Origin of the sequence: Kitasatospora sp. NPDC051164, from assembly GCF_044455625.1 — a bacterium.
GTDB lineage: Bacteria > Actinomycetota > Actinomycetes > Streptomycetales > Streptomycetaceae > Kitasatospora.
On record NZ_JBITFB010000001.1, the window covers coordinates 339,998 to 453,600 of the forward strand.

Here is a 113,603-nt window from a genome sequence, read left to right on the forward strand (position 1 = left end):
CCCCCAGCCAGGTGTAGATGTAGACGTGCGGGTCGGAGATCAGCCGCCACGGGAAGATCGCGATCCCGACCACGCCCGTGATCAGCGCCCCGGTACGGAAGTTGACGAACCGGGGCAGCAGGTTGGCGAGGTCGTAGGCCGGCGAGACGACGTTGGCGGCGAGGTTCACCGACAGGGTCGCGACCAGGACGGTCAGCAGCGCGAACAGGATGCCGACCGGGTTCTCCATCTTCGCGGCGAGCCGGATCGGGTCCCACACCGGTTCGCCGTACACGGCCTGGGAGCCCGAGGTGACCAGGACGGACAGGAACGCGAAGAGCGTCATCGTGGTCGGCAGGCCGAGCGCCTGGCCGCGGATCTGGGCCCGCTGGCTGCCGCCGAAGCGGGTGAAGTCCGGGATGTTGAGCGACAGGGTGGACCAGAACCCGATCATGCCCATCAGTGCCGGGAAGAAGACCTTCCAGAACCCGCCGCCCCACCCCAGCGTGGACGGCTGGTCGAGCAGCGGTCCGAAGCCGCCCGCCTTGAGGGTGATCCACGCCAGCAGCGCGAGCGCGCCGACGATGACGAACGGCGCCGCCCAGTTCTCGAAGCGCCGCAGCGCTTCCATCCCCCGGGCGATGATGATCATCTCGATCAGCCAGAACACCAGGAAGGAGAGCCACTGGGTCCACGGGTAGCCGCCGAACTCGCCGGCGGTGCGCCAGGACTGGCCGAACAGCTTGCCGGCCAGCAGGAAGATGCCCTCCCCGCCGATCCAGGTCTGGATGCCGAACCAGGCGCAGGCGACCGCCGCCCGGACGAGCGCGGGCAGGTTGGCGCCGCGCAGCCCGAACGAGGCCCGGGCGAACACCGGGAACGGGATGCCGTACTTGGTGCCGGCGTGCCCGGTGAGCAGCATCGGCGCCAGCACGATCAGGTTGGCGAGTGCGATGGTCAGCACCGCCTGCTTCCAGTCCATGCCGATCGCGACGAGGCCCGAAGCCAGTGTCCACGAAGGGATGTTGTGGGCCATGCCGACCCAGAGCGCGAGGAAGTTGTACGTGGACCAGGTGCGCCGCGCCACCGGGACCGGCCGCAGGTCGTCGCTGGTGAAGCCGTTGGGAGGCAACTCCTCGACGGCCGGGTCGAGTTCGACCCGGCCGTCGGGGTGCTGCCACTGTCTGCCGCCGCCGGTCGCGGTGTCGGCCATGGGCAACTCCCGTCTGCTGCAACTGGGATCACATGGGGATCACACGTGGGGGATGACGTCCGTCCCGTAGGCGTCGATGGTGGTCTCGATCGCGTCGTGCATGGCGTAGACGGCGAACTGGTCGACGCCGAGCGAGCGGAGCTCCGCCAGTCGGGCGCGCTGCGTCTCGGCCGGGCCGATCAGGCAGAAGCGGTCCACGATCCCGTCCGGGACGAAGGTCGTGTCCGGGTTCCCGGCCCGGCCGTGGTGGCTGTAGTCGTAGCCCTGGCGGTTCTTGATGTAGTCGGTGAGCGCCTCCGGCACCAGGTCGGAGTGCTCGCCGTAGTGGCTGACCAGGTCGGCGACGTGGTTGCCGACCATTCCGCCGAACCAGCGGCACTGTTCCCGGGCGTGGGCGAGGGCGGCGGGCGAGTCGTCGGCGGTGACGTAGGCGGGGGCGGCGACGCAGATGGTGACCGAGTTCGGGTCCCGGCCCGCCTCGACGGCGGCGGCCCGCACCGCCTTGACCATGAACTCGGTGAGGTAGGGGTCGGCCAACTGCAGGATGAACCCGTCGGCCTGACGTCCGGTCAGTGCCAGTGCCTTCGGCCCGTACGCGCCCATCCAGATCGGCAGCGACGCCCCCGGGCCGACCCAGGGCAGGTGCATCTCGGTGCCGTCCACCTCCACGGTGCGCCCCTCCGCCAACTCCTTGATGGCGTGCATGCCTTGGGAGAGCCGGGCGAGGGTGGCGGGGTGGCGTCCGGCGACCCGCATCGCGGAGTCCCCGCGGCCGATCCCGCAGACGGTGCGGTTGCCGTACATGTCGTTGAGCGTGGCGAACAGGGAGGCGGTGACTTCCCAGGTGCGGGTCGAGGGGTTGGTGACCATCGGGCCGACGGTCAGGCGCTCGGTCTCGGCGAGGATCCGGCTGTAGATGACGAAGGGTTCCTGCCACAGGACGCAGGAGTCGAAGGTCCAGCCGTGGCTGAACCCGGCCTGTTCGGCGCGGATCATCCGGTCGATGAGCTTGCGGGCGGGCGGGTCGGTCTGCAGGACGAGGCCGATGTCCATAACTGGCTCCTGGAACAAGGGTGGGACCGCCGCCCGACCGCCGGTCGGGCCCGGGCGGCGGCTGGTCGACAAGGGGACGTGCGGGTCGAAGGGGGTACCGAGGTCGCGAGGCACCGAGGCACCGAGGCACCGAGGCACCCGGGTAACGACGTGCGGCTCAGACCAGGTACTGGCAGGTGTCGCGGCGCAGGAAGGTGCCGTGCCCGGCTCGGCCGAGCCAGGTGCCGTCGTCCAGCACGACGGTGCCGCGCGAGAGCACCGTCCGCGCCCGGCCGGTGAGTCGGCGGCCCTCGTACGCGGAGTAGTCCACGTTCATGTGGTGGGTCGCGGCGGAGACGGTCTGCACCGCGGTGGGGTCGTAGACGACGAGGTCGGCGTCGGCGCCCGGCGCGATGGTGCCCTTGCGCGGGTGCAGCCCGAACATCCGGGCGGGCGTGGTGCAGGCGATCTCGACCCAGCGGCGCCGGCTGATGTGCCCGTCCACGACGGCCTGGTGGAGCAGGTCCATCCGGTTCTCCACGCCCGGAAGGCCGTTGGGGATCTTCGAGAAGTCGCCGCGCCCGAGTTCCTTCTGTCCGACGAAGCAGAACGGGCAGTGGTCGGTGGAGACCACCTGGAGGTCGTTGGTGCGCAGCCCGCGCCAGAGCGCCTCCTGGTGCTCGCGCGGCCGCAGCGGCGTGCTGCACACGTACTTGGCGCCCTCGAAGCCGTCGGCGCCCTCCTCGGCGAGGTTGTCGGTGGAGAGGAACAGGTACTGCGGGCAGGTCTCGCCGAAGACGTTGAGCCCGGCGTCGCGGGCCTGGGCGAGTTCGGCGAGGGCGGCGGCGGCGGAGACGTGCACCACGTAGAGCGGGCTGCCGGCCACCTGGGCGAGCTTGATCGCCCGGTGGGTGGCCTCGGCCTCGAGCAGTTCGCGGCGGACCTCGCCGTGGTAGCGCGGGGCGGTGCGCCCGGCGGCGAGCGCCTGTTCGACCAGGACGTCGATGGCGATGCCGTTCTCGGCATGCATCATGATCAGCCCGCCGTTGGCGGCGCCGCGCTGCATGGCGCGCAGGATGCGGCCGTCGTCGCTGTAGAAGACGCCAGGGTAGGCCATGAAGAGCTTGAAGGAGGTGGACTCGCCGGAGTCGACGAGGGCGTCCATCTCCTTCAGCACGCCGTCGTTGACGTCGGAGACGATGGTGTGGAAGGCGTAGTCGATGGCGCAGTTGCCGTCGGCCTTGGCGTGCCAGGTGTCCAGGCCCTCGCGCAGCGAGCCGCCGACGGGCTGGACGGCGAAGTCGACGATGGTGGTGGTGCCGCCCCAGGCGGCGGCCCGGGTGCCGGTCTCGAAGGTGTCGGAGGCCGCGGTGCCGCCGAACGGGAGCTCCATGTGGGTGTGGGCGTCGACGCCGCCCGGGATGACGTAGTGGCCGGTGGCGTCGATGGCGGTGTCGGCGGCCCAGGCCTCGGCGGCGGAGCTGCCGGTGGCCGCGAGGGCGACGATGCGCTCGCCCTCGATCAGGACGTCGGCGTGGAGTTCGTCGGTGGCCGTGATGACGAGGCCTCCGCGGACGACGGTGCGCTGCTGGGGGTCGCGGGTGGTCATCGCGCTGCTCCTCAGGCCTCGGCGAGCGGTCCGTAGGCGTCGGGGCGGCGGTCGCGGTAGAACGCCCATTGCTGGCGGACCTGTTCGATCAGGCCGAGGTCGAGGTCGCGGACGACCAGTTCCTCCTCCTTGTCGGAGGCGACGTCGCCGACGAACTGGCCGCGGGGGTCCACGAAGTAGGAGGTGCCGTAGAAGTCGTTGTCGCCGTACTCCTCGGTGCCGACCCGGTTGATGGCGGCGACGAAGTACTCGTTGGCGACGGCGGCGGCGGGCTGTTCGAGCTGCCAGAGGTAGGAGGAGAGGCCGCGGCTGGTGGCGGAGGGGTTGTAGACGATCTGCGCGCCGGCCAGGCCCAGGGCGCGCCAGCCCTCGGGGAAGTGGCGGTCGTAGCAGATGTAGACGCCGACCTTGCCGACGGCGGTGTCGAACACCGGCCAGCCGAGGTTGCCGGGCTTGAAGTAGTACTTCTCCCAGAAGCCCTTGACCTGCGGGATGTGGTGCTTGCGGTACTTGCCGAGGTAGCTGCCGTCGGCGTCGATCACGGCGGCGGTGTTGTAGTAGACGCCGGTCTGCTCCTCCTCGTAGACCGGGACGACGATGACCAGCCCGAGTTCGCGGGCGAGGTCCTGCATCCGGCGTACGGTCGGGCCGTCCGGGACGGCTTCGGCCCAGCGGTAGTGCTCGGGCTCCTGGACCTGACAGAAGTACGGGGAGTTGAAGACCTCCTGGAAGCCGATGATCTTCGCGCCCTGGCCGGCTGCCTCGCGGGCGTACCGCTCGTGGAGGGCGATCATGCTCTCCTGGTCGCCGGTCCAACGGGTCTGGACGAGCGCGGCACGGACGATCTGCGACATGGGTACCTCCGCAACTCCGCGGCCCGGCCGTGCGGTCGGACCCGCGGTATGAGGGTTGACGGGGCGGTCTCACCCGCGGGTCCGCTCGGGGATCCGCAGGGGTCTACGTGCGTAGAAAGCGATCTGTAGACGGTAGGCCGGGCCTTGGTGGCCTGACAATACGTCGACGGAAACGCGTCTGGGCCGATCTTGTTATGCGGACACGCGGACGGTCCTGGGTGGGATGAAAAGCTCATCTACCCCGCACGTAGCTTCTTTACTCATTCGACACTCATTCGACTGAAACTGGGGGCTTGAGGGATGGATTCGGCCACTGCGTGGTAAGACCGCGTCGAGACAGGCGCCGGCAGGTCGACGACCGCCCCCGGCCCGGCTTGACTTCGTCCGGTTCGCTCGGGAAGGATCCGGCACATGGAATCCGGCGCCACTCTGGTCTGCCGCCTGCACGTCGATCTGCGACGCCAGGCGAGTTCCATCTGTGCGTGTTGACCCTGCACCTCCCCGCCGGTTCCGCTTCCGCTTCCGCCCTGTGACGTCTGCCAGGGCCCGCGCCGCGCACCCGCACCCGCCGTCCTGACTTCCGCCCGTTCCCGGCGCACCCCGTTGCGTGCCGGGCCGCTCCATCGGCCCGCGCCCACCCACCGGCGCCGGACCCGGGCACCCCCGCCGACGTTCCCGCGCACCCGAGGACGCCCTGATGAGCCTGCACCCGAGCCCGGCCCCAGCCCCCGCCTCCCTCTCCGCCCCCGTTCCCGTTCCCGTCTCTGCCCCCGTCTCCGTCTCCGAGCCGCCGACGACCACTTCCCCGGCGGCGGACGACCGCGCCCCGCTCACCCCCAGCACCCTGCGGACCATCGTCCGCGAGCTGGCCGAGCGGCCCGACCAGTGGATCCACCACGTCCGCCTCTCCACCGAGGAGCGCTGGTACCGGCGTCTGGTGGCCGAGGACGACCACGAGGTGTGGCTGATCAGCTGGCTGCCCGGACAGTCCACCGGTTTTCACGACCACGGCGGCTCGCGCGGCGCGTTCGCCGTCGCCCTCGGCGAGCTGGAGGAGCTGTCCCTCGGCGGCCCGGACCAGGGCCTGCTGATCCGCCGGGTCCCGGCCGGCACCGCCCGCGCCTTCGGCCCCGAGTACGTGCACGACGTGCGCAACACCGCGCCCGGGCCGGCTGTCACCCTGCACGCCTACTCGCCCCCGCTGAGCGCGATGGCGCACTACGACCTGCGGGCCGGAGGGCTCGTCCGCACCTCGGAGGAAGGACCGGAACAATGGTGACCACGATCGACGACCTGGTGGAGCGCGCCCGCGAGGGCGTCCACCGCCCACGAGCCCAGGAGGCGTACCAGGCCCAGCTGGGCGGCGCGCTGCTGGTGGACATCCGTCCGGCGGCGCAGCGGGCGGCCGAGGGGGAGATCCCGGGCTCGCTGATCATCGAGCGCAACGTGCTGGAGTGGCGGCTCGACCCGACGGGCAGTCACCGGATCCCCGAGGCCTCGGGCTACGACGTCGAGGTGATCGTGGTCTGCTCGGAGGGCTACGCCTCCAGTCTGGCCGCCGCCTCGCTCCGCGAACTGGGGTTGCACCGGGCGACCGACCTGGACGGCGGATTCGTCGGCTGGGCGGCGGCCGGACTGCCGACCCGTCAGGGCGGCTGACCCGTCAGGATTGATGACCGGTCGGGAGGCTGAGCCGGCCGGAGCTGAGCGGTCCGGGAGGCCGAACTGTCCGGGCCCGGCCTCACGGCACGCGCCCACGGGCAAATCAGAGACAGGAGATGATGCAGGTCATAGGCTGATCAGAGTTTCCGCCGGTCCGAACCGGGGCAGCCACGCGGGCGGAAGAACGCCCGGGCGGTTGGTACGACAAGCGTCACCAGCACCGATCCGCCCGGCCGTTTGTCGACAAACCGCCAACAACCGAACGACCGAACGACCGACCGATACAGGCGCCGCCTCCCCGGGGGCGCCCTGACGAGGAAACACCCCGTGATCAGATTCGAGGGCGCCGGAAAGCGCCACCCCGACGGCACAGTCGCCGTCGAGGGCCTGGACCTTGAGGTCCCGACCGGTCGGATAACCGTCCTGGTCGGACCATCCGGCTGCGGCAAGACCACCCTGCTGCGCATGGTCAACCGGATGGTCGAGCCCACCTCGGGCCGAGTACTGCTGGACGGCACCGACGTCGCCGAGCTGGAGCCCGCCAAGCTGCGCCGCGGCATCGGGTACGTGATCCAGCAGGCCGGACTGTTCCCCCACCGCAAGGTGATCGACAACGTCGCCACCGTCCCCCGCCTGCTCGGCTGGGACCGCAAGAAGGCCCGCGCGCGGGCCGCCGAACTGCTCGAACTGGTCGGGCTCGCGCCCGAGACCGCCAAGCGGTACCCGTTCCAGCTGTCCGGCGGCCAGCAGCAGCGGGTCGGCGTGGCGCGCGCCCTGGCCGCCGACCCACCGGTGCTGCTGATGGACGAGCCGTTCAGCGCCGTCGACCCGGTGGTGCGCGCCGGGCTCCAGGAGGAGCTGCTGCGGCTGCAGTCCGAGCTGCACAAGACGGTGCTGTTCGTCACCCACGACATCGAGGAGGCCGTCCGACTCGGCGACCAGGTGGTGGTGCTGCGCGAGCACGGCCGGATCGCCCAGCTCGCGGACCCGCACACGCTGCTCACCACCCCCGCCGACGACGGCGTGGCCGCCTTCCTCGGCCGCGACCGCGGCCTGCGCGGCCTCGGCCTGCGCCCTGCCAGCGCCGTCGCGCTGCGCCCGGTGGGCAACGGTCCCAAGGGCGGGCTCACGGACGGACGTCCGGACGGACTCACCTACGGGGGCTGGGAGTTGGCCCTGGACGACGAGCGCCGCCCGATCGGCTGGATCGACCGCGACGCCGTCACCGCCGAACTGCAGCCGGCCGCCGTCTTCCGGCCGGACACCGACACCCTGCGCACCGCGCTGGACGCCGCCGTCCTCTCCCCCGCCGGGGTCGCGGTCGCGCTGGACGCCGAGGGGCGGGCCACCGGCACCGCGAGCCGCGACGCCGTCCTCGCCGCGCTCCGGCCCGGGGCCGACGGACCCGTCCGCACCGTCAAGCCCTCCGGTGGCGACACCTCCGACGGAGACACCTCCGACGACAACACCCCGGGCGGAGCCTCCGGTGGACGATGAACCGATCGTCCGCTGGTACTGGATCGGCGACCACCTCGGCTACCTCGGCCACCTGCTCGCCGACCACGCCGTGATCGCCCTCGTCCCCGTGCTCATCGGCCTGCTGCTGGCCATCCCGCTCGGCCTGGCCTGCGCCCGCTTCCCCCGGCTCTACCAGCCGCTGTCCGCCGTCTTCAACATCGTCTACGCGCTGCCCTCGCTGGCCGTGTTCGTGGTGCTGATCCCGTACACCGGGCTCGCCACCCAGGCGACCGTGATGATCCCGCTCACCTTCTACGCCCTCGCCGTCCTGCTGCCGACCACCGTGGACGGGCTGCGCGCCGTCCCGGACGCCGTCCGGCAGGCCGCCACCGCGATGGGGTACGGGCCGTGGCACCGGCTGACCTCGGTCGAACTGCCCGCCGCCGTCCCGTACCTGATCGCCGGGCTGCGGGTCGCGGCGGTGTCCAGCATCTCGCTGGCCAGTGTCGGGGCGCTGGTCGGGCGCGGCGGGCTCGGCTACCTGTTCATCGACGGCTTCCAGCGCACCTTCCCGACCCCGATCGTGGCCGGCATCGCGCTGATCGCCGTCCTCGCGCTGGCGGTCGACCTGCTTCTGGTGGGCGCCCGGCGGATGCTCGCACCCTGGGCCGTCCGGGAGAAGGGGGCGGGCTCGTGAACTGGCTGAACTGGCTGAGCGACTTCTTCACCGCCCCGGACCACCGCAGCGGCCCGGACTCGATCGTGCACCGGGTCTTTGAGCACCTGCTGCTCTCCGGCGAGGCCGTGCTGTACGCGGCGCTGCTCGCCATCCCGCTCGGGCTGCTGATCGGCTACACCGGGCGCGGCGTCACCGTGGTGACCGCGCTGGCCGGCGCCGCCCGCGCCCTGCCCACCCTCGGGCTGGTGACGCTGGCAGTGCTGCTCGCCGGGGTCGGCGACACCGCCGTCCTGTTCCCGCTGGTCGCGCTCGCCGCGCCGCCACTGCTGGTGGCCGCCGTCGAGGGGGTGCGCGGCACCGACCCGGACGTCCGGGACGCCGCGCGGGGCATCGGCCTGACCCACCCCCAGGTGCTGTGGCAGGTCTGCCTGCCCTCGGCCGCGCCGACCCTGCTGGCGGGCTTGCGCACCGCGACCGTCCAGGTCATCGCGACCGCCACGGTGGCCGCCTACGTCGGGCTCGGCGGGCTCGGCCGCTACGTCATCGACGGACTGGCGACCCGCAAGTACGCCGTGACCGTGGGCGGGGCGCTGCTGGTGGTGCTGCTCGCGGTCGCCGCCCAGCTGTTCTTCGCCCTGCTCGCCCGGTTCGCGCTCCCGCCCGGGGTGCGCGCCCAGCACCAGGCCCGCTGAAACCCCTCTCCCCCATCCTCTTCGGAAGGACATCTGTCACCATGTCGACAATGAAGCGAAGCCGTCGCGCGGTCGTCCTCGGCACGCTCGCCGCGCTCGCGCTCGGCGCCACCGCCTGCGGCTCCTCGGGCGGCGACCCGCTCGGCGGGGGTTCGAGCACCTCGGCGTCATCAGGCGGGTCGGGCGGCTCAGGCGGTTCGGGCTCGGGCGGCTCCGGGTCGACGGTGGTCGTCGGCTCGGCGAACTTCCCGGAGAACGTCCTGCTCGGCTCGATCTACTCGCAGGCCCTCAAGGCCAAGGGCGTCAAGGTCGAGGAGAAGTTCAACATCGGCAGCCGCGAGGTGCTCTACGGGCAGCTGCAGAGCGGCAACCTCACCGTCCTGCCCGAGTACAACGGCGCACTGCTCGCCTACCTGGACGCCAAGGCCACCGCCGTCACCACCCAGGACGTGAACGCGGCGCTCGCCACGACGCTGCCCGCCTCGCTCGGGATCCTCGACTCCTCCCCCGCCGAGGACAAGGACTCGCTCAGCGTCACCCAGGAGGCCGCCGACAAGTACAGCCTCAAGAGCATCTCCGACCTGGCCGCCAAGGCCGGCGAGTTCGCCATCGGCGGCCCGCCGGAGTTCAAGTCCCGCCGCGAGCAGCAGTTCAAGGACGTCTACGGGCTGACCTTCAAGGAGTGGAAGCCCACCGCCGACACCACCGCCAACGCGCTCAAGGACGGCGGCATCGAGGTCGGCAACGTGTTCACCACCGACCCGAAGATCGTCCAGTACAAGCTCGTCCCGCTGGCCGACCCGAAGAACGTCTTCGGCGCGCAGAACATCACCCCGCTGGTCAACAAGGCGGGCGTGGACGCCACCGCGACGGCGGCGCTCAACGCGGTGTCGGCCAAGCTCGACACCGCGGGGCTGACGGCACTGATGAAGCGGGTCGCGGTGGACAAGGAGGACCCGTCGGCGGTGGCCAAGGACTGGCTGAAGTCCAACGGCCTCGGCTGACGGCCGACCGGCACGACGGACGCCCGTCCGTCGTTCCCCGGGTCCGGCCCGCGCTCTCCCGAGGGACCTCCGGGGGTCCTCCCCAAGGTCCCTCGGGAGGACCCCGGAGACCTCCCGAGGGACCTTCCCTTCCGCGCCGCGAACATGACAGTCTGGGCGCCATGCGCACTCGTCTCCTCGCCGCCACCCTCACGGCACTCGCCGCGGTGAGCCTCGCTGCCTGCTCCAGCTCCGGATCGAGCTCGGGCAAGGCCACCTCCGCGGCCGGCTCCCCCACCGCCGCCGCTTCGACCGCCTCGACCGCCCCGACCGCCGCACCCACCGATGCCGCCTCGACGCCGGTGGCCCCCGCTCCCGACACGGCCGCCCCCACCGCCGACGGCGCGACGGGCACGCCCGCCCCCGACGCCGGCGCCTCGGGAGCCCCCGCACCGGCCAAGCCCGCCCCGCCCGCCGACGCCGGGCTGCCCACCAAGCCGGGCGCCGACCTGACCGCGAAGCTCGTCGCCGCGCTGAACGCGATCGACCCGGCCATCGTCGGCGGCAAGCCCGACCAGGCCGTGGACCGGGCCCGCAACCAGTGCCAGTCGATGTACCAGTTCCCCAAGGACAAGGGGAAGCTGGACGACCTGGCCAACCAGCGGTTCACCTCGTCCGACCACCCGCAGGGCTTCGGGCCGGACACCGCCGCCAAGATCAACGACGCACTGCGCGCCACGCTCTGCCCGGCATCGCGCTGACCCCGCCCGCGGCGACCGCGCCGCGATGCCCCGAACCGCCCGGTGTCCTGAGCGCCGGGCCGCCGTGGCCGCGCCCCCATCGGGTGCGCGGCCACGGTCTTCTCTGTGCCCGGTGACTTCTCCCTGGCGCTGCCCGACGGCCCTCCCTCCGGGCAACTTCCCTTCCCCGGACGCCGATCCGCGCACCCTTCGACCGCCCGGGCCGTAGGCTGACGAACTATCAGGTCTCTTGACAGACCAGTGGTCTAGTCCAAACATAAGCATGTCGGTCCGACCGGGATGCACTGTGGGGGTGTGACCACCGGCGGCTGAGGCACTGCCCTGCCCTGCACTGCACTGCCCTGCTCCACCCCCGCTCCGTACGGCCGCGCGCACTCGCACGCCGCCCGCGTCCACGCGAGTCGGTGGGCTGCCGCACGCCCCCATATCCACCGCGCTCCACCCCGTTGCATCCCGCTGCGCCCCGGGCCACCCGGCCGTACCCCACCGGTCCGCTGCGCCCCGGGCCGATCGCACCTCGCCAACGTCCTGCCCCACCACGTCTGTTGGAGAATCCATGCGTCTTCGCAGAACCATCCAGGCCGCACTGACGGCCTGCGCCACGCTGGCCGCCTCGGTCGGCCTGGTCGCCACCGCGACGAGTCCCGCCCAGGCCGCCACCCCGCTCCCCAGCCGGGTCTTTGCCCCCTACTTCGAGGCCTGGACCGGCCAGAGCCCGGCCCAGCTGGCCGCGCAGTCCGGCGCCAAGAACCTGACCATGGCGTTCCTGCAGGCCGCCACCAAGGGCTCGTGCACGCCGTACTGGAACGGCGACTCCGCCATGCCGGCCTCCTCCTCGACCTTCGGCTCCGACATCGCCACCATCCGCGCCAACGGCGGGGACGTGATCCCCTCCTTCGGCGGCTACACCGCCGACAACACCGGCACCGAGCTGGCCGACAGCTGCACCGACGTCAACCAGATCGCGGCCGCCTTCGAGAACGTCATCACGACGTACGACATCAGCCGGATCGACCTCGACATCGAGGACAACTCGCTGACCAACACCGCCGGGATCGACCGCCGCAACAAGGCGATCAAACTCGTCCAGGACTGGGCCGCCACCAAGGGGCGGAGCATCCAGTTCTCCTACACACTGCCGACCACCACCGGCGGGCTCGCCGACAGCGGCCTCGCGGTGCTGCGGAACGCGGTCAGCAACAACGCGCGGATCGACGTCGTCAACATGATGACCTTCGACTACTACGACGGCGCCAGTCACGACATGGCGACGGACACCCAGACCTCCGCGCAGGGCCTCTACAACCAGCTGGCCAAGCTCTACCCGACCAGGACCCCCGCCCAGCTGTGGGGTTCGATCGGGATCACCGAGATGCTCGGCATCGACGACTACGGCCCGGCCGAGACCTTCACCGTGGCCAACGCCACCACCGTCTACAACTGGGCGGTCTCCAAGGGCATCAACACGCTGTCCTTCTGGGCCCTGCAGCGCGACAACGGCGGCTGCCCGGGCACGGCCGGCAGCGACTCCTGCTCAGGGATCAGCCAGAACACCTGGGACTTCACCCACATCTTCGCGCCGTTCACCAGCGGCTCGACGGCGAGCAACGACTTCTCCGTCGCCGCCGGCCCGAACTCCGGGACGGTCAAGGCCGGTTCGTCCACCTCGACGACCATCGCGACGGCGGTCACGGCTGGCTCGGCACAGAGCATCAACCTCTCGGTCAGCGGCACCCCGGCCGGCGTCACCGCCACCGTCACCCCCGGCAGCGTCACCGCCGGCAGCAGCGCCACGCTCACCATCACCACCACCTCGGCCGTGGCGGCGGGCACCTACCCGCTGACCGTGACCGCCACCGCGCCGTCCGGCACCCACACCGCGACCTACGCGCTGACCGTCACCGGGACCGGATCGACGACCGGCTTGGTCAACGGTGACCTGGAGGCCGGCAGCCTGGCCCCGTGGACCTGCCAGAGCGGCGGCGCCGTGGTCTCCACCCCGGCCCACTCCGGCACCCACGCGCTGCAGGTCGCGGCCACCGCGAGCCAGACCGGCGAGTGCTCGCAGACCGTCACACTGAAGCCCAACACCGGCTACACGCTGAACGGTTGGGTGCAGGGCAACTACGCCTACGCCGGCGTCAGCGGCGGCGCCACCGCTGCCTCCTGGGCCAGCTCCTCCGGCTGGACCAAGCTGTCCGTCCCCTTCACCACCGGCGCCTCCGGCACCGTCACCGTGTACCTGCACGGCTGGTACGGCCAGGGCAACGTGTTCGGGGACGACTTCTCGATCGCGTAGCGGGGTGACAGATCACCGATGACGGATAACGCATGACAGATGACGAATGACAGCTGACAGATTTCAACATCTGTCAGCTGTCATCTGTCGCCTGTTCCCGGCACAGCGTCAGGTACGCCGCCGTCGCGAGCACCCCGCAGGCCAGGACCACCACCGCCAGCAGCGCCGCGGACGGCCGCCCGCCGAGACTGCTCAGCGGGGCGACCACCGCCCCGGCCAGGAAGTTGCCCGTCCCGAGCAGCGCCGACGCCGTGCCCGCGACCTGCGGCTCGACCAGGCCGAGCGCCTGCGCGGCGGTGTTCGGCAGGAGTACCCCCAGGCTGCCCATCATCACGAACAGCGGCGCGCAGAACCCGACCAGCCCGAAGTCCCACACCGTCGTCAGCAGCACCAGCGCCGCCCCGGCGGCGACCGCCACCGCGAGGCTCCCCAGCATCAGCGACCGCGGCGTGCAACGCGGCGCCAGCACCCGCCCGTTCACCTGCGTCATCACCACGATCGCCACCGAGTTCAGCCCGAACAGCAGGCTGTAGGTCTGCGGCGAGACCTGGTACACGTGCTGCAGCACCGTCGACGAGCCGCTGATGTAGCCGAACAGCGCCCCGAAGGCGAGGGAGCTGGTCAGCGCCAGCCCGAGGAACGGCAGGTTGCGCAGCAGCCGTCCCATCGTCCGCAGGGTCGCGCCCACCCCGCCGCCGTCCCGGCTCTCCGGCGGCAGCGTCTCGCGCAGTGCACCGAACGCGGCCAGGGTGAGCAGCAGGCCCAGCGCGGTGAGTGCGCCGAAGGTGCCGCGCCAGGAGGTGAAGCGCAGCAACTGCGCGCCGATGATCGGGGCGAGGATCGGCGCCAGCCCCGATATCAGGGCGATCGAGGCGAGGAAGCGCAGCAGCGCGACGCCCTGGAAGCGGTCCCGGGAAACGGCCCGCCCGATCACCAGCCCGGCGGAGCCCGCCGCGCCCTGGACGAAGCGGGCGGCGATCAGCACCGACAGGTTCGGCGCGAGCGCGCACACCACGCTGGACAGGGTGTAGGCGACGAGTCCCGCGAGCAGCGGCGGGCGGCGCCCGAAGCGGTCGCTGAGCGGTCCGAAGAGCATCTGCCCGGCCGCGACCCCGAACATCGAGAAGGTGAGGGTGAGCTGGACGGCGGCCGGTTCCGCGGCCAGGTCGTCGGCGATCGCGGGCAGACCCGGGAGGTAGAGGTCGGTGGTGAGCGGTCCGAGCGCGGTGAGACCGCCCAGGACCGCGATCGTGGCCCAACCGGTGCCGGCCTTGCCGGTGGTGGCCTGGCCGGTGGTGACCGCGCTGGTGGTGACCGCGCTGGTGGCGGGTGTGGTGGCGGGTGTGGTGGCGGCAGCGGTCGACGTGTCATCGGCGGGGCCGACGGTCGGGCCGGGCATGGCTCTCCTAGCGGACGGGGTGACGAGGGCTTCGTTCGCGGTCCGTCCTATCGCAACCCGGTCCGGTTCCGACAGCGGGGGGCGCGCCCGCGTGCGGTCGCCGCCCCCGCACCCCGCCGGCCAGGACACGCACGACGACGGCCCGCCCGCACCTCCCGGTGCCCGGCGGGCCGTTCGATCACCCGGTCGCCCCACGCCCGGGACGGCCGATCCCTGCCCGGGACGCTGATTCCCGGTCAGCGCGCTCAGTGCTTGGCGACGTGCTCGGCACGGAGCGCCGCCTGCATCGCCGCGCCGTCCTGCCAGGCGTAGAGCTGGTTGCCGTTCAGTGTCACGTTGTAGTGCCCGCAGGTGCCGCTGGCCTTGGCCACGATGTTGTCCGGGAACCAGCCGGCCTTGAGCGACATCGGCACCGGGTGCGCGGCCTTGCCCGGCTGCCCGGCGGTGCAGCCGACGGGCAGCCGCCCCTCCGGGAGGGTGGCGCGCAGCAGACGGTCGTCGCCCGTGGTGGACATCAGGTACCGCACGCCGGAGGCGTTGTCGGGCAGCCAGGCCGGCACCGAGCGACGGTCAGCCTTGGCCTGGGTGCCGGTCTCGTACGAAGCCTGCTCCTGGTGGCGCTCGTCGTACCAGTCGGACAGCCGCGGGCCGACTGCCACGGCCGCCACGGCCACGGCCATGCCGGTGCCCGCGACTCCCAGCGCGACCTTGCTCACGATGCCCTTCATGCCCGGCTGTCCTCTCCGTGTCCGTTGCCGCTTGCCCGTACCGCTTGCCCGTACCGTGCCGCGTGTCTGTACCGCTTGGCATATCGCGTGTCCGCTGCCGCCTGCCGGCTCGTGCGACGCGCTCCGCCATGCGGTGCAACCATCGTGGCCCGTGCCGACCAGGCGGAGCGTCACTACCAAGTCGCGATCGTGCCTCCAACCCACGGGGTACCGTCTCCACCTTCAGGCGTATGCCTTTGGGCAGAGGCCCGGAGCCCCGACGGCCCGGGTACGTGCCGTGCCGATCCGGCGCTCAGGCTGGCACGCCCGGATCGAGCGCCGCCCGAGCCTCGATCGAGCCTCGCTCAAGCCCGGCCACACCGCAGCCGGGCCTGCTGCACCCGGGGCATCACGGGCAGTGCGCGAGGCTCGATCGAGGCTCGGGCGGCGCGCGGCGGCGGGGCCTCGCGCGGTCAGACCGTCGCGGGCACCGGGCGGGCGACCGGGAAGGGGCGGCCGTCGAGGGTCCAGTGCGGGTCGATCGGGCGCAGCAGGGAGGCGTACACCTGGGCGGCGACGTCCGGGTGGCGGATCTCGCCGGTGGGCGGTCCGGCCGGGATGTCGTGCCCGGCGCAGGCGACCCAGGCAGTCCGCTCCTCGGCCGCACGGCCGCCGTGGCCGCCTGCGTCGATGTGGCCGTGGTCGGTGACGACGATGACGGTCCACTGCTCCTCGGCGTACTCGGCCCGGCCGCGGACGGCGTCCAGGAGGCGGCCGAGGCGCTCGTCGGCGGCGCGCATGGCGGCGCGGTACTCGTCGCCGCAGCCGAGGAAGTGGGCGGTCTCGTCGACGGCGCCGAGGTAGACGAAGGAGGCCTCGGGGTCGGCGGAACCGAGGACGTGGACGGCCTCCCGGGTGACCTCCTCGTCCACGACCTCCCAGGCCTCGGGGGTGTCCTCGGCCGGGGCGATGTAGGAGAGCCGGCCGGGGGCGCGGAAGAGCGGGCCGCCGGACTCGTTGATCATCAGCGGGTCCCAGCCGGCCGCGACGAAGGTACGGCGGCGGTCGCCCCGGTTGAGGCGGGTGGCGAAGTCGGGGAACACGTCCAGGCGGTTGCCGGCCAGGTGGTTTCCCCAGACGCCGTGTTTGGCGGGCTCGACGCCGGTCACGATGGTGGCCCAGCACGGCCCGGACATGGTCGGCGTGGTGTCCGCCACGGTGACCGGCACCAGGAACCCGGCCTCGGCGACCTCCTGGAGGCGCGGCATCGGCACCTGTGCCAGGTAGTCGTGGCGGACGCCGTCGATCCCGACGACGAGCACCCGGGGGCGGGGCCACAGGACAGCGGACATGGCTGGGGGTTCCTTTCGGTCGTGCGCGCACTCGGCCGCACCCGCCGAGGGCGCCGCCGACCGCGCCATGCTTCACCGGCCGCCGTACCGGTCGGCATCACACCGTCGAACGGCGGGTGTCCGGCGGGTGTCGGGCGGGCGTCCACGCGTGCCGGGCGGAGGTCCGCAGCTGTCAGGCGGGGCCGGGGGGCGTCCGCGACAACCGACCGGACGCCCGGCGGGCGTCAGGCGGCCGTCCGGACGAACCGGCGGTCGGCCTCCGCCAGCTCGGCCGCCGGTCCGGCGGCGCGCAGCACGACGTCCAGGACGCGCTCCGGGTCGGCGCCGTAGCAGTGCGCGAACCACGGCATGTTGGCCTCGACCACGGCCCACCGCTCGGCCGGGTCGTACGGGTCGGCGATCGGGCCGACGTCCAGGGCGACCGCGCCGGGCAGGGTGTCGCCGACGGCGGCGAGCAGGCGGCGGGCGAAGGCGAGAGCCTCGGGGGCGGGTGGCGCGGGGTCGAGCCGGCCGAAGCGGGCGTAGCGGCTGCCGGTGAGCACCTCGCCGTCGCGGACGAACAGCCGGTACTCGGCGGCGAAGGTCACCGGCTCGCTGACCAGGACGGGCGTGTCCGGGCCGATCCGCTCGCCGGTGCGCGGCAGCCGGGAGCCGTCCGGGTAGACGGCGGGCGGCAGCGACTTGTCGGCGGGCGGCTTGACGAACGCCGGGTGGCGCAGCGTCCAGGCCTCGGCGAGCGTGGTCAGCTCGATCCGGCGGCGGGTGAACTCCTCGGGGAGGCGGGCGAGCCAGTCGTCCGCGGGCTCGAGCAGGGCCAGGCCCAGCGGCGCGGCGATCCGGGCAGCAGCGAGCGGCCCGCCGTACCAGTGGACGGGCCGCCCGGCGAGCCGCTCGACCGTCTCCGGGCCGTCGAGGACGGCGGTGGCGAGGCCGCGGCGGGCGGCGGCCTCGACGAGCAGGGCGGTGGTGCCGGTCCGCTGGGCCGAGGTGAGCAGGACGCGGCCGGCCGCCGCCGGCGTACCCGCCTGCGCGAGGGCTGCCCGGGTCACGACTGGGGCCGGAACTCGTGGACCACTTCGATGCGGCCGACGATGTTCCGGTTGAACTCGTCCAACTCCTCGGCTGGCACCCAGAGTTCGAGGATCGTCCGGCCGCCGGCCTGCTGCACGGGGTAGCGGGCGAGGAACTCCGTCTCGACCTCGAAACGGGTGACGTAGCCGACACCGGAGGCCGGCACGTTCCAGTCCCGGGCGATCCGGATCGCGTAGTCCTCGTTGAGGACGGGGTAGAAGATCGGCTGGTCGGGCAGCCGGGGCGGCCAGGCGCGCCGGTCGGCGGCCTCGACCAGCGCCAGCTCCTGGGGCCCGGTGGGGCGCCAGAGGGTGGTGGTCGGGGGTGTCCGGACGGGCTGACTGGTCATGGCAGGGAAGGTAGCCGGGCCGCGCCGGGCCCGGCCACCGAATTTCTCCTGCTCACGGCGGGTGGACGGCCCGTCAGCGGTACGCGGACTCGCCGGTGATGGTCTCGCCGAGGACCAGGGTGTGGATCTCGCTGGTGCCCTCGTAGGTGAGCACCGACTCCAGGTTGTTGGCGTGCCGCAGCACCGGGTACTCCGTGGTGATGCCGTTGGCCCCGAGGACGGTCCGGGCGCTGCGGGCGATCTCCAGTGCGGTGCGGACGTTGTTGAGCTTGCCGAAGCTGATGTGCGGCGGACGGGCGGCGCCCTCCTCCTTGAGCCGGCCGATCCGCAGCGCCACCAGGTAGGACTTCTCGACCTCCAGCATCATCTCGACCAGCTTCTGCTGGGTCAGCTGGAAGCCGGCGATCGGGCGGTCGAACTGGATCCGGCTCTTGGCGTAGTCCAGGGCGGCGGTGTAGCAGTCGCGGGCGGCGCCGACGGTGCCCCAGAGGATGCCGTAGCGGGCCTCGTTGAGGGAGGAGAGCGGACCGCGCAGGCCGACCACCCCGGGGAGCACGGCGTCGGCGGGCAGCACCACCTCGTCGAAGGCGAGCTCGCTGGTCACGGAGGCGCGCAGGGAGAGCTTGCCGTGCACGTCGGTGGCGGTCAGGCCGCGGGTGCCGCGCTCGACCAGGAAGCCGCGCACGCCCTCCTCGGTCTGCGCCCAGACCACGGCGACGTCGGAGATGCTGCCGTTGGTGATCCACATCTTGCTGCCGGACAGCACCCAGTCGCCGCCCTCGCCGCCCTTCCGGACCGCCCGGGTGCGCATGTTCGCCGGGTCTGAGCCGAAGTCCGGCTCGGTGAGGCCGAAGCAGCCGATCAGCTCGCCGGCGGCCATGCCGGGCAGCCAGCGCTGCTTCTGCTCCTCGGAGCCGAAGGCGTGGATCGAGCGCATGGCGAGCGAACCCTGGACGGAGACGAAGCTGCGAAGCCCGGAGTCCGCCGCCTCCAGCTCCATGCAGGCCACCCCGTACGCCACCGCGTCGGCGCCCGCGCAGCCGTAGCCGTCGAGGTGCATGCCGAGCACGCCGAGGGCGCCCAGCTCGGGGGCGATTTCACGGGCCGGGAAGACCCCGCGCTCGAACCATTCGCCGATGTGCGGGCGGATCCGCTCCTCGGTGAACCGGCGGACGGTGTCGCGGATCAGCCGCTCCTCGTCGGAGAGCAGGTCGCCGACCGCGAGCAGGTCGGACGGGTCGATCCGGGTCGGCTTCGTCATTGAAGCTCCTTGTCGTCTCGGCAAAGTACCGGCGAGTATTCCGCACGCCGCCGGGCGGTGGGTGGGCGCGAGCGAGTGAGGAAAGCGACATGGCGCCGGGTGGCTGTCAGCCGCCGTCCCCGCTCACCCCACCCCGCACAACCGGAGCAGCGCCGTCGTCGCCGCGCCCGCGACGACCACCGCCGGGAACGGCGCCCGGCGCAGCGCGAGCACCCCCGCGACCAGCACGCCCGCCGGACGGGCCCACCCCGCGAAACCGTGCCCCTGGGTCAGCGCCCCGGTCGCCACCAGGGCGACCAGCAGCACCGCCGCCGCAACCGCCAGCAGGTGCCGCAGCCGCTCCGAGAGGGCGAGCCGACCGCCGAGCAGCGGCCCGGCCAGCCGGAAGGCGTACGTCCCGACTGCCAGCAGCAGCACGGCATACAGCGGCATCATCGGACCGTCTCCTTCGCCGTCGGCTCTGCCTGCTCCACACGCTTCACGCGCTTCACCCGCTCCACCTGCTCGGCATCCTCCACCGGCCGCACCGCCGCGGGCGCCTCGCCCGCTCCCGGCCGCCCGGCGAACAGCAGCCCGACGAGGGCGAGCAGCACCGGCAGCCCGGCCGGTACGAACGGGGTCGCCGCGACCGCCACCACCGCGCCCACCACCGCCGCCGTACGGGTGCGCCGGTCCGTGAGCGAGGGCAGCACGAGCGCGAGCAGCACCGCGGGGAAGGCGGCGTCCAGGCCGAGCGCGTCCGTGTCGCCGATCAGCCCGCCCGCGACGGCGCCGAGCAGCACCGAGACGTTCCACACCACGTACAGGGCGATCCCGCAGAGCCAGAACGCGGCCCTGCGCCGGCGAGGCTCGCTCTGCTGCAGGACGAAGGCGGCGGTCTCGTCGGTGATCAGCTGTGCGCCGACCAGCCGCCGCCACCAGGAGCCGTCGAGGACGTCGGCCACGGTGAAGCCGAAGGGCAGCAGTCGGGCGTTGAGCACCAGTCCGGTGGCGACCGCCGCGAGCACGCCGCCGCCGGACAGCACCACGCCGACCGCCGCGAACTGGGAGCCGCCCGCGAACACGAGGGCGGAGAGCGCGATCGGCACCCAGAGGGGCAGACCGCCGGAGACGCTGATCGCGCCGAAGGAGGCGCCGACGAGGGCGTCGGCCAGGCAGACCAGGGCGATGTCACGAAGGGTGGCACGCTCCAGTGTTCGGAGTAGCGAACGCATGTCCATCAGAGTGAACCCATCAAGCATCGTTCGTCAAGGCGAACGAGACGACCGGCAGACCGAACGCCCATTGCCCGGCACCCCCGAGGGCCAGGGCGGCCATGGCAGCATGAACGGCACCGGCCGCGCCGGGCCGCACCGAAACCCGGCAGCCCGGCTGTCGGCAGGCAGCGAAGGAGCCGGAGGAAAGCGTGAGTGGCGAGCATGAGTGACCAGACCACCCCGGCCACCGCCGCCGGCGGATCCGGAACCGAACTGATCGGCCAGATCGCCGCCTCCATCCGGCGTGAGCGCGAGCGCAGCGGGCTGTCGATGGCGGAGCTGGCCCGGCGCGCGGGCATCGCCAAGTCGACGCTCTCCCAGCTGGAGTCGGGCGCGGGCAACCCCAGCGTGGAGACGCTCTGGGCGCTCGGGGTCGCACTGAACGTGCCGTTCAGCCGGCTGGTCGACCCGCCGCGCCCGTTCGTCAAGGTGATCCGGGCCGGCGAGGGCCCGGTGACCCACTCCGAGCGCGCCGACTACGCCGCCACCGTGCTCTCCTCCTGCCCGCCCAACGCCCGGCGCGACATCTACCGGATCGAGGCGCAGCCGGGTGAGACCAGGGCCTCCGACCCGCACATGCCCGGCACGGTCGAGCACGTGATGATCGGCGCCGGACGCGCGCTGGCCGGGCCGACGGAGGCGCCGGTCGAGCTGGGCCCGGGCGACTACGTGAGCTACCCGGGCGACGCCCCGCACGTGTTCCGCGCCCTGGCCCCGGACACCCTGGCGGTGATCGTGATGGAACACATCTGATCCAGCTGACCCAGGCGACCTATCTGACACACCGTCAATTCGCCGGGGTCACTTCAACAGCCCGTCCAGGAACGGGTTTCCGAACACCCGGTGCGGGTCGTGCCGGTCCAGGACGGCGACCGCCTCGTCCCAGCCGGGCCCACCGCCGGCGCGCAGGCTGTCGGGGATGACACGGTCGATCAGGTCCGGGTCGGACCAGGCGGCGTCGGCGGTGTAGGCCCAGCCCTTGGACCACTCGACCCGCAGCCCCGCCCTGGTGCCGTCGAAGGTGCGCAGCAGCCACTGCTCCAGGTCCCGGGCGAAGCGCTCCAGCCCGGGGGTGCCGGGGAAGGCGAGGACGTCGAGCCAGACGGCGGTGTCCCACTCCGGGCGGTCGGCGCGCGGGCGCAGCGCGGACAGCAGCGGGGGCCGGGCGCCGGGGACGCCGGAGTACGCCGGGTCGTCCGGACCGGTGACCCGGATCTCCACCGTGCCGTTCACCGGGTACTCACCCCGCGACTGGTACTCGGCGAGCAACTCCCGGTAGTACGCGGCGAATTCGCTGACCACCCACTGCAGGTCGGCGCGCCGGGCGAGGACCACGTAGCCGTTGGCGGTGACCCGCAGGGTGGTGGGGCGGACGTACTGCAGCAGGGTGCGCGAGGGGCCCCAGAGGTCGGAGCTCAGGCCGCCCGCGAGCAGGTGGGTGAGCACGTCGCCGGTGAGCAGTCCGCGGAGCAGTCCGCCGGCGAGCAGGACGTCCGTGACGTCACCGGTGAGCCCCACCTTCGCGACCAGGTACTGGAGTTGGCCGAACAGCGGGGCCGATCCCCAGGCGCCCGCGACGATTTGGCCGGCGAGCCGGGCCACCGGTTCCGGGACGATGTCCGAGAAGGGGTAGTTGTAGGGGTGGTCGACGGCGAGGGAGGCGAGCGGCTTGGTCGGGGCGACGGTCCAGGTCTTCAGCCAGGGGTGGTCCGTGTAGGCGAACCAGATCGCCTCGACCCGGCCGTCGCGCTCCACGAACTCGGCGAAGGTCCGCGGGCCGCCACCGCCCAGCAGTCCCCCGAGCAACCCGCCGTCCCGGCCGGCGCCCGGAGGGGCGAAGAGCTCGCTCGCCGGGATGTCGAGCCGGCTGACGCAGCGCAGCGGCCGGTCGGCGCCCGCCCGGAGGACGACCTCGGTGAGGAAGGCGCGGCCCAGGTGCACCAGGAAGGCGGCGCTGTCGGCCTCGGAGCGGTCGAAGGTGCGCAGCGCGTAGCGGCCGGTGGCCGGGTCGAGGACGACGGCGGTGAGCCGGACCACCTGGTTGCTCACCGAGCCGTAGCCGTGCCCGTCCGGCCGCGCCTCCCCTGCGGCGGGGACGGCGGTGCCGTGGCCGCCGATGGCGAGCACGCCGCCGACGGTGATCTCGCCGGGGGCCGGACAGGCGGTCAGACCGAGGCCGCGGTCGGCCAGGTGCGCGAGCAGGGCCTCCATGGTGACGCCGGTCTGCACCCGGACGGTGCTGGGCGAGTCGGCGGTGACGGCGGTGAGGTACCGGCTGGTGTCCACCAGCAGGACGCGGGCGCTCCCCGGGGTCTGGTCGGCGACGGTGAGCGGGGCCCAGGTGTGCCGGTAGCCGGAGGCCCGCAGCCGCCAGCCGTTGGCGTGCGCCCAGTCGGCGAGGGCCGGGACCTCCTCGGGCGTGCGGGGCGCGCAGGTCCACAGCTGATCGGTACGGATCTCGCCGGACCAGTTCTGGAAGACCCGCTGGTAGAGCTCGGTGCCGGCGGGGAGTCCGGGCGGTACGGGCGCGGCGGCCCCGGCGCTGTCCGGTCCGACCGTGCCGCGCAGGACCCAGGCCGCGCCACCGAGCGCGGCCGAGGCGCCGAGCAGCTGCCGCCGGGTCAGCCCGCTCCCGGCGCCGCTGCCCCGGTGCGGCCCGCCGTCGGCTCCGCCTGCGCCCGCGTCGCCCCTCGCGCTCGTCGCGCCGTGTCCCCTGGTCATCCGTCCGTCCACCCCTTGCGCTGGTCCCCCCGGGCCGAGCTTCCTTCGGCTGTCCGGGCCGGGCCGGCTGTCCGTCTGTCCGTCTGTCCCTCCGGCCCTGGAGGAGCGTACGAAGCGCCGTACGCCGGTTTGAAGCGGTTCGCCCGATGTCTCACTCGTTCGAGTGAGTGCGGCCCGGTCGTTGCCAGGCTGTTCGACGGACACATAGGTTGATCTTGACCACCCGGAACCCACCTGCCACCTGCCCGGAGCTCCGCCATGTCCTCGCCCGTGCCCGCAGCCGCGCCCTCAGCCGTGCCCGCTCCCGCACCGCTGACCGTCGCCGTCGCCCAGCCCGGCTGCGCCGCCCCCGGTCGCCCGGACACCGTGGCCGACAACGTCGAACTGCACGCCCGGACCGTCCGGGAGGCCGGGACACGGCTGGTGGTCTTCCCCGAGCTGTCACTGACCGGCTACGACCTGACCGCGCCCGCCGTCGACCCTGCGGACCCGCGCCTCGCGCCGCTGGTCGAGGCCTGCGCTGCGACCGGCGCCCTGGCGCTGGTCGGCGCGCCGGTCCGGGAGACCGACGGGCACGAGTCCATCGCCACCCTGGCGGTCACCGGCGAGGGCGCCGTCGTCGTCTACCGGAAGATGCGCCTGCACGGCGCCGAGGTCGAGCGCTTCACCGCCGGCGAGAAGCCCGTCGTCCTGGAACTGGACGGCCTGCGGCTCGGCCTCGCCGTCTGCGCGGACGCCGCCGACCCGACGCACGCCGAGGAGACCGCCGCACTCGACATCGACGCGTACGTCGCCTCCACCCTGTACGGGCCCGGCCCCGCCCAGGCCGAGCGCCGCGACGGGCACGTCGGGGCACGCGCCGCCGCCCACGGGGTGTGGTGCGTGCTCGCCACCTCCGCCGGGGCCACCGGCGAGTTCCAGGACAGCTCCGGCGGCTCCGGCGTCTGGGCCCCGGGCGGCGCACTGGTCGCCCAGGCCGGTACCGCCCCGGGCGAACTGGTCCGCGCCGAGCTGCCCCGGCGGTAGGGGCGGGCCGTCGGGCGCGGCATCGGGAGCGGGCCGTCGAGGGCGGGCCGTCGGGGGCGGGCATCGGCGGTGGGCCCCGGGGCAGGCCTCGGTACTCGACCCGAGCCCGGTGGAGTACCCGATCACCCCTGCCGGAAATACCCGGGCCCCGCTCGGGGCTGTCGTGATCGGAGATCCGTTCCGGGCCGGACCGGCCCGTACAGGAGGTGCAGCGCACGATGGGTGACGAGCAGGCGAAGCCGCAGGAGTTCCGGGTCGAGCACGACTCGATGGGCGAGGTCCGGGTGCCGGCCGCCGCGAAGTGGCAGGCGCAGACGCAGCGGGCGGTGGAGAACTTCCCGGTGTCCGGCCAGCGGCTGGAGCGCGCGCACATCGCCGCGCTGGCCCGGATCAAGGCCGCCGCGGCCCGGGTGAACGCCCGTCTCGGGGTCCTGGAGGAGGAGACGGCGGCGGCGATCGTGTCGGCGGCCGAGGAGGTCGCGGAGGGGCGCTGGGACGACCAGTTCCCGGTGGACGTGTTCCAGACCGGCTCGGGCACCTCGTCCAACATGAACACCAACGAGGTGATCGCGACCCTGGCCGGGGAGCGGCTGGGCCGCCCCGTCCATCCGAACGACCACGTCAACGCGAGCCAGTCGTCCAACGACGTCTTCCCCTCTTCCATCCACATCGCCGCCACCGCCGCCGTGACGCACGACCTGATCCCGGCGCTGGAGCACCTCGCGGAGGCGCTGGAGCGCAAGGCCGCCGAGTTCGCGCAGGTGGTCAAGTCGGGCCGCACGCACCTGATGGACGCCACGCCCGTCACGCTCGGCCAGGAGTTCGGCGGCTATGCGGCGCAGGTGCGGCACGGGCGGGAGCGGCTGCTGGCCACGCTCCCCCGGGTGGCCGAACTCCCGCTCGGCGGAACGGCGGTGGGCACCGGCATCAACACCCCGCCCGGGTTCCCGGCGGCGGTCATCGCGGAGGTGGCCCGCGTCACCGACCTGCCGCTGACCGAGGCCCGGGACCACTTCGAAGCGCAGGGCGCGCGGGACGCCCTGGTCGAGCTGAGCGGTCAACTGCGCACGGTGGCCGTCGGGTTCACGAAGATCGCGAACGACCTGCGGTGGATGGGATCCGGTCCGCGCACCGGGCTCGGCGAGATCAACCTGCCGGACCTGCAACCCGGTTCGTCGATCATGCCGGGCAAGGTGAACCCGGTGCTGCCCGAGGTGGTGCTGATGGTCGCCGCCCAGGTGGTCGGCAACGACGCGACGGTGACGCTGGCCGGCGCGAGCGGCAACTTCGAGCTGAACGTGATGCTCCCGGTGATCGCCCGCAATGTCCTGGAGTCGGTCCGGCTGCTGGCCAACAGCGCCAGGCTGCTGGCCGACCGGACGGTGGACGGCATCACCGCCAACGTCGAACGGGCCCGGGAGTACGCGGAGTCCTCGCCGTCGGTGGTGACCCCGCTGAACCGCTACATCGGGTACGAAGAGGCCGCCAAGGTCGCCAAGCAGTCGCTGGCCGAGCGCAAGACCATCCGTCAGGTGGTGCTGGAGCGCGGCTACGTCGAGCAGGGCAAGCTCACCGAGGAGCAGTTGGACGAGGCGCTGGACGTACTGCGGATGACGCGCCCGTAGCCGCCTCGGGGCGCTCCGGATGGCCGGGACCGTCGGCGGGCATGTGCCGGGAGCGTCGGTGCGCCCCAAGCGTCGGGAGCGTCGGGGGACGTGCGCCGGGGCGCGGTGGGCGGTTGCGCCCTCCGCGCCCCGGCACGGGCTGTGGGGAAGATCAGCCCCTGGCTCGGCCGGCCCGGCCGCGCCGCATTGCCGCTCCGTTCGAGGTCATGGTGGCCATCGAGATCGCCGCGAGGCCGAGCAGGAACATCACGGCACCGACGATGATGCAGGTGACGATGTTCTTGCCGTGCGCCACGGAACCGGAGACCACCCACGGGGAGATGATCGTCCAGGCACCGAGCGCGGTGGCCGCCCAGGCCCTCGCGTGGGTGCGTTCGTAGGCCGTGCCGTAGCCGGCCATCAGCACCGTGTAGGCCAGACCCACGATCAGGCAGGTCACGGTCAGGGTGCTGAACGCGGTGAAGCCGACGATCCATGGCGATGCCGCCAGGAAGAGGCCGGCCAGTACGGCCAGGGCTTCGATGCCCTGGGCGCGGGGGGTCGAGGTGACCCGCTCGTAGTGTTCCCGTAGTTCGACGATGTCCGGATGGTGCTCCATGCCCGTCGGGATATGGGTTGCCACCGATACCACCTCCTGTGGTCCGGAACCTGGGAGGCATGTTCCCTCGGAAGGCGCATGCCCCGTACCCATTCTGTCCCTAATCTAACGTTTTGCACCCGATCATCCTTAATGATCGATAACCATCCGATCACGCCGGTGACCTGCGTCTCAACCCGGCGGGGCGCCATTGCCTATGCAACTCGTTGCATAGCAGGATGCGGGTCATGGCACTGGAGCACGCGATCCTCGTCTCGCTGCTGGAGCAGCCCGGCTCCGGCTACGAGTTGGCCCGGCGCTTCGACCGCTCCATCGGGCGCTTCTGGACCGCCACCCACCAGCAGATCTACCGGGTATTGCGGCGCATGGAGGCGGACGACTGGGTGGCCGCGCAGGAGGTCGCCCAGGACGGGCGCCCGGACAAGAAGGTCTATTCGGCGGCGGAGGCCGGACGGGCCGCACTGGCCGGCTGGCTGCGGGAGCCGGTCGAGCCGGAGACCGTCCGGCACGAACTCGCGGTCAAGATCCGGGCCGCGGCCTTCGACGACCCGGCCGCGCTGATCTCCGAGGTCGAACGCCACCGCGAGAGCCACGCCGCCCTGCTCGCCCGCTATCTGCACGGCGAAGAACGGGACTTCCCGGACCTCGACGCGCTCGACACCCGCCAGGAACTGCAGCACGTGGTGCTGCGCGGCGGCATCGAGTACGAGCGGATGACACTCGCCTGGCTCGACGACGTGCTCGTCACCCTGCGCCGCCTCGCCGCCGACCGGACGCCCTGACGCCCTGGCGTCCTGGCGTCCTGGCGGATCTGCAACCCCGCGACCCTCACCCCCTTCGATCCCCGGGAGCCTCTCGATGCTCTTCAACCCGCGCACCTACGACCCCGCACAGTTCGACGAGCCGACCCGCCGGCTGCTGCGTGCGACCGTCGACTGGTTCGAGTCCCGCGGCAAGAAGGCGCTGATCGACACCTACATCGACCGCGCCTGGTACGCCGACTTCCTCGAATTCGCCGCGAAGGAGGGCCTGTTCGCGGAGTTCCTGACCCCGTCCGCGGCCGACCCCGACAAGCGCTGGGACACCGCGCGGATCGCCGAGCTGAACGAGATCCTCGGCTTCTACGGCCTCGGCTACTGGTACACCTGGCAGGTCACCATCCTGGGTCTCGGCCCGGTCTGGCAGAGCGAGAACGAGGCCGTCCGGGCCCGCGCCGCCAAGCTCCTGGCGGAGGGCCACGTCATGGCGTTCGGCCTCTCCGAGCGCAGCCACGGCGCCGACATCTACTCCACCGACATGATCCTCACCCCGGACGGCGAGGGCGGCTTCACCGCCACCGGCCCCAAGTACTACATCGGCAACGGCAACGTGGCCGGCCTGGTCTCGGTGTTCGGCCGCCGCTCGGACATCGAGGGCCCCGAGGGCTACGTCTTCTTCGCCGCCGACAGCCGCCACGAGGCGTACCACCTGGTCAAGAACGTCGTGAACGCCCAGATGTACGTCAGCGAGTTCCGCCTCGAGGACTACCCGGTGCGCGCCGAGGACGTGCTGCACACCGGCCAGGCCGCCTTCGACGCCGCCCTGAACACCGTCAACGTCGGCAAGTTCAACCTCTGCACCGCCTCCGTCGGCATCTGCGAGCACGCGATGTACGAGGCCGTCACGCACGCCCAGAACCGGGTGCTGTACGGCAAGCGGGTCACCGACTTCCCGCACGTCAAGCGGGAGTTGACCGACGCGTACGTCCGTCTGGTTGCGATGAAGCTGTTCAGCGCGCGGGCCGTGGACTACTTCCGCACCGCCTCGCCCGAGGACCGCCGGTACCTGCTGTTCAACCCGATGACCAAGATGAAGGTCACCACCGAGGGCGAGAAGGTCATCGACCTGATGTGGGACGTCATCGCGGCCAAGGGCTTCGAGGCGGACACCTACTTCGACAAGGCCGCGAAGGACATCCGCGGCCTGCCGAAGCTGGAGGGCACCGTCCACGTCAACCTGGCGCTGATCCTCAAGTTCATGGGCAACTACCTGTTCGCCCCGGCCGATTACGCCCCGGTGCCGACCCGCCTGGACGCCACCGACGACGCCTTCCTGTTCCGCCAGGGCCCGGCCCGCGGCCTCGGCGCGATCCGCTTCCACGACTGGCGCACCGCCTACGACCGCCAGGCGCAGCTGCCCAACGTCGCCCGCTTCCGCGAACAGGCCGACAGCTTCTGCGAGTTGCTGCTCAGCCACGCGCCGAGCAAGGAGCAGCAGGCGGACCTCGACTTCCTGCTGGAGATCGGCCAGCTGTTCGCGCTGATCGTCTACGGCCAGCTGGTGCTGGAGCAGGCCGAGTTGACCGGCCTGGACGCGTCCGAGGAGGGCCGCGACGTCCTGGACCAGGTCTTCGACGCGTTGGTCCGCGACTTCTCCGCGCACGCCACCGAGCTGCACGGCAAGGCCTCCGCCACGGAGGAGCAGGCCGCCTGGGCGCTGGCGAACGTGCGCCGTCCGGTGTCGGACGCGGCGCGGGCCGCGCGGGTGTGGGACCGGGTCGAGGCGCTCTCCGGCGCGTACGAGATGCAGCCGTAGGCCGCAGTACCGGACGCAGTACCGGACGTGGTACCTGAAGGACCCCGGGGGTGCCGGTCGGCGGGCCGGCACCCCCGCTTTCGGGTACGGATGCATGGCTGCACGGCCGTCCGGCACGCCTCAGCCGGCACCTCAGCCGTCGCCGAGGCCCATGTCGCGGGCCCGGGCGACCGCCTCGGCACGGGTGGCGACGTGCAGCTTCTCGAAGATGTGCGTGACGTGGTTGCGGACGGTCTTCTCCGCGACCACCAGCTCGCGGGCGATCCGCCGGTTGTCCAGGCCGCGCGCGACCAGGTCCAACACCTCCGCCTCACGGGCGGTGAGGTCCGGGAACAGCTGCCCCGCCTCGCGCATCCGGGCCCCGGCCAGCAGGGCGGTGATCCGTCCCGCCACCTCGCCGCCGAACACCGCGCCGCCCGCGGCGACCGTCCGCACCGCGTGCAGCACCTCCTCCCGCCCGGCCCCCTTGACCAGGTAGCCGCGCGCGCCCGCCTGGAGCGCGGCGAGCAGGTTGCCGTCGTCGTCCGACATGGTCAGCATCAGCACCGGCGGCGGCGCCTCCTGGGTGGCGAGCTGACGGACGGCCTCCAGCCCGGAGCCGTCGGGCAGCGAGAGGTCCATGATCACCACGCTCGGGCGGTGCCGGGCGACCGTCTCCGGCACGTCGGCGACCCGCTCCGCCTCAGCCACCACGAGGACGCCCTCCGCGCTCTCCAGCGCCGCCTTCAACCCCTCCCTGAAGAGTGGGTGATCGTCGACGATCAGTACACGGACGGGCTGCACCCCGACCGGGCCCGCGGGTGCCAGCGACTGTTCTTCATCCACACGGCCGACACTACCAGCGGCGAACCGGCTACTTTCCGTGACATGCTCGGAAGTCGTCCGCGTGGCGGGCGCGCGGGACGGATCCGGCCGGGCACCGGGACCGCGGTCAGGGACAGGATCCGAGACCGCTGCCTCAGGCGCCCAGGACTCCGGGCCGTCGAAACTTGGACCTGACGTGGTTCACGCCGCCGGCCGGGCCGGCGACCGACCGCGAGTCCGTACCGCCGGGCGCCGCACCACCGGAGTCCACCCCCACCCGGCCCAGCCCGTCTGCGAGGTGGTGGCATGACCCCGGTGACCTCCGTCCGGCGCCGTACGCCGGCCCAACGGCAACTCACCGCCGCGGCAGTCGTCACGGCGGTCTGCCTCGTCGCCGCGACGCTGTGGATCTGCTACGTGCTCGTGCACCTCGGCGATCCGAACGTGCACCTACCGCGCGACGAACTCGCCATCCTGGTCTACGCCCTGCCGACCGCGGGCGCGGGCATGCTGCTGCACGCCCACCGCCCGGGCAGCCCGCTCGGTTGGGTGATGCGGGTCTACGCCCTGACCGACATCCTGCAGTTCACGGCGGCCGCGCCCGTCTGGGTCGAGGTCACCGACCCGGGCATCGTCGGCGCCGCGGCCGCCCTCGACGCGCTCTGCAGATCGATCAACGTGACGCTCTTCGGGCGCAGCCAGGACTTCGCGCTGGTCCACAACGGGCTGCCGATCGGCGAGTTGACCGTCGGGCTGCGGGCGGGCGAGGAGCGGCTGGAAGCCAGCGACATCGACATCCTGCGCTCGCTCGCCGACCAGGCCTCCCCGGCCGTCGCCTCGCTGCGGCTCCAGGAGGACCTGCAGGCCAGCCGGGAGCAGATCGTCGCCGCGCGGGAGGAGGAGCGGCGGTGGCTGCGGCGGGACATCCACGACGGGCTCGGACCGGCACTGGTGACGGTGCGGGTGGACAACGAGGCGCTGACGCTGACGGTGCGGGACGACGGGGTGGGGTACCGGCCGGACGGCGACTCGCCGGCGGACGGCAGCGGGGTGGGGCTGCGGTCGATGGCGGACCGGGCGGCGGAGATCGGCGGACACTGCTCGATCCGGCCGCTGCCGTCGGACCGGGGCACGCAGGTCCTGGCGGTGCTGCCGCGCTCGGCGGCGGCGACGGATCACAGATGACGGGGACGGACGACAGGGAACAGGGAACAGGGAACAGCTGACAGATTTCGAAATCTGAAATCTGTCAGCTGTTCCCTGTCATGTGTCAGCTGTGATCAGCCATTGGGAGTCGGTCAGGCACCGGGAATGGGCGGCTTCGCGCAGGTACCGGGCTGGCAGCCGATGCCTCCGCCGCTGTCCGGTGTCGGTGTCGGCCCGGGCGACAGCGCATTGCTTCCGCCCGTCGCCGGCGTCGGCGACGAGCAGGCATGGCGCACAGCCGTGGCCGCCGCGATCACGCCCGCCAGTACGCCTGCCGCACAGATCGCTGTGGTGATCGGGTTCGTTGCCATGAGGTGGTACTCCTGGTTCTTCCAGGTGACCGACCAAGGCCGATCGGTCACGTCTCAACTCTGCGGACGGATACGCCCCGAGCGCATGAGCTCGACGTCCCATTCCGGTCCCGGTTCGGCGCCCGGGGCACCGATCCGGCCCAGCACGGCGGTGACCGGCTTGCGCGACCCGGCCCGGAGGCCGTACCGCTCCTTGGCCCTGACGTAGACCAAGTCTCCGGGGTACACCGGCACTTCGCCGAGGTCGCCGAGGAAGACGCCGACCCCGGAGAGGACCAGCAGGAAGGCGTCGGCCGCCCGGTCCTCGTACGGTCCGCAGAGGCCACCGGGGTTGAGGTCGACGGTGCTCACCTCGACCTGCCGCCAGGCCCGGGCGGACTCCGGGCCGCAGCGCTGGGCCGGGATGCCGCCCCGGGACGGGGTCGGCCGGACGGTGAGCACGGTGGTCGGCGCACCCCGGACGGCGGTGAGCCGGCAGCTGCTGCCGGGCCGGTGGTGCAGGGCCTCGCCCGGGGAGAGGATCCGGCCGGCCGCGGCCAGTCGGCCGGAGAGCACCACGCTGACCGACTCCGCCGACTCGTAGGGAAGCTGGTCGGTCCGGACGCCGGGCGGGAGGGTCTCGACGGTCAGTCCGGCGCGGACGGAAGGCCGCTGCTCCGGGTCGATCAGCCGCCGGAAGACGGGTGCGGTGCAGGGGAGGGCGGCGGGTACGACGATCACGAGGGGTCTCCTGAGACGGAGGGGTGGGGGTTCAGGGCCGGTCGCGGCGGGCGGCGCGGCGCCGGGTCAGGGCGGCCCGGGTGCCGGCGCTGTGCCGGGGGACGGCGAGGGTGAGGCAGAGCAGTTCGGCGCCGAGCGGCCCGGCTTCGAGGTGCAGCGTGCGGCCCCGGCGGGCCAGCAGCAGATCGCCCTCGGAGGCCAGGTGGTCGGGCTCGTCCGACAGTCGGCCGACCACGGTCGCGCCGCGCAGTACGTGCAGGACGGTCTCGGCGTCGGGCCGACCGGTCAGCTCGTGGTGGGCGCCCGGGCTCAGCCGCAGGTGGTCGAAGGCCTCGCAGGCGCTGGTGAGCATCGAGCGCCTGGCCAGCGAACGGATCCGGACGCGTTCGCCGTTCGGGCCGAGGACGAGCATGGCGGCGCCGGTGTCGGTGGTGACGATCATGCGGGTTCATCTCCGCTCGAGGAGGTGGGGCGGCCGGCGGGGACGGTCAGGATGGCGTGGAAGTACTCCATCCCGGCGGTGCCGGCGGTGAGGACGGTCCGGGTGCCGAGCGGGAGGACGACGGCGGTGCCCTCGACGAGGGGGATGCCGGAGTCACGCGGCTCGGCATCACGCGGCTCGGCGTCGTACGACTCTGCGTCGGCCGGCGGGGCGTCCCGCCGTGCCGCGTTCTCGGGCGGTTCGGCGAGACCGGAGCCGGCCGTGATGTAGAGCGCATGCTCGACGCCGTCGGCGGCCACCTCGGTGCTGTGCCCCGGTTCGAGCCGCTGCAGGCCGACGCCGCGCAGCGGTCCCGCGAGCAGACGGCCGGGGTCGACGGCGCCGCGTCGACGCAGGTCGGTGATGACGGTGCCCGGCATGTCGGGCGCTCCTTCCGGTCGTCGGCGGGCCCTCCGGTCCGCCTCTGCGATCTACGGTGCGCCGCCCGCTGTCCCGCCCACACGGGGGTTCCGTCCCGCCCCGCTCCCGGCCGGATCCCGACCCGATCCCGATCCCCTCCCGTCCCGCTCCCGGCCGGGTCCCGGGCCGAACCCGGTTGGATCCCGGCCCGATCCCGACCCGTCCCGGCCCGATCCCGACCCGTCCCGGGCCGAACCCGCCCTGGTCAGGGGCCTCTCCCGGCTCGCGCCAGGCCCGGCCAGGCCCGCGCCGGGCCCGCTGCCGACTTCCTCTCCCGGCCCTGCACCGCCCCTCCCGGCTCGCTGCGGCACTCCCCGTCCCGCCCCCGGGAAGCCCCCGTCCGCCACCGCACCCGAGTCGCCGGGAACGACGTACGGTGGAACCGGAGGCCGTGTCATGCACGTCACCGGAACCCACTTCACCCACTTCGCCGACCGCACCGACGCGGGCCGGCGGCTGGCCGCGCGCCTCGCTCACGTCGGCGGCCCCGAGACCGTCGTCGTGGCACTGCCGAGGGGCGGGGTGCCGGTGGCCGCCGTGGTGGCCCTGGCGCTCGGAGCGCCGCTGGACATCTGTGTGATCCGCAAGCTCGGGGTGCCCTACCAGCCCGAGCTGGGCATGGGGGCGATCGGCGAGGACGGCGTCCGGGTGCTGAACGAGCAGGTCATCCGGCTCGCCTCGGTCACCGACGACCAGCTGGCCGCGGTGGAGCGGCGCGAGCGCACCGAGTTGGAGCGCCGGGCCCGCCGCTACCGGGGCGACCGTCCGCCTGCGGACGTGCGGGGGCGGACGGTGGTCGTGGTGGACGACGGCATCGCCACCGGGTCCACCGCCCGGGCGGCCTGCCGGATCGTCCGGGCGCGCGGCGCGGCCCGGGTGGTGCTCGCGGTGCCGGTGGCGCCCCGGGACTGGACGGAACGTCTCGAGGAGGTCGCCGACGAGCTGGTCTGCGTCGACACGCCGTCCCCGTTCTTCGCGATCGGCGAGTTCTACGCCGACTTCTCGCAGACCGAGGACGAGGAGGTGCTGCGACTGCTCGCCGAGGCCCGGAGCCGAGAACGAGACCGGGGCCAGGAACAGGAGCAGGACCGGGACCGCGACGCCCCGCCCGCCGTCGGCGTGGACCGCGAGCTGGTCCTGCCCGCCGGCGGGGTCCGCCTCGCGGGCCGACTGACCGTCCCGGTCGGCGCGCGCGGTGTCGTGGTCTTCGCGCACGGCAGCGGCAGCGGCCGGCACAGCCCGCGCAACCGGTACGTCGCCGAGTTCCTGAACCGCGCCGGGCTGGCCACGCTGCTGTTCGACCTGCTCACCGAGGCCGAGGAGCCGGACCGCCACAACGTCTTCGACGTGGGGCTGCTGGGCTCCCGCCTGACTGCCGTCGCCCGGCAGCTGCACACCGAGGACGGCCCCGCATCCGGGTCCCGCACCCCGTCCGAGAGCAGTGCCGCACCCGAGAGCGGCGCCGTGCCCGAGACCCGGGGCCTGCCGCTGGGACTGTTCGGCGCCAGCACTGGCGCCGCCGCCGCGCTGCACACCGCCGCCGAGCTGGGCCCGGTCGTGCGCGCCGTGGTCTCCCGGGGCGGCCGCCCGGACCTCGCCGGGTCCGAGGTCCTGGGCCGGGTGAGCGCCCCGACGCTGCTCGTCGTCGGCTCCCTGGACACCACGGTGCTCGACCTCAACCGGCAGGCCGGACGCCGACTGCGCTGCGAGAGTGAACTGGCGGTGGTGCCGCGCGCGACCCACCTGTTCGAGGAGCCCGGGACCCTCGACGAGGTCTCTGAGCTGGCCCGGGACTGGTTCCTGCGCCACCTCCGCGGGTCCGAGCCCGAACCCGGGGCCGAGAACCCGTGAACACCGATTGCGCAGACTTCGCGCATCACCCCGGATCGGCAGCACATTTTGCGCAGTGCGAGACGGGAAATCCTGGCCAGCTTGTACACATTGAGCAGTGAAAAACCGACCTGTTGCCCAACCACCCCGACAGGAGCAAGCTCTCCGCAACCGCACCGCCCACCCATCCGCGGTGCGGCCGCGATCCAGCGGGAGCCTCAAAGCCGAGGCCCGAAGTGGAGGAACGAGCGATGACCACGCAGTCCCACGCCCTTGAGCTGACCCCCGAGGAGCGCGAGGCCGGTCTTGACGCCGACCAACTGCGCCGCCTCGTCGGCCTCGTCGAGCACGACCAGGCCGCCGATCCGTTCCCCGTCACGGCCCAGGACGCGGTCGTCTTCGTGGTCGGCAACGCCACCCAGACGGCCCAGTTCTACCAGGTCGTGTTCGGCATGGAGCTGGTCGCCTACTCCGGCCCGGAGACCGGCCGCCGCGACCGCAAGGCGTACGTGCTGCGCTCCGGCTCGTGCCGCTTCGTGATCAAGGGCGGTGTCCAGCCGGGCAGCCCGCTGCTGGACCACCACCGCCGCCACGGCGACGGCGTCGTCGACCTCGCCCTGGAGGTCCCGGACGTCGACAAGTGCATCGAGCACGCCCGCGCGTCCGGTGCCACCGTCCTCGAGGAGCCGAACGACGTCTCGGACGAGAACGGCACCGTGCGCCGCGCGGCCATCGCCACCTACGGCGAGACCCGCCACACCCTGATCGACCGCTCCCGCTACCACGGCCCGTACCTGCCGGGCTACGTCGTCGCGGAGAGCAAGGTGAAGCACCCGGAGGGCTCGCCCAAGCGCCTCTTCCAGGCCCTCGACCACGCCGTCGGCAACGTCGAGCTGGGCCGGATGGACGAGTGGGTGTCGTTCTACAACCGCGTCATGGGCTTCGTGAACATGGCCGAGTTCGTCGGCGACGACATCGCCACCGAGTACTCCGCGCTGATGTCCAAGGTCGTCGCCAGCGGCAACCACCGGGTGAAGTTCCCGCTCAACGAGCCGGCCATCGCCAAGAAGAAGTCCCAGATCGACGAGTACCTCGAGTTCTACACCGGCCCCGGCTGCCAGCACATGGCGCTCGCCACCAACGACATCCTCACCACCGTGGACGTGCTGCGGGCGCGCGGCGTGGAGTTCCTCAACACGCCGGACGCCTACTACGACGACCCGGAGCTGCGCGAGCGGATCGGCAAGGTCCGCGTGCCGATCGAGGAGCTGAAGAAGCGCGGCATCCTGGTCGACCGCGACGAGGACGGCTACCTGCTGCAGATCTTCACCAAGCCGATCGGCGACCGCCCGACCGTCTTCTACGAGTTCATCGAGCGGCACGGTTCGCTGGGCTTCGGCAAGGGCAACTTCAAGGCGCTCTTCGAGTCCATCGAGCGCGAGCAGGACCGCCGCGGCAACCTGTGAGCGTCGGAGAGCTCTGACGACCGGTCGAGGAGGACCACGGAGATGGCGTACTACCGGCAGCTTGGCAGCATCCCGCCCAAGCGGCACACCCAGCACCGCACCCCCGAAGGGGGGCTCTACTACGAGGAGTTGATGGGCGAGGAGGGGTTCTCCTCGGACTCCTCGCTGCTCTACCACCGGGGCATCCCCTCGGCGGTGGTCAACGCGGTGCCCTGGGAGCTGCCGGACCAGTCCACGGTGCCCAACCACCCGCTGCTCCCCCGCCACCTCAAGCTGCACGAGCTGTTCGCGGGCCAGGAGTGGAAGTCCGCGGACGTCGTCGGCAGCCGTCGGCTGGTCCTCGGCAACGGCGACGTGCGGATCTCGTACGTCGCCGCCGGGGCCCCCAGCGAGCTGTACCGCAACGGGCTCGGCGACGAGTGCGTGTACGTGGAGTCCGGCTCCGGCACGGTCGAGACGGTGTTCGGCTCGATCGAGGTCGGCCAGGGCGACTACGTGATCATCCCGCGCGCCACCACCCACCGCTGGGTGCCGGCCGGCGACGAGCCGCTGCGCGCGTACTGCATCGAGGCGAACAGCCACATCACCCCGGTCAAGCGGTACCTGTCCAAGTACGGGCAGCTGCTCGAGCACGCGCCGTACTGCGAGCGGGACTTCCGCGGGCCGGTCGGCCCGCTGCTGGCGGACGCCCCCGGGGATGTCGACGTGCTGGTCAAGCACCGTGGGCCGAACGGGATTTCGGGCACCCGCTACACCGTGCCGCACCACCCCTTCGACGTGGTCGGCTGGGACGGCTGCCTGTACCCGTACGCCTTCAACATCAGCGACTTCGAGCCGATCACCGGGCGGATCCACCAGCCGCCGCCGGCTCACCAGGTGTTCGAGGGCAACAACTTCGTGATCTGCAACTTCGTCCCGCGCAAGGTGGACTACCACCCGCTGTCGATCCCGGTGCCCTACTACCACGCCAACGTGGACAGCGACGAGGTCATGTTCTACTGCGGCGGCGACTACGCGGCCCGCAAGGGCTCGGGCATCGGCCAGGGCTCGATCTCGCTGCACCCCGGCGGGCACACCCACGGGCCGCAGCCGGGCGCCTACGAGCGCAGCATCGGCGCGGAGTTCTTCGACGAGCTCGCGGTCATGGTGGACACCTTCCGCCCGCTGGAGCTCGGCGAGGGCGGCCGGGCCGGCGAGGACCCCAACTACGCCTGGACCTGGTCCGGTCGGGGGCCCGGTCGATGAGCGCGCTGCCTTCGGGGGGCGTCATCCCCGAGCTGTTCCACGGACTCTTCGACGACGCGGCGGTGTTCCCCCCGGGGAACCTGCCGCTCGTCGAGGCGGTGCCCGCGCATCGCGCCCACCGCGCAGCCTGGTACGCCGAGGCGGTCGGCCCGCTCCTCTGCGGGGCGGGCCGGCTGGCCGAGTTGGCCGAGGCGGTGGCGTCCGACCCGGCGGGGGCGTCAGACGCAGCGGTGGCGTCCGACTCGGCCGGGGCTTCCGACACGGCGAGGGCGGGCGGCTCGGCAAGGGCGGGCGGCGCGCCGCTCAGGGTCGGGCTGGTGCTTCCGGGGGGCAGCGCGGAGCTCGCCCAGGCGCTCGCCGCCGCCGCGCCGTTCGAACTGGCCGGCGTCGAACTGGCCACCCGGGACGCCGCCGAGGCGGTCGCCGAGTTGGACCGGCTGCTGCCGCCGCACGTCCCGGCCGCCGTCGAGCTGCCGCGCGAACTCCTGCACGGGGACGAGCTGGACGCCGTCCTGGACGTGCTGGTCGACAGCCCGTACCGGGCGAAGTTCCGCACCGGCGGACTGGTCGCCGAAGCGTTCCCGGACGAGGCGGAGCTGGCCGCCTTCCTCACCGGCTGCGCGCGGCGCGGACTGCCGTACAAGTGCACCGCCGGGCTGCACAACGCCGTCCGGCACACCGACCCGGAGACCGGCTTCGAGCACCACGGCTTTCTGAACGTCCTGCTGGCCGCGCAGGAGACCGACCGGGCCGCGGCCGCGGCGGTGCTGGCGGAGCGCGACGGCGAGGTCCTGGCCAAGGCGGTACGTGCACTGACGGATCGTCAGGTTACGGTGATCCGCAACTCGTTCACCGCGTTCGGCACCTGCAGCATCGCCGAACCCCTGGGCGACCTGGCCGCGCTCGGCCTGCTGTCGTCGCCCATTCCACCGCACCAGGAGGACCGTTGACCACCCCCCGCAGCTGGCTCGCCGGCGCCCAGGACTCGCCGTTCGGCCTGCACAACCTGCCGTACGGCGTCTTCACCGCCGCCGACCAGCCCGGCCGGCGCCGGATCGGCGTGCGCGTCGGGGACTTCGTGCTGGACGCCGGGGCGGCCGCCCGCGCCGCCGGTGCGCCGTCCGTGCTGCTGGACGCCGACTCGCTCAACCCGCTGATGGCAGCCGGGCGTCCGGTCTGGACCCGGGTGCGGGCGGACCTCACCACGTGGCTCACGGACGAGTCCTTCCGCGAGGCGCTGTCGCCGTCGCTGCTGCCGGTCGACGAGGTCGAGCTGCACCTGCCGTTCGAGGTCGCCGACTACGTCGACTTCTACGCCTCCGAACACCACGCCACCAACCTGGGCCGGATCTTCCGCCCGGGTTCGGAGCCGCTCACGCCGAACTGGAAGCACCTGCCGATCGGTTACCACGGGCGGGCGGGCACGGTCGTCGTCTCCGGCACGCCGGTAGTGCGGCCGCACGGGCAGCGCAAGGCGCCCGCCGACCCCGCGCCGAGCTTCGGGCCGACGCGCCGGCTGGACATCGAGGCCGAGGTCGGCTTTGTCGTCGGCACGCCGTCAGAGCTCGGCAAGCCGGTCGTGCTGGACGACTTCCGCGAGCACGTGTTCGGCGTCTGCCTGCTCAACGACTGGTCGGCGCGCGACATCCAGGCCTGGGAGTACGTGCCGCTCGGCCCGTTCCTCGGCAAGTCCTTCGCCACCTCGATCTCGCCGTGGATCGTCCCGCTGGACGCACTGCAGCACGCCCGGGTCACGCCGCCGGAGCGCGACGTCGAGCCGCTGGCGTACCTGGACGACCGGGGCGGCGAGCCGTGGGGCCTGGACCTGGCGATGGAGGTCCGGCTGAACGGGCACCTGGTCTCCCGCCCGCCGTTCGCCACCATGTACTGGACGGCGCAGCAGCAGCTCACCCACATGACCGTCAACGGCGCCTCGCTGCGCACCGGCGACCTGTTCGCCTCAGGCACGGTCAGCGGGCCTGAGCCGGACACCCGGGGCGCGCTGATCGAGCTGACCTGGAACGGCGAGGAGCCGCTGAAGCTCCCGAACGGCACGACCCGGACGTTCCTGGAGGACGGCGACGAGGTCACCATCACCGCCACCGCGCCCGGCCCGGACGGGGTCGTGGTCGGGTTCGGCGAGGTGACCGGGCGGGTGCGGGGGTAGCGGCGGGCGCCCTCCCCGGCAGGGATCGGGCGACAGATGACACGTAACGGATGACAGACAACGGATGACAGCTGACAGATTTCATCATCTGTCAGCTGTCATCCCTTTCCGGATCCATTTCCGTCCCCGCGCCCGTTTCCGCCTACAGTCCCGCGCCGCCGGTGGCGTCGATGCCCCGGCCGGTCACCCAGCGCGCGCCGTCGGAAGCGAGGAGGGCGACGATGTCCGCGACGTCCTCCGGCTGCCCGACCCTGCCGAGCGCGGCCACCGAGGCCGCATGGGCCTCCGCCACCGCGTTGCCGCGCAGCCAGCCGGCGTTGACGTCGGTGTCCACGATGCCGGGCGCGACCGAGTTCACGGTGACCCCGCGCAGGCCGAGCTGCCTGGCGAGGTTGAGGGTGAAGGTGTCCAGGGCCCCCTTGGTCGCGCCGTAGGCGATGATCTCCGGCATCGCCAGCCGGGCGGCGCCGCCGTCGCCGACCTGACCACGGCCATGGGCATGCGCCCCGGCAGCCTGTACGCCGCGTTCGGCGACAAGCGCTCGCTGTTCGAGGAGGTGGTCCAGCAGTACGGCCACTCCCCCGTCGGCGCGTTCGCGGCCGTCGCACTGGAGGAGGAACCCACCGCCTACGGCGCCTTCGCCCGCATCCTGCGCGAGGCCGCCGCCATCTACCCCGACCCGTCCCACCCGGCAGGCTGTCTGGTGATCTCCGCCGCCACCAACGTCTCCGCGCAGGACGCCGGGATCCAGGACCGCCTACGCGACCTGCGCAACGAGAACACGCGGGTCTTCGAGGCACGGCTGTGCCGGGCCCGGGAGGACGGCGAACTGCCGCCCGAGGCCGACCCGAAGGAACTGGCCGGCTACCTCGCCACCGTCATCCAGCGCATGTCACAGCAGGCCCGGGACGGCGCCACCGCCGCCGAGCTGGCCCGCACCGCCGAACTCGCCCTGCGCGCCTGGCCGTGAGGGGACCGGCCCCGCACTCCCGGTCCAGTCCGGTCCAGTCCGGCTCAGACCAACTCGGCCCCGCCCGGTGATCACAACTCCGCACCGCCCCCGGTACGGTGGACGGCGAAGCGAACAGCGGAAGGCGGCACCCGTCGCGGGACGGCGGACGTCGACATCACCGAAGGGACGGGAGCGAGCCCGATGAGCACAGCGGTGGCGGAGGTCCAGACGTTCCTGGACGGCAGGGTCGGACGGATCGTGCTGAACCGGCCGCGGGCGCTCAACTCGCTGACCCACGACATGATCACCGCCCTGCGGGCAACGCTCGACGAGTGGGCCGCGGACGACCGGGTGCGCACCGTCGTGCTGACCGGCGCGGGCGAACGCGGCCTCTGCGCGGGCGCCGACATCCGCGCCATGCACGACGACGCGAAGACGGGCGGCGCCGGCACCCGGGCGTTCTTCCGCGACGAGTACCGGCTGAACGCGCTCATCGCCCGGTACCCGAAGCCGTTCGTCGCGGTGATGGACGGCATCACGATGGGCGGTGGCGTCGGCCTGTCCGCCCACGGCGCGATCCGGATCGTCACCGAGCGCTCCACGGTCGCGATGCCCGAGACCCGGATCGGGCTCGTGCCGGACGTCGGCGGCAGCCGCCTGCTCGCCCACGCCCCGGGCGAGTTGGGCATCCACCTCGGGCTCACCTCGGCCTCGATGGGCCCGGGCGACGCGCTGCTGTGCGGGTTCGCGGACCACTACGTGCCCTCGGCGCGGATCCCGGAACTGCTCGACGCACTCACCCGCGGCACCGACCCGGCCACCGTGCCCGACCCCACGACCGCCGACGTCAACGCCGTCAACGCCGTCGTCGCCGCGCACGCCGAGCCCGCGCCGCCCGCCGCCCTGGCCGGACAGCGCGCCTGGATCGACGCCTGCTACGCGGCCGACACCGCCGAGGAGATCGTGGAACTCCTGCTGAACTCCGGCGAGCCGCAGGCGAAGGAGGCCGCCGAGCTGGTTGTGGCGAACTCCCCCACCGCCGTCAAGGCCACCCTGGCCGCGCTGCGCAGCGCCCGTACGCTCCCGTCCCTGGAAGCCGTGCTCGACCAGGAGTACCGCGCCTCCTGCGCCGCGCTGGACGGCCACGACCTGGTCGAAGGCATCCGCGCCCAGGTGATCGACAAGGACCGCAACCCCCGCTGGGAGCCCGCCACCCTGGCCGGGGTGACGGAGGTGGACGTCGCCCGCTTCCTCGCCCCGCGCGAGGGCGACGAGCTGGGCCTGGCCTGATCTCCGCGTCCGCACGGCCCGTGACCGGCGTCTCGCATGTCAAGACTGGCGCGAAACAGGGCGCGTCGTAGATCGTTGGGTGGTCAGGGCGCGCCCGCGCGGCGCCGAGCAGCGGACATGGGAGTCGACGGCGATGACCGAGACCGAGACCTACGAGACGATCCTGGTCGAGCGCAAGGGCCGGGTGGGGCTGATCACGCTCAACCGGCCCAAGGCGCTCAACGCGCTGAACACCCAGCTGATGAACGAGGTGGTCGCGGCTGCCACCGCCTTCGACCGGGACCCGGAGATCGGCTGTCTGGTGATCACCGGTTCGGAGAAGGCCTTCGCGGCCGGCGCCGACATCAAGGAAATGCAGGGCAACGCCTTCCCGGACGTCTACCTGGACGACTGGCTGGGCCCGTGGGACCGGCTCGGCGCGCTGCGCAAGCCGGTGGTGGCGGCGGTGGCCGGGTTCGCGCTGGGCGGCGGCTGCGAGCTGGCGATGATGTGCGACATCCTGCTGGCGGCGGACACCGCGAAGTTCGGGCAGCCGGAGATCAAGCTCGGCGTCCTGCCCGGCATCGGCGGCTCGCAGCGGCTGACCCGGGCGGTCGGCAAGGCGAAGGCGATGGAGCTGTGCCTGACCGGCCGGATGATGGGCGCCGAGGAGGCCGAGCGAGCCGGCCTGGTCTCCCGCATCGTCCCCGCCGACCAGCTGATGGCCGAGGCCCTGGCCACCGCCGAGACCGTCGCGGCGATGTCCACCCCGGCGGCCATCATGCTCAAGGAAAGCGTCAACCGCTCCTTCGAGACCACCCTCGCCGAGGGCGTCCGCTTCGAACGCCGCCTCTTCCACGCGGTCTTCGCCACGGCGGACCAGAAGGAGGGCATGGCGGCCTTCGCCGAGAAGCGCCCGCCGTCCTTCATCAACCGCTGACGGGCGACGTCTGACGGACGGCGGACGACGGACGACGTTTGACAGCTGACAGCTGACAGATTTCAGATGATGAAATCTGTCAGCTGAAATCTGTCGGCTGTCACCTGTTGGCCTGCTCACCCCTCCGCCCCTGCCTCCGCTTCTGCCTCCAGTTCCTCCTCCAGCGCCACCGTGTTCAGCCGGGCGAGCCCGCTGCGGGTGGCGGCGACCACGATCCGGTCGCCCGGGGAGAGCCGCCGGGTGCGGTCGGGTAGGCCCCACTGCAGGTGCGAGCCGCGGGCGAAGCGGACGGCGATCACCCTGACCCCGCCCTCGTCCTCCAGGTCGTGCCGGTTCAGGCCGATCAGCCCGCTGCCGTCCTCCACCGTCAGCTCGGCGATCAGCAGCACGTGCCGGAACACGGAGAGCGTCCCGCGCACCTCGCGCCCCATCAGCGCCGCCGCGAAGGCGGGCGCGGCCAGGTAGGAGACCGACCGCGAGGCCGCGTTGTCCAGCGTCTTGTAGAAGTGCCCGGCGAAGTTGTCGTCGAACAGCCGCACCACCACCCGGACTTCGGGATTGCCGTGCCGGGCCTCCAGGGCCGCCTCCAGGTTGGTGGCGTCGTCGCCGCTGACCGCGACCAGCGCCCGGCTGTGTTTCAGCCGGGCCCGGCGCAGTTGCTCCTCGAACGGGCCGTCGCCCATCACGACCGGGATCCCGAGGGCCCGGACGGCGGCGACGCCGCGCGCCTGCGGGTCCCGTTCCATGCAGACCACCGGCACGCCCAGGTCGTGCAGCTGGGTCGCGACCCGGGTGCCGACGTTGCCGAGCCCGACGACGATCACGTGGTCCCGGGTGCCCGCCCCCGGGTTGCGTGGCTGGCCGCGCCGCCCGGATCCCAGCACCTCGACCGCGATGGCGGTGGCGACCGGCGCGAAGGTGATCCCGCAGATGGTGATCACCACCTGCGCGGACCGCTGCCAGAAGCCGCCGGTGCCCGTCCCGGCGGCGATGTCGGCGAGCTGGTCGGGCTGAGCGGCGCCGGCCAGGTCGAGCAGCGAGATGTAGACGGTCCAGCCGAAGTCCCGGTTGAGGTACCAGAGCACGCCGAAGGACATCAGCACCGCGGCGAGGGCGGTGAGCAGCACCAGCCGCATCCGGGCGCTGGTGAAGAAGCGCATGGTGTCGAGCAACCGCCAGCGCAACCGCCGCCGCCAGCCGATCGGCTCCCGGGGCTCGATCGGCAGTACCTGCAGTGCGGCGCTGCCGCCCGGCTCCTCCTCGGGTCCGGGACCGGCCGCAGGTCCGGGATCGGCTGCGGGTGCCGGTTCGCGCCGTACGCCGCCGGGGCGGATCGGCCCGTCGTCGCCGAACTCGCGGGCGAGCCGGACGAATTCGGCCGAGTCGCCCTGCTGCTCGGGCAGCAGCCGGATCTTGCCGAGGTCCTGCCGGTCGATCTGGTCGGCGACCACGCAGACCCGGTCGGAGGTGATGGCGTCGTCGAAGGCGATGTGCAGGTAACGTCCGTCGATCTCGACCGAGTTGGGGCGCCCGAGCGCGGCGGCGGCGAAGGCCGGGGCGGCGGTGGCCGATCCGGAGAGCGCGGTGCCGTTCTTGAGCAGCCGTTCGATGTTCTCGCCGAGCCGTTGGTTGAACATCCGGAACACGATGCGGATGTCCGGGTTGTGGTTCTGGGCGCTGAGCGCGGCGTGGATGTTCTCCTGGTCGCTTCCCTCGACCAGGGCGAGCCCACGGGCGGTGCCGATGGACACCGCGCGCAGGGCCTCGTCGGTGATGCCGGCGTACTCCACGACCGCAGCGACACCGTCGAGTTGCTCGATCTGCGGCGCGTGGTCGCGGGTCCGGTCGGCGACCAGGACGACAACCGGGACCTCGTAGTGCTCGACGAGTTCCAGGATCAGTCGGTGTGCCAGCGCGTTGCCCCCGCAGACGATGTAGTGCTGGCTGATCGGCTCGACCGGAGGGGTCCCCCACCCTTCAGAAGTCATACCGCCAGATGGTATCGACAGCGAGTGTCCGGAGGATGTCGTTCCGGTGATCGGGGCGGATCCTCCGAACGGCCGTATCCGGCGCGCGGACCGGTGGCGGCGCGGAAAGGCTGGGGTTCGTCTTCTGCCCGTCAACCCACCCAGTCCGCAAGCCCGCAAGCCCGCCCAGTCTGCCCGACCCACTCAGCCCGCAGACCATTCAGCCCAAGGAGTACGCCACCGTGGTCTCTCCGATCATCACCCCCGACGGTTCCCCGGTCCAGGGTCCGCTCGGCATGCTCGCCAAGGCCGCCTGGCAGATCCTGCTGGCCGCCGGACTCGTCTCGCTCGCCCTCGGGATCGTGGTCTTCGCCTGGCCCCAGGAGACACTGCTGGTGGTGGGCGTGCTGTTCGGCCTCTACCTGCTGGTGATCGGCGTCGTGCAGCTGGTCGCCGCGTTCGGCACTCACGCCACCACCGCGCTGCGGGTGCTGGCCTTCATCAGCGGCGCGATCTGCGTGCTGCTGGGACTGCTCTGCTTCCGCAGCGCGGTGCAGTCGCTGCTGCTGCTCGCACTCTGGATCGGAATCGGCTGGCTCTTCCGCGGCATCACCCAGCTGGCCGCCGCGATCTCCGACCCGCTGATGCCGGCCCGCAGCTGGCAGGCCTTCGCGGGCGTGGCCAACACGCTGGCCGGCGTGCTGCTGATGGTCTGGCCGGTCGGGTCGATCACCGCGCTGGCCGTGCTGGCCGGCTGCTGGCTGGTGATCCTGGGCGTGGTCGAGATCGTGACGGCGATCCAGGTGCGCAGCCGCGCCAAGCAGCTCCCGTCGGGGGTCTGAGCAACGCAGCTCCGACCGGCGAACCCTTGCGCAGCTGGTCCCTGACCAGCTGCTCTCCAGCAAGCGGCCCCGGAGGCCGCCGCCTCCGGCCGGAGCCGTCCCGCCGCCCCCGTTACGGGCGAGGGGCGTAGCCGAGCCGGAAGGTGGCGGCCTCCAGCCGTTCCGGGGTGAGCCGGACATCGGTCAGCCGCTCGGCCAGCGCGAACGCGGCCTCGGTGTGCAGCTCGTACCGCTCGCCGTCGAGCTGGAAGCCGCAGGCGGCCATCAGCTCGACGGTGCCCGGGGCGTCGGCGTCCGAGCCGTCCCGCTGGTCGGCGAAGAGCGGCTCGAACCGGAGCCGGCAGCCGCTCTGCTCCCACCAGTTGAAGTGGTCCTCCGCCATGGCGCCCCGGTAGTGCGAGACCAGCCGGGTGCCGTCGGTGAGGGCGGGGATGACCTCGTGCAGGCTGCCGAGGTAGCCGTACGGCTCCACCGCTAGGGCCCAGCCGTCCAGTTCGGTGACGGCGACGAGCAGCCGGTCGTCGTCCTCGCTGAGGAGGGCCTTGGCCTCCTCGTCCTCGCCGTCGTCGAAGGTCTCCCAGGCCTCGACCACCGTGTCCAGCCCGGTGACCTCGCGGCCGGGCACGGCGTCGAAGCGGCGCAGCAGTTCGTCGGCGGCGATCCCCTGGACGTGAGTGAGGCAGTAGGCCTTGCCCAGGACGGGGTAGCGCTGGTCGAACCAGGTGTAGTCGGTGGCGTGTGCGGCGGTCATGCGCAGATGCTGTCAGACGGCTCTGACAGCGACCCCGCCACCCCGGCTGAGAGCCGGCCCTGGGCAGTGCCGCCCTGGCTCAGAGCCAGGCCGGTGCGTCCGTCCCCCAACGCCCGGGCGGGCGCGACCAGTCGGCGGGCGCACCCTCGTAGCCGATCGGCGGCAGGGCGTGGCGCAGCCGCCCGTACGCGGAGTCCGTCTCGGCGAGCCACCGGGACGGGTCGTACGGCTCGGCGGTCCCACCCGGTACGGCGGCCTCCCGTTCGATGCCGTGCAGCAGCCAGGCGGCGGTGCCGGCCAGGGAGAAGCGCAGGTGGCGGCCGCCGGGGCGGCGGGTGCGCTGCTCGGTGAGGGCGCGCAGGACGGCGGCGGCGACGAGGTAGCCGGTGCCGTGGTCGAGGGCTTGGGCGGGCAGGACGCCGGGGTGGCCGTCGGGGGCGGCCTCGTGGGCGGCGATGCCGACGCCGGCCTGGACCAGGCTGTCGAAGCCGCGCCGCCCGGCCCACGGGCCGGTCCAGCCCCAGGCGCAGAGCTGGGCGACGATCAGGTCGGGGCGGCGGGCGAACAGCGCGTCGGGGGCAAGACCGTGGGCGTCCAGGGCGCCGGGGCGGTAGCCGGTGACGACGACGTCGGCGGTGGCGAGCAGTTCCTCGAAGACGGCCCGGTCGGTGGGCTCGGCGAGATCGAGACGGGCGGAGCGCTTGCCGAAGCCGGTGTCGGCGTGGGCGTCCTCGGCCTCGGGCAGCCGGGGCGAGTCGATGCGCAGGACGTCGGCGCCGAGCAGGGCGAGGGTGCGGGTGGCGACCGGTCCGGCGATCACCCGGGTGAGGTCGAGGACCCGGACCCCGGCGGCGGGCCGGTCGACCGGGGCGTCGCCGAGCGCGCGGGCGGGCGCACCGCCGGCACCGGCGGTGGCGGCGGCACCGACTTCCCGGTACTCCACCAGGGGGTGCACGGCCGAACTCACCGGCGCGACGGCCACCGCGAGCCCCCCCGCCGCGTACGCGCGCTCCTGGACCTGCTCGGCCGGCAGTTTGCCGAGCACCTCCGCGAGTTGCTCGGGCCCGGCGTCCACGGCGAGGCCGAGGGCTGCCAGCAGCCGGGTGCGGTGGTGCGGGTAGTTGGCGTGGGTGCGCACCCAGCCGTCGGCGGTGCGCCAGAAGCCGGAGTGCGGGGCGAAGCTGACGGGCGTCCGGCCGTCGATCGTCAGGTGCCGCTCGCTGACGAAGGCGGTGGCGACCGCGCCCTGGTCCACCCGGACGGCGGGGACCGGACCGCCGCTGCGGAGGGCGGCGAACTCGGCGGCGGCGAGCGAGCAGACGGCCACGGTGGCCCGGGCCAGGCGCCGCACCGGCAGGCCGGAGGGCAGGACGTCGTCCGGGCCGTGGAAGCGTACCCGAGCCGGCAGGTCGGCCGGTCCGCCGAGGGCCGTCCAGGCGTCGACGGTGGGACGGTCTGCGGGCTCACCCCCGGCGTTCGCCGCGTTCACGGCCTTCACGCCCTTCACGGCGTTCACGGAACGGACAGGTCCTGCGGGCAGCGGACGATCAGTCATGCCCGGCATTGTGCTCCCTTTCCCGGGTGCCCGCCGTGACGCCCGCCACCAGCACCCGGCAGCGCCGCGGAGGCCGGGTAGGGTTCGGACCGGGGGCCGCGGCGGCCACCCGTACGGGGGCAGAGCGACGCACCACGACACGGGGGGATGAAGTGAATGTGATCCGCCGCCTCGAACTGGGGTACTTCGTCCGGCCGGCCTCCGAGGTGGGCGGCCCGGAGCCACGAGTGGAGCCGGTGCTCGCGTACCTGGTCCGGCGCCCGGAGGGGCTGCTGCTGTTCGACACCGGGATCGGCGGCGGCGCGCCGGAGACCGAGGCACACTACCGCCCGGTCCGCCGTCCGCTGCCGGAGGCGCTCGCCACGGCCGGGGTCTCCGTCGCCGACATCGACCTGGTGGTCAACTGCCACCTGCACTTCGACCACTGCGGCGGCAACCCGCTGCTCGCCGGCACGACCGTCCTGGTCCAGGCGAGTGAGCTGGCCACCGCCCGGCGCGGCGACTACACCATCGACGCGCTGGTCGACTTCCCCGGCGTCGAGTACCGCGAGCTCGACGGCGAGGCGGAGGTCTGGCCCGGCGTCCGGGTGCTGCCCACCCCCGGCCACACCGAGGGCCACCAGTCGCTGCTGGTCGAGCGCCCGGGCGGCGGCCCGGTCCTGCTCGCCGGGCAGGCGTACGACTTCGCCACCGAGTACGGTCAGGCGCTGCTCGCCCGGCGGGCGGCGCGCGAGGGCGTGGCGGCGCCGCTGCCCGGCTACCGCGCCTGGCTCGACCGCGTGGCGGAGTACGGGCCGCGCCGGGTGCTGTTCGCGCACGACCACGCGGTGTGGGAGCCGGGCGAGTAGCCGTACCCGATGCCTCGGCACCTGGGATGTCGAACCCCGCGGACCGCTCAGAAGGTGATCAGAAGACGGTCAGAAGTCGGTTCAGAAGGCGAAGCCCAGCGAGCGGACCCGGTGGTCGAAACTGGACGGGACGAGCTCCGGCTCGCCGACCGAGCGCGCCTCGGGCAGGCGGGTGAACAGCTCCCGGAACAGTGCCGTCATCTCCTGCCGGGCCAGGTGCGCGCCGAGGCAGTAGTGCGGGCCGCCGCCGCCGTAGCCGAGGTGGGGGTTGGGCGTGCGGGTGATGTCGAAGGCGTCCGGGTCGGGGAAGACCGCCTCGTCGCGGTTGGCCGAACCGTAGAACAGGGCGACCTTCTCGCCCGCGCGCAGCAGGGGACCGCCGGGGCCGCCGAGCTCGTGGTCGACGGCGACGGTCCGGTTGAACTGGATGATCGGTGTGGCGTGGCGGACCGTCTCGTCCACCGCGCCGCCGAGCCGCCCGTCCAGGTCGGAGAGGAGCAGGGCTCGCTGCTCGGGGTGGACGGTCAGCAGGTGCAGGCCGTGGGCGAGCGCGTTGCGGGTGGTCTCGACCCCGGCGACCAGCAGCAGGGTGAAGAAGGCGCCGAGCTCGCGGCCGGTGAGCCGGCGGCCGTCCACGTCGGCGGTGACCAGCGCGGAGATCAGGTCCTCGGCCGGTCGGCGCCGCCGCTCCCGGCCGATCCCGGCCACGATGCCCTGCATGCGGGCGAGCGCCCGCAGCCCGCGCCCGGGCGCCCGCAGCCGGTGGCGCAGCGAACGGGCCACGCCGATGTCCGCGGAGGTGCGGTTGACCAGGTCGAGGATGGCGCGGCGCGGCTGCTCGGGGATGCCCATCATGGTGCAGATCACCCGGAACGGAAGTTCGGCGGCGACCGCGGTCACGAAGTCCTCCGGCCGGTCCCGCTCGACCCGGTCGACCAGGGCGGCACTGATGCGCCGGACGTCCTCCTCGACCCGGCCGAGCAGCCGCGGCGTGAACGCCCGCGAGACGATCCGGCGCAGCTGGGCGTGGCGGGGGTCGTCCAGGTTGACCATCGAGTCGCCGAACAGCAGCCGCACCCAGCGGGCGGGGGCGGGGGTGGTGACGCCGGGGCCACTGAGGAAGACGGCGGGGGTGCGGCTGGCCTCGACCACGTCGGCGTGGCGGACCAGGGCGTGGAAGCCCTTGCCGGTGGCGCGGTCGCCGAAGAACACCGGACCGGGGCGGCGGCGCAGCTCGGCGAAGGCGGCGGCGCGGGCGGAGGCGGGCAGCCGCCAGAAGCGGGGGTCCGCGAGGTCGGCGAGGTCGGCGGTTCCGGCTGCTTCGGGGGTCCCGGCCGCGTCGGGCGTACCGCTCGCGTCGGGGGTCCTGGCTTCCTCGGTGGGCGCGCCCGAGTCGGCGGGCTTGGCAAAGTCGGCAAAGGACTCCGCGGGTTCCCTCGCGGCTTCCGTCGGGGCTTCGGCTGGGGCTTCCGTCGGGGTCGTCGGGGTCTCCAAGGCCGGACCTCCCTGCTCTGGACGTCGTCGCTCCGACACCTACGGAACGCACCGGCTCGTGCACATCTAGTGAGCAAGCGGTGAGTGCTTGTCAAACCGCACCGATGGTCGTACGAGCGGCTGTTCGGGTCGGCGCGCTGGGGAGGACGGCGGCCGAGCGGGCCGCCGGGCGGGCGGCCGCGCATGGTCTCACGGGCCGGAACCGGCCATGACCGGAGGGTGCGGTACGGACCGGGCGGGGTGGGTGCGACGATGAGTGCCATCGTGATGACCGACCGGATCCGCCTGCTGCGCGCCGCGGTCTTCGCCGCGCTGTGCGTGGCGATGGCCGCCACCGCGCACGTCGCCATGGCCGGATCCGGGGTCTCCCCGACGGCGCTGGCCGGCGCGTTCGGGGCGGTCCTGGGGCTGACCTGGCTGCTCGCCGGAAAGCGGCGCGGGCTCGGTGCGATCAGCGTCTGGATGATCGCCGCGCAGACCGCACTGCACCAGCTGTTCGAACCGGCCGGGGCGCTCGGCCGAGGGGGCGGCGGCCTCGGCCGGCTCGCCACCACGGACTGGGCCGCCCTGCTGCTCTGCAACCCGGACCGCGCGCCCGGCGGGCTCTCGCCGGTCGAGCTGGCCCGGATGGCGGGCATCGACCCGGACGTACCGCCGACCGCCGGCGGCCTGCGCCCGATGGCCGGAATGCACCACGGTGCCGCGGGGGCAGGGGCCTCCGCAAACGGGACGGCCATGGACATGGGCCTGCCCGGGATGGCGGGGATGCCCGGCATGCCCCACCCGATGCCCGGAGGCATGTCCGACCCGACGACGGGCGGCCTGACGCACGACATGGCGGGCGGCATGTCCCACGGGATGTCCCACGGCATGTCGCCGGGGATGGCCGCCGCCCACGTACTGGCCGCGCTGGCCTGCGCGCTACTGCTCTGGCGTGGTGACGCGGCACTGGTGCGGCTCTTCGACCTGCTCGGCGCGTTCGGCGCCGGCGTCGCGGGCGCCTTGCTGCTCCCACTGCTGGCGCTCTTCGCGCGCCCCTTCGGCTACCGGGCCCCGGCGCCGCCCAGGCCCGCCGACGACCGAGCCCGGCCGCCCCGGTCGGTGCTGCTCACGCATGCCGTGGTCCGGCGCGGGCCGCCGGCGTTCGCCCTCGCCTGCTGACGCGCCCGCCGCCGCAGTCCCCCGGCCGCCTCCGGCCCCCGGAACCCCGCGACGGGCAGGTCGCCCTGCCGCACGGCCGTGCCTTCCACCGCCGTACCGCCAGGGCGCGGGCCCGCGTCCACCGCCGCGCATCCCGGCTCTCCGGGAGAGACGGCATGCCGCGTGGCCGCCCACGGACGCCGACGGTGCCGCCCTGAGCGGCACCGTTCCCAGCCTTCCCCTCGGGACCTTTCCATGCCTGACTACGACGGCGCACCGGCCCCGGCCGGCGCCACCGTCCTACCGCTCCGTGGCCTGTGGGCCTTCCGGAGCGCGACCGCCCGGCCCCTCGGCCGGCCCGATCTCCGTCAGCCCGATCTCCTTCAGCCCGGCGTCCTTCAGCCCGGCGAGCAGGCGGGCCGACCACTCCGGCGACGGCCCGTCGGCGGCGCCCGCCCGGACGTGACCGCGCAGCAGCTCCGCCCGGTCCAGCCACTCCCGGCAGCCGGTGCAGCGCGCAACGTGCTTGTCGAGCCGTGCCTGCGCCAGACCGCTCGGTTCGCCGTCGAGCCGGGCGGACAGAGCGGTACGGAACTGCGCGCATCTCATATGCCCATCGTCCCGCACGACCACCGAGGCGGGACCGGCCGCGTCGGAGGCCGCCGTGGATGACGAGCAGCTCACCGCGCTCGCACTGACCGCCCGCTCCGGCCGGGCGGCAGACGTCGAGGCCTTCGTCCGCGCGACCCAGCGCGACGTCTGGCGCTTCGTCGCCCACCTGACCGACGTGCAGTCCGCCGACGACCTCGCACAGGAGACCTTCCTGCGCGCACTACGCAGCCTGCCCGCGTTCGCGGGGCGCTCCTCGGCCCGCACCTGGCTGCTCTCGATCGCCCGGCGCACGGTGATCGACCGCTACCGGATGGCCGCCGCCCGGCCACGCCTCGCGGCACTGCCGGACTGGCAGGAGGCGGCGGAGCGACAGAGCGGCGTGCCGGGGGCCGGATTCGAGGACGGCATCGCACTCGACGACCTGCTCGACCGGGTGCCCGCCCAGCGGCGGGAGGCCTTCGTCCTGACCCAGGTCGTCGGGCTGAGCTACGCCGAGGCGGCCGAGGTCGCCGGCTGCCCCGTCGGCACCGTCCGCTCCCGGGTCGCCCGGGCACGGGAGGAACTGATCGCACGCCTGCGGGCGGCCGAGGCCGGGGAGCTCGTGGCCGCATGCTGAGCGGCGGCGGCGAAACAGCCGACAGATGACAGATTTCGAAATCTGTCATCTGTCGGCTGTCAGCTGAAATCTGTCACTCGTTCGCTGAACACCGCCACCGAAAATTCCCCCAAATGTTCGGAACCGGAGCCGCCGCGCCCCCGACTGCTGTACCGGACCCCGCCGCCGGGGCGGTGTCCGGTACGGCAGAACGGGAACGGAGGGACTCCATGGCAGCGCAACAGCCGACGGTCGCCGATTCACTGACGGACAGTCAGTCACAACCCGTCGACCGCTGGAGCCTGGTCGTGGCCGCGGGCCTGCTCTCGTTCGTCGCGATGCTCGACATGAACGTGGTCAACCTCGCGCTCACCGACATCTCGGCCGGCCTGCACGTCTGCCCCGGGGTCGCCCAGTGGGCCGTTCTCGGCTACCAACTCCCGCTCGTCGCACTCCTCCTGCCCGCCGGGCGGTGGCTGGACCAGGTCGGCACCCGGTCCGCGCTGCTGCTCGCGGTCGGCTGCTTCGCCGGTTGCAGCGTGCTGGCGGCCGCGGCCCCGTGGGCGGGTTGGCTGATCGCGGCCCGGCTGCTGCAGGGCGCCTTCGGGGCCGTCCTCTTCGTCCTGATGCCGGTGCTCGCCGCGACGTCCGTCCGGCCCGAGCTGCGCGGGCGGGCGATGAGCGTGCCCGCGACCCTCGGTCCGCTCGGCGCCGTGACCGGTCCGGTCGTCGGCGGCCTGCTGCTGGACTACCTCGGCTGGCGGGCGATCTTCCTGGTCAAGCTGCCGGTCTGCCTGGCCGCCGTGCTGATCGTGCGGCGGCACGCCCCGCGGCGCGGCGGGCTGCGCCTGCCCGACCGGGGCTCACTCGGCGACGCCGCCCTGATCGGTGGTGCCATGGCCGCCGTCCTGCTCGGGCTCACCCTGGCCCCGGAGGCGCCGCAGTGGCTCCTGCTGGCGCTGCCCGCCGCGCCGCTGGTGCTGCTGTGGCTGCGCCGCCCCGGCGGCCGACCGGTGGCCGAGGTGCTGCGGGCCGCCGGGACCGCCGGGGTCAACGCCTCGGTGCTGGCGCTCGCCGCCGGCTTCGCGGCCTGCCACTACCTGCTCGCCCAGCACCTGCGCGGCCCTCGGGGCGAGAGCGCCACGGCCACCGCGCTGACCATGCTGGCGTTCCCGCTCGGCATGGTGCTGGCCGGGCGGGTCGGCGGCCGACTGACCGACCGTTGGGGCGCCCGACCGACCGCGCTCACCGGCGCCGCCGTCACCACTCTCGGCCTGGCCCTGCTCGTCCCGCTGGACGCCGACTGGTCCGCCCTCGACATCGCCGCCCGGCTCTCCCTCGCCGGTGCCGGGATGGGCCTCAACGGGGGCCCCACCCAGGCCCTGGTGATGACCGCCTCCCCGCCCGGAAAGCTCGCCACCGCCGGGTCCGCCGTCCAACTCGCCCGCAGCCTCGGCTTCGCCCTCGGACCGGCCCTCGCCACCGCCGCCGCGTCGGCCGGGAGCCGCGACACCACCGGGACCCGCGCCGGGATCGCCCTGGCCGCCGCGGTCGCGGCGACCGCCGTCGCCCTGCTCGCCCTGCACCGCCGCCGCCCCACGACCTGACAGTCCGCGCACCGCACCGAAGGACCACCCCAGATGACCGACACCATCCCCGACACCGCCCCCGACCCGATACCCGGCCCCGCCCCCGACCCGATCGCCGACCCGGTCCCCGGCTCGGCCGCGACCGACGACACCCCGCGTTGCCCGTACGGGCACGACCGGCTCCCCTCCCCCGTCCCGCTGTACGGTCCGGCGTACAAGAGCGATCCGTACCCGCTGTACCGGCGGATGCGCGAGGCCGGGCAGGTGCACCGGGTGGAGTTCCCGAGCGGCATCCACGCCTGGCTGGTCACCGGCTACCAGGCCGCCCACGCGGCCCTCAACGACCCGCGCCTCGGCAAGAACCACGCGCTGGGCAACGACGATTGGCGCCGACTCGCGTCGATCATGCCCGAGCCGCAGCACTCGCAGCTCCAGGTCCACCTGCTCCACCAGGACCCGCCCAAGCACACCTCGATGCGCCGGCTCGTCCTGGACGCCTTCGCGCCGCGCCGAGTCGAGTCCCTGCGCCCCCGGCTGCAGGAGCTGGCCGACGCCCTGGTGGACGAGCTGCCCGAGGCCGGCGGCGCCGACCTGGTGGCCGGTTTCGCGGCCCACTACCCCTTCCGGGTGCTCGCCGAAGTCATCGGCCTCCCAGCCGAGTTGGCGGACCGCTTCGACCGTGACTGGGGCAAGGTGGTCCAGCCCGTCGGCCCGCAGGACCCCGGCCGCCCGGCGTACGAGGCGCGGCTGCGCGGCCTGCAGCGGTACATCGCCGACGTGGTCACCCGCAAGCGCACCGACTGCCGGGAGCCCGGCTGGACGGAGTCCGAGGACCTGCTCGGCCGGCTCGTCGCCGCCCACGACGCGGGCGAGTTGAGCCGCGAGGAGCTGGACTCCATGGTGTTCCAACTGCTGGTCGCCGGGCAGGAGCCGGTCACCAACCAGATCACCACCATGCTGATCACCCTGCTGCGCCACCCCGAGCAGCTCGACCGGTTGCGCGACGGCATCGACGAGCCCGGCCTGCTCGACCGTGCGGTGGAGGAACTACTCCGCCACGACGCCGCGTTCGAGCTCACCACCTGGCGGTTCTTCGCCGAGGACAGCGACCTGTTCGGCACCACCGTGCCGGCCGGCGACTCGGTGATCGTCTCGCTCTGCGCCGCCAACCGCGACGAATCCCGGTTCCCCGAGGCCGACCGCCTCGACCTCGACCGCTCCCCCAACGCCCACCTCGCCTTCGGCCACGGCATCCACTACTGCCCCGGCGCCGCCCTGGCCCGGGCCGAACTCCGGATCGCCATCGGCACCCTGCTCACCCGCCTGCCCGGGCTGCGCCCGGCGAAGGCCCCCGGGGACGACCTGGCCGACCTCACCTGGATCCCCGCCGTCCTGGCCCGCGGGGTCAACCGCCTCCCCGTCGCCTACGACCGGCGCCGCTGACCGGCACAGACCGCCGCTGACCCGGGGCGCCGACCCCCCGCACCCGCCCCCCGCATCCGATACCCGGCTCCGCCTGCCCGAGCCCGCCCCACACCACCATCCGTGGAGGACCCACCATGCCGCCCGCCGGCACCGCCACCACTCCGATCACTGTCACCGACACCTGCACCAACACCGGCACCGGCACCGGCACCGGACCAGGACCCACGGCCGAGGCCGAGCGCCTCGCCGCCCGCATCCTCGATCTCCTGCTGCCGCACCGCCGCGCCGCCGACCCGGAGTTCGACGCCCGACCGGGGCACTTCCCGCTGCAGCTCGCGCAGTTGGCGGACTTCATCGCCGCCGGCGAACCGATCGTGTTCACCCTGCCCGGCTTCCCCTGCAAGTCGCCGAACCCGGCGAAGGTGCTCGGCCACCTGCCCGACGAGGGCGAACGACTGTCGCTGACCTTCCTCGACCGGCTCTGCGCCGAGATCGGCCGCCTCCACGAGCCCGGCGCCCGGATGCTGATCTGCTCCGACGGGCACATATTCGGCGACCTGATCAACGTCCCGGACGACCACATCGACGCCTACTCCGACGAGTTGACCGCCATGATCGCCCGCGAGGGTCTCGGCCACCTCGCCACCTTCGACCTGCGGGCCGTCCTCGGCGACCTCCCGTACGACGAGAAGAGAGCCCGGGTGCACGAGCGCTACGCCCCCACCGTCGAGGAGTTGCGCGAGCAGGTGCTGACCGAGGAGGAGACCCTTCGGCTCTACCGCGGTATCACCCGCTTCCTCACCGAGGACTCCATCGGCTTCACCGGCACCCGCTCGGCCCTGCAGCGGGAGTGCCGCCGCCGCGCCTACGGGGTGATCCAGCGCAGCCGTGCCTGGGGCGAGTTGATCGCCGAGCAGCACCCCCGGGCCGTCCGACTCTCCATCCACCCGCAGCCGGCCGGCGTCTCCAAGTTCGGCATCCGGCTGCTGGCGGCGGCCGACGCCTGGACCACGCCCTGGCATTCCTCGGTACTCCACCGAGCGGACGGTGGATGGGAGTTGCTACGCAGCGAGGACGCCGCACGGCTCGGCCGGCTGGTGCTGCGCGACGGCCGACCGAGCCACTACGAGGGCCAGGTCGAGGGCCACGTCGAGGGCCATGGCCAGAGCGACGACCGGAGCCACGACCCGGGCCACGGCCAGAGCCACGACGCGAGCCGCTGAAAGGCGGACTACGTCCCGATCACGGAGGCCACCGCACCGGCCGGGGTGCGGTGGTCGAAGGCGATCAGCGGGTCGCCGGTGAGCGGGTGCTCGATCACCGCTGCCCGTACCCCGAAGACCTCCGCCAGCAGTTCGGGGGTCAGTACCTCGCGCGGCGCCCCCGAGGCCACCAGGGCGCCGCGGTGCAGGACGTGCAGCCGGTCGCAGACCGAGGCGGCGGCGTTGAGGTCGTGCAGGGCGACCAGCGTGGTGCGGCGCTGCTCGCGCAGCAGGGCGAGGAGTTCGACCTGGTGCCGGACGTCCAGGTGGTTGGTCGGCTCGTCCAGCACCAGGACGTCCGGCTGCTGCGCGAGCGCGCGGGCCAGCAGCACTCGTTGCCGTTCCCCGCCGGACAGTTGGGTGAAGCGGCGGTCGCCGGCGGTCGCCATGCCGACCCGGGCCAGGGCCTCGGCGGTGATCCGGTGGTCCTCGGCGTCATCGGCGGCGAAGGCCCGCTTGTACGGGGTGCGGCCCATCGCGACCACCTCGCGGACGCTCAACTCGAAGTCCCCGCCGCGCTCCTGGGGCAGCGCGCCGATGTGCCGGGCGGACTGGGCCGGCCGCAGCTCCGCCAGGTCCCGCCCGGCCAGCAGCACCCGCCCGGTGCTCGGCCGCAGGTGCCGGTAGACGGTGCGCAGCAGGCTGGACTTGCCGCTCCCGTTGGGCCCGACCAGTCCGGCGATCTCCCCCTCCTCGGCGACCAGGTGGACCCCGGCCACCACCGTCCGCCCGGCCAGGGCGACACTCAATTCCTCGACGGCGATCCTCAATTGCGCTCCAGTCGTCGGTCCAGCAGGTAGAGCAGGGTGGGGGCACCGAGGACGGCGGTGACCACGCCGATCGGCAGTTCCTGGCCGTCCAGGGCGGTGCGGGCCACGGTGTCGACGACGACCAGCAGCAGCGCCCCGGTGAGCGCGGACAGCGGCAGCAGGCGCCGGTGGTCGCCGCCGAGGAGCAGGCGGCAGACGTGCGGCACCATCAGGCCGACGAAGCCGATCGCGCCGGAGACGGCGACCAGCACCCCGGTGAGCACGCTGGTGACGACGAAGACCTCGCGGCGCAGTCGGGCGACGTCCACGCCGAGCCCGGCGGCCGTCTCGTCACCCATCAGCATCGCGTTGAGCCCCCGGGCACGGGCCTGCAGCAGGGCCAGGCCGAGCGCCACGGCTACGGCGGGGACGGTGAGCTGGGCCCAGACGGTGCCGCCGAGGCTGCCCATGAGCCAGAACAGCACGCCCCGGGTCTGCTGCTCGTCGCGGGTCTGCAGGACGAGGTAGCTGGTGACGCCGCCGAGGAACTGGGCGATGCCGATGCCCGCGAGGACCAGGCGCAGCGGGGAGAAGCCGCCGCCGCGCCGGGCCATCAGCCAGACCAGGGAGAACGCGGCGAGCGCGCCGGCGAACGCCGCCAGGGAGACGGTGAGGCCGAGCGCGCTGCCGAAGGAGAGCTGGAGCCCGAAGGTGGTGCCGAGGACGAGGGCGGCGACCGCCCCGAGGGAGGCGCCGGAGGAGATGCCGAGGAGGTACGGGTCGGCGAGCGGGTTGCGGACCAGCGCCTGGACGGCGGTGCCGACCAGGCCGAGCCCGGCGCCCACCACGGCCGCCAACAGGGCGCGCGGGACGCGAAGTTGCCAGACGATGAGGTCGCGGGTGCCGGGTTCGGCGGCCCGCCCGGTGAGCCGGCGGGCGACCACCGACCACACCTCGCCGGGCGGGATGTCCACCGCGCCGAGCGAGACGGCTGCGGTCAGCGCGAGCACCAGGGCGACGGTGAGGACGGCGGCCAGCGGCCCGGCCCGCAGCGTGCGGGCCAGGCGGCCGGTGCCGGCTGCCTCGTTCGCGGTCTCGGCCTCGGCCTCGGCCTCGGCGTGAACGGCCGACGTCACCTTCTACTGCCCGTTCTTGACGAGGTCGGGGTGGACGGTCGCCGCGATCTGCCGGACGGCGTCGGCGTTGCGCACACCCGCGATGGTGGTCGCCTCGGAGCCGAGCCGGACGAAGTGCCCCTCCTGGACGGCCTTCAGGCCCTGGGTCGCCGGGAAGCTCTTCAGGAACGCCTCGGCGTCGTCGAAGGCCTTGCGGGTGGCCTCCTCGCTGCCCCGGTTGCGGACGGCGAGCTGGATCCAGTCCGGGTTCTTGGCGACGACGTCCTCCCAGGAGCCGGGCTTGAAGTCGGCGTCGCAGTCGGCGAACACGTTGCGCGCCCCGGCCTGGGTGATCACCGCGTTGGCGACCTGCCGGCCGCAGACCGCCACCGGCTGCTTGGTACCGGCGTCGAAGTCGAAGACGAAGTAGCTCGGCCGCTGCCCCTCCGGCACGGCGGCGAGCGCGGTGCGCACCTCGCCGACCTGCTTCTCCATCCCGGCCACCAGCTCCTCCGCGCGGGCGGCGGTGCCGGTGACGGCGCCGAGCCGGCGGATGTCGTCCTCGACGCCCCCGAGGTCGGTGCGCGGCGCCTTGGCGGCCTTCGGGGTCCCGGCGCAGGCGGTGGAGAGCAGGTAGACGTGCCGGATGCCGGCCGCCGCGAACTCCTCCTCGCTCGGTCCGGTGGCGCCGCCGCCCATCATCGGCATCGCACTGAAGGTGTCGACGTACAGGTCGGCGCCGGAGCCGAGCAGCTTCTCCTTGGGAATGGCCTTGTCCCCCAACACCGGGACCTTGCCGCCCTGTTCGGCGAGGTCGGCCGGCAGGGTGCCCTTGCCGGGCGGGAAGCCGGTGCCGACCACCCGGTCGCCGGCGCCGAGCCGGAGCAGCATCTCCAGGCTCGACGCGTTGCTGGTGACGATCTTCGTCGGTGCCTTGGCGATGGTGGTCTCCTTGCCCGCGCAGTCGGCGACCTTCACCGGGTAGGCGCCGGTCGGGGCGGCCTGGGCGGTGGCAGAGTCGCCCCGTCCACCCCCGCCACCGCTTCCGCAGGCCGTGGCGAACAGGGCGACGGCGGCCGCGATTCCGCAGACAACGCGTGGGCGCATGACAACTCTCCTGGTCGGTGGTCCGTGCTCGGGCCCGTGCTGCGGACCCGGACCAGGTAGTCGGACGACCCGGGCGGCGGGTTCCCGCGGGATTCACGGACCGCTCGCACAGGCCGACGCCATCCCGACCGGCCCGCAGGATCCGGCCTGGATGCGGCCTGGCCCCGGCCTCGACCCGGCCGCGACCCGGCCCGCAGGATCCGGGACGCAGAATCCGTGACGCAGGCCTGGCCTAGGCTGGCCCGATGGCCGACCCCACCGCGCTGCGCGACGACCTCGACCTCCCCGTCCGGCTCGGGCCGCGCCCGCCCCGCCGGGTGGTCTCGCTGGTGCCCTCGCTGACCGAGGCGGTCGCCGCCACCGCGCCCGGGCTGCTGGTCGGCGCCACCGACTGGTGCAGCCACCCCGCCGACCTGGCCGTCACCCGGATCGGCGGCACCAAGAACCCGGACGTCCCGGGCATCCTCGCGCTCGAACCCGACCTCGTCATCGCCAACGACGAGGAGAACCGGCGCCCCGACCTGGACGCGCTGCGGGCGGCCGGCGCCCCGGTCTGGGTCACCGACATCCGCACCCTGGACGACGCCTTCCGCTCACTGGACCGGCTGCTGACCACCGCCTGCCGACTGCCACGCCCCGCCTGGCTGGACGAGGCGGAAGCGGCCTGGGCGCCGGTCGGACCGGTCAGGCCCGTCGGGCCCGTCCCGCCGAGCCGAGCGGTCCAGGAGCCCGACGGCCCGAGGGCGATCGTGCCGATCTGGCGCCGCCCGTGGATGGTCCTCGGCCGCGGCACCTTCGCCGGGGACCTGCTGCGCCGTCTGGGCCTCCGACTCGTCCACGCCGACCACCCCGAGCGCTACCCGGCCATCCCGCTGCCCGAACTACTGGCCTGCCGACCGGAGTTGGTGGTGCTGCCGGACGAGCCGTACCGCTTCACCGCCGAGGACGGCCCGGAGGCGTTCCCCGGAACACCGGTCGCACTGGTCAGCGGACGGCACCTGACCTGGTACGGACCGTCCCTCGTCACGGCGCCGGCCGTCCTGCGGCAGGCGCTCGGCCACCCGTTCACACAAGGCCGGAGCGGCACCTCATAGGATGACCGCCACGCGCCGGGATCACCGGTGACCAGTGGGGGGACCACAGATGAGAGTGAGCACCACACGGCGGACCCTGGTCCTGGTGTCGGCAGTCGCCGTGGCGACCGCCGTCCTGGCGGGCTGCGGCACCGAGCACGCCGACAAGCACCAGGACGCGGCGGGCGGCAGCACCGTGGTGACCGCGAGCGACGGGCCCAGCGGGCCCTCCAGCACAAGCCCGTCCGCGAGCGAGGCCCCCAGCCCGACCGCCCCGGCGACCGCGACGCCGACCGCAGGCGCCGGCGCCTCGCCGAGCCAGAGCCCGAGCGCCCCCGCCGGCAAGGCCGGGAAGTCCGCGCCGAGCACGCCGCCTGGCACCGCCGCCAAGGCCGGCGGCGGCAACCTGCCCGCCGGGGTGACCACCCAGCCACCGGTCGCCAAGCCCGTCGTCGCGGCCCCGGTACCGACCGCCAAGCCCGGCCCGGTCGCGCCCCCGCCGCCACCCGCGCCGCCGACCCCGCACGTGCCGCCGCTGCAGAGCAGCTGCAAGCCCAGCAAGCCCCGGCCGGACGACCCCAAGGAAGCCGTCTCGGCCGCCCTCACCGCCGCCGCCGGCCAGTCCCGGACGCTCAAGCTGAGCACCGGCGGCACCGACCAGCTCCCGCCGCTGCCCGTCAACCTGGTCAAGGCGATCGCCTGGCAGGAGAGCGGTTGGCAGTCCGGCATCCTCGCCTGCGACGGCGGGATCGGCACCATGCAGGTCATGCCGAACACCATCAGCTGGATGAACGGCAAGTTCGGCACCACCTCGGACGCCAACACGCTCACCGGGAACGTCCAGCTCGGCACCCAACTGCTCGGCTGGCTCGCCGCCTACTACGGCGACTCCTCCTTCGGCGGCACCTACGACCTCTCCCCCGACCCGGCCACCGGCAAGACACCGCTGCTCGACCTGGTCGTCTCCGCGTACAACGCGGGCGCGGGCAACGTGCACTACAACGCCGTCACCGACCCGACCACGGGCGAGGTCGTCGGCAGCCTGGTCATCCCCAACCCCGGGTACGTCGCCAGCGTGAAGGCACTGATGTCCAGCCAGCCGTGGAACAAGGCGGGTTGACGCAATCCCCCGGGAGATGGCAGGGCCCGGGACGCACGATCGCGTCCCGGGCCCTGTCCGTCCGGCGGTTTCCCCTCGTCAGCCGCGCGCGGCGGTGACGGCGGCGCCCAGCGCCTCCTTGATCCGGGGACCGAGCCGGCCGAAGCCCAGCTCCTTCATGGCCGCCCGCAGCAGCTCCTCGTCGCTCCGCTCCACACCGTCGCCGTCCACCCACCGCACGACGGCGAGCAACTCGTCGGCCGAGTAGGCGGTCACGGGGCGACCGGGCGTGAAGTCCGGCTTCGCAGCACGGGCAGCGTCCTCGTCGGCGACGGGGGCATCCGCCTCGGCGGCTGCCTCCTCGGCGACGTGCTCCTCGGCGGGCTCCTCGGCGGCGGCCTCAGGCTCGGCCTCGGCAGCAGGCTCCTCCACCTCGGCGGCCGGCTCCTCCACCTCCACGGCAACAGCCTCGGTCTCGGGCTCGGCCACCGGGGCCTCGGCCTCGGCGACGGGCTCCTCGGCCACGACCTCGGCCACCGGCTCGACATCGGCAGCTTCCTCAGCAGCCACCGTCACCTCGGCAACGGGCTTCTCAGCGACGACCTCGGCCACCGCCACGTCGTCGGCAGCCTCGTCAACCTCGGCGGTGGGCTCCTCGGTGACGACCTCGGTCTCGGCGTCAGTCGTCTCCACCTCGGCAGCAGGCTCGTCCGTCTCGACGACCGGCTCCTCCGCGACGACCTCCGTCTCCGTCACCTCGGCTTCAGCCTCGACCGCAGTCTCGGCAGCGGGCTCCTCGACCTCGACGGCCGACTCGGCCTCCTCCGCCGCAGCCTTCTCCACCGCTGCGGCCTCGGCCAGGGCGGCGGTCGCGGCGGCGACCAGGTCGTCGGCGGCCGGGGAGGGCGCCGGCAGGGAGACCACGGCAGCCGGGGCCTCCTCCTCCGTCAGCTCCTCCGCCACGGTCGGCTCGACGTCGGCGGCGTCCGTGTCGACGTCCGAACCCGACACCGCCTCGGCGTCGACCGCGTCCTCGGTCTCAGCCACGGTCACGGTCTCGGTCTCCGTCTCGACCGCGTCCTCGACTTCGGCGTCGGCCTCAAGCTCGGCAACAGCCTCGGCGGCCTCCTCAGCAGGAGCCTGGGCCGGGACCTCCTCCACGAGCCCGTCCCGCTGCCCACCAGCCAGCGCCTGACGCGCTACCGCTTCAGCGTCGACCTCGACGTCGACCTCGACCTCCAGCTCGGCCTCCACCTCGGCCTCGACCTCGGTCTCGACCTCCGCAACCTGCTCCGAGACCGGCTCCTCGACCGCCGTCTCCTCGGCAGCGGCCTCCTCCGCCAGCCCGTCCCGCTGCCCGCCCGCCAGCGCCTGGCGGGCCGAGTACGCGGCCTCGGCGGCGCGGCGGTCGGCCTTGGCGGCGGCGAGTTCGGTGAGCAGGTCCCCGAGGCCGGCCTCCTCCAGAGCGGCGCGCAGGCCGCGGATGGTGGGGAGACGGTAGAGGGTGCCCTCGTCGGCTGCGAGCCGTTCGACCAGGTCGATGAGGTCCGCGAAGGGCAGTCCGTCCAGGTCGTGGTCGGGCAGCAGGCGGTCGAGGTCGCGCAGGCCGGCGTTGATCGCCTCGAAGGCCTGGGCGGTGCGCTCGACCAGGGCGCCGTCGGCGGGCGCCGCCGGGAGGGTGCCGGCCGGGGCGAGGGCGGCCCAGGCGCGGCGCTCGATCTCGGCGGAGGTGAGGGCCTCGTGCAGGTCCTCGCGGCGGACGCGGCGGTCGTTGGCGAGGGCGGTGGCCTGCTTGCGCAGTGAGCGGCCGCGCAGCCAGGAGAGCTTGACGCCGTTCTCGCGGCGCCAGGCGCTGTCGGCGGTGGCGGCGGCGAGGGCGCCGAGGTCGGCGTCGTACGCGGCGGTGGTGAGGGTGGCGGCGGTGCGGTGTACCCGCTGGAGCATCTCGACCAGGAGCGCGGTCTTGGCGACGGTGTCCGGCTCGTCCAGCTTGACCTCGGCGGCCAGGGCGGTGACGGCCTCCCAGGTCTGCTGCAGGTCGCGGCCGCGCAGTTCGGCGAGCGCGGTGGAGGCGGCGCGGGCGTCCTCCGGGGTGGCGACGGTGTCGACGGCCGCGTACCAGGCGTGGGTGTCGGCGGTGAGGGTGAAGGCCCCGAGTTCGGCGTAGCGGCCGAGGTCTTCGCGGAGGTCGGGCTCCGCGACGGCGTCCTGGGGGTCCTTGACGTCTGCGGCGTCGGCGACGTCCACCGGGTCGGCTGCGTCGGCGTTGCGCGAGTGAAGCACTGTCATGTGAGGTCCGGTTCTGGGCGACGGCGGCGGGGCTGGCGACGAGGGGCGGCGGACCGGTTGCGCGGGGGCTGCCCCTGGGGCGGGGCGAGGGGCGCGCGGTCGGGCTGCCGCTTGTGGAGGCCCAGAATACGGGTGCCCGTTCGAGCCTTGCACGCACCCACCGCCCCGACGGGCCGGTGTCGTATGCCATACCCCCCACCTGGCCGCTACTCGGGGGATCCGCCCGGGTGGTCCGGCACTGGTCCGGACGAGTGTCCGGGCCGCCGAACGGTGGACGGACCGGGGGTGCGGCGGGGCCGCCGCGGCCGCTCCAGCGGGACCTCGCGGACGCTGGGGCGTGGTCGGCCGAGCGGTGGTCGGTACCCGGCCCGACCGAGGGTGGGCAGGTCGACCGGCGCGAGGTACTCGTGCAACGCGGTGCGGTGCCACCACGCGCCGGTTTCCCGCAGTTCGCGCCAATCGGTGAACCGGTAAAGGTAGAGGGTCGCCCGGACGTGGGTCGGCGGGGTGTCCGGGAAGGGGTTGTGGCGCAGCAGCCGCAGGGTGGCCGGGTCGCCGGCCAGCAGGCGGGCGACGAGGGGCAGGAACCAGGGGCGGGCGTAGCCGGGCGAGATACCGGCGAACCACATCAGCCAGTCGAGCCGCAGGTGGTAGGGGGCGTACTGGCGCGGCAGGCGGCGCACGTCGCCGGGCTTGCCCTTGAAGCCGTACTCGCGCCAGACGGTGCGCGGGGTGAGGACCGCCTCGTCGGTGCCCTCGACCACGACCTCCTGGCGGAGGCGGTTGACGCTGCCGAAGGCGCCGTAGGTGTTGACGAGGTGGAGGCGGTTGAAGGAGCGGTTCATGACCTGGCCGCGGGAGACCATGTTCCGCACCGGCCAGTAGCTGAGGACGACGACGGCCGCGGTCAGCGCGATCACCAACGCCTCGTACCAGAGCGGGGTGTCGGGGTAGGCGCGGGCGTGGACGGGCAGGCCGATGCGGGCCGGGTCGACGGCGGCGAGGGCCAGGGTCACGGTGAGCCAGTTGAGCCAGGCGAAGTTGCCGGAGGCGATCAGCCACAGCTGGGTGGCGACGACCCCGCACGCCGCGTAGCTCGCGACCGGTTGTGGGAGCAGCAGGCAGACCGGTACGACGAGTTGGACGACATGATTGGCTGCGACCTCGACCCGGTGCAGCGGGTCGGGCAGGTGGTGGAAGAACCAGCTGAGCGGCCCGGGCATCGGCTGGGTCTCGTGGTGGTAGCGGAGGCAGGTCAGGTCGCGCCAGCAGCTGTCGCCGCGCAGTTTGATCAGTCCGGCGCCGAACTCGACCCGGAGGACCAGCCAGCGCATCAACCACAGCACCAGGGTGGGCGGGGCGGTGTCGACGTTGCCCAGGAACGCGCCGAGGAAGCCGGCTTCGAGGAGCAGGGACTCCCAGCCGAAGGAGTACCAGGTCTGCCCGACGTTGACGATGGAGAGGTAGACGGCCCAGAGCACCGCCCAGAGCAGGATCGAGGCCCAGAGCGGGACAGCGTCGCCGAGCCCGGCCGTGACGGCGGCGGCGAGGGCGGCCCCGCCCCAGGCGACGGCGGCGAAGAACCGGTCGCTGTAGTGGAGGTGGAAAAGGCCGGGTGCCTGGCGGAACGGGACGCGGGCGGTGAAGCGGGGCACCGGCAGCATGCCGTCCGTGCCGATGAGCGCGCGGAACTGCGCGGCGGCGTTGAGGAATCCGATCAGGTACAGGCCGGCGAGCAGGCGTTGGACGAGCAGCCGGCTCAGCCAGTAGTCGGGGGCGGCGAACCAGTCCATGCGGCCCATGCCTACCACCGCCGCCCGGCGGGTGGGCCCGGCCGGGACGCGGACGGCGGACGGTTCACCCGCTCGGCCCGGCCGTACTGCGCCGCGCCGCACGGCCGGCCCCGAGCCGGACCTGAGCCGAACCCGAGCCGGGGGCCCCGAGCCGAACCCGAGCCGAACCTCGAGCCGGAGCACCGTAGGGCCCCGGACGGCACCGTGGCGGGGAGCCTCTCCTCGGGGGTGAGAGGCGCCCCGCCACGGCGGTGGGCGGTACGGGTCGTACAAGCAGTGCGAGTGGTGCACGTGGTGCCGGTCGGACAGATGGTGCGGGTCGTACGGATGGTGCGAGGTTGTACAGGTGGTGCGGGTCGTACAGGTGGTGCGGGTCGGACAGATAGCGCGGGTCGGACAGATGGCGCGGGTCGGACAGATGGTGCAAGTCGGGCGAGCAATGCGGGTAATACGGGCCATACCGGTGGAGCAGGCAGTGCGAGCGGTTCGGGCAGTGCGAGCCGGGCGGAACGGACGGTACGGACGCGGGCCGCGGTGCCGCGGGTGGGCGGCCGGTCTGCGGTTCAGCTCGGCAGGACGAGTCCGGTCCCGCCGGCGATGCCCGGGCGGCCGGTGGGGGTCGCGGCGCCGCTCTGCTGCAGCCGGTCGACCAGCAGCGCGGCCAGCGTGCCGAGTTCCTCCTCCGTGCGGGACTGCGCGGTGACGTCCATGCCGACGGTGAGGACGCCGTTGACCTGGCCGGTGCGCGCGGTCCGCAGCGGGGTGCAGGTGAAGCTGAAGACCTGCTGGATGCGCTGGGCCTCGGGGCGGGTCGACTGCACCCGGACCTCGTTGAGGACGGTGGTGCGGCCGGTGCGGTAGGCCTCGGAGACGGCCTGCTGGAGGCCGGCCACGCCGAGTTGCGGGTAGGCCTGCCCGATCGCGCCGTACGCCACCGGGGCACCGAAGGTGTCGGCGTGCTGGGCGTTGGCGTAGCGGATCTCCTGGCCGGGGCCGTCGGTGAGCATGATGGGGAACGGGGAGCCGTCGAAGGCGGCGAACATCTCGTGCTGCTGGGCGAGCAGGTTGTCGCGCAGGCGGATCTCGGAGAGCAGCGCCTCGGCGAGGTGCTGGATGTCGCGCAGGCGCTCGCGTCCCCACTGCCGGGGTTCCCGGTCGAGGACGCAGACGGTGCCGATGACGGTGCTGGTGTCGTCGACGAGCGGGGCGCCGAGGTAGGCCCGGACGCCGAGTTCGTCCACGACCGGGTTACCGGCGAACCGGGGGTAGGCGAGGATGTCGTCCAGCGCGAGGGGCGAGCGCTGGGCGACCACGTGCGGGCAGAAGCCGTGGCTGAGCGGCATCTGGCGGGTGGGGAGGTCGAAGGCGATGCCCCGGTCCGCCCAGGAAGCGCCGTCCTCGTGCGCGATTTCGGTCGAAGTTGGCGGAATGTAGAGCCCTCGGAACATCTGGCGCTCGTCGTTGATGAAGTTGACCATCGCGATGGGAGCGCGGGTGATGCTGGCTGCCAGGTGGGCGAAGCGGTCGAAGGCCTCGTCCGCGGAAGGGTCGTTGAGACCCAGGCTACGCAGTCTGCGGGTTCGCTCGGACTCCCCGGCGGCACCCGGGAACTGGCCTTGAGTGCTCATCACATCAGTCATGGCGAACATGTAATCAGACATCCGGGCGCTTCGGTGGAACCGGGACCGGCCGCCACCCACTGCTGATGAACAGTCAAAACCGCACGTGAGCGGCGGACCGCAGGCTGTGGCGTGGGCCAAGATCACTTCCCAGTCGGTATCGCGTCGAAACTCGTCCGAAGAAGGACGCGCCGAATCCCGCCAATCCAAGATCAGATCTGTGTAAGCCCGCACAGACATATGACAATGAGCCCTGCCGAAGACACGGACGGTAATCCCCGCTCCTCGGGGACGCCCGCCCCAGGGTCCGCATGCACCGGTTGCGAAGGAGCGATCGGCCCCCACCCCCTCCGCACCCCCACCGGTCCCCTCGGGGGAGCGACCGGAGCGGCATCGACGGCATGAACGGAGGCACGACACCCACCGGGACGAGAGGACTAGAGCATGACGATGGACTACTTCACCGATGAGCGGCACGAGAACCTCCGGGCAGAGGTCCGTGAGTTCGCGGAGAAGGAGGTGCGTCCTCAGGTGGCCCGGATGGAGAGCGACCGGGAGATCGAGTTCGACCTCGCCCGTGAGATAGCCCGTCGCGGCTGGATCGGCGTCACCATTCCCCAGGAGTTCGGCGGCCTGGGCCTGGGGCACCTCGCCAAGACCATCATCGTGGAGGAGCTGGCCCGGGTCAGCGGCGCGATGGGCGCGATGGCTCAGGCCTCGCAGCTCGGCGTCGCCAAGGTCATCCACTTCGGCTCGAACGTCCAGCGGCGCAAGTGGCTGCCCAAGTTCGCCTCCGGCGAGTGCCTGCCGACCATCGCGGTCACCGAGCCGGAGTCCGGCGGCCACGTGCTCGGCATGGCCGGCACCGCCCGCCGCGAGGGCAACGAGTACGTGCTGAACGGCCGCAAGTGGTTCGTCGGCAACTCCCACATCGGCGACGTGCACGGCGTGGTGTTCCGCACCGGCAAGGGCAGCGGGGGCCTCTCCGCCTTCCTGGTCGAGAGCGACCGCCCCGGCTTCCGCACCGGCGCCGTCGGCACCCAGGGCGGCCTGCACGGCTTCAGCTTCGGCGAGTTGGTCTTCGAGAACTGCCGCATACCGGCCGGCAACCGGCTCGGCAAGGAGGGCCAGGGGCTGGACGTCGCCTACTCCTCCTCCACCCTGTACGGCCGCCTCAACCTGGGCGCCGTCGCGCTCGGCATCCACGTCGCGATCGTCGAGGACGTGGTGCGCTACGCCGAGGAGCGTGTGCTGTACGGCAAGCCGCTCAACGAGCTGAACAGCGTCGCACTGAAGCTCGGTGAGCTGCAGTCCAAGCTGATGACCGCCAAGCTGGCCGCCTACCACGCCTCGCACCTGCTCGACCACGGCAAGCCCTGCGACGCCGAGCTGATGAACGCCAAGCTCATCAACACCGAGTACGCGATGGACTCGGCCCGCAGCGCGATGGAGATCCTCGCCGCCCGCGGCACCCAGGAGGAGTTCAACATCATCCGCTACCTGCGGGACGCCACCCACATCTACGCCCCGGCCGGCACCTCCGACGTCCAGCGGCTACGACTCGGCCAGGTCGCCTCGGGCACCTACGGCAGGCAGTGGTCGGCCGAGCTGTCCGACCTGGCCAGCTGGGCGTGGACCGAGCTGAACCAGTTGGAGGCCGAGGGCCGGAACGAGCGGGCCGGACAGGTGGTGCAGATCCCGCTGGCGAGCTGACCGTCGGCACCCGACGTCCGGTCGGGACCCGAACGGACCGGACGGACGTCGGGCCTGACGGACCCGGCGGACGTCGGACCTGACATACCTCGGACCGGACGGACCGGGCGGGCCGGACGGTGGCGACCCTTCGGCATACGACCGTTTGACCTGTTCCTGACGATAATCCGGGAGGCGCACCCCGCCTCCCGGAGAGCCGTCCGCACACCGCAGCCACAGCCCTGAGCTGCTGCGATACGTCGGCGAACCCTTCCGTCAACAGGGCCGGTCGAGCCCATCAGCCGTTCACATATCGTCAGTTGATGTTGCGATGAGGGCACCTGGGACTGATAGGTTTCCTGCCGTCGGCGGCCGTGGCGGTACTCCGCCCGGACGATGACACCGCGTCACCTCGTCCGGCGACCCCGGCCTCGGCGCCCTGAAGCCCGCCCGGGCCACACGGGCCGACCCGCCGTTCGGACCCGCGACCCGGCCTGCAACTCGGCCCTGCAACAAGGAATCAGATGCCAGGCATATCGGCCCCCCGCACGGGCCACCGCGCCGGCCGGTCCGGCTCCCTCCGAAGCTCGCTCCTCGCCCTCGTACTGGTCCCCAGCCTGGGCCTCGCCGCCGCCTGGGGCTACGCCGCCTACCAGCTGCGCGACGCCGAGCACCGCACGGCGGTGCTGATCGGCACCATCGTCGTCGCCGTGGTCCTGCTGTTCAGCCTGGTCCGCGGCATCCGGGCCGCCCGGGCCCTGTCCGGCCGCCTGTCCGGACTGCGCGCCGACACCCTCTCGCTCGCCCAGCAGGAGATCCCCGACGTGGTCGGGCGGCTGCGCGCCGGGGAGCCGGTGCCCACCCCGCCCGCCTGGGCGCCCTCCCGCCGAATCGGCGACGAGGTCCAGCAGACCGCCGACGGCCTCGCCGCCGTCCGCCAGGCCGCCGTCGCCGCCATCGTCCACCAGGCCCAGGGCCGCGAGGGGACGAAGAAGGTCTTCCTCAACATCGCCCGCCGCACCCAGATCCTGATCCACCGCCAGATCAGCATGCTGGACGCGCTGGAGCGCGAGCACGAGGAACCCGAGCTGCTGCGCGAACTGTTCGCGGTCGACCACCTGGCCACCCGGATGCGGCGCAACGCCGAGAACCTGGTCATCCTCGGCGGCGCGCTGCCCGCCCGCCGGTGGCGCAACGCCGTGCCCATGGTCAACGTGCTGCGCAGCGCCGTCTCCGAGACCGAGAACTACGCCCGCGTCGTCGTCCAGGGCGTGCCGCGCGCCTCGCTCAGCGGGCAGGCCGTCGCCGACCTCATCCACCTGATCGCCGAACTGATCGAGAACGGCACCACCTTCTCCCCGCCGTACACCCAGGTGCAGGTCTCCGCGCAGGAGGTGCCCAAGGGCCTGGCGGTCGAGGTCGAGGACCGTGGCCTCGGCATGAGCGAGGAGGAGTACGAGCGGCTCAACGAATACCTGGCCAACCCGCCCGAGCTGGACGTCTCCGCGCTCGGCGACGACCTGCGGCTCGGCCTGTTCGTGGTCGCGCGGCTCGCCGCCCGGCACGACATCCAGGTCACCCTGCGGCCCTCGCCGTACGGCGGCACCCGGGCCGTGGTGCTGGTGCCCTCGGCACTGCTGGAGCAGGCGGAGCAGCCGGCCTCGGTGCCCGGACTGCCGTCCGGCGCGCGGGTCACCCGCACCCCGGTGCCGGAGGCCCAGCCCTCGGCGGACGGCGACCTCGGGGACGCCGACGAGGGGTTGTCGGGCGCGCTCGCCGGAGTGCTCAGCGGGCTGCTGGGCAACGGCCCGGCGGGGCCGGGCGATGCCGGGAACGCGGGGGCCGCTCCGGCCGACGGAGCTCCGGGGCCGGTTTCCGGACAGGTCGCTCCCGCGGGGCCCGCCAACGGCGGTCTGCCCGTCGGTGCCCAGATCCCCGGACTGCCCGGTGCCGTGGTCGTTCCCCGGCCCGCCATGCCTCGCCGGTACGAACTTCCGGGCGACATCGCCGGTGACCTCCCGGGTGACGTCCCGGCCGACCTCTCGGGTGACGTTCCGGCGGACGCGCTCGTGGAGGGTCCGCCGACGGGCCGCCACGACGCGGACCTCCCGGCCGAGCCGGCCGCGGTGCTCTTCGACGGGGTCCCCGCCGACCGCGTCGCGCCCACCCACGAACGCCCGCAGGAGGACCAGGTGGCGCACGGCCCGGACGGCGAACTGCGCACCCCGCGGGTCCTCCCGCAGCGGGTCCGCAACGCCAGCCTCGCCGAGCAGCTCCGCGAGGCCAACGCGCCCAGCACCCTGCTGCCGCCGTCCGTCCGCCGCTCCGGCCCCGTCGGCCCTGTCGGCGCCGCCGCGCCGACCCACCCGACCATGCCGACCATGCCGACCGCCCCGGCCTCCCCGCTCGCGCCCCGGTACGGCGGTGCCGATGGCGACGCCGAAGCCGAGGACCCGACGCCGCAGCGCTCCCGCGCCACCATGGCCGCCATCCAGCGCGGCACCCGGACCGCCCGAGCGGCCGACACCGAACCGGGCGCCCCGGCCTCCCCCGCGCCCGCCGCACCCCACACCCCGGCCGCACCTTCCGCCGCCCAGGAAGCCTCCGCCGCCCAGGAAGCCAAGGAACAGCAGTGATGACGCAGCACACCGAACCCCAGCGCGACCTCAACTGGCTGCTGGACCAGCTGGTGGCGCGGGTACCCGAGACCCAGCACGCCATCGTCCTCTCGGAGGACGGCCTGCTGGTCGGCATGGACCAGGGCCTCGACCGGGCCGACGCCGAGCACCTGTCCGCCGTCGCCTCCGGCCTGCAGAGCCTGGCCCGCGGCGCCGGGCACCGCTTCAACGGCGGGCGGGTCCGGCAGACCGTGGTCGAGATGGACCAGCTGTTCCTGTTCGTCACCACCGCCGGGCAGGGCGCCCGGCTCGCCGTCCTGACCAGCGAGCAGGTGGACGCCGGACTGATGGCGTACGAGATCAACATGCTGGTCAAGCAGGTCGGCCAGTACCTCACCGCGGCGCCGCGCAGCGACGCCGGCCAGGTCGGCGTGGGTGGCGGTGCGTGACCACCGCCGACGCCGACGAGGGCTGGTTCTACGACAAGGACGCCGGCCATCTGGTCCGCCCTTACGCGATCACCAACGGGCGCACCGGACCGGTCCGTGACGGCTTCGCGCTGATCACCCTGGTGGTCACCGCCGACCCGCGCACCGACACCACCCGGCTCTCGCCCGAACCGGCCGCGATCATCGACCTGTGCCGCGAACGTCCGCTGGCGGTGGCCGAGATCGCGGCCACCCTCGACCTGCCGGTCAGCGTGGTCAAGGTGCTGCTGGACGACCTGGCCGAGGCTCGGCTGATCCTCACCCGCGCCCCGGTCCAGCTCGCCGAGGCACCGGACATCTCGCTGATCCAGGCCGTGATCGAGGGCGTCCGCCGCCTCTGACCGGAGGGCGCCCCGCCACCCCCGGTTACCCCGTGCTCCCAGTTCCCTTTCAGGAGACCCGAATTGACGACCCAGAGCCTGGTGCCGGGCGCGGTCAAGATCCTCGTCGCCGGCGGCTTCGGCGTCGGGAAGACCACCATGGTCGGCTCGGTCAGCGAGATCGAACCGCTGCAGACCGAGGAACGGATGACCCGCGCCAGCATCGGGGTCGACAGCCTCGAAGGCGTCCAGGACAAGTCCACCACCACGGTGGCCATGGACTTCGGGCGGATCACCGTCCGCGAGGACCTGGTGCTCTACCTCTTCGGCACGCCGGGGCAGTTCCGGTTCTGGTTCATGTGGGACGACCTCGCGCTCGGCGCCCTCGGGGCGATCATCCTCGCCGACACCCGGCGGCTCGAATCCAGCTTCGCCGCCGTGGACTTCTTCGAGCAGCGCGGCATCCCGTTCGCGATCGGCGTCAACTGCTTCCACGGTCGCCGGGAGGCCACCCCCGAGGAGGTGCGCCGCGCCCTCGACCTCGGCCCGGAGGTCCCGGTCCTGCTGTGCGACGTCCGGGAGCGGGCGTCCAGCAAGGAGCTGCTGCTCGCCCTGCTCGACCGGGTGCACCGGAACGCCCTGGCCACCGGGCGGCGGTGAGGGCAGGGCCCGGCTCGGCTGGCAGACGCGGCTCGGCGGGCAGCCGTAGCTCGGCCGGCAGGCGCGGCTGTGCGGACAGCTGTAGCTCGGCCGGCAGGCGCGGCTGACCGTCGAGCCGGCCGGGCCAAGCTACGCGGTCAGGCGTGCGCCGGGTCGAGCTCGGCGAGCGAGTCGACCAGCGGGGCAAGCTCGGGGATCTCGGTGGCCTGGGCCAGCGTCGCCTCCAGGGCGGCGTCGTGCACCGGCCGGGCGGTCGCCAGTAGGTCGCGGCCGTCCTGCGTCAGCTCCGTGTAGATGCCGCGCCGGTCGTCCGCACAGAGGTAGCGGCTCAGCAGGCCCCGGTCCTCCAGGCGGCTCACCAGCCGGGTGGTCGCGCTGCTGCTCAGTGCCGCCGCGCGGGCCAGCTGCTGCATCCGCATGTGCCAGCCGTCCTGGCGCGAGAGCGCGTCCAGCACCGTGTACTCGACCACCGAGAGCTTGCACTCGGCCTGGAGTGCCTTCTCCAGCGCGGCGTCGATCATTCCGTGCAGCGCGGCGAGCGTGCGCCAGCCACGGGCCCGGACCTCGGCCGCGTCGTCGCGGATCCCCATGGCGCGCCGTCCTTTCCGCTGCACCGCGTGTTCGGTGCCTCCTCACGACAAGTATGCCAGTCGGCGCGGATTACCGGTCCTTGCAAATAGTTCGACTTATGGCTCACCCCTCCCCGGTCCAGGCCGCCGAGCAGAACGCCGTGGCCAGCTCCTCGGTGTACCAGGCGGCCGCCAGCCAGGCCCCGGCGAAGGCGTCGTGGTCGTCCGCCACGATCCGGCCGAACACGTCGCGCCGCTGGGCCGTCGCGGCGGCCCGCAGGCCGTCCAGCAGCTCGGCGGCGGTGGCCAGCCCGGCAACGCGCAGCAGGCCCCGGTCGGCCGCCGCCGTGGCCCCGCTCGGGGCGAGGGCGTGCCGACCAGTGGTGACCGTCTGCTCCACCCGGCGGCCGAGCACGTGCACCGGCGGACCGTACGGCGTGCGGAGCTCCGGGCTTTCGGCCGGTTCTTCGGGCGCCGCTTCCGGGGGCGTGAGGTCGGCGGTCTGGAGGCGTTCGAGGCCGAGGTTGACCCGGCCCGCCCGGTCGGCTTGAACCAGCGGGTTCGGGGCCTGCGGGCCGGGGGCCTGCGGGTCCGGCGCCTGCGGGGGCGTGCCGATCGCGAGCAGGCGCAGCTCCGGGCGGTCCGCGCGCTCCAGTCGGCCGACCATGCGCAGCCGCAGGCCGGGCACGGTGGCGAGCAGCGCGAGGTTCGCCCGGAAGGGCAGGTCGGGGTGCTCGTGCGGCGCGCGCAGGGCGATCACCGGGCCGTCCGCCGTGCACCGCGCCAGCAGCTGCGACGCCCCGCCCGGGCCGGTGGGGGCCGTGCCCAGCAGTGTGACGTCCAGGAAGAGCAGGTCGCTCCCGGCGGGTCGGCTCTCGTACGGCAGGTCCTGGGCCGCGAGCGCCCGCGCCACCTGGACGGCCACCGGTTCGGCCCAGAGCCGGGCCGCCGGCTCCGCCGTCCACGCGGCGCCCGCCGCGCGGACCGCCCGGACGGTGGCACCGGCCCCCAGCCGCCCGGCGGCGGACCGGGTCGCGCCCTGGACGGCCAGCCCGGCGCGGCTGAACTCGCGGACGCTGAGCGCGGTGTCGCCCAGCCGGACCGTCCGGTTGCCCGCCCCGACCGCCTGCGGGGCGGCGGCCGCCGCGTCGTCGTACGGCATGACCTCGGCGATCGTGCTGAGGCGCCCGTCGGCGTCCACCGCCCAGCTGACCGCGCCCGCGTGGGTCGCCGTCAGCACCGGTTCGGCGAACAGCCCGTAGAGCCGCAGGCCGCCCTCCCCCCGGTAGCTCTGGCGCGCGGTGCCGCGCAGCTCGGCGACCGGGCCGGTGCCGGCGGCCAGGGCGGTGGTGAGGCCGAGCAGCTCGCGCAGGCCGGCCACCAGGTCCGCCAGCCGGTGGTCGGGCGCACCGGACCGGGCCGACCGGACCCGGGTCACGACGGCGACGGCCACCGCGGCCGGGCGGTGCAGGCCCGCGAGCCGGGCCCGGTGGGCGGCGCGCAGCAGTTCGGCCTGGGAGACGGCGCCCGCGCCGCTCACCCCGGCGGCGAGGACGGCGGCCGCGGCCCGGTGGAGGTGGCGGGCGGCATCGAGTTCGGGGGCGGTGAGAGCGGTGGGGGCGGTGGGACCGGTGGCGGGCGTGGTGGCCGCCGGTCCCGTCGGCGCCTGGGGTGCCCCCGGCGGCGCCTCGGCCGCTGCCACCCGCGATGCCGTTTCGGCCGGCTCCGTCGCGCCAGTCGGCTCCGGCGACTCCGGCGGCTCCGGCTCCGTGGCCTCGGCGAGCGGGCAGAGGCTGACGGCCGCCGCCCGGTGCACGCAGGCCGGGGCGAGGAGGCAGCCGCAGCGGACGCCCGCCTGGTCGGCGACCGTCCCGCCCGGGGCGTGCAGGACGAGCACCGTCTCCTCGTCCACCTCCACCCGCCACTCGTCACCCTCACGGGCCACCGGACGCTCCGCCAGCTTCGCCGCCGCGCCGTCCAGCCGCTTCTGCAGCCGGGCGCTCAGCCCGGCCACCACCTCGGCGACCACCTCGGGCCGCACGCCCGGCCACTCGTTCGTCCGCGCCGTCACACTCATCGCACCTTCTCCCCCACCCAGCGGGCCAGTTCCAGCGGGCTCAACGCCGCCACGGGCATACCGGCCGCGACCAGTCGGCCCGCGACCGCCTTCGAGTAGCGGGCCGTCCCGGTGTCGTCCAGCGCCGCGCAGCCCAGCAGGTGCACGCCGGAGTCCACCAACGCCCGGGTCTGGGCCAGCAGCCCGGAGACCGGCCCGCCCTCCTCGAAGTCGCTGACCACCGCGACCAGCGTGCGGGACGGCACCGTCACCAGCTCCCGCGCGTAGCGCAGGCCGCTCGCGATGCTGGTGCCGCCGCCGATCCGCACTTCCAGCAGCAGGCTCAGCGGATCCTCCACGCGCTCCGTGAGGTCGACGACCTCGGTGGAGAACGCGACGAAGTGGGTGCTCAGCGAGGGCACCCCGGCCAGGATCGAGGCTGTGAGCGCCGCCCAGACCGTGGAGGCCTCCATCGACCCGGAGACGTCCACGACCAGGATCAGCCGCCAGTCGTTGGCCTGCCGCGCCCTGGTCCGGAACACCGGGCGCTCGGGCACGATCAGGGTGCCGCCCCCCGGCGCGGGACGGGCGGTGGCCAGGTTGGCCCGGATGGTCCGGTCCAGGTCCAGCCCGCCACCCGGACGGCGGGACGGGCGCGGCACCGCGATCCCGGTCAGCGCCGGGCGCAGCCTGGTCGCCAGCTCCCGGGTCAGCTCGTCCACCAGGCGCCGCACCAGCGGGCGCAGCCGCGCCAGCCGAGCCTCGGGCAGGCCGCCCGCGTGCTCCAGGACGGTGCGCAGCAGGTCGACGGACGGGCGGACGGCGGACGGGTCGATCGCCGCCAGGACGTCGGTGCGGCCCTGCGCGACGGCGGCGGCCAGCACCTCCTCCCGCAGGCCCGGGCCGAACAGCGACTCCAGCTCCTCGGCCCACTCCCGCACCCCGGGGTAGGGGGCCTCGCGGCCGCCCCGGCTCCCCACGCCGGGACCGGAGCCCTCGCCGTGCCCGCTGCCGTACAACTCGTCCAGGGCGGTGGCGAGTCGGGCGCCGCGGCCGCTCAGGCGGCCGTTGCCGGGGCGGCCGAGGAGCAGCCGCCAGCGCTCGGCGGGCGCGAGGGTGTGGTGGGCCCGGTCCGCCGCGGCGACGTGCTCGGGGCCAAGCTGTGACGCCGGGGCCGGATCGGAGGCCGGATCGGGAGCCGGATCGGGGGCTGCCGGTGCCGGCGCCGGTGGCAGCAGGCCGCGGCGGGCCAGCGCGGCGCGGGCCGCGAGGTCCGCCCGCACCCAGCCGGCGAGCACGGCGGGGCCGGCCTCCTCGGGCAGCGCGGTGAGCCGGGTGCCCAGGTGTTCCTCGACCAGGGCCAGCAACCGGTCACGGGCGGCCGGACTGAGCGTGTCGAAGCCGCCGCGCAGCGCGGGCAGCCGGTCCAGGAAGGCATCGTCGGGCAGCGAGGTGACCCGCTCCAGCACCGGCGCGAGCGCCTCCGGGGCGGAGTCGAACAGTCCCTCCGCCGCCGTCAGCAACCCGACCAGCGCCCGCCCGAGCGCGTGCCGCGCCTCCGGACCGGTCGCCCCGTCCACCCACGAGGCCACCCGAGCGCCCAGCACCCCGGCCGCCTCCTGCCCGAGCAGCACCCGCACCGCCCCGGCCGCACCCCGCACCAACGGACTCCCCCGCTCGGCGAGTTCGGCCAGCGCGTATGACGGCCGCACCCCACCCAGCCGATCCGCGCGCCGCGCCAACTCCACCAGCGCCCGGGCGTCCTGCGGATCGTCCGACCCGCCCAGCCCCTCCAACTGCCGCACAGCGGCAACCGTCAGGACCTCCCCGGCGGCCGCCAACGGCCCGGCGGGGGAGGACGGAGAAGAAGAGGAGGGGGAGGAGGCGCCGGACGCCGGGGCGCCCGAGGTAGGTGAGGCCGGTGAGGCAGGTGAGGCAATGTCCTGACCACCGGGCGCGGCTGGCGCCTCCTCCTCGCTGGGCGCCTTGTTCTCCCCGCTCTGGGGGCAGCCCGGGAAGTGGCCGGCGGCGAGGCGGTCGAGAAGGGAGAGGGCGTCGAGGAGATCGGGGAGGGTGGCTGAGGCAGGGAGGGTGGTGGTGAGTTGGGCGAGGCGGGTGTCGGTGAGGGCGGGGAGGGCGCAGGAGGCGGCGGCGGTGAGGCCGTCGATGATCTCGCGCGCAGTGGGGTCGGCGGTGAGGCGGGTTCGCAGGGCGCCCTCGGCGGCCTGGGCGGGGGTGACGCCTCGGGTGCCGGCGACCGTGAGCATGGCGGCGGCGGCGGGTGTCCAGTGGAGGCGCCAGCGGGTGCCGAGGGTTTCGGTGCCGCCGGCGCCGGTGGTGGGGACGGGGTCGGCGTAGGGGACGTCGCAGGCGGTGAGGCGGTGGAGGAGGATCTCGCGGCGGCGGTCGAGAGGGCTGCGCAGCGGGTCGAGGCGCAGGTCGCGGGGGCCGGGGTCGGCGGGGCCGGGGAGGCCGAGGTCGGCGAGGAGGGTCTCGACGGCCGGGGCGAGTCCGCTGCGCGGGGCGGCGGGGCTGGGGCGGCCGGTGCGGGTGCCGATCAGGACCTGTTCGAGGGCGTGGGCGACGGCCCGGCCGCGGCCGAGGGGTTCGCCCTGGGCGAGGACGGTCTGGACGGCTTCGACCAGTTCACCGCGGCCGGGGACGGCGTGGCCGCGCAGCCGGGCAAGGTCGCCGGCCAGGCGGACGATCTCGCGGGCGTCGGCCGGGCCGCTGGGGTGGTCCTGGCTGCGCAGGGCGGCGCAGATCCGGACGGCGGTGGTGGTGAGCGCCTCGGCGAGCCGTTCGGGGTCGCCGCCGGCATCGAGGACGGTGTGCTGCCACTCCGGGTCGCGGATGCCCGCCGGGTAGCCGGAGCGGGCGTCGAGCAGCGGGTAGGTGTACGGGATCAGGGAGAGGACATGGCCGGGGTCGTCCGGGTGCGGCGGCTCCTCGGTGGCGATCGGGCCGTCCAGCAGGGCGGGGGCGTGGAAGGCGCCGACCACGGCGGCGATCCGGCGCCCGCCGGCCGAGGCGGCCTGGATGCGGTCCCGCATCCAGGCCTCGCGGCGCAGGTCGTACGGGTCGACGCCGGGGCCGGTCTCGGCGTCGTGGCGCAGTGCCCAGCCGACGAGCAGGGCGGCGCGCCGGACGGCTTCCGGGGAGGAGCCGGGGACGGCAGTCTCGACCAGCCGGTCCCACAGGTCCTCGTCGGTGTCCCGGCCGGTGAGGCGGTGGCGCAGCGCGTCGGCGACGCCGGAGGCGTCCGGCGCCCCGCCGATGCGCCGTCCTTCGCCGGCCCGGGTGGTGCGGTGGGCGAGCGGTAGGTCGCAGGCGATGGCCTCCACGCCGTTGCGCCGGGCCCACCGCAGGGCGGCGAGCTCCGGGGAGAAGTCGGCGAACGGGTAGAAGGCGGGCCCGCCCGCCTCGTCGGGTCCGGCCGGGGCGGCGGCGAGGGCGACCGGGGCTTCGGTCGCCTCGTCCGCGAGTGGGCCGAGCCAGGGCTGGAACTCGGCGGGCAGTTCGACCAGCACCGCCTCCGGTCGGGCGGCGTCGAGCAGCGCGGGGACGACCGCGCTGAGGGACGGCGCGTGGTGGCGCACGCCGATCAGGTAGGGCCCGGGGCGGCCGGCGCCGGAGGCCGCCAGCCGGTCGGCCTCGGTCCGGACCGTACGGTCCGCGTCGTCCGGGACGGGGGTCACCGCGCTGCTCATCGGCTCAGGCCTCCAGCGCCGAGCGGAGGTCCCACAGGGTGCGCCAGGTGGCGGCACCCTGTTCGGCGCGGCGGCGGACCGGGCCGTCCCAGTAGCCGAGCAGGCGGGCCGCGTCGGCGGGGTCGTCCTTGCGGACCACGCCGAGGAGCTGGCCGGGGAGGCGGCCGAGCAGGTCGCCGCCGTCGGGCAGGTAGGCGGCGGTGACGCCGAGCGCGGTGGCGACGGAGACCGCCTCGGCGGTGCTCATCACGGTGGACGGGCGTTCGACGTCCCAGCCCTCGGTGGAGCGGCCGGTGCGCAGGTCACGGAAGGCGGTGATCAGGGCTTCCAGGACGGCGTCGTCGACCGCGTAGGCGGCGCCGGCCCGGGCGACGGCGACGGTGGACTGGCGGCGGACCAGGTCGACCTCGGCGGCGAGGCTGCCGATCGGGCCGACCGTCTCGAAGTTGAACCGCCGTTTGAGGGCCGCGGACATCTCGCTGACGCCCTTGTCCCGCAGGTTGGCGGTGGCGATCAGGGTGAAGCCGGCGGCGGCGTGCAGCTGCCCGTCCGGGGTGCCCGCCAACTCGGGTACGGCGACGCGCCGTTCGGAGAGCAGGGAGACCAGGGCGTCCTGCACCTCGGGCAGACAGCGGGTCACCTCCTCGACCCGGGCGACCGCCCCGGTGGTCATCGCGGTGAGCACCGGGGAGGGGACGAGGGCCTCGCGGCTGGGGCCCTGGGCGAGCAGCAGGGCGTAGTTCCAGCCGTACTTGAGCTGGTCCTCGGTGGTGCCGGCGGTGCCCTGGACGGTGAGCGCGCTGGTGCCGCAGACGGCGGCGGCGAGCAGTTCGGAGAGCATCGACTTGGCGGTGCCGGGCTCGCCGACGAGCAGCAGGCCGCGCTCCCCGGCGAGGGTGACGACGCAGCGTTCGACCAGGGCGCGCTCGCCGACGAACTTGGGCTCGATGACCAGGCTCCTGCGCCCGGCCTTGCGCTTCTCGCCGTCGCTGCCCATCACGAAGGTGACGACGGCGCGCGGTGTGAGGTGCCAGCCGGGCGGGCGCGGGCCGCTGTCGTGTGCGGCGAGGAACTCCAGTTCGGCGGCGTACTTCTCCTCGGGCGGGACGATCTGCCGCTCCGCGGGCATGGGTACGGAGGTGGTGGTACTCATCGGCGGGCCTTCCTGCGCTTGCTGGTCTGGAGCTCTTCGTAACCGGGGGCGTCGCCGTCGAGGGTGCGCTGCCAGGCCCGGGCGAACAGCTCGGGGACGGGCAGGTGCGCCAGCACGGGCCGGTGGGTGGGCAGTTCGTACAGGGCGGCCTTCCAGGTCTCGGCCGGCAGGGCCGGGGACTTGGCCTCCTGCCAGCCGCCGGGCAGGAAGAGGCCGCGGCCGGCCCGGGACCGCTTGGCCTCCAGCACCAGGTCGGTGGCGGCGAGTTCGGCGCGGGCCCGCTTCAGCCGGGCGGGCTTCCAGCCCGTCCAGCGGGCGACGTTGCGGTCGGTCGGATCGGGCAGGGCGAGCAGTTGGAGGTAGAGCGCGGCTGCGTCCTCGCCGAGGCCGTGGGTGCGGGATACCTCGGCGACCAGCTCGGGGGCGGACAGCTGCGGGTTCTGCAACCAGGCCGGGCCGTCGCCGACGGCCGTCACGGCGGAGGCGGCGGCGGAGGCGGCGGAATCAGCACAGGCGGCGGAGGCGGCCAGGCGCTCCGGTTCGCCGCGCAGCACGGCCGCGATGGCGGCCCGCTCGGTGCCGAACCAGTAGCTGCTGGAGAGGCCGTCGAGCAGTTCGAGCAGCGGGTCGTCCGGGCCGGCCAGGGCGGCCGGGCGCAGCCAGACCCGCTCGTACTCCTCGTGGTACGGGGTGAGGACCAGCGCCGGGCCGCAGCGGACCAGACCGTCCGGGTCGGCGCCGCCCTCGGCGGGCAGGCCGAAATGGGTGCGCAGGACGGCGGCCAGCGAGGTGCCCTTGGGGGTGCGGACGAGGTCGAGGTCGAGGAGCAGCTCGGGGTCGGCCAGGCGCTCGCGCAGCGCGGTGGCGGCCCGGGGCAGCAGCGCGCGCAGCGGGCTGTCGGCGGGCAGGTGGTAGGCGAGCCAGCGGATGGCGTCGATGGTGGAGTCCAGCGCGCCGGATCCGGGCACGGCGGACGGGTCCTCGGGGACCAGCTGGGAGGTGCCCTGGTCGTTGTCGTTGCGCCGGAAGCCGGTGGTGCGGGTCAGCCACGGGGTGTGGGCGGGGTTGAGCACCGCCTCGATGGTGCCGATGGACACGCCCTGGACGGTGGCCTGGGCCTCCTCGGGGAGGGTGACGAGCCGTCCGAAGCGGCGGATCCAGGCCTCGGCCCCGGCGGCGAGGTCGGGGCCGTCGGTCCACAGCGTCTTCGGGTCGGCAGGCAGCAGCGCCCTCCACACGTCGGCGATGCCGGCGTGGTCGTGTCCGCGCAGCCAGCTCTGGGCGGCCCTGACCTCGGCGGGCTTGAAGCCGTACTCGGCGGGCACCTCGGCGTTGCCCCAGTGGAGCAGGCCCGGGGGCGGGCTGATCAGCAGGGTGGCGCGGGTGGTGCCGATGCCGGTGAGTTCGGAGAAGGCGGCGGCGCGGGCGGCGTCCCACGGGACGCTGCGGCGCAGGGCGGCGACCCGCCGGAACGTGGCGGTCCAGGCGGCGGAGAGCCGTTCCTCGGTGCCGCGCTCCTCGACGGTGGTGAAGTGCGCGACGGGGCCGAACTCCCCGCTCGGGTCGTGGTCGACGGCGAGCCAGTGCACCGTGCCGTCGGAGAACTGGCGCCGGTGGCCGAGGATGACGACGGTGCGGTCGCCGTGCCGTAGCACCTCGCCCTGGCGGTGGCTGGTGGGCCGGTCGCTCGTGGTGCGCTGCGCCGGCTCGGCGAGGACGATCTCGCGCAGGGTGGCGCCGCGGTCGGCGAGCGGGCCCTTGGTGAGTTCGCCGAGCAGCAGGACCAGCGTGGAGCGGTGGGCCGGCTTGGTGAGCGGGGCGGCCACGGCGTGGGCCAGGGCGTCGACCCGGCCGAGCAGGTGCAGCCAGCCGTGGTTGGCGTCGCCGCCGTGCAGGGTGACGCTCGCCGGGGTGGTCCAGCCCTCGTCACTCGCGCCGTTCGCGGCAGGCGGGGCGGGCGGGGCGGGTGCGGCGGGCGGGGCGGCGAGGACGGCGCTGACGGTGCGCAGGTTGTTGAGCACCCAGCAGCGGTCGGAGGTGCCCCAGCCGTTGCCGAAGCCGCCGATCTCGGGCAGGACGGCGCGGACGGCGTCGCGCAGTTCGTCGTCCCGGCCGTGCTCGGGCCGCCATTCGGCGGCCTCCGCCTTGCCGGGGCGCTCGGCCTCCGGCTGCGGGACGAACCGGGCGACCCGGTCCAGCAGGTCGGCGGCGGCGCGGGCGAATCCGGCGACGCCGGCGAGCAGGAGCGGATGGGCGATCCCGGGCAGGGCGGCGCCGACCGCCTCGACCGGCAGAGTGGTGCGGGCCTCGCCCCGCTGGGCGAGCGGGCGCCGGACACCCTGGACGGTCAGCCAGCGCTGTTCGTCCGCCGGGACGGGCTCGGCGTCGACGGGCCAGGCGAGGTCGATCAGGTGGGCGGCCTGCTCCGTGGTCAGGCCGCGCAGGGTGCGGGATCCGGCCTCGTCGCGGGGCCGCAGGGCGTGCCAGTGGTCGTACGGCGGGACGAGGACGGTGCCGGCGGCGGAGAGCTCGCCCGACCGGCAACTGCGCAGGTCGGCAGTGCGGTCCGCGCGGTCGGCGAGGTCGGGCAGGTTGAGGGAGAGGTGTTCGCCGCCCGGGCGGCTGACCACCGGGCGGCCCTCGCCGGGCAGGGCGAGCCGGCCGACCGGGACGATGTCCGGCTCACGCCGCCCGTCCAGCGGCAGGACGATGCGCTGCCCGTCGGCCGTGAAGGTGGTGACGGCGCGGCCGGGCTCGCTGCGGACCCAGCTGCCGAGCACGGTGCCGTCGGTGCCGAGCGGGGTCTGCTCCAGGCCGGGCTGCAGCGGCAGCAGCCGGGTGCTGCCTTCGGCGAGCCGGCCGGCCGCGGCGGTGGCGGCGATCACGGGCGGCTCGGCGGCGCGGCCCAGGGTGCCGGTGGCCGGGTCGAGTTCGCGCAGGACGGGGCCGTCGGCGCCGTGGCGCAGCGTCCAGTAGCCGGTGCCGTCGCCGAGGACGGGGTGTTCGTTGGGCATCCGGGTGTCGCCGGGGTGCAGCGGGCGCTCGCCGGTGGTGCGGCCGCCGCCGGGCAGCGGCAGGGACGGCACCTCCGGGAACCGCTCGCCGTAGTGGTAGCCGGCGATGGTGCTGCCTTCGAGTTCGAAGGTCTGCTCCGGGCGGCCGGACCAGTACGCCGTCTGCTTGCCGTCCTCGTACCAGACGACGAGGAGTTCGCCGTCGACCAGGCGCAGCCGGGGGCGGTTCCAGTTCTCCGGCAGCTTGGGCAGGCGCAGGGTGTGGTCCAGCAGGATGCCCTGCGGGCCGACCACGACGGCCCGGTCGAGGCGGGCGAGGATCAGGTACGGCCAGGCGTCCTCGACGATCAGGCCGCTCAGGCCCAGGGTGCGCAGGCCGGGGGCGGTGGTCGGCGGGGCGTCGGCGGCGGGCGGGTCGGCCAGCTTGGCGAGCGCCTCCTCCAGGGCGGGCCAGCCGAGTTCGTCCAGGATGCCGGCGCCGAGGGCCCGGGCGAGCAGGCCGGTGACGTCGAGTGCGGCGATCTTCTCGGCGGCGGCCGGGGCGACCGTGCGGATGGCGGTGCGGTGCTGGCTCAGCGAGCGGACCAGGTCGGCGGCGCCGGCCAGGCCGCGGGCGGCCGTCACCTCCTCGGCGCAGGCCTCGGCCCACTCCGCGAACAGCTCGTTCAGCAGCGGCAGCACGGCCGCCTGGCGCTTGACGGCCGTCTCCCAGGCGGCCGGGGTGGCGCGGCGCAGCATCGGCCGGTAGCGGGCGTCGGCGGCGAGGGCGGTGAGGCCGGCGCTGTCGGGGCCGGCCTGCCCGACCCAGTCGCGCAGGTCGAAGCCGCGGTCGGCCGGCGGGTCGGCCACGGGGACGCCCGCGGCCAGCAGGAGGTCCAGCAGGTCGAGTCGGGTGTGGCTCGCCTGGACGCCGGTGAAGAGGTCGACCGGGACGGCGTCGGCGCGCAGCCGCTCGACCATCCGGCCGGCCAGAGCGAGGGTGGCCGGGCAGCTGGGCCGGGTGCGCCAGCCGCGGCCGAGGTGGTGGCACCAGCGCTGGAGCCAGGCGGCGGCGGGCTCGGCGCCCTCGGGGCGGGGGCCGGTGAGCTGTTCCTCGGCGCCGGTCGCGGCGAGGACCGCCAGCCAGGCGGTGTCGTGCGGGGCGGAGTCGGCGGCGGCCGGGTCGGGCAGCAGCTCCAGCAGGCGGACCCGGATCCGCGCGTCGGCCTTGCCCAGCTCGACCAGCGCGCCGTGCCAGGACTTCCAGAACGCGGCGGGCGCCCGGTTGACCGCCGGGGAAGCCAACAGCTCGGCGAGCAGCGCCCGTTCGTGCTCGGCACGGTCGAGCCCGGCGGCCCGGATCAGCGCGCGGGCATCCTCGGCGACCCCGGCGTACGGGGCCATGCCGGCCGCGGAGCGCTCGGTGCACAGCTGGCGGAAGCGCTGCCAGGCGGTCAGCGGGTCGAGCCGCCGGGCGAGCTCCTTGACGTACTGGCGCAGGGACTTGACGGTGAGCGCGCCGGCCAGCGCGAACTCCAGGAAGACGGCGCGCAGCCGCTCCTCGTCCACCGTCAGGCCGTGGGTGCGCTCGGCGTCGCGGGCCTTGCCGAACCAGGCGGCGGCGTAGGTCTGGTTGCCGTGGCCGAGGAAGATCCGGCCGACCTCCTCGCAGAAGGTGGGCAGGAAGTGCGGGACGGCGCGGCCGAGGCGGGTGGCGAGCTCGTCGAAGCCGTCCTTGGCAGCGCCGGGCTTGGAGGTGGCCTGGCGGGCCAGCCGCTCCATCTCCTTGACCAGGGCGAGCGCGTGGTGGCCGTTGGCCGGGTCGTGGACCAGTGCCCAGGCGGGGAAGCCGAGCGCCTCCTGGCGGACCTGGCCGACCTCGGCGGGCTCGGCGTCGGGCGTCAGGCCGAGGAAGTCGAGGGCGAGGTCCTCGGCCTGCCCGAGCGCGCCGGGGACCAGCCGGACGATCCGGCGGCCGTCGAGCGCAGGGTGGGTGTAGGCGCGGGCGGTGAGCACGTCGGCGGCGCTGTCGGGGCGGCCGGCGTCGGCCAGGGTGCCGGGCGGCAGCACGGCGCCGGCGTCGAGCAGGGCTTCGGGACGTCCCTCGTGCGAGGCGGTCGTGGCCGAGCCGGTGGTGGTGTTCGGGCCGGTGGCGGTCATGCGGCGTCCTCCCCTTCGATCGTGCGGCCGGCGTACAGGGCGGCGGCCATCCGCATGCCCTCGGACCAGGCGACCGGCCCGACCTCGGTGAGCGGCAGGGCCCGGCCGTCGGGGCCCGCCCAGCTGAGCGCTCCGGTCTCGCAGGCGTCGTACTCGTAGTAGTCGCCGACCCAGACCCGGGCCTCGACGGTGCGCCCGCCCTCGGTGACCGGCTGGACGGCGGAGCCGCCGCGGATCCGGCAGCCGAGCCGGGTGCAGCGGCCGGCCAGCTCGCGCAGCTCGCGGTAGCGGCCGCCGGCGTAGGTGGTGACCTCGGTGCCGCCCGGGAGCTCCGCCGGCCGGTGCCAGACCTCGCGGTAGAGCTGCTGGACGCGCTGGGAGACGCCGAGTTCGACGGCGAACTCGCGCAGCTCGTCGAGGTCCTCGAGGAGGACGGGGTGGGGTATCAGGACCTCGCCGTCGGTGAGGCGGACGGTGTCGCCGTCCAGGTCGACCAGGCCGAGGCCGCGCTCGGCGTCCGCGCCGCGCAGGAAGCCGGCGACCGTGCCGTCCGCGCCGGTGACCACCAGGTCGCGCAGCACGGCCTGCCAGGCCTCGTCCGGCCACACGGCGGTGATCACCGCGGCGGGCACCGGCAGCGAGCGCACCATCCAGCGCTCGACGTCGTCCCGGCAGCTGCGCTCGTGCGCGGACAGCCACTCGGCGAGCTGCTTGAGCTGGGTGACCACCGGGTCGTCACCGAGCTTCGACGGAACGGACTTGAGATCGCGGCCCGCCGCGTTGCGGCACACCACCCGGCCCTCCCCGTCGAGCGCGACGCGGTACCCTCCCGCGCCCGTCTCCACCCATGCCACGGCCGTACTCCTCCCACCCGGGGACCACCCGGGAACCACGTCTCGATCGCCCTGCTGACCAGCGATGGGAGGAACGTAGCGAGGCCCACTGACAACGGGACGGGCGGGGTGGAGACGGCCGGGGCGCAGGGATCCGAAACCGCTCGAACGGGTGATCGATCAGGCGAAGGGGGCGAGCCCGGACGCCCTCCGCCCGCCAGCGCTCGGCGAGCGTCATCAGGCGGATGGAGTCCAGCCCCCAGTCGACCAGGTTCTCGTCCAGCGGGATGTCCGCCGGGTCCTCGCCGAGGAGGTCGGCGACCTCGGCCCGGATCCGCTCCACCATGAAGCCCACGCCTGTCACTTCCTGTCCACCTCTTCCGTTCCTTAGCAGCTAGACAGCAACGGGACGGAAATCAACTGGCGGTCAGGGAGGCCGCGATGGCCGCGCGCAGGTCCTTCTTGCTGACCTTCCCGATGCCGGTGGCCGGGAAGGCCTCGACGAACTCCACCCGGTCCGGCACCTTGTAGTCGGCCAGCCCGAGCTGCCGCACGAACCACTTCAACTCGACCCCCTTCGGCGGCTGTTCGCGGTGTTCGGAGCGGAGCACCACGTACGCGCAGGTGCGCTCGCCCAGGTAGGGGTCGGGCATCGACACCACCGCGGCGTCGTGCACGGCGGGGTGCGCGAGCAGGTGGTTCTCGATCTCCTCGGCGGCGACCTTCTCGCCGCCCCGGTTGATCTGGCCCTTGGCCCGCCCCTCGACCACCAGATGGCCGGTCGGGGTCCGCCGGACCAGGTCACCGGTGCGGTAGAAGCCGTCGGCCGTGAAGGAGTTCGCGTTGCGCTCGGGCGCGTTCCAGTAGCCGCGGATGGTGTACGGGCCGCGCGTCAGCAGGTGGCCGGTGGCGCCCTCGGGCAGGTCCCGGTCGTGGTCGTCGACCACCCGGACCTCGTCGTCGGGGGAGATCGGACGGCCCTGGGTGGTGGTGATCAGCTCCTCCGGGTCGTCCAGCCGGGTGTAGTTGACCAGCCCCTCGGCCATCCCGAACACCTGCTGGAGCGTGCATCCCAGCACCGGCCGCACCCTGCGGGCCGCCTCCGTGCTGAACTTGGCACCGCCGACCAGCAGCACCTCCAGGCTCTCGTACCCCCGGGCGCCGCGCTCGGCGGCGTCCAGCCAGAGCAGCGCGAGCGGCGGCACCAGCCCGGTGATGGTCACGCCCTCGCGTTCGATCAGCGGGAAGGCGGCCTCCGGACCGGGCTGCGGGCAGAGCACCACCCGCCCGCCCGCGTACAGCGTGCCGAGGGAATCCGGCGAGCTGATCGGGAAGTTGTGGGCGGCGGGCAGCGCGCACAGGTACACCCTGTCCGTGTCGAGCGCGCACAGCTCGACCGAGCCGCGCAGCGAGTAGATGTAGTCGTCGTGGGTGCGCGGGATCAGCTTCGGCACGCCGGTGCTGCCGCCGGAGAGCTACAGGAAGGCGACGTCCGCCGGCTCGGGTTCACTCGAGGCCCGGGCCCGTCGCAGGGCACGTCCGCCAGCCGGACGTGTTCCCCCGCGTCCTCGCCGGCCACCAGCACCAGCCGCAGCGCGGGGTTCTCCGCCCTTACCCGGGAGGCGAGTTCACGGGAGTCGAAGCCGCCTTCGAGGGCCGGAACGACGTACGCCGCCGCGCCGGTGAAGGAGCAGAAGTACCCGATCTCGGTGTACCGGTGCGCGGGCAACGCGAAGACCGGCAGCGCGCCGATCCGGAACAGCGCGAAGACCACCTCGAAGAACTCGGCGGCGTTGGGCGGTTGGACCACCACGCGGTCCCCGGCCCGGATCCCTCGGGCGAGCAGCCCGGCGGCCATCCGGTCGGCCCGGCGGTCGAGTTCGGCGTACGTCCAGCGCCGCTCCGTCGCCGCCGTCGGGTGTCCGCCCGGGTCGACGACGGCGATCCGCTCGCCGTGCGCGGCGGCGCGCTCGCGCAGCATCCGCCCGAAGGTCTCGCCGCGCCAGTACCCGGCCGCCCGGTAGCGCTCGGCGAACTCGGCGGGGTACGGGGTGACCCCCTCCGGCGGCGTCACCGGGACACCCCCGCGGCGTCCAGGAAGGTCCGTAACTTGGCTCTGTTCTCGGCGAGTTCGGCCTCCGGGCGGGACCGGTCGACCACCCCGGCACCGGCGTACACCCGCAGCGTCCGCTCGTCCGCCTCCGCGCACCGGATGGTGACCACCCACTCGCCGTCGCCCGTCGCGTCGCCCCAGCCGACCATGCCGGCGCACAGGCCGCGGTCGAAGAGCTCGACCTCGCCGATCACCCGGCGCGCGACGTCCGTCGGGGTGCCGCAGACGGCCGGGGTCGGGTGCAGCGCGCAGGCCAGCTCCAGGGCGGAGACCGCCGGGTCGGCCAGCTCGCCGCGGATCGTGGTCGCCAGGTGCCACATCGCGGCCGTCCGCACCAGGGTGGGCCGTTCGGGCACCTCCAGGGTGCGGCAGTACGGCGCCAGCGCCTCACGGATGGCGTCCACCACCACGGCGTGCTCGTGCAGGTCCTTGGGCGACTCCAGCAGCGCGGCGGCGCGCCGGACCTCCTCGCCGAGGTCCCCGCTGCGCGGCACCGAGCCGGCCAGCGGGTTGGCCAGCACCGCCGTTCCCCGCCGGGAGAGCAGGAGTTCGGGGCTGGCGCCGATCAGGGTCCGCCCACCGCCGGCCGGGACGGCGAAGGTGTAGCCGCCCGGGTCGCGGCGGGCCAGCCGCTGCAGGACGGCGGGCAGGTCGAGCGGATCGGCGGCGCTCAGCTCCAGCGTCCGGGCCGGCACCACCTTGCTCAACTCCCCGCCGCGCAGCCGCTCGACGGCCGCCGCGACACCCGCGCCGTACGCCTCCGGCTCGGGCACCGGGCGGATCCGCCAGTCGACCCGCTCGGCCGGCGGCGCGGGCAGCGCGATCAGCGGGTCGTCACGCAGCGCCCCTGCGGTCCGGACCCGCTCGGGCACGGCGAGCTCGACCCGGCTGTCCCGGTCGAACGCCACCGCGCCGACCACCAGCGGCCGTTCACCCCCGGCGCGCCCGGCCTCGGCCAGCGTCTCGGCGACCCGCACGGGCAGCGGCCGCCCGTCCTGCGGCACCCGGGCGCGCACGCCGGAGGTGAGCAGGGTGCGCGTCGGCGAGGCGAAGAACGCCTCGTCGGAGGCGGCCCGGTACTGGCCGAGCAGTCCGCTGGCCGCGTCGATGACGGCATGGTCGGGGCCGTCGGCGCGGGGGGCCGCCGGGGCGTGGGGCACCGTGGTCACGGTGGATTCTCCAGCCTGGGACGGGTGTACGGGGAGATCGCGGGGTCTACGGGGAGCCGGCAGGTCTTCAGGGCCGGCGGGTCTTCAGGGGCCGGCAGGTCTGCGGCGAGCAATCGAGGTGCGGAGGGGGAGCGGAACTGCTCGGAGGCGGCGGTTCCGCCGGAACCGGGGGGCGCCTCAGGCACGCAGGGTCGCGCCGCCGTCGACATACAGGTCGTGCATGGTGATGTGCCGCGCCCGGTCGGATGCCAGGAACACCACGGCTTCGGCGATGTCGGCGGGGGCGGCGCTCCGCCCGAGCGGGATGCCGACCCGCCAGGCACCCAAGTCGCCCTCGATCACCCGCTGTTCGGCTGCGGCGGCGTCCTCGCCCCACAGTGCGCGCTGCATCTCGGTGTCGGTCGACCCGGGCGACACGACGTTGCACCGCACCCCGGACCGGGCGAGTTCCAGTCCCAGGCAGCGGGTGAACATGGTGGCCGCGGCCTTGGACGCCGCATAGGCGGCCATCCCGGCCCTCGGCACCCCGGCGGCGTTGGACCCGACGGTCACAATGCCCCCGCACCCCCGCCGCGCCATCCGCCGCCAGAGAGCACGACCGGCGTGGAAGACGCCGGTGGTGTTCACGGCGAAGGTGTCCGCCCAGTCGGCGTCGGTGAGTTCGACGACCGGCGCGGTACGCAGGATGCCCGCGACGTTCACGAGCGTGGCGATCGGTCCGCGTTGACGCTCGATCAACTCGACCGCTTCATCGATGGCTTGGCCATCGGACATGTCCAGGACGTACGGTCTGACAGCCGGAAGCTCCGCCGCCAGGGTGCCGAGCGGACCGGCACGGCGATCCAGCGCCGCGACGACGGCCCCCGGCGACCAGCGCTCGCACCACGGCCGCGCCGATGCCCTGTCCGGCCCCGGTCACCATCGCGACGGTACCGGCGAATTCGGACTGCTGCTACACAGGGCATCCCCTCCGATCAGCAAGGTTAGGTAAGCCTAACCTAACACAACAGTTCGCCTACCGAGATCCTGTGCGACCGTCAAATCGCCCGTCCGCCGACCGCCGCACACACAGAGAGACGAGACGACCCGTCTCGCCATCCGAACGTAGGCCGCCCCGGCGTCCGCGGCAGCCGTCGACCCGTGGCGGTGGGACTACCGCTCGGCCGGGCGGTGGTAGAGCCAGTCGAAGCCGTCGCACCCCTCCCCGTCCAGGTGCTCGGCGCGCCGCAGGCCGGCCCGCAGGGCCACGCGCTGGGAGGCGAGGTTGGCCGGACGGATGCGGGCGATCAGCGGCAGGTCGGGCACGGCGGCGCCCGACCAGGCCACCACGGCAGTGGCGGCCTCGCTCGCCAGGCCGCGACCCCAGGCGGCGGGGGCGAAGCGGTAGAAGAGGTTGAGGACCGGCAGGCCGGCGAGTTCCATCGGCTTCACTCCGCAGAAGCCGAGCACCGTCGGGGAGTCGAGCTCACGGACCGTCCAGTAACCGAAGCCGCGGTGCTCCCACAGCGCGTCCCAGCGACCGTACAGTTCCTCGGCCTCGGCCCGGGTGGCGAGTGCGTCCGAGGGGTTGTGGAGGCAGGCGGCCGGGTCGCTGTGGACGGCGAGGATCGCGTCGGTGTCGGCCTCGGACGGGCGCCGCAGCGAAAGCCGAAGGGTCGTCAGTTCCCGGTGTCCGGTCATCAGGCCATCGTAGGCAGCCTCACTGCGACCCTGCGGGGTCCGCCGGAGCCTTCGGCGCCGGGGAGAGTCCCGTGCAGCCGCGCAGGCCGTCGCGGCGCTTGAGGGCGGCCTCGGCGGCGGCGCCGGTGACCGGCTCCGGGATGCCCTTGTCGTCGATGGTGGCCGGGGCGAAGGCCTCGCCGGTCACCTTGCCGTCGGCGGTGAGGGTGAGGGTGGTGACGCCGGTCTCGTTGGAGTTCGGGTAGTCGGAGGTGCCGTACCAGAGGAAGTTGCCGAAGCCGTACCCGACGTAGGTGTTGCCGAGCATGCCCGAGCCGACCATGGTGTGCGCGTGCGTGCCGACCACGGCGGTGGCGCCGGCGGTGGCGAGCTTCTTGGCGACGGCGGTCTGTGCGGCGGTCGGGCAGGCCTTGCCCTCCTCGCCCCAGTGCAGGTAGACGAGCACGACCGGGGCCTGCTGCTTCGCCCCCTCCACCGCCTTGACAAGCGCCGGGACGTCCAGCGCGGAGGCGATGCCCGGCTTGTTCGCGCCGGCCCGCCACTTCTGGTTGGTGAGGTCCTCGACCTGGCTGGCGGCGACCACGGCGACCTTCACCCCGCGCACGGTGGTGACGTACGGGGCGTACGCCTGCTTGGCGTCGCGGCCGACGCCGACGACCGGGATCGGTGAGGAGTCCTTGGCTGCGAGCGTGTCGGCGAGGCCGTCGGCGCCGAAGTCCACGGCGTGGTTGTTGGCCATCGAGACGACGTCGACGCCCGAGTCCTTGAGCACCGAGAGCGCCTTGGGCGAGGTGCGGAAGGTATACAGCTTGGGCTCCGGGGCGCCGCGCCCGGTGATCGCGGTCTCCAGGTTGAGGACGGACAGGTCGGCGTCGGCGAGGTTGCGGGAAATCGGGCCGAGCGCCGGCTCGGGCGGTTGGACGGCCAGCCGGGGTTCGGTGCGGCCCTCGAAGTGGACGTCCCCGGCGAAGGCGACCGTGATGGTGCCGTCGGGCCGGGGCGCGGCGCTCTTGCTCGGGGCCGCGCCGGAGGACGGGGTGCCGGGCGTCGGGGACGTGGCCGCCGGGGCGGGGGCGGCGCCCGTCGGGGCGGGGGCGGGGTCGTCCGGCCCACAGGCGGTGACGGCGGTCAGCCCGACGAGCAGCGCGACGGCGGCCGCGACACGGCGCATGAGTGGTTCCCCCCGAGGACGACGCAAGAGCGGTCAGCCTACGCCACCGAATCACCACCGCTTGAGCCCGCACCCGCAACATTCCGGCCACAAAAGGGCACCGGCGGCGCCACTCCTGGCCCGCCCGTCCCCATCACCCCACCCGTCCCGGCCACCGTGTCCCTGGCGCGGCGGCGGGGAGGGCGCGCAGCGTGGTGGTACGGGAGGACCGGTCCCGCGCCGGAGGTCCGGAGGTGTGACGTGATGGGCAGCAACACGGCCAGTGACATGGGCAGCGGCATGAGCGGTGACCCGGGCAGCAGCATGGGCAGCGGCATGGGCGGTGACCTGGGCGACCCCAGAGGCATCGAGCCGGTCGGCGGCCCCGGCCGCGACCACCCCTCCCCCGGCCGGGAACGCCGGATCGTGGACGCGACGGCCGAGACGGATCCAGCGGCCGACGCGGATCCAGCGGCCGACGCGGATCCTGCGGTCGAAGCGGATACAGCCGCCGAGCGGGCCGTCCGCACCAAGGACTGGCAGCTCAGCCTGCACCTCGTCGAGGACCGGGACACCACCCGGGTGCACGCCGTCCTGGACGCCGACGGCACCGTCCTGCACAGCGACGCCGCCTCCCGCCGCAACCCCCGCGACACGCCGGCACCGCAGGTCGGTGACGAGTTCGCGGTCGGCCGCGCCCTGGTCGACCTCGGCCACCAGCTGCTGCGCGCCGGCGTCCACGGCGCCACCGGTCCCACGGACGAGTGAGAGGCGCCGAAGCCGCCGCACGGCGAAGGAGTGCGCGTCCCCGGAATCGTGCCCACCGGAGGAGTGCGCCCACGAACCCCACCCGCCGGAGGAGTGCGCACCACCCGTCCGGGTACGCCATGCTGAACCGCGACACCCGACCGGAAGAGCCGGACGACCGGAAGAGCCGCACCCCGCCCATGGACACCACCCCCGACCGCCCGCCCGTCCCGGGCCCCGACGCGGACCCGCCGGCCGCCCCCGGCGCATCCCCTGACTGCACCGCCGACTTCACCCCCGCCGAGCGCGCCCGGGGCCGCGCCCTGCGCCGCGCCCAGCTGCCGTGGGCGCTGGGGGGCCGGCTGGCGGGCCTGGCGCTGACCCTGCTGCTCGGCCTCACCCCGGCCGGTGCCGACCTGGTCACCGCCGTCGGCCGCTGGTTCGGCGGCTCCCGGACGGCCACCGTCCTGGTCGGCGCGGCGGCCCTGGTGGTCCTCGGCCAGGTGCTGCAGCTGCCGTTCGGCGCGCGGGTGCGATCCGTCCGGGCCCGGTACGGGCTGGTGACGCAGGGGTGGGCCGGCTGGGCGCTGGACTCCTTGCGCGGCCTCGCGCTCACCCTCCTCCTGTTCCTTCCGCTCGTTCTCGGGCTGTTCGCGCTGACCGCCTGGTCGCCGCAGCGCTGGTGGCTGCCGGCAGCGGGCGGCGCGGCGCTGCTGACGGCCGTCCTCTCCTTCCTCCACCCGCTGCTGATCGAGCCGGTGTTCAACCGTTTCACCCCGATGCCGCCGGGCGAGCTTCGGACCGCGCTGTCGGCGCTGGCCGAGCGGGACGACGTGCGGGTACGGGACGTCCTGGTGGCGGACGCCTCGCGCCGGACCACCGCGCTCAACGCGTACGTCTCCGGGTTCGGCGCGACCCGCCGGATCGTCGTGTACGACACGCTGCTGACCACCGCCGAGCCGCGGGAGGTGGAGTTGGTGGTCGCGCACGAGCTGGGCCACGTCAAACACCGGGACGTGCCGGTGGGCACGGCGCTGGCCGCTGTCGGGGCGGCCGTCGCGGTCGCCGTCCTCGGTCTGCTGGGTGCCTGGCGGCCGCTGCTGGACGCCGCCGGGGCGAGCGACGCGGCGGACCCCCGGGCGCTGCCGCTGCTGGCGGCGCTGGCGGCTCTGCTGGGTGTGCTGTCGGGGCCGACACAGTGCGCGGTGAGCCGCCGGATCGAGGCCCGCGCGGACCGGCACGCGCTCGAACTGACCGGTGATGCCGAGCAGTTCGTGGCGATGCAGCGCAGACTTGCACTGGCGAACGTCTCCGATGTCGACCCGCCGAGGCTGCTTGAGCTACTGTTCGCCACTCACCCGAGTGCGACCCGCCGGATCGCCGCCGCCCGCGCCTGGCAGGCCGCTCGAGAACGGTCGGCACCGGGACGTCGCGCGACCCCAGGCGAATCCGTTGTATAGTGCAACAAATCTCGAGGAGATAGGAACGCCGTGCCCGGCCGCCAGTCGTCCATCGACACCATCCAGCGCGAGCTGACCGCCTTCGCCCGCCGCGCCCGGCACAAGGCCTCCCAGCTGCACCCCGACCTCTCCCTGGTCACGTACAGCATCCTCGACCTGATCACCGAGCGCGGCGGCTGCCGGGCCGCCGACGTGGCCGCGCACTTCATGCTCGACAAGTCCACCGTCAGCCGCCAGGTCACCGCCCTGGAGAAGCTCGGCCTGCTGGCCCGCGAGGCCGACCCGGACGACCAGCGCGGCCAGATCCTGCGCGCCACCGAGGCCGGACTGACCCTGCTGCGGGACGCCAACGAGCAGCGCCGCCTGGCCTTCACCACGCGCTTCACCGACTGGTCCGACGAGGACGTCGCCCGCTTCGCCGCCTACCTGGCCCGCTACGGCGAAGAAGGCTGACGAAGCGGCCTACCCGGCCCGCTACGGCGAACCGGGCCGGCGGGGCGACCCACCCGGCCCGCTACGGCGAAAGGGCCGGAGGAGCGCCCGCAGCGGACGACGGAGTGCCCTCAGCGGCCGGACGAGCGCTCCCAGCCGCCGACGGCGGCGGCCCGACAGCCGTCTCGGGGTGCGCCCCGCCGCCCCCACGGTGTACAGAGGAGAGGTGCCCTTCCGGCAGCGTCCCGATGCGCCGCACCCGCCGCGCGCGCCGCATACCACCGACCGCCGCCGCGCCTGGCGGCCCGACCGCCGGGTGCTGACGGCGCTGACGCTCGCGCTGATCGTGCTGATCACCGTCGTCGACATCCTCTCCCCGCCGGACATCCACCTCGGCCCGCTGCTGATCGTTGCCCCCGCCCTCACCGCCTCCTTCGCAGGCCCCCGGGCCACCGCCGGGGTCGCCCTGCTCGCGCTCGCCGCGCTGACCGCCATCGGCTCCGTCCGCGACAGCCTGACCAGCGCCAACATCGAGACCCAGCTGAGCGCGCAGATCGTCGTCTCCGCGCTGATCGTCGGCCTGCGGGTGCTGCGCGAACGACACGAGCGGGAACTGGCCCGGGTCCGTTCGGTGTCCGAGGCCGCCCAGCGGGTACTGCTGCGCCCGCTCCCGGAGCGGATCGGGCCGCTGCACCTGGCCTCCGTCTACCTGGCCGCCGAGGCCGAGGCGCAGGTCGGCGGCGACCTGTACGCGGCCGCCCGGACCGCCACCGGCACCCGGCTGCTGGTCGGGGACGTGCGCGGCAAGGGGCTGTCCTCGCTCGGCGACGCCGCCCTGCTGCTCGGTGCCTTCCGTGCCGCCGCCCACCTGCACGCCGAGCTGCCCGACCTGGCCGCCTACCTGGACGGCAGCGTCAGCTGGGACCTCGCCCAGCTCGCCGAACAGTCCCGGCAGGCACGGCAGGCGCAGCAGGAGCGACGCGCCCTGCCCCGGGCGTCGCCCCGCGATGTCCCCGAGGAGGGCTACCAGTCCGGCGAGGCCGGCGAGTCCTTCATCACCGCCGTCCTGCTGGACATCCCCGACGACGGCTCCCCGGTCCGCCTGATCGACTGCGGCCACCCGCCCCCACTGCTGCTGCGCCCCGAGGGCATCACCACCCTCGCCGCCCACCACCCCGCCCCGCCCCTGGGCCTCGGCGAGCTCGCCCCCGTGCGGTACGAGGTCGAGACCTTCCCGTTCCGCCCCGGCGACCGGCTGCTGATCTACACCGACGGCGTGATCGAGGCCCGCGACGCCCAGCGGCGCTTCTACCCGCTCACCGAGCGCGTCACCGCCTGGCACGCCGACCGCCCCACCGCGCTGCTCCACCGCCTCCGCCGCGACCTGCTCGCCCACGTCGGCGGCCGTCTCGACGACGACGCGGCCATGGTCGTGGTCGAGCGGCTCCCGGACCGCGGTCGTACGGAGCCCGGTTCCGGAGCTCCTGCCCCCGGATGACCAGGCCCGGTCCTTCCCGCCGTTCACCTTCTTCAGGTGCCGGCAGCCCGGCGTGATTCACCTTCTTCAGGCGCCGGCAGCCCGGCGTGATCGCGGTCGGCCGGCAGTCCTACGGCTTGTAGGGCAGCTGTGGCACGTCGAAGCAGTTCGTCGTCATCGACGGCACCTGGGTGACCCAGCCGCCCCGCCCGCCCTGTGCCGAGTCCTGCCAGCGGGCGGCGTTCAGGCAGGCCCGGGTCGGGCCGGCGGGCGGCGGCTGCGGGACGAAGGAGGCGGGCAGGATCAGGCCGTGCGCGTCGTACGGCTCGGCGCGGTTCATGAACGCCTCGACGCAGGAGCGGGTCGGCGCGGCGCCGCAGGAGTCCAGCGCGTCGGTCAGCCACTGCGCGCCCGCCCAGCCCTCCAGCTCCCAGGCGGACAACTGCCCCGCCCGGTCCGGGTAGTAGCGGGCCATCGCGGTACGGAAGTCGCGCACCGCCGGGTACTGCTCGTCCTCGTAGTTCAGGCTCGACGAGGTCGCCCAGAGCGCGTTGCGGCAGTTCGGCGAGGACTGGTAGTCGCTTCGCACCGACTCCGACCAGTTCTGCACGTTGGTGACCTTCGCCGCGACCGTCACCCCGGACTCGTCCAGCGCCCGGCACAGCGCCGCGTTGCCCCGGGTGTCCATGGCGTCGAACAGCAGTTGCGAGCCGTCGGCGCGCACGGCCGCGGCCACCGCCTGGAAGTTCGGCAGCGCGAAGTCCACCGTCTGCAGCAACACCCGGTAGCCCTCCGCCTCCAGCCCGGCCTTCAGCTGTCCGGCGTAGCGGGCCGAGTCGGCCTGGTTGTACGCGACCACGGCTGCGCTGCCCGCGCCCAGGCGCTGCTTGAAGAAACGGAACACCTCGGTGCTCTGGTAGAGCGTCCCGTTCCAGCCGACCGACCGCCCGTCGCGCGGCGCCCCACTGCCGTAGATCCCGTACAGGTGCGGCCAGCGGTCGTACGCGGTGCCGATCGGCTGGCCGCCGACGTCCGGCACCGCATTGCCGCTCACGTACGGTGCGCCCGCGTAGTCGAGGACGCTGCCGCTGACGAAGGCGAACACGTGCGCCTGGTCGATCAGCCGGTGCACGCAGTCCTGGTTGCCGACACCGCTGCCACCGTCGTCGCAGGTCACCAGCCGGACGGTGCGACCGTGCAGGCCGCCGCGGTCGTTCAGGGCCTGGAAGAACGCCTGGGCGCCGTACCGGGGACCGCTGAACACCTCGCTGCCGACCGGGCTGGTGAGCGAGGTGACGACGCCGATCCGGATCTCGCCGGCCGTGACCCCGGTGTCGGAGGCGGGATTGGTGCTCCCGCTGCCCCCGGTCGCCCCGGGCGTGGCGGTGGCACGGGCGGTGAAGGCGCCGTCGGGCAGCCGGGTGCCGCAGCCGCCCAACGGCGCGAACAGGAGGAGGGCAAGGGCCGCCGCCGACACGACACGGCCGGGCCGCCGGCGCGCGAACGCGTCGACGGCCCGGCATCGCGAGGGGGTGGTCAGCTGCATCCGGGGATCGGGGTGCCGCTGGCGCCGCCGGCCTGGGTCAGCAGACCGCACAGGGTCGAACGGGACACCTTCCAGGTGCCGTTCTCCAGGACGGCCTGGCCGGACGCGCTCGGCTCGACCACCGTGCCCTGGAGGGACAGCGAGTAGGAGACGGCCGCGTCGGAGGCGTCGGTGAACGCCACGTCAGTGACCTTCGCCTGCACCTGGCCGACCCTCGGGTCCTGCGAGAATCCCTGCAACGCTGGCAGTAGCACGTCGCCGCCCTGGAGCAGCTTGGCCTTGTCGGGGATTGGCGTGTTGGGGTCGAAGAACTTCTCCCAGTTGGCGGTGATCTCCGCCTCGGCGGCGGCCGGATCGGCGGGGGCGGTGCCGGTGGCGCTCGCGGAAGCGGTGGCGGTCGCGCTCGGGCTGATGCTCGCGCTCGCGCTCGCCGGGGAGGAGGCCGAGGAACCGGACTTGCTGCTGCTGCACGCGGCCGCCGTGCCCGCCAGCATCAGGGCGAGCAGCGCGCTCGCCGCCCGCAGGGCCCGGCCGCCGCCCGTGGAGGTGCCGCTTCGCGTCACGTGCATGGTGTTCCCTCTCGCCTGCGCCGCCCGGGCCGCTTCTCGGTGGTCCCGGATGCTGTTCCAGGCCGATCCTGGAAACGTCTCAAGTGACACCATGAAGGCGGATCCATGAACGAATCGCAATCTGACGGAGAAATCACCCGTAATGCCCCAAGGAGTTCCCCCTTCCGAGGCGGAGCATTCCAGGGCGGAGCGTTCCGGGGCGGCCCGCCCCGGGGCAGCCCGTTCCGGGGGGCGCGCGAGTGGGCCGGGTGGCTGCTCGTCGCGGCGGGGGCCGTGCTGTGCGTGCTCGGCTGGTACGGGGTCTCCGGCGAGCGCTTCGTCGAACAGCAGATCCCCTACCTGGCCTCGTCCAGCATCCCGGGAGCGGCACTGATCGTGGCCGGAACCCTCCTGGTCGCGCTACGGCCGCCGACCCCGCCGGAGCGTCCGGACCTGACCGACCGCCGGGTGGAACGGCTGTACGAGCTCCTCGTCGAACCGTCCGACGTCGATACGGGCGCGGGACCGAGCGCCTGGCCGGGCGCGGCGCCGGGCGCGGGACCCGGCGTCCGACCGGATACGCCGGATACGCCGGATGCGCCAGACACACCGGACACACCGGATCCGGCCGGCCGGGACGCCGAAGGATGGCTGGCCGTCCCCGAGGGCACCCGCTACCACCGCCCGGACTGCCCGCTGGTCACCGGCAAGGCGCGGGCCGAACCCGTCGGCCCGGACGCCGTCCGGGACCGGAGCCTGACGCCCTGCCCGCTCTGCTCGCCGCCCGCGCCGGGCCCCGACCCCGGCCCCACCACCCGTCCGGGCGAATCCGCCCCGCCGACCGGCTGAACGCCCATGACCGCCGCCGCCCTGCTCGCCGCCGCTCCCGACTCGCTCGGCCTCACCGTCGACCTCGCCCTCGCCGGACTCACCGTCGGCAGCGCGGCCGCCCTCAGCGGCATCGGCCTGGTCGTCTGCCACCGCGCCACCGGCGTGCTCAACATCGCCCAAGGCGCCCAGGCCATGGCCATCGCCTACCTGCTGCGCGACCTCGTCGTCGTGCGGCACTGGCCGGTCTGGCCCGCCGTCGCCTGCTGCCTGCTGGTCGTCGCCCCCGCGCTGGGCGTACTGCTCGACGTCCTGGTCTACCGCCCGCTGCAGCGGCGCGGCGCCGGGCCGGCCGACACCATGGTCGCCGGACTCGGCGTCTTCGTGCTGCTCATCGGCGTGGCCGTCCTCCTGTGGGGCGCGGCACCGCTGGCCGGCGCGCCGTCCCCGCTTGGCGGCGCCGCGATCCGCCTGCCCCACGGGCACAGCCTGCGGCCCGACACCGTCGCCCAACTCGCCGCGATCCTCGTCCTCAGCCTCACCGTGTTCGCCACCACCCGGTGGACCCGCTTCGGCCTCCAGCTGCGCGCCGTCGTCGACGACCGCAGGCTCGCCGCCCTCGCCGGGGTCGACGCCGACCGGCTCTCCGCCACCGGCTGGGCCTTCGGCACCTTCACCGCCGGGCTCGTCGGCATCACCCTCGCGCCGTACCTGCTGCTCGACCCGTACGGGCTGCCGCTGCTGGTGATGGAGACCATGGCGGTCGCGGTCGCCGCCCGGCTGCGCAGCATCCCGGTCGCCATCGCCACCGGGCTCGGCCTCGGCATCGCCCAGGCCGAGCTCACCCGGCTGCGCCCATCCGGACAGCTGCTGCCCCTGGTCGAGGCGGTGCAGTCCAACCTGTTCGTGGTCGCGCTGCTCGCCGCCGCCCTGCTCGCCGGACCACGCATCAGCGGGGAACGCGCCGAGACCACGCCACTGGCCCTGCGGCGCACCGAGGGCAGGAACGGGCGGCTCGCGGGAGCCGTCTGCCTGGTACTGCTCCTGCTGCCGCTCGGCTTCCGGGGCAACGACCTGCGCAGCGCCCTGCTCGTACCGGCGCTCGCGCTCGTACTGCTGTCCATCGTCGTGGTCACCGGCTACAGCGGGCAGATCTCACTCGGCCAGGCCGGGTACGCGGGCCTCGGCGCGCTCGGCACCGCACTGCTGATGTCCGGCCGCATCCCCGGCCTCCCGCCGCTGCCCGCCGCACCCGCACTGCTGATCGCCGTCCTCGCCACCGCACCGCTCGGCCTGCTCACCGGCTGGCCCGCGATCCGCCGACGCGGGCTCGCTCTCGCCCTGGTCACCTTCGCGGTCGGAACGGCGATGAGTCGCTTCGTCTTCCAACAGCCGTACGCCACCACCGGGCTCGTCCTCGACCGCCCTTCCTTCCTCGCCGGCGACCGCGCCTTCTACCTCGCCGAACTCCTGCTCCTCGGCCTCGGCCTGCTCACCGTCCGGGGCCTGCACCGGGGCCGGCTCGGCCGGGCCCTGACCGCCATGCGGGACCACGAACCGGGCGCGGTCGCGGCGGGCGTGGACGTCCCCGGCCTCAAGCTCTTCGCCTTCGTCGCGGGCGCGGCCCTGGCCGCACTCGGCGGCGGCCTGATGGGCCTCGCCGGGCGCGCCTTCGACCCCGCCGCCTTCGACCCGGTACGCGGCCTCCTCTGGTTCGCGGCCGTCGTCGTCGCCGGTGCCGACAGCGCCCTCGCCGCCGTCCTGGCCGCCGCCCTTCTCATCGGCCTCGACGCCGGCACCGTCGCCGGCGTCTCCGCCGTCGCCGTCGGCACCCTCGCCGCCGCCATCGGGCGTCTCCCCGGCGGCCTCGCCGCCCTGCCCCGCCCCCACCACCGCCCGCCCCCGGCCCTCCCCCCGTCCCGCCTCACCCCGGCAGGGCGCCGGGTACGGGCGGCCATCGCGGCGAAGCCGGCCCGCGAGGACGGAACGCCATGAGAACCGCTCATGCCCCACGACGACCGCCCGATTCGCGCGGCGATTGGGGCAAGAGAGGGCAGGGCAGGGCCGGGCCATGAGCCCCGCTCATGGCACCCACCGGGCAACGCGGCGCCACAGCCATGAGGCTCGCTCATGGCCCTTCCGCCCGCCACCCACCGACCCCGACGTACGCCCCCGCCCCGACGCCACCACCCGACCCGGCCGGACGGCAGCCCCCGGCCCGCAGGAGGAACGGACATGACCGCACTCACCCCCCTCGGCAGCCACCTCCCCGCCTCCACGCCGACACTCAACGCGGCAGGCCGGCCATGAGCGAGGCTCATGGCCGGCCTGCCGCGCAGCCCGCCTCCCGGCTCACCGCCCGGGGCATCGTGCGGCGGTACGGGGGGATCGAGGCGGTGGGCGGGGTGGACCTGGTGGCGTTGCCCGGGCGGATCACAGCGCTGATCGGGCCGAACGGGGCGGGAAAGAGCACCCTGTTCGACTGCCTCGCCGGCACCGTGCGTCCGGACGCCGGTCGGGTGGTGCTCGGCGGGCGGGACGTCACCGAGCTGCCCGCACATCGTCGGGTGCGGCTCGGGTTGGCGCGGACGTTCCAGCAGATCGCCGTCTTCCCCACCCTCTCGGTGGCCGACAACGTCCGGGTGGGGGCCGAGCAGGAGGCCGAGCAGCGGGCCGGGCGGAGCCGGCGGGTCGAGGCCCGGGCCGTGGCGGAACGGACGGCCGGGGCGCTGCGGCTGTTCGGGCTGCAGGACGTCGCCGCCGAGTCCGCCGGGGCGCAGCCCACCGGTGTGCTGCGGCTGGTGGAGCTGGCGCGGGCGCTGGCGGGCGGGCCCCGGGTGCTGCTGCTGGACGAGCCGGCGGCCGGGCTCGACGCCGCGCAGACGGCCCGTCTGGTGGCCGTGTTGCGGGGCCTCGCCGAGCGCGGCATGGCGCTGCTGCTGGTCGAGCACGACGCCGAGTTGGTCGCCGAACTCGCCGACTCCGTCTATGCCATGGCCGAGGGCCATATGGTCGCGGCCGGCCCGACCGCGGCCGTCCTCGCCGACCCTCGCGTCACCCGGGCCTGGGGAGCGGTGACCTGATGCCCGTCGAAGCCGCCCTCCGCTCGGCCCGGGTCCGGTACGGCCCGCTGGAGGCGCTGCACGGCGTCGACCTCGCGTTCCCCTCCGCCGCCGTCACCGTCCTGCTCGGCCGTAACGGCGCCGGGCGGACGAGCGCGCTGCACGCCCTCGCCGGCGTCGTACCGCTGTCGGGCGGGCGGGCGGTGTGGCGGGGCCAGGACATCGGGGGACTGTCGGTACACCAGCGGGTGCGGCGGGGGCTGGCCATCGTCCCGGCCGAGCGCGGGGTGTTCGGGTCGCTGACCGTCGCCGAGAACCTGAGCCTGGGTGGGCCGGGGCGGAACGAAGTACTGGAAGTCTTCCCCGAGTTGACCGCACTGCTGCTCCGCCGGGCGGGCAGCCTCTCCGGCGGCCAGCAGCAACTGGTCGCCATCGGGCGGGCATTGGCGGCGCGGCCGACCCTCCTCCTGCTCGACGAGCCCGAACGCGGCCTGGCCCCCGCCGTCGCCGCCCGGCTGCACGCACGGCTGCTGACCGACGCCACCGCCGGCCGTACGGTCGTGCTCGCGGCGCAGGCGCTGCCACGCACCCTCGCCGGGGCGGCGGTGGTGCACGTACTGCACCGGGGCGAGGTGGTCTTCTCCGGTGAGCCCGCTGAGGCCACCGGCCCGCTGACGACGTTGCGGCGACTCGCCTGAAGGAAGCTTCCAGCCCTTTCCGGCCCTTCCTTCCCCTACCCCTCCCCTTCCGGTCTTCCCTTCCCTGCCCTCCCTTCCCTGCCCTCCCTTCCCTGCCCTCCCTTCCCTGCCCTCCCTTCCCGGCCTCTCCCTTCCCGGCCGCCTTCACCTGGCCTCCGGCCGACCTCCCTTCCGACTCGCCCACTACGATGGCCGCGCCCAGGTCGATCACGGTCGACACACCTGGGCAAGGGGGATGGAACGGTGGATCACGTCCAGCGAAAGCAGCGCAGGCAACGGGAGCCGCAGCTCGTCGGCGCGAACCCGGGCAGGTGCTGGTCGCATGAGTGAGAAGCAGCGCCCGCTTCTGCGGTACCGGCCCGCCGGGCCGCTGGTGCTCGGTGGCCTCGGGTGGGCGTGCAGCGTGCCGACGGTCCTCGCGGACGACGAGATCCACGGACTCGTGAGCCGCTGCCACGACAGTCCCGGTGCCCCGGCCCATGTGCTGCCGCTCGCCTGGGTGGGGCTGGTGCTGGGCATCGGCGCGGTGTGCTGGGGCGGTCGGCAACTCGTCACCGCCGCCGGGCGCAAAGCGCGCCGACTCGGGCCGGGGCTCGGGCTCGGGCACGCTCTGCTGTGCGTACTGCTGCCGGTGGCGGCGATCGGTGTGCCGCTCCAGTACGCCCTCGCGCAGACCGCCGCGCATGACACCGGGGCTCAGCGCAGCACTTGCTTCGGGCAGGGCCGACTCGCGGGCGCGGCCGGTCCTGCCGCCGTCCGTCAGGTACGCCTCCGGGCCTGACGGACGGCGGCAGGCGCCCGCACGCCCGACCGCGAGCCCGCGCCGGAGCCGGCACGCGAGCCCGAAGAGGACGGGGGCCATGGCGAGCACGCGAAGGACGCCGAGGTGGCGGAGGAGGAACATGGTGCGGCTCCCTTCCCGGGAGCCCGGACGGCCCCCGTTCGCGATGCCTCAACGATGACCCCCGTCACCGCTCCCGCACATGTACCGAACGGCACTGCCTGAGCAGCAACACCACCTAATTGCCACCCCACCCCCTGCCGATCGGCAGACCGCCGCAAATGTCCGGGGGCGCCAGGGAGGACGGCGGCAAATCCCTGGCCGGGCAATCACGCCGTGGGTACCCTCGGTTCATGATCGACCACGGCATCGCCTACCCCTACTTTCGGCTCCATGTCGTGCCTGCGGTGGTGGCGTTGGCCAGCCCGGCCTGGCAGCGTGAGGTGTGGCTCGACAGGGACCGGTTCGAGGACCTCGCCCACACCGTGCACGTGCTCTTCGACGACTTCTGCGATGCGAACGACCCGGCGTCCTCACTGGGGTACAGCCTTCGAACCGAGGAGGAAGTCGAGCTGATGGCGCGTCTCGGCGCCGCCTACAACGCGGTGCAGGACGCGGTCGGCGCCTCCGCCGCCGACGAGGTCTACCTGGACTCGCCGGGCTGGCCCGCCGTCATCGCTGCCGCGGCCCCGCTGGCCAAGGTTCTGGTGACCAATGACCTCAAGGCTCTGCAGGGGCTGCACGAAGCCGGGCACCGCTGGCCGCCCGGCGCCGGTTCGGCTCCGCACCAGAACGAGGGCCGGGACGAAGGCCGGGACGAAGGCCGGGACGAAGGCCGAGCCGCCGACCAAGCCGGCGAGGTCGACGCGGAGGCCTGACGCCCCCGCAGCCGCCCTCGTGCCTCCCCCGCAGCCGCCGTCGTGCCGCCTACGGCCGGTACACGTACGGCGTCGTCGTGCTCAGCCGGGCGAAGCCGAGGCGCTGGAGGATGGGGCGGCTGGCGTCGCTGGCGTCGACCTGAAGGTACTGGTAGCCGAGGTCGGCGGCGAGGCGGGCGCGGTGGGCGACGAGGGCGCGGTAGATGCCCCGGCCGCGCCAGTCGGGGGCGGTGCCGCCGCCCCAGAGGCCGGCGAAGCCGGTGCCGGAGTTCAGTTCCATCCGGGCCGCCGACACCGGGCGGTCGCCGGCCAGCGCGACGACCATGCTGACCGTGTCGGTGCCGTGCCGGAGGTGTTCGAGCATCTGGTCGCGGAGGCGCGGGCGGTCGGTGCCGAAGGCCTGGGTGTGGGCCTCCACCATCAGGTCCACCCCGGCCGGGTCGGTCACCGGGTGCAGCCGTACGCCCTCGGGGAGGACGACCTCGGTGGGCAGGTCGGCGATCCGGGCGATCATCAGCGCCTCGTCCGGCTCGGGTGTGAAGCCGGCCGCGAGCAGCCGCTCCCCGAGGTCCGCGGGGCGGTCGTGGGAGTAGGCTTTCCACTCGAACTCCAGGCCCAGCGCGGTGAAGTGGCGTACCTGTGCCGCGATCGCCGCGTCCGCCCCGGCCTCGTCCAGGCCGGACCACACCACGCCGTTCCAGCCGCTCTGCCCGCCCACCTGCCGCACCACCGCGCCGTCACGCTCGACGTGGACACCGGGGCCGTCGGGCTGCGCGTTGCGCCGGATCCGGTCGTCGAACAGGGCGAGCACCTCGTCATGATCCATCCGCTCACTCCAGCACGGCCCGGGAGCGCGCGCCATCGAGTTTCCGCCCGGCCGGATCCCCGGGGACGGCGAGCCGCGCGGCGAGGATCACCGAGCTCGGCGCGGCCGCGTCCATGATGGTGTCCAACAGGTCTCGTGCTGCTTCGAGTTCGTCCATCTGCCGGGTGATCCGGGCGCGCTCCCGGGCGAGGCCCGCGAGCAGTTCCGGACAGGTCGGGCCGGTGCGGCGGCGCCCCGGGGGCGGCAGACCCGGGAGGATCTCGGCGATTGCGGCGCTGTTGAGGCCGGCGGCGAGGAGGGTGCGGATGCCGTGGACGGCGCGCACTTCCCGGTCGCCGTACTCGCGGTAGCCGCTGGGTCGGCGCTCGGGGCTGAGCAGGCCCTGTTCCTCGTAGTAGCGCAGGGCGCGCGGGGTGACCCCGGTTCGCCGGGCGAGTTCTCCGATCCGCATCGCGGGCACCTCACATGGTCGGACGTCCGCCTTGACTCTGCCGTCGGCGTGAAGGTCTAGCGTAACCACCATGCCGAACCGACGATCTTCCTCAACCTCTCCTTCCCTTACCGCTGTTGCCGTGCTGGGCCTGGGCCCGATGGGCCGGGCGCTGGTCGGCGCACTGCGGGCCGCCGGCCATCCGACCACGGTGTGGAACCGCACCCCGGGCCGGGACGCCGGACCGCTCGCCATCGGCGCGCGGTCGGCCGCGAGCGCCGCCGAGGCGGTGGCGGACGCCCCCCTAGTCCTGCTCTGCGTCCGCGACCAGGCGGCCGCCCGGGCTGTGCTGGACGCCGCCGGGGCGGCACTGCGCGGCCGGACCGTCGTCAACGCCACCTCGATCGCGCCGGATGACGCCCGGGCCAACGCCGCCGACGCCGAGGCCCGGGGCTACCGCCTCCTCGACGCCGCGATCCTCACCCCCACCCCGACCATCGGCAGCCCCGAGGGCACCGTCCTGCTCAGCGGCGACCCCGAGGCGTTCGCCGCACACGAGGAGACGCTCCGGGCCCTGGGCGCCGTACGCCACGTGGGCGCGGAGCCCGGACGGGCGGCGGCCTTCGACGCGGCGCTGCTGGACCTGTTCTGGACCACCGTGCACGGGTGGGTCCACGCCCTGGCGCTCGCCCGCGCCGAGGGCATCAGCGGCAACGAACTCACCCCGTACGCCCAGGGTTTGCCGCGCATACTGCCCCCGCTGCTGGCGGACTTCGCCCGGCGCGCGGACGACCGCCACCACCCGGGCGACCGCAGTAGCGTGGCCTCCGCCACGGCCGGCCTGGCGCACGTCGCGCACACCGCCCGGGCCCGCGGCCTGGACACCTCGATCCTGGACGCCGCCCTCGCCCTCACCCGGCGGGCGGCCGACGCCGGACACGGGCCGGACGGGGTGTCGGCCCTGGTCGAGCTGCTCAGCGCCTGACCGGCGCCCCCACCGCCTGACCGGTGCCCGATCGCCTGACGGGCTCCCGCCCTCCCGGCCACGGCCCGATCGCCTGACGGGCTCCCGCCCTCCCGGCCGGCGGCGCGGAGCGCGCTACTGCGCCAGGTACCCACCGTCGACCGGCAGGACGGCGCCGGTGATGAAGGAGGCGTCGTCGGAGGCGAGGAAGAGGACGGCGGCGGCGACTTCGTCCGGGGCACCGAGACGGCCCATCGGGTGGAGCTTCTCGATGGCCGCGAGATATTCGGGCCCGCCCGGCTCGTCGCGCAGCCGGGCGACGCGTTCGGTGGTGATGGTGCCGGGAGCGACGGCGTTGACCCGGATGCCACGGTCCGCCCACTCGACCGCCAGGTGCTTGGTGAGGCCGGAAGCGACGAACTTGGCGGGCCCGTACACCGCTTGGCCGCGCTGGCCGGCCTCGCCGGAGATGGAGGAGAGGCAGACGATCGAGCCGCCGGGACGCTCCTGGGCGGTCATCGCCTGGATCGCGTACTTGCAGGTGAGGAACATGCCACGGCCGTCCACGGCCATCACGTGGTCCCAGTCCTCGGCGGTGGCCTCGGTGATCTCCATCAGCGGGAGCACCCCGGCGTTGGCGACCAGGACGTCGAGTCGGCCGTACCGTTCCACGGCGGCTTCGGCCATCCGGCGGGCGTCCTCGTCGCGGGCCACGTCGCCGACCACCGTGCTGACGGCGCCCGGGAGTTGCCCGGCCAGCCGGTCCAGTCCGGCGGCGTCGACGTCGGTGGCGACCACCGACGCGCCCTCCCGGACGAACCGCTCGGCGACGGCCCGTCCGATGCCGCTCGCCGCGCCCGTCACCACGCAGGAGCGACCGGCCAGCCGCCCGGCCGCGGGGCTTCCCGCCGCGTTCACCGTCACCATGGGTCGACTCTACCGACCGGAACGGGCGGAACCCGGCTTCCCGCCACCATCCCGCGGTCGGCGCGTCGGCAGGGTGGCGCACCCGGGGGATGGCCCGACCGTGCGGGCAACAGCCTTACGGGTGGCCGTCGTTGTGGCGGCAGCGTCGCCCGCGCCGTAGGGCCGGGCGGCCGCAGGGCCTACCGCTCGGCCCGATCGCCCGGCCCCACCGCCCAACCCGACCGCCCGCTCGGTGGCCGCCGCCGCCCGTGCGGCCCGACCCCGAACCACGGCGCCGCCGAGGGCGCCGAGGCCGGCGGCGCGGACTCGGCCGGTCTCGAGTCAGACCGTGAGGACGATCTTGCCGCGCAGGTGCCCGTGCTCGCTGACCCGCTGCGCCTCGGCCGCCTCCGCCAGCGGGAACACCCGGTGCAGCGGCAGCCGCAGGGTGCCGGCCTCGTGCAGGGCGAGCGCGGCGGCGTAGGCGCGCTGGTGATAGAACTCGACATCGGCGCCGCCGGTGACGCGGATCCCGTACTGCTGGGCGCCCACGAAGTCGGCGATGGTGAGGACGCGGTCCGCGCTGCCCGCCAGTTCGATGGACAGCGGCAGCACCCCACCCTGCCCGGCCGCGTCCAGCACCCGGTCCACCCCGTCGGGGGCAGCCGCCCGCACCCGCTCGGCCAGGCCCTCGCCGTACGTGACCGGGATCGCGCCGAGCTCGCGCAGGTAGTCGTGGTTGGCCTCGCTCGCGGTGCCGACCACGGTGATCCCGCGCGCCCGGGCGAACTGCAGCAGGACGGTGCCGACACCGCCCGCCGCGCCGTGCACCAGCAGGGTCTCGCCCTCCCGCACGCCGAGGAGGTCGAGCGCCCGCTCGGCGGTCTCGGCGGCCACCGGGATCGCCGCGGCCTCCTCCCAGCCGAGCGAGGCCGGCTTGTGGCCCAGCATCTCGACGGACACCAACGCCTGCTCGGCGTAGCCGCCGCCCATCACGGCGCCGAACACCTCGTCGCCGGGCGCGAAGCCGCTTACGCCCTCACCGAGGGCCTCCACCACACCGGCCAGCTCGTAGCCGTTCACGGCCGGGAAGGTGACCGGGAAGACCTCGTTCATCGCGCCGCTGCGCACCTTGTGGTCCAGCGGGTTGACGCCCACCGCGCGGACCGCGACCCGCACCTGGCCGGGCCCGGGGGCGGGCAGCTCGATGTCGATCGGGCGCAGGACGTCCGCGCCGCCGTACTCGTGGAAGGCGATCGCCTTGGTCATGGAAGCTCCTTGGGGTCTCGTGGAGTTGGTACATCCGACGGTTCCCATCCTGGTCCGGGGGCCGCGAGCGGGGACCCTGCCGTTCGGACAGTTCAACCTGTCCGAACGGCCAGGTGGCCCCGGCCGCCACCGGACTAGGCTCGATGACATGGATGGTGCGGACGGCATGAACGGGACGGGCGGCGCGGGCGGCGCAGGGACTCCAGGCGGCGCGGGAAGTCCAGGCGGCGCGGACGAGAAGTGGCGGGAGTCCTGGAGCCGCCCCGAGGACGCGCTGGCGCGGGCCGTCGAGGTGCTGCGCACACCCCGGCCGGAGCTCCTGCTCCGCCTCTCCCGGATGCTCGGCACGCTCGTCCCGCACGTGGCGATCGCCCAGCTCAGCGGCGTCTGCACCCACTCTCCCACGCACGCCCACGGCCTGCCCGAGCTGACCGAGGGGGTCAGCAGTCTGGAGCTGTCCCGGCTGGCCGAGCGCACCACCGCAACCACCGCGACCGGCCGCCCCTGGCAGGGCGAGGCCGAACTCGCGGGCCGCATCCGGCCGGTGGTGGTCGTCTCGGCCGCTCCGGGAGGTCACCCCACACCCGGCGGTCGCACACCGGACACCGGCGGGACATCCACCACCGGCAACGGCGCCGTCCTGGTACTCGTCCGGGCGAACACCGCCCCCGTGGCACCGGGGGCACTCGCCGTGCTGCAGCAGCTGTGGGACCTGGTCATCGCCCACTCCGACCACCGCGCCACCGACGCCGGCCCCAAGCACGCTGCGGCCTCCCGCGCCTCCGCCAACGCCCGCGCCCGGGCGATCGCCGAGTTCACCGGCACCCACAGCGCGGCGCTCAGCGCCATCCTGGCGCCGCTGCGCTCGGCCGACCTGGACGACGCGACCGCGCGCCGCAGCGCCACCGAACTGGCCGTCACCGCCCTGCTCGACCTGCGCCAGGGCGCCGAACTGGACCGCGCGCTCAGCGAGGAGACCGCCGACGCCGCCTTCGCCCGGCTCGCCCGGGAGCTGCGCCCGCTGCTGCGGCACACCCGGGTACGGCTGGACGCGGCACCCCCGGCGGAGGCCGCCCGCTCCGTCCCGGCCGACGCCGCGCACACCGCCCGGGACGCCGTCCGGGCGACCGTCCTGCTGATGCTGGAGCAGGAGAAGCCGACCCGCCTGCACGTCAGTTGGCAGTTCACGCCGGACGACGCCCTGCGGGCGGTGGTCCGCGGCGACGGCCTGGGCGTGCTGGCCGTCGACGCCCTCACCGTCCACCGCACCACCGACCGGATCGCCGCCCTCGGCGGCCGCTGCACCGTCGAGGCCGTCCCCGGCTGGGGCACGACGGTGACCGTCGACCTGCCGCTCACCCTCCCCGAGCCGGCGCTCGCCACCGATCCGCTGGACGGCCTCCAGCCACGGGAGTCGGAGGTCCTCGACCAGCTCGCCCAGGGCCGCCGCAACCGCGACATCGCCGCCGCGCTGCACATCAGCGAGTCGACGGTGAAGTTCCACGTCGCCAACATCCTGGCGAAGCTGGGCGTGGCCTCGCGCGGCGAGGCGGCGGCCCTGGCCCACCGCGCCGGGATGCCGGGCGGCGCGGTGGGGCTGCACGTGGCGTCCTGAGCCCGGATGTACTGACCACGGCGGCCCGTCGCCGGGCGCCTGCCAGGGCGAACATTCGCCGCCACCGTCAGGCATCCTGGCATCCGACCCACTCCGACAACCCCTCGAAGGAAAGGCGACATGACCGGCGCAACCGAGCAGCCGACCACCTGGGATCCCGCCACCCCCGGCCTCCTGCGGCTGCCCTCCGGCCGCCTCCTGCGCGGCCGCGGCCTGAGCCGCCCCCTGCCACCGGGCCCCCAACCCACCTTCGGGCTCTACCTGTTGGGCCGACCACCGAAGGACATCGAGTGGCAGCACCGCTGGGTCCGCTGGCCCGACTTCCGGCTGCCCGGCGACCGCGCGGACGCGGCCGACGCCTTCCGCGAAGCCTGGGAGCGCGCCGCCACCGACCGCGTCGAGCTCGCCTGCGCCGGAGGACGCGGACGCACCGGCACCGCGCTCGCCTGCATCGCCGTCCTGGACGGCGTCCCGGCCGCGGAGGCGGTCGCGTACGTGCGAGAGCACTACAGCCGACACGCGGTCGAGACGCCGTGGCAGCGGAAGTTCGTGGAACGGCTGGCCTGACCTCACGGGCGGGGCACCTCAGGACAGGACGACCGACCGCCTCACTCCTCCGAGGTCCGTCGCGCCGCCGGAGCAGACCTCTCGGCCGTCGCGCACCTCACGTCCGCCGCCTCCTGAGCCCCGGCACCGCCACCCAGCACCGCCGCCACCGAGCAGCGGCGATGCCGAGCAGCAACGATGCCGCGCGCGGTCAGGTTGGCGCGAAGGGGCACGGCTCGTGTGGTGCGTCTCCGCGCGCCCGTTCGCCGTTCACTCCTCCCGGAGGAGTGTGAAGTCGGTCTGGTCGCCTTCCATGGTGTAGCGCTGCGGTGCCCCCGGTTCGTGCGGGTGCCAGCCGGCAGCGAGCCCGGCGCGAATCAGGGCCTCGGTCAAGGAGGGTGTGACAGGGGCGAGTTGGAAGACCTCGGCGATGCGGTCGGCGGGGGCGGTCAGCAGAACACCGTAGTGGATCCAGGGGTCGTCGAAGCGGCGGGTGACCTCCAGCGGGCGGCCCGCGCGGCCGGAACGCTCGCCGGTGTCGAGCCAGGCGCGCACCATCACGTGTTCGCTGTCGCGGGAGCGGACGACCCAGTGATAGTCGCGGCCGTCGACGTGGATTCTGCGCGGTGTCCTCGGGGCCATCCCGCCACCGTACGCCTAGGTTTTGCGGAGGTCGGGTGCCGGGGCTCCGATCAGCAGTCGGCGCACCGCGTCCCAGGCCGTTCGCAGGGCGGCCGCGCAGGTGCGCGTGTCGGAGCCGAGCAGGCGCAGCCAGGCGCCGCTGTCCTCGGGGAGCACGCTGACGCCGTACAGCAGGCCGCAGCCGGCCAGCGCCTCGTGCAGGGTGTCGGCGACCTGCGCGGGCGGGGCGAGCGGGCTGAGCACGTAGAGGCTGGACATCACGTCGTGGCCGGCCAGGACGGCCGGACCGGTGACGCCCGTGACGCCCGTGACACCGCCGCCGGCCCCGGCCGGGGCCCCGGCCCGCGCGGGCTCGAGCCGTACGGTGTCCAGGGCCACCAACCGGCCGTCCGGGCGGCGTACTTCGAGGTCCGAGGCGAACACCTGGTAGGCGTTGCGCTCGCCGCGTGCGAGGCGGCCGGCCAGTACGGTCTCGCTCGCCAGCACGGTCGCGCCCGGGTCGACGGTCAGGACGGTGCGCTGGTAGAGGCGGGAGTCGACGAAGGGGATCACCGGCTCGGGCAGGTACTCGACGTAGGCGCCCGGGCCGGCCGTCAGGTTGAGGAGTTGCGTCGCGTAGTCGTACTCCATCCGGTAGACCTTGGTGGCCGCCTGGGTGGTGAGGTGGACGGCGGTGTCGGCGCCGCAGC

Annotated in this window: 97 protein-coding genes and 4 pseudogenes (2 of these 101 running past the window's edge); 50 read left to right on the top strand and 51 right to left on the bottom strand. The window is 74.0% G+C overall.

All coding sequences use genetic code 11. The features are described from left to right. The 4 genes from ACIBEC_RS01470 to ACIBEC_RS01485 all read right to left on the bottom strand — a co-directional run. Positions 1-1,192: the 5' portion of an NCS1 family nucleobase:cation symporter-1 gene (locus ACIBEC_RS01470; protein ID WP_360490222.1), read on the bottom strand. 356 nt of this gene lie to the left of the window's left edge; the window shows 1,192 of its 1,548 coding nt (coding positions 1-1,192); it begins with the start codon at positions 1,190-1,192; its stop codon lies beyond the left edge, outside the window. A gap of 39 nt (positions 1,193-1,231) precedes the next feature. Then, positions 1,232-2,245, bottom strand: coding sequence for a TIGR03842 family LLM class F420-dependent oxidoreductase (locus tag ACIBEC_RS01475; RefSeq protein ID WP_360490224.1), 1,014 nt, complete (start codon positions 2,243-2,245; stop codon positions 1,232-1,234). Positions 2,246-2,402: 157 nt separating this feature from the next. Beyond that, entirely contained in the window at positions 2,403-3,833 is a 1,431-nt protein-coding gene (gene hydA / locus ACIBEC_RS01480) for a dihydropyrimidinase (RefSeq protein WP_360490226.1), read from the bottom strand. Between the two features lie 11 nt (positions 3,834-3,844). Beyond that, positions 3,845-4,687, bottom strand: a complete 843-nt coding sequence (locus ACIBEC_RS01485; RefSeq protein ID WP_360490228.1) for a nitrilase-related carbon-nitrogen hydrolase — start codon at positions 4,685-4,687, stop codon at positions 3,845-3,847. Between the two features lie 411 nt (positions 4,688-5,098). On the opposite strand from ACIBEC_RS01485, the gene ACIBEC_RS01490 reads away from it, so the two are divergent. From ACIBEC_RS01490 to ACIBEC_RS01530, 9 genes are all read left to right on the top strand, one after another. Next, a complete protein-coding gene (locus tag ACIBEC_RS01490; protein WP_107054354.1) occupies positions 5,099-5,176 on the top strand; it encodes a putative leader peptide in 78 nt (25 codons plus the stop codon). Between the two features lie 208 nt (positions 5,177-5,384). After that, positions 5,385-5,966: a cysteine dioxygenase family protein gene (locus ACIBEC_RS01495; RefSeq protein WP_360490230.1), complete on the top strand. Its 582-nt coding sequence runs from the start codon at positions 5,385-5,387 to the stop codon at positions 5,964-5,966. Continuing rightward, positions 5,960-6,346 carry a rhodanese-like domain-containing protein gene (locus tag ACIBEC_RS01500; RefSeq protein WP_360490232.1) on the top strand — a complete coding sequence of 129 codons (387 nt, stop codon included), beginning with the start codon at positions 5,960-5,962 and terminating at the stop codon, positions 6,344-6,346. The genes ACIBEC_RS01495 and ACIBEC_RS01500 overlap by 7 nt, the downstream gene beginning before the upstream one ends. Before the next feature lie 330 nt (positions 6,347-6,676). Next, positions 6,677-7,846 (top strand): ATP-binding cassette domain-containing protein, encoded by a 1,170-nt coding sequence (locus ACIBEC_RS01505; RefSeq protein WP_360490234.1) that lies wholly within the window; start codon positions 6,677-6,679, stop codon positions 7,844-7,846. Then, entirely contained in the window at positions 7,836-8,504 is a 669-nt protein-coding gene (locus tag ACIBEC_RS01510; RefSeq protein ID WP_360490236.1) for an ABC transporter permease, read from the top strand. The genes ACIBEC_RS01505 and ACIBEC_RS01510 overlap by 11 nt, the downstream gene beginning before the upstream one ends. Beyond that, the gene (locus ACIBEC_RS01515; RefSeq protein ID WP_360490238.1) at positions 8,501-9,178 is read left to right on the top strand and encodes an ABC transporter permease; all 678 of its coding nucleotides are present in this window, start codon (positions 8,501-8,503) and stop codon (positions 9,176-9,178) included. The genes ACIBEC_RS01510 and ACIBEC_RS01515 overlap by 4 nt, the downstream gene beginning before the upstream one ends. Before the next feature lie 50 nt (positions 9,179-9,228). Continuing rightward, the gene (locus ACIBEC_RS01520; RefSeq protein ID WP_360490240.1) at positions 9,229-10,182 is read left to right on the top strand and encodes an ABC transporter substrate-binding protein; all 954 of its coding nucleotides are present in this window, start codon (positions 9,229-9,231) and stop codon (positions 10,180-10,182) included. A gap of 161 nt (positions 10,183-10,343) precedes the next feature. Next, positions 10,344-10,922 (top strand): hypothetical protein, encoded by a 579-nt coding sequence (locus ACIBEC_RS01525; RefSeq protein WP_360490242.1) that lies wholly within the window; start codon positions 10,344-10,346, stop codon positions 10,920-10,922. 556 nt (positions 10,923-11,478) lie between these two features. After that, complete coding sequence (locus tag ACIBEC_RS01530; RefSeq protein WP_360490244.1) at positions 11,479-13,221, top strand: glycosyl hydrolase family 18 protein; 1,743 nt, start codon at positions 11,479-11,481, stop codon at positions 13,219-13,221. A gap of 73 nt (positions 13,222-13,294) precedes the next feature. Here ACIBEC_RS01530 and ACIBEC_RS01535 read toward each other — a convergent pair whose 3' ends face one another. The 8 genes from ACIBEC_RS01535 to ACIBEC_RS01570 form a co-directional block, all read right to left on the bottom strand. After that, on the bottom strand, positions 13,295-14,620 hold the full coding sequence (locus ACIBEC_RS01535; RefSeq protein ID WP_360490246.1) for a multidrug effflux MFS transporter: 1,326 nt from the start codon (positions 14,618-14,620) through the stop codon (positions 13,295-13,297). A 245-nt stretch (positions 14,621-14,865) separates the two neighbouring features. After that, positions 14,866-15,348, bottom strand: coding sequence for a hypothetical protein (locus tag ACIBEC_RS01540; RefSeq protein ID WP_360490248.1), 483 nt, complete (start codon positions 15,346-15,348; stop codon positions 14,866-14,868). Between the two features lie 452 nt (positions 15,349-15,800). Continuing rightward, a complete protein-coding gene (locus ACIBEC_RS01545) occupies positions 15,801-16,679 on the bottom strand; it encodes an alkaline phosphatase family protein (RefSeq protein WP_360490250.1) in 879 nt (292 codons plus the stop codon). Positions 16,680-16,903: 224 nt separating this feature from the next. Further along, positions 16,904-17,728 carry an ATP-grasp domain-containing protein gene (locus ACIBEC_RS01550; protein ID WP_360490252.1) on the bottom strand — a complete coding sequence of 275 codons (825 nt, stop codon included), beginning with the start codon at positions 17,726-17,728 and terminating at the stop codon, positions 16,904-16,906. Continuing rightward, complete coding sequence (locus ACIBEC_RS01555; protein ID WP_360490254.1) at positions 17,725-18,099, bottom strand: ADP-ribosylation/crystallin J1; 375 nt, start codon at positions 18,097-18,099, stop codon at positions 17,725-17,727. Before ACIBEC_RS01555 ends, ACIBEC_RS01550 begins: the two co-directional genes overlap by 4 nt. Positions 18,100-18,172: 73 nt before the next feature. After that, positions 18,173-19,360, bottom strand: a complete 1,188-nt coding sequence (locus ACIBEC_RS01560) for an acyl-CoA dehydrogenase family protein (RefSeq protein WP_360490256.1) — start codon at positions 19,358-19,360, stop codon at positions 18,173-18,175. Positions 19,361-19,483: 123 nt separating this feature from the next. Then, a complete protein-coding gene (locus ACIBEC_RS01565) occupies positions 19,484-19,792 on the bottom strand; it encodes an AzlD domain-containing protein (protein WP_396287678.1) in 309 nt (102 codons plus the stop codon). Then, entirely contained in the window at positions 19,792-20,574 is a 783-nt protein-coding gene (locus tag ACIBEC_RS01570) for an AzlC family ABC transporter permease (protein WP_360490260.1), read from the bottom strand. Before ACIBEC_RS01570 ends, ACIBEC_RS01565 begins: the two co-directional genes overlap by 1 nt. A gap of 204 nt (positions 20,575-20,778) precedes the next feature. On the opposite strand from ACIBEC_RS01570, the gene ACIBEC_RS01575 reads away from it, so the two are divergent. Next, on the top strand, positions 20,779-21,369 hold the full coding sequence (locus ACIBEC_RS01575) for an XRE family transcriptional regulator (protein WP_360490724.1): 591 nt from the start codon (positions 20,779-20,781) through the stop codon (positions 21,367-21,369). Between the two features lie 48 nt (positions 21,370-21,417). Here the strand turns inward: ACIBEC_RS01575 and ACIBEC_RS01580 are convergent, their stop codons facing one another. Then, positions 21,418-23,337, bottom strand: coding sequence for a cholesterol oxidase substrate-binding domain-containing protein (locus ACIBEC_RS01580; RefSeq protein WP_360490262.1), 1,920 nt, complete (start codon positions 23,335-23,337; stop codon positions 21,418-21,420). 258 nt (positions 23,338-23,595) lie between these two features. On the opposite strand from ACIBEC_RS01580, the gene ACIBEC_RS01585 reads away from it, so the two are divergent. Together ACIBEC_RS01585 and ACIBEC_RS01590 are read left to right on the top strand one after the other, a co-directional pair. Beyond that, positions 23,596-24,363, top strand: a complete 768-nt coding sequence (locus ACIBEC_RS01585) for a carbon-nitrogen hydrolase family protein (RefSeq protein ID WP_360490264.1) — start codon at positions 23,596-23,598, stop codon at positions 24,361-24,363. Between the two features lie 218 nt (positions 24,364-24,581). Further along, the gene (locus tag ACIBEC_RS01590; protein ID WP_360490266.1) at positions 24,582-25,988 is read left to right on the top strand and encodes a class II fumarate hydratase; all 1,407 of its coding nucleotides are present in this window, start codon (positions 24,582-24,584) and stop codon (positions 25,986-25,988) included. A gap of 151 nt (positions 25,989-26,139) precedes the next feature. Here the strand turns inward: ACIBEC_RS01590 and ACIBEC_RS01595 are convergent, their stop codons facing one another. After that, on the bottom strand, positions 26,140-26,610 hold the full coding sequence (locus tag ACIBEC_RS01595) for an SPW repeat protein (RefSeq protein WP_360490268.1): 471 nt from the start codon (positions 26,608-26,610) through the stop codon (positions 26,140-26,142). A 203-nt stretch (positions 26,611-26,813) separates the two neighbouring features. Between ACIBEC_RS01595 and ACIBEC_RS01600 the strand changes: the two genes are divergently transcribed. Both ACIBEC_RS01600 and ACIBEC_RS01605 read left to right on the top strand, forming a co-directional pair. After that, on the top strand, positions 26,814-27,368 hold the full coding sequence (locus ACIBEC_RS01600; RefSeq protein ID WP_360490270.1) for a PadR family transcriptional regulator: 555 nt from the start codon (positions 26,814-26,816) through the stop codon (positions 27,366-27,368). A gap of 76 nt (positions 27,369-27,444) precedes the next feature. Beyond that, a complete protein-coding gene (locus tag ACIBEC_RS01605) occupies positions 27,445-29,160 on the top strand; it encodes an acyl-CoA dehydrogenase family protein (RefSeq protein ID WP_360490272.1) in 1,716 nt (571 codons plus the stop codon). A 132-nt stretch (positions 29,161-29,292) separates the two neighbouring features. On the opposite strand, the gene ACIBEC_RS01610 is transcribed toward ACIBEC_RS01605, so the two are convergent. Further along, the gene (locus tag ACIBEC_RS01610) at positions 29,293-29,985 is read right to left on the bottom strand and encodes a response regulator transcription factor (protein WP_360490274.1); all 693 of its coding nucleotides are present in this window, start codon (positions 29,983-29,985) and stop codon (positions 29,293-29,295) included. A gap of 285 nt (positions 29,986-30,270) precedes the next feature. Here ACIBEC_RS01610 and ACIBEC_RS01615 point away from each other — a divergent pair, with 285 nt between their 5' ends. Next, positions 30,271-31,149 carry a hypothetical protein gene (locus ACIBEC_RS01615; protein ID WP_360490276.1) on the top strand — a complete coding sequence of 293 codons (879 nt, stop codon included), beginning with the start codon at positions 30,271-30,273 and terminating at the stop codon, positions 31,147-31,149. Positions 31,150-31,262: 113 nt separating this feature from the next. Here the strand turns inward: ACIBEC_RS01615 and ACIBEC_RS01620 are convergent, their stop codons facing one another. The 4 genes from ACIBEC_RS01620 to ACIBEC_RS01635 are packed head-to-tail and all read right to left on the bottom strand — an operon-like array spanning position 31,263 to position 33,062. After that, complete coding sequence (locus tag ACIBEC_RS01620; RefSeq protein WP_360490278.1) at positions 31,263-31,532, bottom strand: hypothetical protein; 270 nt, start codon at positions 31,530-31,532, stop codon at positions 31,263-31,265. 3 nt (positions 31,533-31,535) lie between these two features. Beyond that, a complete protein-coding gene (locus ACIBEC_RS01625; protein WP_360490279.1) occupies positions 31,536-32,201 on the bottom strand; it encodes a cupin domain-containing protein in 666 nt (221 codons plus the stop codon). 31 nt (positions 32,202-32,232) lie between these two features. Then, positions 32,233-32,643 (bottom strand): hypothetical protein, encoded by a 411-nt coding sequence (locus ACIBEC_RS01630; protein WP_360490281.1) that lies wholly within the window; start codon positions 32,641-32,643, stop codon positions 32,233-32,235. Further along, the gene (locus tag ACIBEC_RS01635; RefSeq protein ID WP_360490283.1) at positions 32,640-33,062 is read right to left on the bottom strand and encodes a hypothetical protein; all 423 of its coding nucleotides are present in this window, start codon (positions 33,060-33,062) and stop codon (positions 32,640-32,642) included. The genes ACIBEC_RS01630 and ACIBEC_RS01635 overlap by 4 nt, the downstream gene beginning before the upstream one ends. 436 nt (positions 33,063-33,498) lie before the next feature. On the opposite strand from ACIBEC_RS01635, the gene ACIBEC_RS01640 reads away from it, so the two are divergent. The 5 genes from ACIBEC_RS01640 to fahA all read left to right on the top strand — a co-directional run bounded on the left by ACIBEC_RS01640 (position 33,499) and on the right by fahA (position 39,810). Then, positions 33,499-34,953 (top strand): phosphoribosyltransferase family protein, encoded by a 1,455-nt coding sequence (locus tag ACIBEC_RS01640; RefSeq protein WP_360490285.1) that lies wholly within the window; start codon positions 33,499-33,501, stop codon positions 34,951-34,953. Between the two features lie 230 nt (positions 34,954-35,183). Beyond that, the gene (hppD, locus tag ACIBEC_RS01645) at positions 35,184-36,398 is read left to right on the top strand and encodes a 4-hydroxyphenylpyruvate dioxygenase (RefSeq protein WP_360490287.1); all 1,215 of its coding nucleotides are present in this window, start codon (positions 35,184-35,186) and stop codon (positions 36,396-36,398) included. A gap of 42 nt (positions 36,399-36,440) precedes the next feature. Beyond that, the gene (locus ACIBEC_RS01650; protein WP_360490289.1) at positions 36,441-37,643 is read left to right on the top strand and encodes a cupin domain-containing protein; all 1,203 of its coding nucleotides are present in this window, start codon (positions 36,441-36,443) and stop codon (positions 37,641-37,643) included. Continuing rightward, positions 37,640-38,593 carry a hypothetical protein gene (locus ACIBEC_RS01655; RefSeq protein WP_360490291.1) on the top strand — a complete coding sequence of 318 codons (954 nt, stop codon included), beginning with the start codon at positions 37,640-37,642 and terminating at the stop codon, positions 38,591-38,593. The genes ACIBEC_RS01650 and ACIBEC_RS01655 overlap by 4 nt, the downstream gene beginning before the upstream one ends. Beyond that, positions 38,590-39,810 (top strand): fumarylacetoacetase, encoded by a 1,221-nt coding sequence (gene fahA, locus ACIBEC_RS01660; RefSeq protein WP_360490293.1) that lies wholly within the window; start codon positions 38,590-38,592, stop codon positions 39,808-39,810. Before ACIBEC_RS01655 ends, fahA begins: the two co-directional genes overlap by 4 nt. Positions 39,811-39,952: 142 nt before the next feature. On the opposite strand, the pseudogene ACIBEC_RS01665 reads toward fahA, so the two are convergent. Further along, positions 39,953-40,279: pseudogene (locus tag ACIBEC_RS01665) on the bottom strand (SDR family oxidoreductase); the annotation flags it as partial. A 30-nt stretch (positions 40,280-40,309) separates the two neighbouring features. Here ACIBEC_RS01665 and ACIBEC_RS01670 point away from each other — a divergent pair. The 3 genes from ACIBEC_RS01670 to ACIBEC_RS01680 all read left to right on the top strand — a co-directional run bounded on the left by ACIBEC_RS01670 (position 40,310) and on the right by ACIBEC_RS01680 (position 42,971). Continuing rightward, positions 40,310-40,780, top strand: coding sequence for a TetR/AcrR family transcriptional regulator (locus ACIBEC_RS01670; RefSeq protein ID WP_360490766.1), 471 nt, complete (start codon positions 40,310-40,312; stop codon positions 40,778-40,780). 183 nt (positions 40,781-40,963) lie between these two features. Then, a complete protein-coding gene (locus tag ACIBEC_RS01675) occupies positions 40,964-42,052 on the top strand; it encodes an enoyl-CoA hydratase/isomerase family protein (protein ID WP_360490295.1) in 1,089 nt (362 codons plus the stop codon). Between the two features lie 133 nt (positions 42,053-42,185). Then, the gene (locus ACIBEC_RS01680; protein WP_360490297.1) at positions 42,186-42,971 is read left to right on the top strand and encodes an enoyl-CoA hydratase; all 786 of its coding nucleotides are present in this window, start codon (positions 42,186-42,188) and stop codon (positions 42,969-42,971) included. 116 nt (positions 42,972-43,087) lie between these two features. Here the strand turns inward: ACIBEC_RS01680 and ACIBEC_RS01685 are convergent, their stop codons facing one another. Continuing rightward, complete coding sequence (locus ACIBEC_RS01685) at positions 43,088-44,959, bottom strand: NAD-binding protein (protein WP_360490299.1); 1,872 nt, start codon at positions 44,957-44,959, stop codon at positions 43,088-43,090. Positions 44,960-45,234: 275 nt separating this feature from the next. On the opposite strand from ACIBEC_RS01685, the gene ACIBEC_RS01690 reads away from it, so the two are divergent. Then, a complete protein-coding gene (locus ACIBEC_RS01690; RefSeq protein WP_396287679.1) occupies positions 45,235-45,780 on the top strand; it encodes an HdeD family acid-resistance protein in 546 nt (181 codons plus the stop codon). A gap of 112 nt (positions 45,781-45,892) precedes the next feature. Here ACIBEC_RS01690 and ACIBEC_RS01695 read toward each other — a convergent pair whose 3' ends face one another. Together ACIBEC_RS01695 and ACIBEC_RS01700 are read right to left on the bottom strand one after the other, a co-directional pair. Continuing rightward, positions 45,893-46,531 carry a DUF6461 domain-containing protein gene (locus ACIBEC_RS01695; RefSeq protein ID WP_360490303.1) on the bottom strand — a complete coding sequence of 213 codons (639 nt, stop codon included), beginning with the start codon at positions 46,529-46,531 and terminating at the stop codon, positions 45,893-45,895. A 79-nt stretch (positions 46,532-46,610) separates the two neighbouring features. Next, positions 46,611-48,086, bottom strand: coding sequence for a CoA transferase (locus ACIBEC_RS01700; RefSeq protein ID WP_360490305.1), 1,476 nt, complete (start codon positions 48,084-48,086; stop codon positions 46,611-46,613). A 161-nt stretch (positions 48,087-48,247) separates the two neighbouring features. Here ACIBEC_RS01700 and ACIBEC_RS01705 point away from each other — a divergent pair, with 161 nt between their 5' ends. After that, positions 48,248-48,934, top strand: coding sequence for an N-acyl homoserine lactonase family protein (locus ACIBEC_RS01705; RefSeq protein WP_360490727.1), 687 nt, complete (start codon positions 48,248-48,250; stop codon positions 48,932-48,934). Positions 48,935-49,015: 81 nt separating this feature from the next. Here ACIBEC_RS01705 and ACIBEC_RS01710 read toward each other — a convergent pair whose 3' ends face one another. Further along, positions 49,016-50,203, bottom strand: coding sequence for a cytochrome P450 (locus ACIBEC_RS01710; RefSeq protein ID WP_396287680.1), 1,188 nt, complete (start codon positions 50,201-50,203; stop codon positions 49,016-49,018). Positions 50,204-50,680: 477 nt separating this feature from the next. Here ACIBEC_RS01710 and ACIBEC_RS01715 point away from each other — a divergent pair, with 477 nt between their 5' ends. Further along, on the top strand, positions 50,681-51,589 hold the full coding sequence (locus ACIBEC_RS01715) for a hypothetical protein (protein WP_360490309.1): 909 nt from the start codon (positions 50,681-50,683) through the stop codon (positions 51,587-51,589). A 279-nt stretch (positions 51,590-51,868) separates the two neighbouring features. On the opposite strand, the gene ACIBEC_RS01720 is transcribed toward ACIBEC_RS01715, so the two are convergent. After that, positions 51,869-52,177, bottom strand: a complete 309-nt coding sequence (locus ACIBEC_RS01720; protein ID WP_360490311.1) for a zf-HC2 domain-containing protein — start codon at positions 52,175-52,177, stop codon at positions 51,869-51,871. A 55-nt stretch (positions 52,178-52,232) separates the two neighbouring features. Here ACIBEC_RS01720 and ACIBEC_RS01725 point away from each other — a divergent pair, with 55 nt between their 5' ends. The 4 genes from ACIBEC_RS01725 to ACIBEC_RS01740 all read left to right on the top strand — a co-directional run bounded on the left by ACIBEC_RS01725 (position 52,233) and on the right by ACIBEC_RS01740 (position 57,012). After that, on the top strand, positions 52,233-52,796 hold the full coding sequence (locus ACIBEC_RS01725) for a sigma-70 family RNA polymerase sigma factor (RefSeq protein WP_360490313.1): 564 nt from the start codon (positions 52,233-52,235) through the stop codon (positions 52,794-52,796). A 209-nt stretch (positions 52,797-53,005) separates the two neighbouring features. After that, positions 53,006-54,382: an MFS transporter gene (locus tag ACIBEC_RS01730; RefSeq protein ID WP_360490315.1), complete on the top strand. Its 1,377-nt coding sequence runs from the start codon at positions 53,006-53,008 to the stop codon at positions 54,380-54,382. 33 nt (positions 54,383-54,415) lie between these two features. Continuing rightward, the gene (locus ACIBEC_RS01735) at positions 54,416-55,807 is read left to right on the top strand and encodes a cytochrome P450 (RefSeq protein ID WP_360490317.1); all 1,392 of its coding nucleotides are present in this window, start codon (positions 54,416-54,418) and stop codon (positions 55,805-55,807) included. Between the two features lie 116 nt (positions 55,808-55,923). Next, entirely contained in the window at positions 55,924-57,012 is a 1,089-nt protein-coding gene (locus tag ACIBEC_RS01740; protein WP_360490319.1) for an isocyanide synthase family protein, read from the top strand. 8 nt (positions 57,013-57,020) lie between these two features. On the opposite strand, the gene ACIBEC_RS01745 is transcribed toward ACIBEC_RS01740, so the two are convergent. The 3 genes from ACIBEC_RS01745 to ACIBEC_RS01755 form a co-directional block, all read right to left on the bottom strand. Then, positions 57,021-57,821: an ABC transporter ATP-binding protein gene (locus tag ACIBEC_RS01745; protein WP_360490321.1), complete on the bottom strand. Its 801-nt coding sequence runs from the start codon at positions 57,819-57,821 to the stop codon at positions 57,021-57,023. After that, positions 57,818-58,864, bottom strand: coding sequence for a FecCD family ABC transporter permease (locus ACIBEC_RS01750; RefSeq protein ID WP_396287681.1), 1,047 nt, complete (start codon positions 58,862-58,864; stop codon positions 57,818-57,820). Before ACIBEC_RS01750 ends, ACIBEC_RS01745 begins: the two co-directional genes overlap by 4 nt. 75 nt (positions 58,865-58,939) lie before the next feature. After that, positions 58,940-60,022 (bottom strand): ABC transporter substrate-binding protein, encoded by a 1,083-nt coding sequence (locus ACIBEC_RS01755; RefSeq protein ID WP_360490323.1) that lies wholly within the window; start codon positions 60,020-60,022, stop codon positions 58,940-58,942. A gap of 245 nt (positions 60,023-60,267) precedes the next feature. Between ACIBEC_RS01755 and ACIBEC_RS01760 the strand changes: the two genes are divergently transcribed. Both ACIBEC_RS01760 and ACIBEC_RS01765 read left to right on the top strand, forming a co-directional pair. Beyond that, complete coding sequence (locus ACIBEC_RS01760) at positions 60,268-61,116, top strand: helical backbone metal receptor (RefSeq protein ID WP_360490325.1); 849 nt, start codon at positions 60,268-60,270, stop codon at positions 61,114-61,116. Between the two features lie 55 nt (positions 61,117-61,171). Further along, complete coding sequence (locus tag ACIBEC_RS01765) at positions 61,172-62,215, top strand: lytic transglycosylase domain-containing protein (RefSeq protein ID WP_360490327.1); 1,044 nt, start codon at positions 61,172-61,174, stop codon at positions 62,213-62,215. A gap of 78 nt (positions 62,216-62,293) precedes the next feature. Here ACIBEC_RS01765 and ACIBEC_RS01770 read toward each other — a convergent pair whose 3' ends face one another. The 3 genes from ACIBEC_RS01770 to ACIBEC_RS01780 form a co-directional block, all read right to left on the bottom strand. Then, entirely contained in the window at positions 62,294-64,483 is a 2,190-nt protein-coding gene (locus ACIBEC_RS01770) for a hypothetical protein (RefSeq protein WP_360490329.1), read from the bottom strand. A gap of 206 nt (positions 64,484-64,689) precedes the next feature. Then, complete coding sequence (locus ACIBEC_RS01775) at positions 64,690-66,276, bottom strand: lipase maturation factor family protein (RefSeq protein ID WP_360490733.1); 1,587 nt, start codon at positions 66,274-66,276, stop codon at positions 64,690-64,692. Positions 66,277-66,839: 563 nt separating this feature from the next. After that, positions 66,840-67,916 (bottom strand): GAF domain-containing protein, encoded by a 1,077-nt coding sequence (locus ACIBEC_RS01780; RefSeq protein ID WP_360490331.1) that lies wholly within the window; start codon positions 67,914-67,916, stop codon positions 66,840-66,842. A 423-nt stretch (positions 67,917-68,339) separates the two neighbouring features. Between ACIBEC_RS01780 and ACIBEC_RS01785 the strand changes: the two genes are divergently transcribed. The 5 genes from ACIBEC_RS01785 (at position 68,340) to ACIBEC_RS01805 (ending at position 73,673) form a co-directional block, all read left to right on the top strand. Further along, a complete protein-coding gene (locus tag ACIBEC_RS01785) occupies positions 68,340-69,608 on the top strand; it encodes an acyl-CoA dehydrogenase family protein (RefSeq protein WP_396287660.1) in 1,269 nt (422 codons plus the stop codon). 503 nt (positions 69,609-70,111) lie between these two features. Continuing rightward, the gene (locus ACIBEC_RS01790) at positions 70,112-72,223 is read left to right on the top strand and encodes an ATP-binding protein (protein ID WP_360490333.1); all 2,112 of its coding nucleotides are present in this window, start codon (positions 70,112-70,114) and stop codon (positions 72,221-72,223) included. After that, positions 72,223-72,654, top strand: coding sequence for a roadblock/LC7 domain-containing protein (locus tag ACIBEC_RS01795; RefSeq protein WP_360490335.1), 432 nt, complete (start codon positions 72,223-72,225; stop codon positions 72,652-72,654). Before ACIBEC_RS01790 ends, ACIBEC_RS01795 begins: the two co-directional genes overlap by 1 nt. Further along, a complete protein-coding gene (locus tag ACIBEC_RS01800) occupies positions 72,651-73,034 on the top strand; it encodes a DUF742 domain-containing protein (protein WP_350629240.1) in 384 nt (127 codons plus the stop codon). The genes ACIBEC_RS01795 and ACIBEC_RS01800 overlap by 4 nt, the downstream gene beginning before the upstream one ends. 63 nt (positions 73,035-73,097) lie before the next feature. Next, a complete protein-coding gene (locus ACIBEC_RS01805; RefSeq protein WP_360490337.1) occupies positions 73,098-73,673 on the top strand; it encodes an ATP/GTP-binding protein in 576 nt (191 codons plus the stop codon). A gap of 137 nt (positions 73,674-73,810) precedes the next feature. Here ACIBEC_RS01805 and ACIBEC_RS01810 read toward each other — a convergent pair whose 3' ends face one another. From ACIBEC_RS01810 to ACIBEC_RS01865, 12 genes and pseudogenes are all read right to left on the bottom strand, one after another. Then, the gene (locus ACIBEC_RS01810; protein WP_360490339.1) at positions 73,811-74,263 is read right to left on the bottom strand and encodes a MarR family transcriptional regulator; all 453 of its coding nucleotides are present in this window, start codon (positions 74,261-74,263) and stop codon (positions 73,811-73,813) included. Between the two features lie 103 nt (positions 74,264-74,366). Beyond that, the gene (locus ACIBEC_RS01815) at positions 74,367-76,319 is read right to left on the bottom strand and encodes a hypothetical protein (RefSeq protein WP_360490341.1); all 1,953 of its coding nucleotides are present in this window, start codon (positions 76,317-76,319) and stop codon (positions 74,367-74,369) included. Further along, complete coding sequence (locus tag ACIBEC_RS01820; RefSeq protein ID WP_360490343.1) at positions 76,316-80,008, bottom strand: DUF5682 family protein; 3,693 nt, start codon at positions 80,006-80,008, stop codon at positions 76,316-76,318. The genes ACIBEC_RS01815 and ACIBEC_RS01820 overlap by 4 nt, the downstream gene beginning before the upstream one ends. A 4-nt stretch (positions 80,009-80,012) precedes the next feature. After that, complete coding sequence (locus ACIBEC_RS01825) at positions 80,013-81,161, bottom strand: AAA family ATPase (RefSeq protein WP_360490345.1); 1,149 nt, start codon at positions 81,159-81,161, stop codon at positions 80,013-80,015. After that, positions 81,158-86,314, bottom strand: a complete 5,157-nt coding sequence (locus ACIBEC_RS01830) for a hypothetical protein (RefSeq protein ID WP_360490347.1) — start codon at positions 86,312-86,314, stop codon at positions 81,158-81,160. Before ACIBEC_RS01830 ends, ACIBEC_RS01825 begins: the two co-directional genes overlap by 4 nt. Further along, on the bottom strand, positions 86,311-87,168 hold the full coding sequence (locus ACIBEC_RS01835; protein ID WP_396287661.1) for a DUF4132 domain-containing protein: 858 nt from the start codon (positions 87,166-87,168) through the stop codon (positions 86,311-86,313). The genes ACIBEC_RS01830 and ACIBEC_RS01835 overlap by 4 nt, the downstream gene beginning before the upstream one ends. A gap of 148 nt (positions 87,169-87,316) precedes the next feature. Continuing rightward, a pseudogene (locus tag ACIBEC_RS01840) lies at positions 87,317-87,493 on the bottom strand (phosphopantetheine-binding protein); the annotation flags it as partial. A 70-nt stretch (positions 87,494-87,563) separates the two neighbouring features. Next, positions 87,564-89,221, bottom strand: a pseudogene (locus ACIBEC_RS01845) ((2,3-dihydroxybenzoyl)adenylate synthase). Beyond that, entirely contained in the window at positions 89,218-90,429 is a 1,212-nt protein-coding gene (locus tag ACIBEC_RS01850; protein WP_396287662.1) for an isochorismate synthase, read from the bottom strand. The pseudogene ACIBEC_RS01845 and the gene ACIBEC_RS01850 overlap by 4 nt, the downstream one beginning before the upstream one ends. A gap of 177 nt (positions 90,430-90,606) precedes the next feature. Then, positions 90,607-91,351: pseudogene (locus ACIBEC_RS01855) on the bottom strand (2,3-dihydro-2,3-dihydroxybenzoate dehydrogenase). 230 nt (positions 91,352-91,581) lie between these two features. Further along, positions 91,582-92,109: a GNAT family N-acetyltransferase gene (locus tag ACIBEC_RS01860; RefSeq protein ID WP_360490349.1), complete on the bottom strand. Its 528-nt coding sequence runs from the start codon at positions 92,107-92,109 to the stop codon at positions 91,582-91,584. A gap of 19 nt (positions 92,110-92,128) precedes the next feature. After that, positions 92,129-93,280 (bottom strand): CapA family protein, encoded by a 1,152-nt coding sequence (locus ACIBEC_RS01865; RefSeq protein ID WP_360490351.1) that lies wholly within the window; start codon positions 93,278-93,280, stop codon positions 92,129-92,131. A gap of 243 nt (positions 93,281-93,523) precedes the next feature. On the opposite strand from ACIBEC_RS01865, the gene ACIBEC_RS01870 reads away from it, so the two are divergent. The 4 genes from ACIBEC_RS01870 (at position 93,524) to ACIBEC_RS01885 (ending at position 97,396) form a co-directional block, all read left to right on the top strand. After that, the gene (locus ACIBEC_RS01870; RefSeq protein ID WP_360490353.1) at positions 93,524-94,027 is read left to right on the top strand and encodes a dsRBD fold-containing protein; all 504 of its coding nucleotides are present in this window, start codon (positions 93,524-93,526) and stop codon (positions 94,025-94,027) included. Positions 94,028-94,206: 179 nt separating this feature from the next. Continuing rightward, entirely contained in the window at positions 94,207-95,466 is a 1,260-nt protein-coding gene (locus ACIBEC_RS01875) for a M48 family metalloprotease (protein ID WP_360490355.1), read from the top strand. Between the two features lie 30 nt (positions 95,467-95,496). Further along, positions 95,497-95,919 carry a MarR family winged helix-turn-helix transcriptional regulator gene (locus ACIBEC_RS01880; protein WP_030238344.1) on the top strand — a complete coding sequence of 141 codons (423 nt, stop codon included), beginning with the start codon at positions 95,497-95,499 and terminating at the stop codon, positions 95,917-95,919. Positions 95,920-96,124: 205 nt separating this feature from the next. Continuing rightward, complete coding sequence (locus ACIBEC_RS01885; protein ID WP_396287663.1) at positions 96,125-97,396, top strand: PP2C family protein-serine/threonine phosphatase; 1,272 nt, start codon at positions 96,125-96,127, stop codon at positions 97,394-97,396. Positions 97,397-97,505: 109 nt separating this feature from the next. Here ACIBEC_RS01885 and ACIBEC_RS01890 read toward each other — a convergent pair whose 3' ends face one another. Beyond that, on the bottom strand, positions 97,506-98,921 hold the full coding sequence (locus ACIBEC_RS01890) for an ABC transporter substrate-binding protein (RefSeq protein WP_360490357.1): 1,416 nt from the start codon (positions 98,919-98,921) through the stop codon (positions 97,506-97,508). Beyond that, a complete protein-coding gene (locus tag ACIBEC_RS01895; RefSeq protein ID WP_360490359.1) occupies positions 98,912-99,490 on the bottom strand; it encodes a hypothetical protein in 579 nt (192 codons plus the stop codon). Before ACIBEC_RS01895 ends, ACIBEC_RS01890 begins: the two co-directional genes overlap by 10 nt. Positions 99,491-99,763: 273 nt before the next feature. On the opposite strand from ACIBEC_RS01895, the gene ACIBEC_RS01900 reads away from it, so the two are divergent. From ACIBEC_RS01900 to ACIBEC_RS01925, 6 genes are all read left to right on the top strand, one after another. Then, the gene (locus ACIBEC_RS01900; RefSeq protein WP_360490361.1) at positions 99,764-100,318 is read left to right on the top strand and encodes a hypothetical protein; all 555 of its coding nucleotides are present in this window, start codon (positions 99,764-99,766) and stop codon (positions 100,316-100,318) included. A gap of 6 nt (positions 100,319-100,324) precedes the next feature. Beyond that, positions 100,325-102,292 carry an ABC transporter permease gene (locus tag ACIBEC_RS01905; RefSeq protein WP_360490363.1) on the top strand — a complete coding sequence of 656 codons (1,968 nt, stop codon included), beginning with the start codon at positions 100,325-100,327 and terminating at the stop codon, positions 102,290-102,292. A gap of 311 nt (positions 102,293-102,603) precedes the next feature. Continuing rightward, on the top strand, positions 102,604-103,380 hold the full coding sequence (locus ACIBEC_RS01910; RefSeq protein WP_360490365.1) for an ABC transporter ATP-binding protein: 777 nt from the start codon (positions 102,604-102,606) through the stop codon (positions 103,378-103,380). Further along, the gene (locus ACIBEC_RS01915; protein ID WP_360490367.1) at positions 103,380-104,057 is read left to right on the top strand and encodes an ATP-binding cassette domain-containing protein; all 678 of its coding nucleotides are present in this window, start codon (positions 103,380-103,382) and stop codon (positions 104,055-104,057) included. The genes ACIBEC_RS01910 and ACIBEC_RS01915 overlap by 1 nt, the downstream gene beginning before the upstream one ends. Before the next feature lie 322 nt (positions 104,058-104,379). After that, positions 104,380-104,838, top strand: coding sequence for a hypothetical protein (locus tag ACIBEC_RS01920; RefSeq protein WP_360490369.1), 459 nt, complete (start codon positions 104,380-104,382; stop codon positions 104,836-104,838). Between the two features lie 353 nt (positions 104,839-105,191). Beyond that, positions 105,192-105,716, top strand: a complete 525-nt coding sequence (locus ACIBEC_RS01925; protein WP_360490371.1) for a hypothetical protein — start codon at positions 105,192-105,194, stop codon at positions 105,714-105,716. A gap of 49 nt (positions 105,717-105,765) precedes the next feature. On the opposite strand, the gene ACIBEC_RS01930 is transcribed toward ACIBEC_RS01925, so the two are convergent. Together ACIBEC_RS01930 and ACIBEC_RS01935 are read right to left on the bottom strand one after the other, a co-directional pair. Then, the gene (locus ACIBEC_RS01930; RefSeq protein WP_360490373.1) at positions 105,766-106,542 is read right to left on the bottom strand and encodes a GNAT family N-acetyltransferase; all 777 of its coding nucleotides are present in this window, start codon (positions 106,540-106,542) and stop codon (positions 105,766-105,768) included. A 4-nt stretch (positions 106,543-106,546) separates the two neighbouring features. Next, positions 106,547-106,993: a MerR family transcriptional regulator gene (locus tag ACIBEC_RS01935; RefSeq protein WP_360490375.1), complete on the bottom strand. Its 447-nt coding sequence runs from the start codon at positions 106,991-106,993 to the stop codon at positions 106,547-106,549. 121 nt (positions 106,994-107,114) lie between these two features. Between ACIBEC_RS01935 and ACIBEC_RS01940 the strand changes: the two genes are divergently transcribed. Next, a complete protein-coding gene (locus ACIBEC_RS01940; protein WP_360490377.1) occupies positions 107,115-107,957 on the top strand; it encodes an NAD(P)-binding domain-containing protein in 843 nt (280 codons plus the stop codon). Between the two features lie 114 nt (positions 107,958-108,071). On the opposite strand, the gene ACIBEC_RS01945 is transcribed toward ACIBEC_RS01940, so the two are convergent. Together ACIBEC_RS01945 and ACIBEC_RS01950 are read right to left on the bottom strand one after the other, a co-directional pair. After that, positions 108,072-108,863 carry an SDR family NAD(P)-dependent oxidoreductase gene (locus ACIBEC_RS01945; protein ID WP_360490379.1) on the bottom strand — a complete coding sequence of 264 codons (792 nt, stop codon included), beginning with the start codon at positions 108,861-108,863 and terminating at the stop codon, positions 108,072-108,074. A 321-nt stretch (positions 108,864-109,184) separates the two neighbouring features. Next, positions 109,185-110,111, bottom strand: coding sequence for an NADP-dependent oxidoreductase (locus ACIBEC_RS01950; protein WP_360490381.1), 927 nt, complete (start codon positions 110,109-110,111; stop codon positions 109,185-109,187). Positions 110,112-110,259: 148 nt separating this feature from the next. Between ACIBEC_RS01950 and ACIBEC_RS01955 the strand changes: the two genes are divergently transcribed. Both ACIBEC_RS01955 and ACIBEC_RS01960 read left to right on the top strand, forming a co-directional pair. Continuing rightward, entirely contained in the window at positions 110,260-111,726 is a 1,467-nt protein-coding gene (locus ACIBEC_RS01955; RefSeq protein WP_360490383.1) for a helix-turn-helix transcriptional regulator, read from the top strand. 120 nt (positions 111,727-111,846) lie between these two features. Continuing rightward, complete coding sequence (locus ACIBEC_RS01960) at positions 111,847-112,293, top strand: protein phosphatase (protein ID WP_360490385.1); 447 nt, start codon at positions 111,847-111,849, stop codon at positions 112,291-112,293. A 249-nt stretch (positions 112,294-112,542) separates the two neighbouring features. On the opposite strand, the gene ACIBEC_RS01965 is transcribed toward ACIBEC_RS01960, so the two are convergent. Next, positions 112,543-112,914 (bottom strand): hypothetical protein, encoded by a 372-nt coding sequence (locus ACIBEC_RS01965; RefSeq protein ID WP_360490387.1) that lies wholly within the window; start codon positions 112,912-112,914, stop codon positions 112,543-112,545. Between the two features lie 15 nt (positions 112,915-112,929). Then, a protein-coding gene (locus ACIBEC_RS01970; RefSeq protein WP_360490751.1) for an urease accessory protein UreD crosses the window boundary here: on the bottom strand, positions 112,930-113,603 show its 3' portion. 316 nt of this gene lie beyond the right edge of the window; 674 of the gene's 990 nt are visible here — the last part of the coding sequence; its start codon lies beyond the right edge, outside the window; its stop codon occupies positions 112,930-112,932.

Coding starts and splice junctions, on each gene's coding strand:
- ACIBEC_RS01475 (WP_360490224.1), bottom strand. CDS start 2,245: ATGGACATCGGCCTCGTCCTGCAGACCGACCCGCCCGCCCGCAAGCTC.
- hydA (WP_360490226.1), bottom strand. CDS start 3,833: ATGACCACCCGCGACCCCCAGCAGCGCACCGTCGTCCGCGGAGGCCTC.
- ACIBEC_RS01485 (WP_360490228.1), bottom strand. CDS start 4,687: ATGTCGCAGATCGTCCGTGCCGCGCTCGTCCAGACCCGTTGGACCGGC.
- ACIBEC_RS01490 (WP_107054354.1), top strand. CDS start 5,099: ATGGAATCCGGCGCCACTCTGGTCTGCCGCCTGCACGTCGATCTGCGA.
- ACIBEC_RS01495 (WP_360490230.1), top strand. CDS start 5,385: ATGAGCCTGCACCCGAGCCCGGCCCCAGCCCCCGCCTCCCTCTCCGCC.
- ACIBEC_RS01500 (WP_360490232.1), top strand. CDS start 5,960: ATGGTGACCACGATCGACGACCTGGTGGAGCGCGCCCGCGAGGGCGTC.
- ACIBEC_RS01520 (WP_360490240.1), top strand. CDS start 9,229: ATGAAGCGAAGCCGTCGCGCGGTCGTCCTCGGCACGCTCGCCGCGCTC.
- ACIBEC_RS01525 (WP_360490242.1), top strand. CDS start 10,344: ATGCGCACTCGTCTCCTCGCCGCCACCCTCACGGCACTCGCCGCGGTG.
- ACIBEC_RS01530 (WP_360490244.1), top strand. CDS start 11,479: ATGCGTCTTCGCAGAACCATCCAGGCCGCACTGACGGCCTGCGCCACG.
- ACIBEC_RS01535 (WP_360490246.1), bottom strand. CDS start 14,620: ATGCCCGGCCCGACCGTCGGCCCCGCCGATGACACGTCGACCGCTGCC.
- ACIBEC_RS01540 (WP_360490248.1), bottom strand. CDS start 15,348: ATGAAGGGCATCGTGAGCAAGGTCGCGCTGGGAGTCGCGGGCACCGGC.
- ACIBEC_RS01545 (WP_360490250.1), bottom strand. CDS start 16,679: ATGTCCGCTGTCCTGTGGCCCCGCCCCCGGGTGCTCGTCGTCGGGATC.
- ACIBEC_RS01555 (WP_360490254.1), bottom strand. CDS start 18,099: ATGACCAGTCAGCCCGTCCGGACACCCCCGACCACCACCCTCTGGCGC.
- ACIBEC_RS01560 (WP_360490256.1), bottom strand. CDS start 19,360: ATGACGAAGCCGACCCGGATCGACCCGTCCGACCTGCTCGCGGTCGGC.
- ACIBEC_RS01565 (WP_396287678.1), bottom strand. CDS start 19,792: ATGCCGCTGTATGCCGTGCTGCTGCTGGCAGTCGGGACGTACGCCTTC.
- ACIBEC_RS01570 (WP_360490260.1), bottom strand. CDS start 20,574: ATGCGTTCGCTACTCCGAACACTGGAGCGTGCCACCCTTCGTGACATC.
- ACIBEC_RS01575 (WP_360490724.1), top strand. CDS start 20,779: ATGAGTGACCAGACCACCCCGGCCACCGCCGCCGGCGGATCCGGAACC.
- ACIBEC_RS01580 (WP_360490262.1), bottom strand. CDS start 23,337: ATGACCAGGGGACACGGCGCGACGAGCGCGAGGGGCGACGCGGGCGCA.
- ACIBEC_RS01585 (WP_360490264.1), top strand. CDS start 23,596: ATGTCCTCGCCCGTGCCCGCAGCCGCGCCCTCAGCCGTGCCCGCTCCC.
- ACIBEC_RS01590 (WP_360490266.1), top strand. CDS start 24,582: ATGGGTGACGAGCAGGCGAAGCCGCAGGAGTTCCGGGTCGAGCACGAC.
- ACIBEC_RS01600 (WP_360490270.1), top strand. CDS start 26,814: ATGGCACTGGAGCACGCGATCCTCGTCTCGCTGCTGGAGCAGCCCGGC.
- ACIBEC_RS01605 (WP_360490272.1), top strand. CDS start 27,445: ATGCTCTTCAACCCGCGCACCTACGACCCCGCACAGTTCGACGAGCCG.
- ACIBEC_RS01615 (WP_360490276.1), top strand. CDS start 30,271: ATGACCCCGGTGACCTCCGTCCGGCGCCGTACGCCGGCCCAACGGCAA.
- ACIBEC_RS01630 (WP_360490281.1), bottom strand. CDS start 32,643: ATGATCGTCACCACCGACACCGGCGCCGCCATGCTCGTCCTCGGCCCG.
- ACIBEC_RS01635 (WP_360490283.1), bottom strand. CDS start 33,062: ATGCCGGGCACCGTCATCACCGACCTGCGTCGACGCGGCGCCGTCGAC.
- ACIBEC_RS01640 (WP_360490285.1), top strand. CDS start 33,499: ATGCACGTCACCGGAACCCACTTCACCCACTTCGCCGACCGCACCGAC.
- hppD (WP_360490287.1), top strand. CDS start 35,184: ATGACCACGCAGTCCCACGCCCTTGAGCTGACCCCCGAGGAGCGCGAG.
- ACIBEC_RS01650 (WP_360490289.1), top strand. CDS start 36,441: ATGGCGTACTACCGGCAGCTTGGCAGCATCCCGCCCAAGCGGCACACC.
- ACIBEC_RS01655 (WP_360490291.1), top strand. CDS start 37,640: ATGAGCGCGCTGCCTTCGGGGGGCGTCATCCCCGAGCTGTTCCACGGA.
- ACIBEC_RS01670 (WP_360490766.1), top strand. CDS start 40,310: ATGCGCCCCGGCAGCCTGTACGCCGCGTTCGGCGACAAGCGCTCGCTG.
- ACIBEC_RS01675 (WP_360490295.1), top strand. CDS start 40,964: ATGAGCACAGCGGTGGCGGAGGTCCAGACGTTCCTGGACGGCAGGGTC.
- ACIBEC_RS01680 (WP_360490297.1), top strand. CDS start 42,186: ATGACCGAGACCGAGACCTACGAGACGATCCTGGTCGAGCGCAAGGGC.
- ACIBEC_RS01685 (WP_360490299.1), bottom strand. CDS start 44,959: ATGACTTCTGAAGGGTGGGGGACCCCTCCGGTCGAGCCGATCAGCCAG.
- ACIBEC_RS01690 (WP_396287679.1), top strand. CDS start 45,235: ATGCTCGCCAAGGCCGCCTGGCAGATCCTGCTGGCCGCCGGACTCGTC.
- ACIBEC_RS01695 (WP_360490303.1), bottom strand. CDS start 46,531: ATGACCGCCGCACACGCCACCGACTACACCTGGTTCGACCAGCGCTAC.
- ACIBEC_RS01700 (WP_360490305.1), bottom strand. CDS start 48,086: ATGACTGATCGTCCGCTGCCCGCAGGACCTGTCCGTTCCGTGAACGCC.
- ACIBEC_RS01715 (WP_360490309.1), top strand. CDS start 50,681: ATGAGTGCCATCGTGATGACCGACCGGATCCGCCTGCTGCGCGCCGCG.
- ACIBEC_RS01720 (WP_360490311.1), bottom strand. CDS start 52,177: ATGAGATGCGCGCAGTTCCGTACCGCTCTGTCCGCCCGGCTCGACGGC.
- ACIBEC_RS01730 (WP_360490315.1), top strand. CDS start 53,006: ATGGCAGCGCAACAGCCGACGGTCGCCGATTCACTGACGGACAGTCAG.
- ACIBEC_RS01735 (WP_360490317.1), top strand. CDS start 54,416: ATGACCGACACCATCCCCGACACCGCCCCCGACCCGATACCCGGCCCC.
- ACIBEC_RS01740 (WP_360490319.1), top strand. CDS start 55,924: ATGCCGCCCGCCGGCACCGCCACCACTCCGATCACTGTCACCGACACC.
- ACIBEC_RS01755 (WP_360490323.1), bottom strand. CDS start 60,022: ATGCGCCCACGCGTTGTCTGCGGAATCGCGGCCGCCGTCGCCCTGTTC.
- ACIBEC_RS01760 (WP_360490325.1), top strand. CDS start 60,268: ATGGCCGACCCCACCGCGCTGCGCGACGACCTCGACCTCCCCGTCCGG.
- ACIBEC_RS01770 (WP_360490329.1), bottom strand. CDS start 64,483: ATGACAGTGCTTCACTCGCGCAACGCCGACGCAGCCGACCCGGTGGAC.
- ACIBEC_RS01775 (WP_360490733.1), bottom strand. CDS start 66,276: ATGGACTGGTTCGCCGCCCCCGACTACTGGCTGAGCCGGCTGCTCGTC.
- ACIBEC_RS01780 (WP_360490331.1), bottom strand. CDS start 67,916: ATGACTGATGTGATGAGCACTCAAGGCCAGTTCCCGGGTGCCGCCGGG.
- ACIBEC_RS01785 (WP_396287660.1), top strand. CDS start 68,340: ATGACGATGGACTACTTCACCGATGAGCGGCACGAGAACCTCCGGGCA.
- ACIBEC_RS01790 (WP_360490333.1), top strand. CDS start 70,112: ATGCCAGGCATATCGGCCCCCCGCACGGGCCACCGCGCCGGCCGGTCC.
- ACIBEC_RS01795 (WP_360490335.1), top strand. CDS start 72,223: ATGACGCAGCACACCGAACCCCAGCGCGACCTCAACTGGCTGCTGGAC.
- ACIBEC_RS01810 (WP_360490339.1), bottom strand. CDS start 74,263: ATGGGGATCCGCGACGACGCGGCCGAGGTCCGGGCCCGTGGCTGGCGC.
- ACIBEC_RS01815 (WP_360490341.1), bottom strand. CDS start 76,319: ATGAGTGTGACGGCGCGGACGAACGAGTGGCCGGGCGTGCGGCCCGAG.
- ACIBEC_RS01820 (WP_360490343.1), bottom strand. CDS start 80,008: ATGAGCAGCGCGGTGACCCCCGTCCCGGACGACGCGGACCGTACGGTC.
- ACIBEC_RS01825 (WP_360490345.1), bottom strand. CDS start 81,161: ATGAGTACCACCACCTCCGTACCCATGCCCGCGGAGCGGCAGATCGTC.
- ACIBEC_RS01830 (WP_360490347.1), bottom strand. CDS start 86,314: ATGACCGCCACCGGCCCGAACACCACCACCGGCTCGGCCACGACCGCC.
- ACIBEC_RS01860 (WP_360490349.1), bottom strand. CDS start 92,109: ATGACCGGACACCGGGAACTGACGACCCTTCGGCTTTCGCTGCGGCGC.
- ACIBEC_RS01865 (WP_360490351.1), bottom strand. CDS start 93,280: ATGCGCCGTGTCGCGGCCGCCGTCGCGCTGCTCGTCGGGCTGACCGCC.
- ACIBEC_RS01870 (WP_360490353.1), top strand. CDS start 93,524: ATGGGCAGCAACACGGCCAGTGACATGGGCAGCGGCATGAGCGGTGAC.
- ACIBEC_RS01875 (WP_360490355.1), top strand. CDS start 94,207: ATGGACACCACCCCCGACCGCCCGCCCGTCCCGGGCCCCGACGCGGAC.
- ACIBEC_RS01890 (WP_360490357.1), bottom strand. CDS start 98,921: ATGCAGCTGACCACCCCCTCGCGATGCCGGGCCGTCGACGCGTTCGCG.
- ACIBEC_RS01895 (WP_360490359.1), bottom strand. CDS start 99,490: ATGCACGTGACGCGAAGCGGCACCTCCACGGGCGGCGGCCGGGCCCTG.
- ACIBEC_RS01905 (WP_360490363.1), top strand. CDS start 100,325: ATGACCGCCGCCGCCCTGCTCGCCGCCGCTCCCGACTCGCTCGGCCTC.
- ACIBEC_RS01910 (WP_360490365.1), top strand. CDS start 102,604: ATGAGCGAGGCTCATGGCCGGCCTGCCGCGCAGCCCGCCTCCCGGCTC.
- ACIBEC_RS01915 (WP_360490367.1), top strand. CDS start 103,380: ATGCCCGTCGAAGCCGCCCTCCGCTCGGCCCGGGTCCGGTACGGCCCG.
- ACIBEC_RS01920 (WP_360490369.1), top strand. CDS start 104,380: ATGAGTGAGAAGCAGCGCCCGCTTCTGCGGTACCGGCCCGCCGGGCCG.
- ACIBEC_RS01925 (WP_360490371.1), top strand. CDS start 105,192: ATGATCGACCACGGCATCGCCTACCCCTACTTTCGGCTCCATGTCGTG.
- ACIBEC_RS01930 (WP_360490373.1), bottom strand. CDS start 106,542: ATGGATCATGACGAGGTGCTCGCCCTGTTCGACGACCGGATCCGGCGC.
- ACIBEC_RS01935 (WP_360490375.1), bottom strand. CDS start 106,993: ATGCGGATCGGAGAACTCGCCCGGCGAACCGGGGTCACCCCGCGCGCC.
- ACIBEC_RS01945 (WP_360490379.1), bottom strand. CDS start 108,863: ATGGTGACGGTGAACGCGGCGGGAAGCCCCGCGGCCGGGCGGCTGGCC.
- ACIBEC_RS01950 (WP_360490381.1), bottom strand. CDS start 110,111: ATGACCAAGGCGATCGCCTTCCACGAGTACGGCGGCGCGGACGTCCTG.
- ACIBEC_RS01955 (WP_360490383.1), top strand. CDS start 110,260: ATGGATGGTGCGGACGGCATGAACGGGACGGGCGGCGCGGGCGGCGCA.
- ACIBEC_RS01960 (WP_360490385.1), top strand. CDS start 111,847: ATGACCGGCGCAACCGAGCAGCCGACCACCTGGGATCCCGCCACCCCC.
- ACIBEC_RS01965 (WP_360490387.1), bottom strand. CDS start 112,914: ATGGCCCCGAGGACACCGCGCAGAATCCACGTCGACGGCCGCGACTAT.